The sequence below is a fragment of the Candidatus Merdisoma sp. JLR.KK006 genome (assembly GCF_036941035.1).
Taxonomy (GTDB): Bacteria; Bacillota; Clostridia; order Lachnospirales; family Lachnospiraceae; genus Laedolimicola.
On the sequence record NZ_JAYMNS010000007.1, the window covers coordinates 1 to 115,343 of the forward strand.

Here is a 115,343-nt window from a genome sequence, read left to right on the forward strand (position 1 = left end):
CGGGAAGGGATAAACGCTGAAGGCATCTAAGCGTGAAGCCCCCCTCAAGATGAGATATCCCATGTGAAAGCAGTAAGACCCCTTAAAGACGATAAGGTAGATAGGGCAGAGGTGGAAGTGCAGTAATGTATGGAGCTGACTGCTACTAATCGGTCGAGGGCTTGACCAAAGACGTCATAGGAAGAGGAAGAACAGGAAAAGAAGTAAGACCAAGATGTAAGAGATATTTCAGTATATAGTTTTGAAGGTGTAATGGCCCGATGGCTCAGTTGGTTAGAGCGCCGCCCTGTCACGGCGGAGGTCGTGGGTTCGAGTCCCATTCGGGTCGCTTATAAGGGATCTTAGCTCAGCTGGGAGAGCATCTGCCTTACAAGCAGAGGGTCATAGGTTCGAGCCCTATAGGTCCCATTCCTGCCGATGTGGCTCAATTGGCAGAGCAGCTGATTTGTAATCAGCAGGTTATCGGTTCGAGTCCGATCATCGGCTCTAATTTAATAAGGGGGAATTCCCGAGTGGCCAAAGGGGGCAGACTGTAAATCTGTTAGCTGTGCTTTCAGTGGTTCGAATCCACTTTCCCCCACTCACGACAGAGAATTCTGTTGTAGTAAATTTCATATATCGCGAGGTGGAGCAGTCTGGAAGCTCGTCGGGCTCATAACCCGAAGGTCACAGGTTCAAATCCTGTCCTCGCCACTCAGGCAGCACGAAGCATAGGTGTAAGATGATTCGTGCTCCTACGTTTATTAGCCCAGATAGCTCAGTTGGTAGAGCAGAGGACTGAAAATCCTCGTGTCACTGGTTCGATTCCGGTTCTGGGCATTTTTTAATGTCTTAAAAAATGTTATTTTCCCAAAGATTATGCTGCAGTTCTTCCAAAGGAGATGTGCAGTATTTTTATTGAGATAATTTTCGTAATTATTTGAATTTCACAGAAAGTTCACAGAAAATTAGCACTCACCTATTGACAGTGCTAACAATAAGAGTTATAGTATATTTGTAAACAAAAAAAGTTAAAAAAGGTATCAACTCATAAAAAAGTGGAAAAATAAGTTGATAAACATGTTAGGAGGAATGAATTATGATGATGATGCCGAGTATTTTTGGAAACAGTTTGTTTGATGAGTGGATGGACTTTCCGTTTGACAGTGGATTTTCCAAAGGTTCAAAGAGAGAGACCAGCTTGATGAAGACAGATGTAAAGGAGATGAACGGTGCTTACGAGCTGGAGATGGAGCTTCCGGGCTATGCAAAGGAGGATGTGACAGCTCAGCTTAAGGACGGGTATTTGACCATTCAGGCTTCCAGGAATGCGACAAATGATGAAAAGGATGAGAAAGGGAATTACATTCGGCGAGAACGCTATATAGGCCAGTGTTCCAGAAGCTTCTATGTAGGAGAGACAGTAAAGCAAGAAGACATTCGTGCTAAGTTTGAGAATGGTATTTTGAAGCTCACTGTACCTAAGATAGAGGAACAAAAGCCGGTAGAGGAAAATAAATTTATTGCTATCGAAGGATAAATTGAAATATAGGAAAGGCGCTTAAAATCATATACTGGAATAAAAGCTAATTGAAAAGCGAATGTCCAAAAAAGTAGGATTGCTGTAGAAGGGGGGAGCCCCTTTTGCAGCAATCGTTTTTTATATTATATATTAAAGTGCGGATTGTAATAGAGACTGCCCTGCATCCAATCCGATAGCTGAGTGATTGGATTGGATGTGAAAAGTAATAGAAATTGTTTCATTATTTCATATAATTTATTCTTTTATTCAAACAGACACAAAATATTTTCAGACAGGCCATTTTGAAAAAAAGTGTTCGAAAAAATACATTTCTACAATTTGCACAAACTTTTTGGCACACTCAAAAAAATCAATCTAAGAGTAGAAAATTAGAAAAAAGTTATCCACATTTGAAATTAGAAAAAAGACTGGAAAAGCAGGTTATCAACAAAGTTATCCACATTATCCACATTTTCCCCATCCGATTTGTGAGTTTACATAGTAAATTTGAGAATATACGTTCTGTACAAATCAGATAAAATATTTTTAGTGATAAAAAATCACGAAATTGTTCTTGACATTGTCAATGTCGAAATATAAGGAGAATTATCTGAAAATGAGCTCAACGAGCAGCAATCAATTTATAAATGGGGTTACCTTGTGCGGAAAACTTTTCCTCATATTCTGTCATAATATTTCCCAGATTCATTTTCGGATCCTGATGCAGATTACGAGTGCAGGCAAGGAGTTTCCAGCCGGCTTCCTTAATACTCTCTAAAGAAAAATCAAAAAGGGACTCGTTATCTGTCTTAAATTCAAGCTGTCCTGAAGGTGACAGAATTGTATCATAACGCTTTAGATACTCCACAGAAGTCAGCCGCCGTCTGGCGTGGCGATCTTTAGGCCAGGGATCAGAAAAATTCAAATAAATGCGCATAACGTCTCCAGGGGCAAAGAACTGTTCCAGATTAGCAGCATCCACACACATGAAATAAAGATTGGGTAAAGGCGCAGCTTCCATTTTCTTAATGGCTTTGATAAGAACACTGGTGTAGCGCTCAATGCCAATGTAATTGATCTGGGGATTAGTCTTTGCCAGCTCCATCAAAAAACGTCCCTTTCCCATACCGATTTCTACATGGAGAGGATGGTCATTGTTAAAAATTTTGTGCCAATCATTGGGCGCCTCCAAATCCTCATGTATTACATAGGGGCTTGTTGCAACAGCCTCATCAGCTCCTTTAATTTTACGAAGTCTCACGATTTTCTCCTTTTCTGTGCAAAGTATTCTTGAAAATTCAACTGCAAAGAGGGATAAATTCCCAAAGATATGTCTATAATAATATGGGAAAAAGGAAATATTACTCTTTCCGGCCCAAGAATTATAATTATTTTATAAGAAAATAAAAAAAAGATCAAGAAATATAAAAAAAGTACTTGCATTTTATAAAACAATGCATTATAATAATTCTTGCGTCGAAAAAGTGACGAAAAGAAAAGATAGAGAAGCGCGATTAGCTCAGCTGGCAGAGCACCTGACTCTTAATCAGGGTGTCCAGGGTTCGAACCCCTGATCGCGCACGCAGGGCACTGGTTTTACGGATTTACCGTGGGGTCGGTGCTTTTTTAATGCTATTTATGATAATTGATAAATAAGAGAATATTACATGATACGGTTTTAATGACGAAGATATTTCAGCATTTTGCGTAAATTTTAGGTTTTTTAGGCAAATAATACGAATTATAGAATGATTTGTAACTTTTTGGGGACTTTTTTCAAAAATTGCTTGTAATAACTGGAAAAATATACTAAAATGTGTTTATAGATGAGGAAGGGTAATCGTAAAGGTGGTTCCTCGACTCAAGGTTGAAGATACTTCTATTTCACCATAATGTGCATGAATAATTTTCTGTGTAATTGCAAGCCCGAGACCGGTGCCGTATGGCTTTTGGGATGAGAAGGGTGTGAAAAGCGTTTCGATGGTTTCCTGATTCATTCCGCAACCGTCATCTGAGATTCGAATAATGATCTGATCAAGATATTTCCTGACAGACATAGAGACGCAGCCATCTTCTCCCGTGGATTCAAAGGCATTTTTGAGAAGATTCAGAAATGCCTGCTTTAATTTCACTGGATTTCCAAAGACAGAGGGCAGCTGTGCCGGCATATGTACGGAGAAATGTTTTTTGCTCATAAGAACATAGGGCTTCAAACCCTCTTCTAAAGAATGTATAACTTCCTTTAAATCCACCTCACACATAAAAAAGCGCCGTTTGTCACTGTAAGCAGCCAGATCATCTAACAATTGATTGACATAGGCCATGTCCTCTAAAGTCTGTGACCAGAATTGAAAATCCTTCACTTCCGGATGCATGGATTCTATAAGCTGAAGTGAACTGTTGATCAGTGTTAGCGGGTTGCGAATTTCGTGTGTTATTTTTGAAACGGTAAAAATTGTATCTTCCATGATTTGTCTCCCAATGCTTTCAGAGCATGTGTCTGTGCATTTATTTGAAGCGCACATTCCGGCTGAAATTTGTTTTCAATGGTATTGCTTCTGGAAATAAGTGTAACACGCACAGACGGGGTTGACAATATAGAACCCGTCGGCAAAATTCGACAATGACAGGGGTAATACCTGGCAGAATTAAAAGAAAGAGGGCGAGTTATGAAAAAGGAAAGTTGCATTTTTTGCAAGATTGCAAATGGTGAGATCCCTTCTTCCACGATTTATGAGGATGAGGATTTCCGTGTGTTTCTGGATTTGAATCCGGCCACACGGGGGCATGCATTGCTTGTACCAAAGGAACATTTTGACAATCTCTTTGAGTTGGATGACGAGCTGTGCAAAAAAGCTATGGTTCTGGCAAAAAAGCTGGCAGGTCAGATGAAAGAAGCTTTGGGCTGCGATGGCTTTAATTTGGTACAGAATAATGGTGAGACAGCCGGACAGACGGTATTTCATTTTCATCTGCATCTGATTCCGCGATACGAGGGTGACACAGCAGGAATTACTTGGAATCAGGGGAAAGCATCTCCAGAAGAACTGGAAGAATTGACAGCATTACTGAAGAAAAAGTAAAGGAGGCTATTTGTTAGAGAGTAAAATGATTAGTACAAATGAAAAATTTAAGGAAATTTACGAAAAGTATAAGAATCTGATACTGAAAATAGCCTACGATATTACAAAAGACTATCATTTATCTCAGGATATCTGCCAGAAGACTTTTGAAAAGCTGTATGGCTATCAGAATCATGTAGATGAAGAACGTGTAAAATCCTGGCTGGTAGTAGTTGCTTCCAATGAAGCCCGTGATTACTGCCGAAAGGGCGGAAACTATAGCCTTCTATTTAGCGGCACGGCAGAGCTTGAGTGTATCTTGGAGTGCGAAAATTGTATTGATCTGCACATAGACCAGGAAGCCAGAAGAGAGCTGTTGGGCAGAATGATGGAAGGTCTGCGGCAAAAGAATTGCAATTGGTATGAGGTTTTTCTTCTTGCAGAGTATTTGGAGATTCCAAGGAAGGTAATTGCAAAGCAACGCGGCGTATCTTTAAGTACTGTAGATGTATATTTGCGGAAGGCAAAGAAGTGGCTGTTTGCCCATTATCAGAATGATTATGAGACATTATAAAATGAAAAATCGGAAGACTTGCGTCTGTCCATAGCCCCAAGGGGATTGTGACAAACGCAAGAGGCTTCTGTATTTTTATCAAGCATGTGAGACAGCGGCTTCGATTAAGTTGATGATGGTTTCGATGGAATCTGTCTGGTTACTGTTGCTCATGGCGGAGACGAAGGAAAAGCGATTTTTATAGAGAGAATGAATCCCTTGAAGCAGAGCTTCATTGGTGATTTTTTCTTCCTCCAAAACCATGCTAAAGCCTTGCTTTTCAAAAGATCTGGCATTTAAGATCTGATCTCCCCGGCTGGCAGCAGCGGAAAGAGGAATGAGCAGGCTGGGTTTTTTTAGGGCCAGAAGTTCGCAGATGGCATTGGCACCTGCACGGGAGATGACAATATCGGCAAGGGCGAAGAGATCCTTTAATTCGCTTTGGATATATTCATATTGTACATATCCGCCCAGATGTCCAAGGGAAGTATCCAGCTTTCCGGCGCCACAGAGGTGAACCACCTGGAATTCTTTCAAAAGCGTTGGAAGGATCTTGCGGACAGCTTCATTTACAGCTACGGCGCCCATGCTTCCGCCCATAACCAGAATAACAGGTTTGTTAGCGGAAAGGCCTGTAAAGCGCAGAGCATTCAGTCGGTTCCCGTCAAGAAGCTCCTGACGGATAGGTGATCCTGTGAGTACTGCCTTTTCTGAAGGAAGATACTGCAAGGTTTCAGGAAAATTGCAACAGACCTTTCGAGCAGAGGGAATGCACAGCTTATTGGCCAGACCGGGTGTCATATCAGACTCATGAATGATTGTGGGTACGTGGTAGCGCCTGGCGGCCAGAACCACCGGGACGGACACAAAGCCGCCTTTGGAAAACAGAACGTCTGGTGAAAGCTTTTTTATGATCCGACAGGCTTCTTCGTAACCTTTAATTACTTTAAAGGGATCGGTAAAGTTCTTTGGATCAAAGTAACGACGAAGCTTTCCGGAAGAGATTCCGTAGTAAGGAATCTGCAGCTCTTCGATAAGCTTCCGTTCGATCCCATTGTAGGAACCCATGTAAGAGATCTCATAGCCCAGTTCGCGAAGTCTTGGCAGAAGTGCAAGATTGGGAGTTACATGTCCGGCAGTTCCGCCGCCGGTCAAAAGAATACGTTTCATTATCAAACCTCCATAGAGATAAACAATCTATGGTTATTATGATAGGTTCCCATTCGTCTGTCAATTCATATTCTGCGAAAATAAAGGAAATATCATGGAGAAAGAGGATTTAAAAGAAAGATTAACACAAGAGATTGAAACGGAAGCGCTTATTTTGGAAAGGAGGGTGAACACAAAAAAAGAACTTGCATCCCTGGAAATGCCGGAGGATTCCTATGAACAGTTGATGAAGCGGATTCGGGAGAAAGAAGAAGCAAAGGCTAGAAAGCGTCAGCTTTCAAGAAAAGCCCTGGCGACTGCTGCTATGGTTATGGTGCTCGTCACAATAGTTGGAGTAGGTGTGAATGGGGCCCGATTGTATGTGCTAAATGTGGAAAATCGCAAGAAAAATGGAAAGCTTGATATAGTGGCAAGTACAGATGATATATTTTATGTTGAACTAACAGAAAAAGAGGCTTATGAGAAGATAGAAGAAGAGATTGGCATTCTAGCTTTAAGGTTAAGCGATAAACCGCAAGGGATGGAATTGGGAGATGTTTTTATTGATACAGAGATGGGTGAAGCTTTAATGGAGTTTTACTATAATAATCACATTTTAACTATATATGAAAATAAGCAGAATAAGGATGCATCTTTTATTACAAACTTAGATGGGCAAGTAATTGATACAATAGAAAGTTTTTATTTAGGAAAAGAATTAGAGATTCTGAAAGTTAATGAAACAAATGGGAAGATAGTTTACCAAACGCAAATGGAATATGCAAATGCTTTTTATTACTTGTCAAGTGATATAGAGTTGGATGAGTTTGAAAATATTCTATGTGGAATTATTTTCAATAATGAATAAATGAAAAATCTGTTTTGCAGAAAAATAGAGGATATTAAAAAGAGAGGTCGAGGATTAAATTGAGAAAACAAAGAAAAATGGTTTCAGCTTTTTTGTGTGTTATGTTAGTAGTAGGGTTATGGATACCTGATGGATTAACTGCAAATGCCGAAGAAATGGTAGTACCAGGATATCATGAATACACAGAAACAGAAGAAGAATGTATTGATCATTGGTATGGAATTGCAAGGGGAGTCTATTTGAAAGAAAGCATTTGTGGAATTAAAGATGCAGGAACAGGAAAGGTAAGTATTTCAGGAACAACAACAGCTCATGCAATATGTGATACAGTAAAAGTAGGAATTTATTTGGATGAAAGCTCAAATGGGGGTAAAACATTTAGTCAAATTGGCAGTTATTATTTTTCGAGAGAAAATGTATCTTCTTGCCATGGAAGCAAGACCAGTATTTCGGTGAAAAGCGGATGGCATTATATGGCTAGAGGTGGACATAGTGTGTCAAAAGATTCTAAAACAGAATCGACAACAACAAATACAGGAGTTCTAACAGCTTCATAGTATTAAATTTGTGGTGACGAAAAAATAAAGAAGTTTAACCAGAAAAAACGGTAAGGCCTTCCAGCCTTACCGTTTCCCATCTTCCTCCAAAGCCAACCTTAAAGCCTTCGCCAACTGATCCGGGCAGGATGTAGGTTTTGCTCCACAGCGAATCCCCTCCACTTTTTCAATGGCTTCCTCCGCCTTCATACCCTTAACCAAAACAGCCACCCCCTGGGTATTTCCAGAGCATCCGCCGACGAATTCTACATTTTCAATCGTATGATCCGGAGCCAATTCCACATGAATAGCCATAGAGCAGGTTCCCTTAGTTCGATATGTCATAAAGCTTAATCCTCCTTTCGTTATCCTCAGACATAGCAATTATAACAGTCCCGAAAAAGTACGTCAATAACCGGAGAATACTGTAAAAAGGTTGCAATTCCACATCAATATTGCTAAAATAAACAAAGGCAAGCCAATGCAGCAATATATGCACACGATGCCGACTAGAAGCAAAGGCTCCAAAAGAAAAAAGAAAGCGAGAACGTATATGGGAAGAATCGGAATTATCGGAGCGATGGAAGAAGAGGTAGCTCTATTAAAGGAAAAGATGGACATAGAAGTCATTGTCAAAAAGGCTTCCATGGAATTCTATCAGGGTACTCTGAATAATCATGAGATTGTAGTAGTGCGCAGCGGAATCGGAAAAGTCAATGCCGGACTGTGCGCACAGATTTTAATAGATGTATTCAATGTAAGCCAGCTGATCAATACCGGAATTGCGGGTTCACTGAAGGCAGAGATCAACATTGGAGATATCGTTGTATCCTCCGATGCCCTTCAGCATGACGTGGATGCCCGGAACTTTGGCTATTCCAGAGGTGAGATCCCCCGAATGGATACCATAAGCTTCCCGGCAGATCCGGAGCTGATATCCATTTCCAAAGAAGCATGCCGGAAAGTCAATCCAGATATAAATGTATTTGTTGGCCGAATCGTAACAGGCGATCAATTTATCGCAGAACGCACCGTCAAAAATGAGATAGCCTCCTGGACGGAAGGCTACTGCACGGAAATGGAGGGAGCAGCTATCGCTCAGGCCGCTTATCTGAACCGGGTGCCCTTTGTAATAGTAAGAGCCATTTCCGACAAAGCAGATGACAGCGCCGCCATGGACTATCCAACCTTTGAGCAGCAGGCCATTCAGCATTCCGTAAAACTTATTGAGGAATTTGTATCTCAGATTCCGGAGGATACCTTTTAAAAGCAGAAGAAAGAAAAAGACGAATGAGAGCGCCAGGTGAAGACTTTTGTCGAAGCCTGGCGCTAAACCATTCTTTCCACGGTTCCGATCCCCATGTATAATGTAAGAAAAAGTCAGGACAGGCAGGGGGAAATCCGGATGTTTGAAATAGGTTTAACAATAGGCTGGGCAGCACTTATGATATTGCTTTTATGTATTCGGGCAGATATCCGGGAGCTTTCAGCACTTATGAAGGAAAATCGGAGAGAGCTTTTAAGGAATAGTTTTGGAGGAAGGGCAAATGAGAGCTATCCCAATTTTCAGGAGGAAGCTCATCGAGAGGTAAAAAGAGATAAAAAAGAAGAACCAAAACAGGCACGATCTTTAAATCAATCAGAGGAACAGCTTTTAAAAGAAGTATTGACAGAATTTTTAGGCTAATACAGGAAGATATTTCGGAAAATAAGGAGTTCACCAGTGGATTAATTTGGATAAATATGTTACAATACCAATAACAGAAAGCTGAAAAGCGCAGGAGATTAAGGAGGATACGATTTATGATAAGCTGGAAAAATCTAGATACCCTAGATGCATATCAGGAGCTTGCAAAGGTAACGAGTGTAAACCTCGTGGAAGCCATGACCGGAGAGAACGGCGCAGAGCGTGTGAAAAAGTACAGCGTTTCTATGGCAGGAGGTCTTACCTATAATTATGCGGCAAAGCAGATAGACGATGAGGTGCTGGCAGTCCTTGCAAAGCTGGCTGATGAGGCACAGCTTACGGAGAAGTTTGAGGCTCTGTATAATGGAGAAGTAATCAATACCGGCGAGAAGCGCCGTGTGCTGCACCATTTGACCCGTGGACAGTTAGGAGAGGCTGTGGTGGTTGAGGGTGTGGATAAGCGTACATTTTACGCAGAGCAGCAGAGAAAGTATACAGAACTGGCGAACAAAGTCCATGCAGGAGAGATTGTAAATGCAACAGGTGAGAAGTTTACCACTGTGGTACAGATTGGCATCGGCGGAAGTGATCTGGGGCCCAGAGCTATGTACTTGGCGCTGGAAAACTGGGCAAAGAAAAACAACACTCTGAAAATGGAAGCAAAATTCATCAGCAACGTAGATCCGGATGATGCGGCGGCTGTTTTGGATTCTATTGATGTGGCACATTCTATTTTCGTACTTGTATCCAAATCCGGTACAACCTTGGAGACCCTGACCAATGAATCCTTTGTGAAGGATGCGCTTGCGAAGGCAGGTCTTGATGCGTCCAAGCACATGGTTGCCGTGACCAGCGAGACTTCACCTCTTGCCAAGAGCGATGATTATCTGGCAGCTTTCTTTATGGACGATTACATTGGCGGCCGTTATTCCTCCACTTCTGCAGTGGGCGGTGTAATCTTATCTTTGGCATTCGGACCGGAGGTATTTGAAGAGTTCCTGGCTGGCGCAGCGGCAGAGGATGTTCTTTCCAAAAATAAAAATATGCTGGAGAATCCGGCGATGCTGGATGCGCTGATCGGTGTATACGAGCGCAATGTTCTGGGTTATCCGAGTACGGCTGTGCTGCCATATTCACAGGCTCTGGGCCGCTTCCCGGCTCATTTGCAGCAGTTGGATATGGAATCTAACGGAAAGTCTGTCAATCGCTTTGGCGAGACGGTAGATTATCCCACAGGACCGGTTATTTTCGGCGAACCGGGAACCAATGGACAGCATTCCTTCTATCAGCTGCTTCATCAGGGAACGAATATTGTACCGCTGCAGTTTGTAGGCTTTAAAAACAATCAGATGGGTGTAGATGTGGTGATTCAGGACAGCACAAGCCAGCAGAAGCTCTGTGCGAACGTAGCAGCTCAGATCGTAGCTTTCGCCTGCGGAAAAGAAGATGAGAATCCAAACAAACGCTTCGAGGGCGGCCGTCCGTCCAGTATTATCATTGGAGACCAGTTGACTCCGGCATCCTTGGGAGCCCTTTTGTCACACTTTGAGAACAAAGTGATGTTCCAGGGATTCGTATGGAATGTGAACAGCTTCGACCAGGAAGGTGTACAGTTGGGCAAGGTACTGGCAAAGCGTGTGCTTGCCCATGAGACTGACGGAGCATTAAAGATGTACAGCGAACTGTTGGATATTTAAAGAAATACTTTTAAAGAGATTATAAAATGAATTTGAAGATTGTATTTGAGGATGCACACCTGCTGGTTTTATATAAGCCGGCAGGTGTTCCTGTCCAGAGTGCCCGAGTGGGAGCGAAAGACTGTGAAAGTATGCTGAAAAATTATTTATATGAGAAATCCCTTAATGAACAAAAGCTCTGTGCAGATCAAACTCCCTATTTAGGGATCGTTCATCGCCTGGATCAGCCGGTGGAGGGACTTCTGGTGTTTGCCAAAACCAGCACTGCGGCAGCAGAGCTGAATCGTCAGCTTCAGGATGGACGAATGAAAAAGAGTTACCTGGCAGTTTTGGAAAGTGTGGATAATTCTGTTAAAAAATATCGGAAAAACCGAAAAGATGGTGGAAAACTTAATGAAAATGTGGAAAAATCGGTGGATAACTGGTCGAAAATAGTAGATTTTTTGAAAAAAAATGGAAAAGAAAACTGTTCCGCAATTGTACAGGAGGGAACGCCGGGAGCTAAAAAAGCAGTTCTCCGCTATCGGATTTTGCAGGCAATTGAAGGCCGGAAACTGGCAGAAATACAGCTTTTGACAGGACGCCACCATCAAATCCGAGTGCAGATGGCGGGGATGGGGACACCTCTTATGGGAGATCGGAAATATGGACGTTTTCAGGAAAATGTGGATTCTGTGGATAAGTCCTATCCGGCATTGTGTGCCTATCGGCTGGAATTCGTACACCCTAAGATAAAAGAGCCTGTGGTATTTCAAATAAAGCCGGAAAATCCGTTTTTTGCTCCATTTTGCATATGATAAAAACAGTATTTGGATGAATGTAACAGGGTAAAATTTATCTTTTCACTTATACTATTTCCATGGAAACAAAAGCGCAAGCGGAGGGAACTTAATGGAAATGGAAACGGCCATGAAGTGGATAAGGGAAAAGAAAACCCTTTGGAAAAAGATCGGAATCATAGTTGGCGTGTATCTGGGAATGAAGTACCTGGTGCCCCTTGTGATTCCGTTTTTGCTTGCAGGCTTTATAGTCTGCTGGAGCTGGCCGCTTCTTCGATGGATGAAAAGGCATTTGCACATCAAACCGCCCTATGTGATGGCTGTGCTGCTTCTTTTGACGGCTATTCTTATTATAACTGGCTTTTATGCAGCAGTGAAAGAGCTGGGAAGTCTGGCGGTACGTGTGGGGGCGGATATGGAAACGTGGGGACAGATGGAAGAATTTCTGTATGACTGCTGCGACAGTGTCAGTGAATTTTTCCATGTAGAGGCATCCGGCGTGCGGATTTTTGTGACAGATCAGTTAAATGTATTTCGGGATCAGGCCCGGCAGAATATCTTGCCGGGGGCTTTCGATGGTTCCTGGCAATTCTTAAAGGGAGCAGGCTCCTGGGTGACGGCGCTGCTGGTAACAGGGATTTCTGTGCTTCTTTTGTCAGCAGACTTTGATACAATTAAAGAGATGGGAAAAAAATATCCCCTTTATGAAAAGGTTGCAGCATCTATTCGAGGAATGCTTCATGCTGTGGGAGGCTATTTGAAGGCCCAATGCATCATTATGGGGATTGTTATGCTGTTAAGTATTCTTGGCGTGTGGATTTCGGGGGCATCAAAGGCGCCTGTCTTTGTGGGAATCGGGATTGGATTTCTGGATGCTTTGCCGGTATTCGGAACAGGGGCTGTCTTTGTTCCGTGGATTTTGGTGCTTTTGCTCCAAAAAAAGTATGCGTCTCTTATCGTTTTGGCTGTAACCTATGGAATCTGTATGCTGACAAGAGAGCTTCTTGAACCGAAGCTGATTGGAAATCGCCTGGGAGTCCTGCCAATCGTAGTTCTTATGAGTGTTTATGTTGGAGTCAAGCTCTACGGCTTTGGAGGGATCATTCTTGGCCCCCTGTCGGTTCTGCTGGTAAGAGAACTGTGGGGGCAGATAAACCTGGATTAACGGCGTGTTTTCCTTGACAAAGGCCATATGCCGGTAATAAAATGATAAGAGTTTAAAGCCGGGCAGCAAAAGGCCCAGTCAGAATCAGAAACTAGAAAGCATTTTGGCGTTGAGAGGAGAACAGTGATGGCAAAGGATAAGAAGCTGGTGGAAGCAATTACATCCATGGAAACGGATTTTGCCCAGTGGTACACGGATGTTGTAAAGAAAGCGGAGCTGATTGATTATACAAGTGTAAAGGGCTGCATGGTAATTAAGCCGGCAGGCTATGCGATCTGGGAAAATATCCAGAAGGAGCTGGATGCCAGATTTAAAGCAACGGGTGTGGAAAATGTATATCTTCCCATGTTTATCCCGGAAAGCCTCCTTCAAAAAGAAAAGGATCACGTAGAGGGCTTTGCTCCGGAGGTTGCCTGGGTAACCCACGGCGGCTTGGAGCCATTGCAGGAGCGGATGTGTGTAAGGCCTACTTCTGAGACCTTGTTCTGTGACTTCTATGCAAAGGAGGTTCAGTCCTACCGGGATCTGCCCAAGGTATACAATCAGTGGTGTTCCGTTGTGCGCTGGGAGAAGACCACCCGTCCCTTCCTGCGTTCCAGAGAGTTCTTGTGGCAGGAGGGGCATACAGCCCATGCCACGGCAGAGGAAGCAGAGGAGCGTACCATTCAAATGCTGAATGTGTATGCGGATTTCTGCGAGGAAGTACTGGCCATTCCGGTTATCAAGGGCCAGAAGACTGATAAGGAGAAATTCGCAGGTGCAGAGGCAACCTACACCATTGAGTCCTTAATGCATGACGGCAAGGCTCTGCAGTCCGGCACCAGCCATAACTTTGGAGATGGATTTGCAAAGGCATTTGAGATTCAGTATACAGACAGAGATAACCAGCTCCAGTACGTACATCAGACCTCCTGGGGCATGACCACCCGAATGATTGGCGCCATTATTATGGTACACGGAGATGACAGCGGACTGGTGCTTCCGCCTCGGATTGCGCCTGTACAGGTGATGGTGATTCCCATTGCCCAGCATAAAGAGGGCGTTCTGGATAAGGCATTTGCTATTCGGGATGAGCTTATTGAGGCAGGCTTTAAAGTAAAGGTAGATAACTCTGATAAGAGTCCCGGCTGGAAGTTCTCTGAGCAGGAGATGAAAGGAATCCCTGTGAGAATCGAGATTGGCCCCAAGGATATGGAGGCAAATCAAGCCGTGATTGTGCGGCGTGACAACCGTGAGAAGACCATTGTATCTCTGGGTGAGCTGTCCCGAAAGCTGGCAGAGGTTTTGGATACCATGCAAAAGGAGATGCTGGAGCGTGCAAGAGCCCACCGGGATGCCCATACCTATGATGTGGCGACCTATGAGGAATTTGTAAAGACTCTGGAGGAAAAGCCAGGCTTTGTAAGAGCTATGTGGTGCGGGGAACAGGCATGCGAGGACAAGATCAAAGAAGATACCACAGCGACCTCCCGGTGCATGCCTTTCCGGCAGGAAAAGCTTTCCGATACCTGCATCTGCTGCGGAAAGCCTGCAAAATCCATGGTATATTGGGGCAAGGCATATTAATGTGAACATTTATGAAATGAGTAAAAGCAGACCAAAAGAAATAAACTGTGACATGAGGATAGAGATACCAGCAAAAGCGAATCAAATCATCGGCCGTCTCATAGGAGCAGGGTATGAAGCCTATGCAGTGGGGGGCTGTGTGCGTGATGCCATTCTGGGCCGTCCGGCGGCAGATTGGGACATTACCACCAATGCCAGGCCAGAGCAAGTTAAGGCTTTGTTTTCAAGAACCATTGATACTGGAATACGGCATGGAACCGTAACTGTGCTTCTGGGGAAGGAAGGCTTTGAAGTAACCACTTACCGCATAGACGGAGAATATCGGGATGGCAGGCACCCCCTGGAGGTTATCTTTACACCAAGTCTTTTAGAGGATTTAAAAAGAAGAGACTTTACCATCAATGCCATGGCATATAATGATACAGAAGGCCTAATAGACGCATTTGATGGGATAGGGGATCTGAAAAGGAGACGGATTCGCTGCGTGGGAGAGCCTCAGGAACGATTTACGGAAGACAGCCTGCGAATCTTAAGGGCGGTACGATTTTCTGCTCAATTAGGCTTTGACATAGAAGAAAATACAAGAAAGGCTGTGGCTCAATTTGCCCCCAGTCTTACACGAATCAGCGCAGAACGGATTCAGACGGAGCTGGTGAAGCTTTTAACTTCCAGGCATCCGGAGACTTTTCGAACTCTTTATGACACAGGCATTACAAAAGTGATACTGCCGGAATTCGATGCCTGCATGGAGACGCCGCAGAATCATCCGCATCACTGCTGCTGTGTAGGAGAGCATCTTCTATTAGCCCTGCAGGAAGTGGAGGCGGATAAGGTGCTGCGGCTGACAGCTCTCCTTCATGATATTGGAAAACCCCTGACCCATACCAGAGACGAACCGGGAGTGGATCACTTTCCTGGTCATGGAGATGCCGGCGCAGAGCTAGCGGATAATATTCTGCACCGCATGAAGTTTGATAACGATACGATTTACAGGGTAAAGCATCTGGTGCGTGTTCATGATTATCTGCAGATCCCGCCAACTCCAAGAGGTGTACGCCGGGCAGTGTTCCGGATTGGAAAAGAATATTTTCCGGATTATTTAAAGCTCCGCCGGGCAGATATTTTGGCCCAGAACCCGTCCATGCATCGGGAAAAGCTGGAGGCATTGGAAGTATTGGAAAACTTATATCAGCAAATCCTTGAGGAACAAAACTGTCTCTCCTTAAAAGAACTGGCAGTAACAGGAAGCGATCTGATAGAGGCAGGTCTGGAGCCGGGGCCAAAGCTTGGAGCGGTTTTAAAAGAGCTTTTGGAACTGGTAATTGAACATCCGGAATATAATACAAAACAATATTTGTTATCTCATCTTCCTATGTGATAAAGGCTCCCATGGATGCTTGCGCCAACAGGCAGAATCAAGAGCAAAAGAACAAAATACTAAGTGCATAATTCCCCTCGTTTCTTCATAGATTTGAAAGGAACGGGGGGATTTTTGTGAACGAAAAGGCACTGCAAATTTTAGAGCAGTATGACATCAAATTACTTCGGAGTTTTGGCGGCCGGGGTGCAATTATGCTGGAGACAGAACAGGGGCTGAAATTATTGAAAGAATTTGCAGGCTCCAAAACAAAACTTCCCTATGAACAGATGGTGCTTGCAAAACTGGAGCAGGAGGGAGTCTGCCAGGTTGATCGGGCTGTCGCAAATCTGGAGGGAGAATTGATTTCCCAAGGGGAATATGACACCACCTGGCTCATTAAAAACTGGCCTTCTGGTAAAGAGTGTGATACCCACAGTGAGGCAGACCTGTTAAAGAGCATGGAGGTGCTTGCACGGATTCACCAGACAGCTCGGGGAATATGGGGTGCAGAGTCCGGGCCAACATGCCGGCTTTTGGGAAATGACCGAAGGACTGAGCTGGAAAAGCATAACAGAGAACTAAAGAGAGTTCAAAACTTTATCCGAAGCAAGCGCAGAAAAGGAAGCTTCGAACTGCTTTTTCTAAAGTATGCCCGGCAGATTATGGAAGATGGCGGCTATGTTCTTGGACAGATGGCATCTTCCGACTATGAACAGCTCTGGCAAAAGGCAAAAGAAGAAGAGCACATCTGTCATGGGGAATACATACACCATAATATCTTCATCAACCGCCAATCCGCAGCCGTTGTAAACTTTCAGCGCTGTGAGATAAACGTGCAGATCAATGATCTTTGCCTTTTCCTGCGCAAAATTATGGAAAAGCAAAACTGGAACGAAAGCCTGGCTCTGCGAATGCTGCACGCCTACGAGACAGCCCGGCCCTTATCAGAAACAGAACGCTTCTATCTGGCTGCCTGTCTGTACTACCCCGAAAAGGTCTGGAAACTGGCCCACCACTACTACAATGCCAACAAAGCCTGGATTCCGGAAAAGAGCACAGAAAAACTGGAAGTCTTCCTGGAACAAGAAGCTCAAAGAAAAAAAATGATAAAACACACCCTGCAATTCGGCCCCTGACTGGATAAAAGCATCCCTTAAAATACTGCTTTTAGTAATACATTGACTTTTATATCCAAATTTATTAAAATCATATGTAAATGAAGGCAAGCCTTCATAATATAGGAATGGGGTGTAAAACTATGTATTTAGAAGATTACAAACGTTGGTCAGAAGCAGACTTGGAAGATTCGGCATTAAAGGAAGAACTGGAAACCATCAAAGGAAATGACGAGGAGATCAAAGATCGCTTTGCAGTAGCCTTAAAATTCGGCACAGCCGGACTCCGGGGCGTATTAGGAGCGGGTTCTAACCGCATGAACATTTATGTAGTCCGCCAGGCAACTCAGGGTCTGGCCAACTGGGTAAAAACACAGGGCGGGAATCAACTGGTAGCTATTAGCTATGACAGCCGCATTAACAGCGATGTATTTGCAAAAACCGCTGCCTGTGTACTGGCTGCAAATGGAATCAAGGTACGTATCTATGACGCACTGATGCCAGTACCGGCCTTAAGCTTTGCTACCCGTTTTTATGAGGCAAATGCAGGTATTATGGTTACTGCTTCTCACAATCCTGCAAAATACAACGGCTACAAGGCCTATGGCCCGGATGGCTGCCAGATGACAGACGAGGCGGCTGATATTGTTTATGCGGAGATTCAGAAAACAGATATCTTAACCGGAGCAAAAATGATGAGCTTTGAAGAAGGCATAGAAGCAGGTATGATTGCCTATGTTGGAGATGACTGCAAGGAAGCCCTTTACGATGCAATTAAGGCCCGGAGCGTACGGCCGGGAATCTGTGAGACGGCAGGTTTAAAGCTGGTCTACTCTCCTCTTAACGGTTCCGGTCTCGTTCCTGTTATGCGGATTTTAAAGGATATAGGCATTACCGATATTACCATTGTTCCGGAACAGCAGTATCCGGACGGCAACTTCCCCACTTGTCCTTATCCCAATCCGGAGATTTTTGAAGCGCTCCGCCTGGGGCTTGAGCTGGCAGAAAAGTCTGGCGCAGATCTGATGCTGGCCACAGACCCGGATGCAGACCGCGTCGGCATTGCTATGAAGTGTCCGGACGGAAGCTATGAGCTGGTATCCGGCAACGAAGTGGGTGTGCTCTTATTGGATTATATCTGTGCGGGCCGCATAGAAAAGGGCACCATGCCAGAGAAAGCAGTTGCGGTAAAATCTATTGTTTCCACACCTCTTGCAGATGCAGTAGCAGAAAACTATGGTGTAGAGCTTCGAAGCGTCCTGACCGGCTTCAAATGGATCGGAGATCAGATTGCACAGCTTGAGGCAGCAGGAGAAGTAGACCGCTTTATCTTTGGATTTGAGGAAAGCTACGGCTATTTGGCAGGTCCCTATGTACGTGACAAGGATGCTATTATCGGTTCTATGTTGATCTGCGAGATGGCAGCATACTACAGAAGCATCGGTTCTTCCTTAAAGCAGAGAATGGAAGAAATCTATGACAAATATGGCCGCTATTTAAATAAAGTAGACAGCTTCGAGTTCCCAGGCTTATCCGGTATGGATAAGATGTCCGGCATCATGGATGACCTGCGCAAGAATCCGCCCAAAGAGATCGGCGGATATTCGGTAGTAAAAGTAACAGACTTTAAGAAACCGGAAGAAACCGGCCTGCCTGCAGCCAATGTACTGATCTATAAGCTGGAAGGCGGCGCAGAGGTTATTGTTCGGCCGTCCGGAACAGAACCGAAGATCAAAACCTACTTTACAACCTTGGGAAAAGATCTGGCAGAGGCACAGGCGCAGAAGGACACACTGGCAGCAGCCTTAAAGCCCATTTTTTCATAAGAGGATGAAAAGCGGACATGGAGAAAAGATACACCTACCAGGAGCTTCTTAATATCGTAGCAGAGCTTCGGAGCGAGCATGGCTGCCCATGGGACAGAAAGCAGACCCATGAGAGCATGATTAAATGTCTCAGGGAAGAGAGCGAAGAGGTCATAGAGGCAATCGAGAATCAGGATGACGAGAACCTCTGTGAAGAGCTTGGCGATGTGATGCTGCAGGTTTTGATGCACAGTCAGATTGCAGCAGAGGAAGGACGCTTTACCATAGAGGATGTGGTAGATATGCTTGCACAGAAGCTGGTGCGCCGTCACCCCCATGTGTTCGGGAGCCAAAAAGCATTGACTGCGGAGGAAGGACTGGCGAGCTGGAATGCAATAAAAGCGCAGGAGAAAGCTTTGAAGGAAGAGAAAAAACGGGAAAATCCTTGACAAACAGATAAGAAACGAGTATAAATAGGAAAGAAGATATGGAACACACACACAGACATATCCTTCAAAACAACAAGACTTTATTTTTTAGGAGGAAACACCGATGAACAGAATGGAATTAGTAGCTGCAATTGCAGAGCAGACAGAATTATCTAAGAAAGACGCAGAGAAGGCTTTGAAGGCATTTACAGATGTTATTACAGAGGAGCTGAAAAAGGGCGGAAAGATCCAGTTAGTTGGATTCGGTACCTTTGAAGTATCCGAGAGAGCAGCAAGAGAGGGAAGAAATCCTCAGACTGGCAAGACCATGACCATTGCGGCTTCCAAGGCTCCCAGATTCAAAGCGGGAAAAGCATTAAAGGATGCTCTGAACTAATCGATGCGTTTAGATAAATATTTAAAGATTTCCCGTCTCATAAAGCGGCGGACTGTGGCAAATGAAGCCTGCGATGCGGGACGAGTTCTGGTCAACGGTAAGACTGCCAAAGCATCTGTGAATGTGAAGGCAGGAGATGTCATAGAGATACAGTTTGGTACAAAGTCTGTAAAGGTAGAAGTTCTGGATGTTCAGGAGACCGTAAAAAAAGACGAAGCAAAAGAATTGTACAAATATCTTTAAATCAAGAATAAAATAGACTGCCTCCTAATATATTTAACAACAGGTTGAATATATTAGGAGGTCTTTTATTTGGAAGAGAAGCAGTATGCGAAATCTCACAGAATTTTGCTGAACAATAGACGGACAGGTACTATCAGTGGAGTGACAGATGTAATTTCGTTTGACATTGCGGAAATTTTATTGGAGACGGAGCAGGGAATGCTGACCATTAAGGGGGCAGATCTGCATGTGAACCGCCTGACACTGGAAAAGGGCGAAGTGGATATTGAAGGCCGCATTGACAGCATGGCCTACTCGGAAGTGGCGGATTTTCAGAAGGCGGGGGCATCGCTGCTGGGCCGCCTGTTTAAATAGCGCCTATGAGTGAAGGGATTTTGTTTGAACTGCAGTTTTTCTTCAAGGCCTTTTTGCTGGGAGTATTGATGATGATATCCTATGACGTGATCCGAATTTTCCGCAGATTAATTCCCCATGGAACGGCGGCAGTGGCAGTGGAGGATATTTTGTACTGGTTAATTTGCGGGGTGAGCATTTTCCGCATGCTGTATCTGGAAAACAGCGGTGCAATCAGGGGCTTTGCAATTGCCGCAGTCGTGCTTGGAATGCTGTTGTACCTGCAGGTTGCAAAAATATTGAAAAAGATAGGAAAAAAATTGCATAATTCTGTTAAACAGGTTATAATAAACTCTAAATCATCCTAAAAGAGCAATGATATTATGAGGCATTGCTTGAAAGATGCAGGCTAACAATAGGAGGTGCACAATAAGAATGACGAAGACAAGACGTGCTTTGCAGCGAAGTAAGCGTGTGGGATTACGCATTATAGCCTTTGCTATATTGTGTTTGCTGATTGTGGCCTCTGTAGGAAAGGTGCAGCTGAGAGGAAAAGGCGAGGCTTATCAGCAGAGAGAGGAAGAACTTCTGGCTGCCATTGCAGATGAAGAAGAACGGACAAAAGAAATCGAAGAATTGAAAAAATATGTCCAGACAAAGAAATATGTGGAAGAGGTTGCCAAAGAACGTCTGGGGCTTGTTTATGAGGATGAGATTTTATTTAAAGCTTCTGAGTAAGTTATATCAAGGAGTGCTGTTTCAAAGACGGCATTCCTTTTTTGTTTGTATATTTTTATGTTAAAAACAGTTTTGGAGAAAACTTTGAAGTTTTTTCTAAAATTGAAGAACTTAAGAATAAGAATTCTATGTCCAAATTTGTCTGAATTTTCTTAAAAACGGTCTCCTTATTCGACAAAAAAAACAATTTATGTCCTCTATAATACCCAACTACACAGACACACACAGAAGAAAATGGAGGATTGAGGATATGAGGCAGGAAGAAGAACGTAAAGTCGGACACTATAGCTGGCTTTATGGGGTGATTGCCGGCGGATGTGTGGCGGCCATGCAGATTGGCGTAGGACTATTGCAGGTAGAAGGGGAATTTGCGGTGATGATGGGAGCGGCTCAGGGGCTTCTGGTATGTTCTCTGACCGTTATTTGCGGCAGCATGATGGAATGGCTCCTGACACCCATTCCCACGGAGGAAGAAGATGGGCCAATCCATCCGGCCAGAGAAAGAGTAAAGGAATATGAGACGGCCTTTCGCAGTTTGGCAGATAGCTTTTCCGGCACATCCGCTACAAAAGAAATATCAATAGAAGGAACCAGTGGAGGGGCAGCCGTGTTGGACATGCCTTCTAAAACGGATCTCATCTGGAATACACGGTTGGAGGAAAACCGTGCAGCTGTGGCCGTACAGCTAAATGAGATGGCACAGATTATGACAGATACAGTAGAACATGCGTGGGATACACGTACAGATGAAGAGTTGGAGGCACATTTGAAGAAAAAGCTGCGTTCTATGGGACTTTGCGTTCATAGCGTACTGGTATATCAGCAGGAAAGCAAACGCCAGGAGGTCTATTTGGTGATGAATACCAGACGGCGGCGCTGTGTGGCAGTAAAAGAGGTTGCGGCAGTTCTGTCAAAGCTGATGAAAAAGTCCATGATGCCGGCTCATGACAGCCGGGCGTTTGTGGGGAGTGAACGGATTACCATTCAGTTTGTGGAGCGGACAAACTTTGAGGTGCTCTATGGGATAGAGAAGGCAGTGAAAGGAGAGGAACAGATTTCCGGAGATAATTTTTCCCTCTACCATTGTCAGGAGGGACAATTTATTGCTGCGCTTTCCGATGGGATGGGGTCAGGGATTACAGCCTACAAGGAAAGCGAGCGGGTAATTGATCTGCTGGAACAGTTTTTGGAGGCTGGATTTACAAAGGAGACGGCAGTGCGCATGATCAACTCTGCACTGATTGTGCGTTCTGACGCACAGGTGTTTTCTACCATTGATATCAGTTCCCTGGATCTGTATACGGGAATTTGTGAGTTTTTGAAAGTGGGGGCATCAACCACTTTTATCCGGAGGGAAAACTGGGTGGAAACGATCTCATCCACCAGCCTTCCGGCAGGTGTTTTCCATAAGCTGGATTTGGATGCTTCCAGCAAAAAGCTTTATGATGGGGATATGGTTATTATGGTGACAGATGGGGTCATGGATGCCCTTCCGGCAGATCATCAGGAGGCACTGATGAAAGATATCATTATGGAACACGATACGGGGAATCCCAAGGAGCTGGCAGCATATATTCTGGGTCGGGTTCGGCAATACCAAGATAAACAGCCCTCGGATGATATGACAGTGCTTGCCGTATCTCTTGTGAAATATTAACGTATTGGGAGAGTTGACTTTTCAAGCAGACCGCCTGTATACTGAGATCGGATATTCCGTAACGGCAAAAGGCTGAACGGGAACCATATTCCTGTGAAGGCAGGGAGTGAAGGGAGGCTTAGAGAGGCGGTGCTTTCCAAAATCAGTGCATTTATTAAAGAGAATCAGCTTATACTGCCAAAGGATAAAGTAATGGCAGGCATATCAGGAGGACCCGATTCCGTTTGCCTGCTTTTTGCGTTACGAAAGCTTAAGGAGGAATTAGATTTTGAACTGATGGCAGTACATGTGAACCATGGCCTTCGGGGCGATGAGGCAGATCGGGATCAGGCCTTTGTGGAAGAACTTTGTAGGGAACAGGGGGTTTTTTTGCGGTGCATATCTCGGGAAGTGCGTAAGAGGGCAAAAAGAGATGGACTAACCCTGGAGGAAGCAGGAAGAATCTGCCGCTACGAGGTTTTTCGCCAGGAGGCCGCACAATGGGGCTGCAACCGAATTGCTGTGGGGCATCATGGGGATGACCAGGCGGAGACGATGCTGTTTCATCTGTTTCGGGGGACGGGACTTCGAGGGTTGGCAGGGATGGAGCCAAAGAGAGACGGTCTGATTCGTCCCTTACTCTGTGCGGAGCGGCAGGAAATCCTTACATGGCTTCAGAAGCAGGGAATTACCTGGTGTACAGACAGTACAAATCAGGATGAGGCATATACCAGGAACCGAATCCGGCATACCATCTTAGCCTGTGCGAAGGAATATATTAATTCAGGGGCAGTTCGCCATATGATTCAGACAGCAGAGGAGCTGTCTGAGATTGAGCATTATTTGGAAAAAGAGACAGAGAAAGCATTTGATTTGTGCGTGCAAAGAGAAAAGGAAGGGTATTTGATCCTGGAGGAACCTTTTGACAGCCTTCCTTCCCTTTTGGCAGAACGCTTGATTCGCCGCTGTCTGACAGAGACGGGCGGAGGCTTAAAGGACATAGAGCGGTGTCACATTCATTTGGTAAGAGAGTTATTCCGGAAGCAGACAGGGAGCCGTCTTTGCCTTCCGGGGGAGAGAAAAGCAATCCGGGAGTATAAAGGCATATATCTTGGAATAGAAAAATCAAAGGAAGAGAAGAACAGCCTGAAGATGAGTTTTTGTCCAAAGATTCCGGGAAGCTGTATGGCAGGAGAAGAAAAATGGTTTTTTTCCTTGGAAAAGCCGCAAAAAAATCAATTTATTTCTGAAAAAACATATACGAAATGGTTTGATTATGATAAAATAGAGAACTATCCGGAGATTCGCAGACGTAAACCGGGGGATTATCTTGAGATTAATCGAGCTCATGGAAGAAAGAAGCTTAAGGACTTTTTAATTGATCGAAAAGTTCCGGTCAGAGAGCGGGATGAGCTCCTTTTGTTGGCGGATGGGAGCCATATCATTTGGATTCCGGGGATGCGTATCAGCGAGAGGTATAAAGTGACAGAGGATACCAGACAGATTTTGAAAGTACAGATATATGGAGGAGAGGAAGATGGCAGAGAAAGTCCGTGTAATGATTCCGGAGGATGAGGTTGATGCAAAGATTCAGGAGCTTGGAAAGAAGATCAGTGAAGACTTCGCAGGGCAGGAGGTTCATTTGATCTGCATTTTGAAGGGAAGTATCTTTTTTGTCTGCGAGCTGGCAAAACGGATCACGCTTCCGGTGACCATGGATTTTATGCAGGTTTCCAGTTATGGAGCGGAAACAAAGTCCAGCGGCGTGGTGAAGCTGAGTAAGGATTTGGATGAACCCCTTCAGGGCAAAAATGTGATTATTGTAGAGGACATCATTGATTCCGGAAGGACTCTTAATCATTTGGTAAAGCTGCTTGGACAGAGGAATCCAAAGAGCATGACCATCTGTACCCTGCTGGATAAGCCTTCACGCAGGGTGATGGATGTGGAAGTAAAGTATACAGGCTTCCAGATTCCGGATGAGTTTGTAGTGGGCTATGGCCTGGACTATGATCAGAGATATCGGAATCTTCCCTATATTGGTATTATAGAATTTGTGGATTAAAATCAGCAGGAGCTGTGCAGTGCAGCTTTGCGGAACTTAGGATAGGAGGAACAACTACATTGAACAACAGACAATACAGGGTATCATTTTTTTATCTGATTCTCCTGGCAATGCTTTTGTTTTTTGTTGCAGAATTTGCAAAAAGAGCAGAGATGCAGAATTTGTATACCTACACACAATTTCAGGAGGATGTACAATCAGGGAAGGTTGAACGGGCTGTAATCACGCAGAATGAGACAGCACCTACCGGAATTGTGGAACTGGTTAAGGCAGACGGAACTGTGGTTAAGGTGAATGTGCCGGATACTGTAGAGGCAGGAAAGCTGTTACAGAAGGCCGGAGTTCCGGTGGCTTATGACAATGTAAGGAATCAAAGCTGGCTTCAAAGTCTGGGTATTCCCCTTTTGGTGGCCGTGGTGGTTGTATTTGCTATGATGATGCTGATGAACCGTCAGGCGGGCGGCGGCAATAACCGGATGATGGACTTTGGCAGAAGCCGGGCCAAGATGACGACTCAGGAGCAGATTCATACCACTTTTAAGGATGTGGCAGGGCTTCAGGAAGAGAAGGAGGATCTGCGGGAGATTGTAGACTTTTTGAAGATGCCTCAGAAGTATATCAAAGTAGGAGCACGGATTCCCAAGGGTGTGCTGCTGGAAGGACCTCCGGGAACAGGTAAGACGCTCCTTGCCAAGGCAGTAGCAGGAGAGGCAGGCGTTCCGTTTTTCAGTATTTCCGGATCCGACTTTGTGGAAATGTTTGTAGGTGTGGGTGCTTCCAGAGTTCGAGACCTATTTGCAGACGCTAAGCGGAACCATCCGTGTATTGTGTTTATTGATGAAATTGATGCGGTGGCCAGACGGAGAGGCAGCGGCATGGGCGGAGGCCATGATGAGAGAGAGCAGACCCTGAACCAGCTATTGGTAGAGATGGATGGTTTTGGCATCAATGAGGGTATTATTGTTATGGCAGCAACCAACAGGGTTGATATTCTGGATCCGGCTATCCTGCGTCCGGGACGATTTGACCGAAAGATTATGGTTGGCCGCCCGGATGTAAAAGGACGGGAGGAGATTTTGCAGGTACACGCCAAGGATAAGCCATTGGCGGAGGATGTGGATTTGAAGCAAGTAGCTCAGACTACGGCAGGAATGACGGGTGCGGATCTGGAGAATTTGATGAATGAGGCGGCGATTTTTGCGGCTAAGGATGAACGGCAGTATATTGTTCAGGAAGATATTCGCAAGTCCTTTGTGAAGGTGGGAATCGGATCCGAGAAAAAGAGCCGTGTGGTTTCCGAAAAGGAGAAGCGGATTACGGCTTATCATGAGGCAGGTCATGCGATCCTGTTCCATGTACTTCCGGATGTGGGGCCGGTATATACGGTTTCTATTATTCCAACAGGTATGGGGGCAGCAGGATATACCATGCCGCTTCCGGAAAAGGATGAGATGTTTAATACCAAAGGCAAGATGCTGCAGGATATTCAGGTGTCCTTAGGAGGCAGGATTGCTGAGGAATTGATCTTTGATGATATTACCACGGGCGCTTCCCAGGATATTAAGCAGGCGACTGGTGTGGCACGGGCCATGGTGACTAAATATGGAATGTCAGAATCTCTTGGACTTGTAAACTATGATTCTGAAGAAGAGGTATTTATCGGAAGAGATTTTGGCCATACTAAGGGGTATGGAGAGGCGGTTGCCAGCAAGATTGATATGGAGATTAAGCGTATTGTAGATGAGTGTTATCAGAAGGCACGGGAGATTATCTTGGAGCATCGGGAGGTTTTAGATAAGACGGCAGAGCTTCTGCTTGAGAAGGAAAAGATTACACGGGAAGAATTTGAGGCTCTTTTCAAGAAGGAAGGGGACTCTTGGGCGTTTAATCTATAGTGAATTACATTTGGAACTTGGGAATTCCGTCATAATGACGGAATTCTTTTGTGAAAACCTCACAAAAAAAAATGCTATTTTTGTGAAGTTTGTGCACACTTATTTTGATGCTGTGTTATAATAATACTTGTAAAACCCCCAATACATTATATAGTTTTTGCTACACCCCATAAGTAAAAGAAATACCTTCTCCTAAAAAAGACAGCAGGATAAAATGGCTGTCTTTTTTACTTTGTATTTTTAACAGACGCAGCCTGTAAAAAACTGTCTTGTAATCTATGACGGCATATTATAAAATATATTAGAACAAGATATAATAACTAGTTTTGGAGTGAAAGAAGACAACATGATTAACAGAGATGCACTTTTTTCGGATGAGACAGATCAATACCGCATTCCCATGGAAGTCAATCCAGGGGACAAGGTGACAGTGATTTTTCGGACAGCAAGGGATGATGCGGATGGTGTATATCTTATTAGCAAGGGAAACCGCCTTCCTATGAAAAAGTTTCAAACAAATCAAAACTTTGATTATTATCAATTGGAGATGCAGGTAAGAAAGAATCCGATTCGTTATTTTTTTGAGATTCGGTCAGGAGAGGAACGCCTTTTTTACAATAAGCGGGGCGTTACGGAGGATTTGCAAAGGATCTATTCTTTTGGAATTATACCAGGATTTTCCACGCCGGACTGGGCCAAGGGTGCGGTAATGTATCAGATCTATGTGGATCGGTTTTGCAACGGCGATCCATCCAACGATGTGCTGACGGGAGAATACAGCTATATTGGTGAACAGGTAGAAAAGATAGAGGACTGGGAGCAATGTCCAAAAGAGATGGATGTACGCTCTTTTTATGGGGGAGATCTGCAGGGAATCTTAGATAAGCTGGATTATCTGGTGGAACTGGGTGTGGAAGTGATCTATATGAATCCCATATTTGTATCGCCTTCCAATCATAAGTATGACTGCCAGGATTATGATTATATTGATCCACACTTTACGGTGATCAAAAAGGATGGAGGCGAACTGCTGCCGGAGGGCGAGCCGGACAATCGGAAGGCGGAGAGGTATATTCAGCGTGTGGTGAACAGGGAGAATCTGGAGGCCAGCAATGAATTTTTTGTTCATTTTGTGGAGGAAGTACACAAGCGGGGAATTCGGATTCTTTTGGATGGTGTGTTTAACCATTGCGGATCTTTCAATAAATGGTTGGATCGGGAACGGCTGTATGAGAGAAGCGGAGATTATGAAGAAGGTGCCTATGTATCGGAGTTAAGCCCCTATCGGGATTTCTTTCGTTTCCATAATGTACATGAATGGCCCTATAACGAATATTACGACGGCTGGTGGGGGCACAAAACACTTCCAAAGCTTGCTTACGAGGCATCGCCGGAACTTCGGGAGTATATAATGAACATTGGTAGAAAGTGGGTATCGCCTCCTTATTCCGTAGATGGATGGCGTTTGGATGTGGCGGCAGATCTGGGACTCACTTCAGAATATAACCATGATTTCTGGAAAGAGTTTCGCAGCAGCGTGAAAGAGGCGAACCCGGATGCGGTAATATATGCGGAGCATTATGGAGATGCTTCCGCATGGCTGAATGGAGAAGAATGGGATTCCGTAATGAATTATGACTCCTTTATGGAGCCAATTACCTGGTTCTTAACAGGCATGGAAAAACACAGTGAGTATTTTCGGGAGGATTTGTTGAATAACGAGCAGGCATTGCTGGATGCTTTAAAAGGAAATGTATGGGCTTTTTACGGGCCGTCTTTCCTGATTGCCATGAATCAGTTATCCAACCATGATCATTCCCGCTTTTTGACCAGAACCAGCCATATGGAGGGCCGCCTGGGAAGCCGAAGCTCCGAGGATGCGTCTGTAGGAATCTCCAAGGCGGTATTTCGGGAGGCGGTGGCTTTGCAGATGACCTGGGCCGGAGCACCGACGCTCTATTATGGAGATGAAGCGGGGGTGTGCGGTTTTACGGATCCGGATAATCGAAGAACCTACCCATGGGGACATGAGGATCAGGAGCTGATAGAATTTCACAGAGAGCTGATTCGCATTCATAAGAAGAATCCGGCCTGTCGGATCGGATCCGGAAAGATTATTCTGGCTCTTCATGGAATTATCGGTTTGATTCGGTTTACCAGAGATAATCAGGTTCTTGCAGTGGTAAATAACAATGAGGAAGGGCAGAAAGTGTCAATTCCGGTCTGGCTGGGAGAGGTTCCGAATGGCGCTTTGATGGAACGCCTGATTCTGTCTGTGGAGGATGGATTTACGCTGGAGAGAGCCTGTTACCTTGTGACTGATGGGATGATTGAGATTTTCCTGCCGCCTCTTTCAGCGGCGATTCTGAGGAACCGGCGGGATACAAAGAAACATGGGAAAGTTGTGGAGAGACGCAAAAAAAAACGGATAACTAGGGGGTGGCTGCATGACGCATGTAACGCTTGGAAGCACAGGAATCGTAGTAAATAAAAATGGTTTTGGAGCTTTGCCTATCCAAAGAATTTCAAAGGAAGCGGCAGTAGTTCTTCTCAGGAGAGCCTATGAAGGCGGAATGAATTTTTTTGATACGGCCAGATTCTATACGGATAGCGAGAAAAAACTGGGAGAAGCCTTTGGCGATATGCGGGATGAGATTTATCTTGCCACTAAGACCATGGCACTGACGGCAGAAGATTTTTGGGATCACCTGGAGACATCCCTGAAAGCACTTAAAACAGATCATGTGGATCTGTATCAGTTCCACAACCCCCCGTTCTGTCCGAAGCCGGGAGATGGAAGCGGCCTTTATGAAGCGATGCTGGAGGCAAAAGCTCAGGGGAAGATCCGACATATCGGAATTACCAATCACCGTCTGGGGGTGGCTCATGAGGCGATTGACAGCGGCCTTTATGAGACATTGCAGTTTCCTTTCTGCTATCTGGCTACGGAACACGAACTGGAGCTGGTTGAAAAGTGTAAGAAAGCCAATATGGGCTTTATTGCCATGAAAGGCTTATCCGGCGGCCTGCTGACCAATTCCGCAGCGGCCTATGCTTTTTTGGCCCAGTTTGATCATGTACTTCCTATCTGGGGAATTCAAAGAGAGAATGAATTGGATGAATTTCTCTCCTACATAGATAATCCGCCGACTATGACGGAGGAGATTCAAGCGGTGATTGCCCGGGACAAGGAAGAGCTTGGGGCTGATTTCTGCCGGGCCTGCGGCTACTGTATGCCTTGTCCGGTGGGGATCGAGATCAACACCTGTGCCAGAATGTCTCAGTTGATTCGCCGCTCGCCATCAGAACTCCAACTGACCCCCGAGGTACAGGCGAAGATGAAGAAAGTAGAAGAGTGTAAACACTGTAATGCTTGTAAGAAGAAATGTCCTTTCGGGTTGGATACGCCGGCACTTCTGGAAAAAAATTATGAGGATTACAAAGGGATTCTGGATGGAAGGGTGAAGCTGTAAATTATTATTTCCGCAGGCAACGAGCCAAGCGGACATGCTGGCATGTCCATTTGGCGACTGCTGCGAGGTATTTGACTGGAAGTTATCTCTTGCAGAGAAAAGGGTTGTAGTGAGGGAAACCTATAGAAACGCATGGTGAATTATGTTTGCAGAAGAACGTATAAGAAAAATTAAAGAGATTCTGTTGGAATATGAGCATGTGGACATTAATACTCTGACTTCTTTGCTGAATGCATCGGTTACAACAGTTAGAAGGGACCTGGACCGTCTGGAGAATGAGGGCTTTCTTTTGAAAGCTCACGGAGGGGCTGTTTTAAAGCACAGTTCCGAATTTTCCGCTCCCATGCAGACTGTGGAGATCCCGTATGAGGCGGAACAGCAGCAGATTGCCCGCCTTGCGGCAAAATATGTGGAGGACAATGATGTGCTGTTTCTTGGTTCCGGCCATGTGAGCTATCTGATTGCCAGGGAGCTTAAAAATAAAAAGAACCTGCAAGTGGTTACGAATAATTTGAAAGTTGCCTATGAACTATCCAGCCAGCCCTTAATTAAAGTGTTTGCCACGGGAGGCGATGTGGAAACGACCCAGGACAGCGTGATTTTTACCGGCCGCCTGGTTGCGGAGCAGGTTTCGCAATTCTTTTTTCGAAAAGCATTTCTCGCATTCAGCGGGATCAGCATGGAATTTGGCTATACGCATAATATCCGTTCAGAAATTCCCGTTTTTCAGACATTGATGTCCTATACGGCAATTCCCATTGCCGTTGCGGACTACTCCAGATTTGATACCACGGGATTTCAGCCGGTCTGTGGGTTGGACGAGATTCGCACGGTTATGACGAACGTAACGGTTCCGGAGCGATATAAGGATTACTACTTAAGCCATGGAATTCGTATTTTTACAAGCTTTGAGGATTTGGCGTTCTAAACAAAAGGAGCTGGGAGTATGAAAGAGCCGATTTTGAAGCTGGAGCATATTTCGAAAAGACTTGGAGGAGTTCCGGTGCTGGACGGAGTCAGTTTGCAGGTAGAAGCCGGAACTTTTTTGGGGATTGTTGGGACAAATGGTGCCGGCAAAACGGTGTTGGCCAATATTTTGACCGGTGTTCTCAAAGCTGACAGCGGTACGCTCCAAATAGAGGGAAAAGATTGTTCCATTTTATCTCCGGCTCAGGCAAGAGAGCTTGGCATTTATGCGGTAAATCAGACAACTACATTGGTAGACAAGCTTACGGTGGCGGAAAACTTATGTTTTGACCAGAAAAGCAAAAGTCCGGGTGGTCTGGTATCCTGGAAAAGATGGAATGACAGTGCGAAAAAGCTTTTGGAAGAGTTGTCCATTCCCCTTTCTCCCAAAATACTGGCGGGCGGCCTGAATCTGGGACAAAAGCGGCTTTTGGAGTTGGCCAAGCTTTATGCCCATCACCCCCGAATTGCAATCCTTGATGACTGTTTTGGGGCCTTGTCGCCCCAGGAGTTGGAGATGGCGGGACGCATCGTGCAGCAGCTTCACGAAGACGGAATAACGATCTTATACTTCTCCCATCGGGTAGAGCCTATGTTTCGCCGATGTGATGCGGTTGTATTTATTCAGGACAGCCGTATTACCGGTACGATTCAGAAAAGCGAATATTCTGAGGAGGCTGCCTTTGATGAGAGCTTAAGGGAGCAGAAAACGGTGGTTTATCCCAAGCTTCCGGGTAAACGGGGCCGGGAGGTGCTTCGGGTGCGGAACCTTTCTGCCGAGAAAGCAGGACTTCACGATATTTCTTTTGAGCTGAAGAAAGGCGAAATCTTAGGTGTGGCCGGAGCTTTGGACAGTGGAAAACATCAGCTGGCCAGGGCGTTATTTGGGGTGGAACCTTATTCGAAAGGGGAGATCATTGTCAATGAGGAAGTTTTGACGGCGACGGCACCCCGGGCGGCAATTTTGCGGCACATCGGTTATCTTCCGGAGGATACATGCGTGGAGGGGCTGATCCCCAGCTTTTCCATTGAACAGAATATTGGAGTGGCAAGGCTGATGAAGCGGGCGTTTTTCTATCAGAGAGGAAGATATTCTCACAAAAATATCGCAGATGACTACGTCCGCAGGCTCCATATTGATTGTGCATCCGTACGTCAGAAAGTGAAAGCTTTGAGTGCGGGGAATCAGCAGAAGGTTAATATTGCCAAATGGCTTCAGGCTGATTGTTCCATTCTTATTTTGGAAGAACCCTTTAAAGAGATTGATTCGGCAAATCGGGTGGATTTGTATAATTACATCTGCCAACTGGTGGCTGCCGGAACTTCGATCTTGCTGTTCTCCAGTAATTATGATGAACTGATTGGGCTTTCCGATCGGATTCTGGTATTAAAGCAGGGACGGACAAAAGCCGTTTTTGACAGTAAACAGTGTAATGTAAAGGATTTGGTGGAATATACATATTGAGAAATCATATATTGGGAAAAGAATGGCCGGATGTCTGGAGAGGTTTCCAGGTATCCGGTTGTTTTTTTGACGTTTTCGACAGAAAATGGGCTTTTTTGGAGCGTTATTCGCTGAATTTTTGTCAAAATAGCATAAAAATGATTAAAAAAGAAAAAATACTGGACTATTTTGACCAAACGGTGTTACAATATAAACCAAAAGAGAGCAAAACAAACCAAAATAGTTCAAAATGCTCTCGGGAAAGGGAGGTATGTAACATGAAAAAACGAATTGCATTAACACTTGCACTTGCACTGACGCTGTCCCTGACAGCATGCTCCGGCGGAGGAACGCAGGAGGAACAGGCACCGGCAGAAGCTCCTGCAGAAAGCGGCGGCGAGGAAGCGGAAGCACCTGCAGAGACACCGGCAGAAAAAGAAAAGCTGGTAATTGGCTTTGCAAATATTGCGGAGGAAGTTGAACTGCAGATTCAGGTGCGGGAGAGCATGGTAAAGGCAGCGGAGGAAGCGGGTGTTGAGCTGATTCTGGCAAACAATGAGTACGATGGTGCAAAGGCTGTTGAGATTGCCGACAATATGGTAAGCCAGGGCATCGACGGATTTATTGAGTTCAACATTGATGAGAGCGTTGGACCGGTTATCATGGAGAAGATGGAAGCCGCAGGCATTCCCGTGATTGCAGTGGATATCCCCATTGAGGGAGCCGTGTTCTTTGGAGCAAACAATGAGACTGCAGGAACGGTTGGCGGGCAGAGACTTGGCGAAGTGGCAAAAGAGCGTTGGGGCGAGGCTCCCGACTGTCTGCTGCTGGTAGAGGATTCTACTTCCGGTGAAGCGGTTCTGGCCCGCACGGAGAAGATGTATGACGGCCTGAAAGAGACATTTCCGGATTTCTCCGAAGACCAGATTTTCAGAGTAGACCCGACTACGGATGCGGCAAAGACGCAGAGCATGGTTTCTGATTTCCTGTCCGCACATCCGGATTACCATAAGATTGCTATCGGGACACTGAACGATGTAATTGCCACGGCGACACTGGCGGCCATTGAGACGGCGGGACGTGAAGCGGACTGTATCATGGTAGCGGAGAACGAGTACGGCTATCTGGATTATCTGAAAGCAAATCCGGATGTCACGGGAGACGAAGTATGGGTAGGCGGTGTTGCATTTTTCTTTAACCGCTATGGCGAGTATACGGTACCGGCAGTAATCAAGATGATTAATGGCGAGGAAGTAGATGAGAAGATTTATGTAGATCATCTTACAATTACCAGAGATAACGCAGAAGAGTGGTTCGCAGATTATCTGGCATCCTGACAGATGACAGAGTGACATTCGTATCTTACGGGGTATGGGGCTGTCGGAAGATAAGACAGCCCCTGTCTTTTGAAAAGGAGAATCGCATGGAAAGTAAGGTCATCCTAAAAGCGGAACATATTACAAAACAGTTTCCGGGGGTGAAAGCACTGAGTGATGTAAGTCTGGAGGTCCGGGAGCACGAGGTGCTGGCTCTGCTGGGAGAAAATGGTGCGGGGAAATCCACCCTCATCAAGATCCTGGCAGGCGTACAGCCGCCAAACTCCGGAGATATTTATGTAGATGGGGAAAAAGTACGTTTTCCCACTCCTGTTGCGGCTCAGAATGCGGGGATTGCCGTGGTTTATCAGGAGCTGGCCAATGTGAGCGAGCTTACGGTGGCGGAGAATCTGTTTATTAAAGGTTATGGACAGAAAAATCATACTTTGAACTGGAAGCAGATCTATGCGGAAGCTGAAAAGATTGTAGCCGAGGTGGATTTAAAAATAGATGTACACAAACAGATGGGGCTTTGCACGGTGGCGGAGAAGCAGCAGATAGAGATTGCCAGAGCTCTTTATGAAAATGCCAGAGTTCTGATTCTGGATGAGCCTACGTCTGCTCTGAATGATAAAGAGATTCATCAGCTTCTGGAAAATATTAAAAAATTAAAAAGCCGTGGAGTGGGCATTGTTCTTATTACACATAAGATGGATGAGATATTTGCGGTTTCGGATCGGGTGACGATTCTTCGTGACGGAGTTTCTGTGGCTCAGAAAGAGATTCAGGATATTACGGAGCAGGAACTGATCCGGCTGATGGTGGGCCGGGAGATAAAGGACATGTATCCGGATAAGAACAATCATCCGGGAGATGTGCTTCTAAAGGTAAGCAATCTGCATAACCGTCATGTGCATGATGTATCCTTTGAATTGAAAAAAGGAGAGATTCTGGGGGTCTACGGTTTGATGGGCTCAGGGCATCTGGAATTGGGCAAGACACTTTTTGGATGCTATCCGGCCACCCGGGGAGACGTGGTGCTCAACGGGCGGAAAGTGCGGATGTCCTGTCCCAAACAGTGTCTAAAGGATGGCTTTGCATTTGTGCCCAGTGAAAGGAAAGCAGAGGGACTGGTGCAGATTCAGTCCGTATGGGAAAATATAATGACTGCCTATTATGAAAACGGCAAGAACGGCTGGCTGGTGAGACGGAAAAAAGAAAGCGGTATCGTAGAGAAATGGATACGGAGCCTTTCGGTTAAAACCCCGGGGCCCTATGCGGCTGCGGCTACGCTTTCCGGCGGAAATCAGCAGAAAGTGGTGTTGGCAAAATGGCTGGAGATTTCTCCGGAGATCATTATTATGAACGAGCCTACCCGGGGCATCGACGTGGGCAGCAAATCCGAGATTTATAAGCTGCTGAATGAGCTGTGCGGTCAGGGAGTGTCCATTATTATGATTACTTCGGAAATGCCGGAGCTGCTTGCCATGTCGGATCACGTCATTGTAATGCATGAGCACCGGGTACAGGCTGCATTCAGCAAGGATCAGCTTACGGAAACAAATATTATGACTGCGGCAATAGGAGGTTGAGATATGCAGACTATAAAGAACAGCCTGAAAAAGGTATCATCCATAGAATTTATGCCCCTGGTGATTGGATATATCATCCTGATTATATTTTTTGCCATAAAATCCGATCATTTTTTTACGGTAAACAATTTCCTGAATATTGCCCTTTATGCAGCAAATGTAGGAATTCTCTCCTGTACCATGACTTTGATTATTGTGGCGGGCCATATTGACTTGTCTATCGGATCTGTGATTGCCCTGGGAGGTGTTGTCCTCGGTACCCTGCTGAATAAGGGAATGCCCATTGGAGTTGCCATATTGGGAGCGATTGCGGCAGGTGCGTTGACGGGATTGTACAATGGAATTCTGATTACACGGATTAAGATCAATGCATTTATTACAACCCTGGCAGGAATGGAGATCTTCCGGGGCATGTCCTATCTGGTTACCAACGGAAAGGCAATCACGCTGTCAAACAACGTAATTAAAGCAATCGGACGTGGATACACACTGGGGATTCCCAATGCCGTGCTTATAATGCTTGCCGTGATTATCATTTTTACATTGGTGAGCAAGTATACGGTATTTGGACGCCGAATCTTTGTCATTGGGGGCAGCAGCCAGGTGGCTTACCTGTCCGGCATTAATGTGGAAACAAATCTGACCGTGCTGTTTGTGCTGAACGGAGTCATGTGCGGCCTGGCATCCGTGATCTATTGTTCACAGCTTGGCTCCGCCATGCCGTCCAATGCAAACGGCATGGAGTTTGATGTTATTTCTGCCGTTATCCTGGGCGGTGCCAGTCTTTCCGGAGGAAAAGGATCCATTGTAGGGGCTTTGTTTGGTGCTCTGCTCCTTGGAACCCTTTCCAATGGTATGGTAATGCTGAACATTCATACCTATTGGCAGCAGGTAATCAGCGGCGTTGTTCTGGTTCTGGCGGTAGTTTTGGATGTTATTAAAAACAGAAGTGCTCAGCGTACGCTTGCGGCATAAGACGCATTGTTGGGTGGTAAAGTCGTAAAGAAGCTGTTGCACAGCAGCTTTAGATCAGTAATATCCTGTCAGTGCACAGATTGATTTACAGACACATCTTTTTGTGGCTGGAAATTGATCTACATAAGGGTGTACTGACAGGATATTACGGAACTCTAAATAGGAGAATGATATGACAAGAAGTGAAGCAGCAAAGGAATTCGGGATTTTGTCTCGAGAGAAAGTAGATGCGAATATAAAGTTTGCGGAAGATATGGAACTGCATGGGAAAAAGATTCAGGTACCCTGTCGGAGCGGAATGCAGGAAGCCATATTCTATCCGGCCGGGGGAAAAAAGCCGGCCCCCGTCATCTTTGAGATTTACGGTGGATGTTTTTCTCAGGGCTATGTGGCAAACAATGACAGGATGCGTACCCGCATGTGGGAGAGTACCGGCTACAATGTCATAGGCCTGGACTACCGGAAAAGTCCGGATCACCCCTATCCCTGCGGACTGGAGGATGTGTTTGATGCCGTATGTTATTTTCATGATCATGCAGATGAATATGGAATTGACAGGGAGCGTATGGCAACCTGGGGACACAGTGCGGGAGGGAATTTTGCCTGCGTTCTGGCGTTGATGGCAAAGGAGACAGGGCGTTTCTCTCTGAAAGCACAGCTTTTGGACTATCCCTATCTGGATGCTTATATTGAGGGGATTGAGAAGACGACGGCGTCCATAGGCCTGACAGCGGAGGTGCTGGACGCTATGAATGATATTTATGCAGACAAAGAAACCCGCCATGGAAAATATCTTTCCCCGGTTTATGCCACGGCAGAGGAGCTGAAAGGTGTGGCACCTGCGGCCATTGTGATCTGCGGGCAGGATCCCCTGCGGATGGAATCGGAGACCATGGTGCAGCACTTTCTGGATGCCGGAGTTCCGGTATTGGTACGAAAATTCCCTACGGCCAGTCACGGATTCCTGGAGCACTGGTTTTTCCGTGAGTGGTACATGGATACGCTGTCCCCGGAGGAGCGGGTGGGAATTCCCGATAACATCGAGGAACTGGCAGAGGAGGGACTGGCCTTTGTGATATCTGCGGCAAAATATTTTATGGAATTGTAACAGCTGTCTGCAGAAATAAAAAAATGTTGACAAATAAATGCTAATCGTGTAAAATAACATCTGTTGTGAAACACAGTCACAACAGATGTTATCTGCCCAGATAGCTCAGTTGGTAGAGCAGAGGACTGAAAATCCTCGTGTCACTGGTTCGATTCCGGTTCTGGGCATTTATATTTTAATATTGCATTATGCGGGTGTAGTTCAATGGTAGAACACCAGCCTTCCAAGCTGGACACGTGGGTTCGATTCCCATCACCCGCTTTTGTTTTTTTGTAAGGAACCCGGTAAATCAAGGGTTCCTTTGCTTTTAACCCGGCTGATTCACCACTCCCACAAACAGGGGCAGCCCGTCATTCCCAGTAATGGCGAATAAAAATGGCCGGTTCACCACAAAGTCTACCTCTTCCTCTGGCGCCATACCTGCGCCGCACATGGCCATAATCGTATAGGCAGCGGCAGTGCAGCCTTTTTCATCGATAGTAACCCGGGCGGCATGCTCTGCCCTGGACATAAAGATGCCCTCCCTATCTGCTGTCATGGGAGAAAAGTCAGAAACATCCTCATCAAATATATCTGTAATGCCAAGCTTCTGCAGGCCGGGGATTAGATTCATATTGGAAGCGGCATCAAACTTGGGCACAGCCAGATTTACGGTCAGATGCTTTCTGTTTTCCCAATCTCCCCTTGACGATAGAAAGTTCATGGCTTCTTCATCCTTTAGCAAATCGCCTACAGTGATCCCTTCATCCGGCAGAATCAGCCACATAGCGCCGCTGCCGTCAAGCTCCTTGGCGGTAGCGGAGAACTTATCTCCCCAATAATATTCCTGGCTGTTAGTCTGATGCATAAAATCACAGTTCATATCCTGCCTGGAAGCGTGAAAAACATCCGGTGCGGTATTTTTTTCCATAAATTCTCCGGACCATTTTGCACGATAATAAACAGTTGAAGCCAGAGCCAGAATTGTATCCGCATCCAGGTTCACATTGGCGCACTGCTCATCTAAGAGTCCCCCTGTCTGTTCGTTCAGCCAGCTTTGAAGAGCTTTATCGAATTCCTCAGACCCCATGCTTCCCTGATAAGAGGAAGCATAATAGGTCCTGGCAAGCTGCTCCATGGTGGAGGGATTAAAGCTTACATCCTCATTAAGCCACAGAGAGCTTGCAAGAATACTGGTGGTGGCTCCGTCACTGCAGTAGTTGGCATTCCAGAGTGCGAAAGCCAGGGTGCGCAGCTCTTGTATGTTATCTGTTCCCAGCAAATCTAATATCTGCCGGCGGCTGTTTCCTTCTGTCAGTTCAGCCAGCATGCCCAGGGCCAGATAGACATTGAGGGGAGAGTAAATGCGGTTTTCGCCTTCCTGTCCGGACAGAAATTCGGGAATGCTTTTGCAGAGGAACCCTTTAAGCTTCCCGTCGTAAGCGGGCGCATGGCTTTGCTGGCTTTCCGGATCTTCCTGCCAGGCGTCATAGGCATCATAAAATGCATCATCGAACTCTCCGGTTGAAGGATCCGTAAAAGCAGCCTCATCCGGATAAGGTGCCATTTCAGGGTAGGACGCTTTGGCAAGAGTGAACGTGGCGTCAGGTGTACTTGCGCTGCAGGCAGCCAAGGCGCCGGCAAGCAGGATGGACAGAATAGAAAATAAAGATTTTTTTCGTAAATATGTATGGATCATTTGCAGTTCCTCCTATCTTGTGGATTTGAAACTTTCTTATTTACATATAAGAACGTAAAATATACAGCAGTTACTACAGGTTTTCGGAACTTTTAAACATGGATTGGGCACCAGCATGACGATCACAGAGCCGGCATGGTAATGTGGTGCTATGTAACAGACGACTTTACTTGCCCGGGATCTTTGCTTGAAAATCAGAAATAAATCCGTTATAATCAACTAGAATGATAAGAAAAGGAGTTTTTTTCTATGGTTCAGTTTACAAAAAAAGCAATCGTAGAAGCATTTCTTGAATTGCTGAATGAAAAGCCGCTGGATAAAATAACAGTGAAGGAGATTGTAGATAGCTGCGGAATTAATCGGAATACCTTTTACTATCATTTTGAAGATATTCATGCGCTGCTGACCTTTGTGATTGATGGAGAGGTAGAGCATGTAATTGCAAAGCATGCGGATGTGAAATCACTGGAAGAAGGATTTATTGAGGCGGCCTACTTTGCCTTGAATAATAAACGGGCAGTTTATCATATTTACAATTCAGTCAATCGGGAGGAATTGGAACGCTATTTGAACAGTATTGCGGAGGAAGTAATGCGGCGGATGGTAGAAGGATTGGATGCAGTTGGAGATGTACCTGATCTGGATCGGGAGTTGATCATTCATTTTTATAAATGCGGCTTATCAGGAATGGTAATGGCCTGGGTAGGTGAAGGTATGAAGGCGAATCCGGAGCAGCTGATTCGGAAGCTGGGAGATTTGCTGGAAGGAAGCGTGTCAGCTGCTATGGAAAAAGGACGGCAGAAGGTTAAGGCCGGGAAAGGAAAAAAGACCCTTACATAACTTACTCAATATTTTAGGCAAAAGGGCCCGAGTGTCTGAAATTTAGTTAATTTGGAAACGGTGTACAGATTTTGTACATCGTTCTTTTTTTGTCCGTTTCAAAAGCAATCATTATTGAATAAAATAAAAAGCATCAGAGAGAAGGGAGTGAGCGCAGATGCGGGCAGTTCGGATTGCAAAAGGAGGATATACAATATCTTCGATTGCTTTTTGCATAGCAGGTTTTTTACTGCTGCTTCATCCAGAGATTTCGGCGGCATTGATTTGCAGAGGCATAGGAATCCTGCTGATCGTTTGCGGAGGGTTTAAAATCTGCGGTTACCTGTCACAGGATCTGTATCGTCTGGCCTTTCAGTTTGACTTGGCCTGCGGCATTTTGGCAGTTGTTTTGGGATTATTGATGTTGTTTCGCAGTAATAGTGTTCTGCACTTTCTGAATTTGGTTTTGGGAATTGTGGTGCTGACGGATGGACTTTTGAAAATACAGACAGCTTTTGATGCCAGACGCTTTGGACTTGAGCGGTGGTGGATGATAGGAGGAGCAGCAGTTCTGGCCAGCATTCTGGGGATTTTAATTATCATAGATCCATTCGGAAGCTCTGGAGTCGCCGGAGCAGTGATGTTGTTGGGAGCTGCACTTCTAATGGAGGGATTGCTGAATCTGTATGTGGCAGTCTATACCATAAAGACTGAAAAACAACATGTACGAAATGAGAGAGACTGATAGAGTAAACAGAACTATCTAAGCAGTGCAGAATTATAATAGAGGAGGATACTATGATTAAATTTGGCAAAGGGGTAGTAAAGCTTCGCATCCCCATCTTGATTATAACATTAGCGCTGATGATTCCGTCAGCTTTAGGGATGGCAGCAACACGAATCAATTATGATATGCTGACTTACCTGCCCGGTGATATCGAGACCATGATAGGCCAAGACATTTTGATGGATGAGTTTGGAAAAGGCGCATTTTCTTTTGTTGTTATAGAGGGCATGGAAAATAAACAGGTGGCGGCTCTCAGAGAGCAAATTGAGGAAGTAGATCACGTAGCTACCGTATTGTGGTATGACAGTGTCATGGACCTTTCGGTGCCCATGGAAATCCTGCCGGACGAATATTATGATATCTTCAATTCGGAAAATGCAACCATGATGGCGGTTTTCTTTGACACCTCAACTTCGGCAGACGAAACACTGGACGCTGCGGCGCAAATTAAGGAGATTGCTGGAGAGCAGTGCTTTGTATCCGGTATGACAGCAATGGTAGCCGACTTAAAGGAGCTGTGTGAGCGGGAGGAAGTTATCTATGTAGTTTTGGCGGTAGTGCTTTCCTGCGTTGTAATGACAGCCTTTTTGGACAGCTGGGCGCTTCCGGTGATTTTCCTTGTAAGCATTGGAATGGCAATTCTGCTGAACATGGGAACCAATATCTTTTTGGGAGAGATTTCATTTTTGACACAGGCTTTGGCGGCAGTGCTTCAGCTGGCGGTTACTATGGACTATTCCATCTTCCTGTGGCACAGCTATGTAGAGCAGCAGGAGCGGTTTGAAGGAGATAAAAAACGGGCCATGGCCCATGCAATTAAAGCGACAATTACCTCCGTAGTGGGAAGTTCCATTACTACGATAGCAGGCTTTATTGCGCTATGCTTTATGAGCTATGCCCTTGGATTGGACTTGGGGCTTGTAATGGCAAAAGGCGTGGTTTTCGGCGTTGTTGGCTGTGTAACCATACTGCCATCCATGATTTTGGTCTTGGATAAGGTAATTGCAAAAACAAAGCATCGTCCGTTGATGCCGGATTTCGGAAAGCTGGTACGGGTCGTGGTACGGCGTTATCCTATATTTCTGATTTTGTTCCTGCTGATTCTTCCGGCTGCTTACTATGGATATGATAAAGCGGGGGGAGAGGTTTATTACAATCTGGGCGGTTCCCTTCCGGAATATATGGGCTATGTGCAGGCTACAAACAAATTGGAGGATGAATTCTCTGCAGGAGCCACCCACATGATTCTGCTGGATAAAAATGTTTCTTCCAAGGATGTGAAGAACATGGTGACAGAAATGAAGGAAGTAGATGGTGTGGAATTCGCTTTGGGCATGGATTCGGCTATTGGTTCCAGAATTCCGGATGAAATGATACCGGACAAAGCAAGGAACGAACTGGAGAGTGATAATTGGAAGCTCCTTCTGGTACAGTCCAAATACAGCACAGCTACGGATGAGGTAAATGAACAGATAGAAGTGCTTCAGGATATTATGAAAAAATACGATGAAACCGGAATGCTCATTGGAGAAGCGCCTTGTACCAAGGATTTGATTGAGATTACGGATCACGATTTTCAGGTGGTCAATACCATATCCATTATTGCCATCTTTGTCATAATTGCAGTAGTGCTGAAAAGTATTTCTCTGCCTGTTATTTTAGTGGCAGTTATAGAATTCGCAATATTTATAAATCTTGGAATTCCGCATTTTACAGGAACATCCCTTCCCTTTATTGCACCCATCTGCATTAGCACGATTCAGTTGGGGGCAACCGTGGACTATGCGATTTTGATGACAACCCGGTATAAAAAGGAGCGGTATGGAGGGCAGGATCGGGTGGGGGCCATCTCAACAGCATTGACTGCTTCCCTGCCGTCGGTAATTGTCAGCGCACTTGGATTTTTTGCAGCAACCTTGGGTGTGGCGGTTTACTCAGATGTAGATATGATACAATCGCTGTGTGCACTGATGGCAAGAGGGGCAATTGTCAGCCTGCTGTCAGTAGCCTTTATTCTGCCGGCCATGTTCCTGGTGTTTGATAGAATTATTTGTGTCACAAGTGCTGGCTTTCGGCCGAAGAAATCTAATAAGTAATTGAAGAACGTGAAAAGTTAAATTTAGCATAAATGCAAGATATAGGTTCAGGAGAACTGGAATAGGAGGTAAACATGAAAAAAATGTGTAATGAATGGAAAAAGGGTGTGTCAGTGGTTATGGCGGCTCTGCTTGTATGCGGCAGCATTCAGGTTCCGGTTCAGGCCAAAGAGGCAGAGGGCTGGATCAGGAAAAATGTGCTGACAGCAGTTGAAAAGCTGAATCCGGAAGCAAAAACAGAAGGAGCACAGCTGACTGCTCAGGATAAAAAACAATTAGCTAAGGAGGAAACTGTCTACGTAATTGCAAATGCAGCTGGCTCTCCTGAAAAGCTGATTGTCAGCGATTGGCTGAAAAATGCTATGGGAAGTGAAACTTTGGAGGATACAACAGAGCTGACTAATATTACAAATGTAAAAGGAACAGAAGGCTTTGAGCAAAAGCAAGGCTCTTTAGGCGTATGGGATGCGGCAGGGAATGATATTTATTATCAGGGAAGTATTCAAAAAGAGCTTCCGGTAGATTTGAAAGTGACCTATCAGTTAAATGGCAGAACGGTTTCTCCGGAAGAACTGGCAGGGCAGAGCGGCAAGGTAAATATCCGATTTGATTACACCAATCGGCAGAAGGAAGCTGTAATGGTGGGAGAGAAGGAAGAAGCTTTGTATGTACCTTTTGTAGTTATGACAAGTCTGGTTCTGGACAATGAGAACTTCCGAAATATTGAGGTTTCAAATGGGAAGGTCATCAATGATGGTGAGCGCACCATTGTAATGGGGTATGCGATGCCTGGACTCAAGGACAATTTGGACATTGGCAGTGAGGATTTTGATGTGGAAGAGCTGGATATTCCGGAGTATGTGGAGTTGACTGCGGATGTGACGGATTTTGAGCTGGCAACGACTCTGACGGTGGCGACCAACGAAATTTTTGCAGATATGGATATTGATGCCCAGGAAAAAATGGATGATTTGTCAGCGGATATGGATGAGCTGCAGGATGCCATGAATGAACTGATGGATGGAACTGCTGAGCTGTATGACGGTGTGCTGGAATTGTATGATGGAACTGAAGAACTAACAGACGGCATTGATGAACTGGATGACGGGGCAGAAAAATTGAATGATGGCGCCGGGGATTTAAGGGACGGCGCAAAGGAGCTGTATGATGGCATCGGTACTTTAAAAAACGGAGCAGGAGCATTGTTTGTAGGTGTAAAGCAGTTGGCGGATGGTCTGCAGCAGCTTACCCAGAATGATAAGGCTTTGAATGATGGGGCAAAAGCATTGTATGACGGAGTATTTCAGATGGCGAACGCTCAATTGGCAGCACTTAGTGCCGCAGGTATTCCAGGGATTACGACCTTGTCGCAGCCAAAGACACCGCAGGAAATAAATAAATTTTTGAATGACATTAATAATAATCAGAAAATTATTCAAAGTCTTCTTGGCAGCACGGCCAGTGTGAGAGCCATGATCGAACAAGAGGTGACTGCTCAGTTAACTGGTATCTCAATTCAGAGTCTGGATAATACAGAGGTGCCGGAAGCGGAACCAGAGGAGAGCGAAGACTTGCAGGAAAAGGCATCGGCGGCTAAAGCAACGGAGGATCCCGTGCCGGCAGGAGAAGATTCTGAGAAGACAGTAGAATCTGCTGGTGCAGATACATTAACTACTGTAGAAACAGATAAAAAACAGGAGCAATCATCACAGAATGCAGAAGAAGTGTCTGATCAGGAACAAAAATCAGAGGAGGAAGTAAGTACGGAACAACAAGAGGAGCTGCAAACAGAACAGGAAGCGGCAGAACAAGAGAACAATCAGAGTTCAGACCAGGAAGCAGAACCACAGGCAGAGGTTCAGGAAAAAGAAATAGTAATGGTTCAAACGGGTTCCGGAGCAGGAAATCCGACAGACGCAGTCAAAGAAAAAATGGTTGCTCGTATGACACAGCAGGTCATACAGACATTAACTATGGCGAACGCGACTTTGGAACTGCTGAAAGGAGCGTACCAAATAAACGCCGGAATCGGAAGCTATACCCAGGGTGTAGATAAAGTTTACGAAGGTGTACAGGAATTGCTGAAAAATGCTCCCACATTAAATTCCGGAATTGATGCTCTAAGTGACGGTGCCGGAAGACTGGCAGCAGGAGCCAGCGAACTAAAGGGCGGAACCAGCGAACTAAAAGATGGAACCGAAGAACTAAAGGACGGGGGTCAGGAGCTTCGCGATGGTGTAGAAGAACTGCGGGACGGTTCAAAGGAATTGAAGGATGGAACCATTGAATTCAATGACGAGGGCATCCAGAAGCTGGCAGATACCTTTAATGGGGATCTCCAGGAGCTGTCTGACCGTTTTGAAGGGGTGAAAAGCGCAGCCAAAGCTTATCAATCCTTTGCAGGAATTTCTGACGGAGTAGAAGGAAATGTAAGATTCATCTACAAAACAGCAGGAATAGAAAAATAGAAAGATAAAAAGAAGGCAGTTTCCATATCCAAATTCTCTCAAAGGAGGGGGATATGGAACTGCCTTTTTTATAATGAGTTTGATCTAAAGTGAAAGAATGTAAACATCATCAGGGGTAATCCTGCGTTCGGGGGTGAAAATCAGCCAGTCAGTAATGTCTTCCGGGCTGTAAGCTCCCACATATCCCTCATGAAGTCCTTTGATATAATAAGGCTCCTGAGTAAGCTTTGCAGTAATACTCCCTTCTTGAATATCAGTAACTTCAAACCAGATATGCTCCCGATCATTGGAATCTGTCCGGTGCTTTTTATCCATTAAAAGTCCAATCTTCACCAGAAGGTGATTTTTCTTGTCAGAAAAAGCCTGATACAAAAATTCCATTCGTTCTGCAGCCAGAGCCTTCATACGCAGGGTTTCTGAAGTGGAAAACATATAGATAGGATTTTGGGCAAGCAGTTCATCATAGACAGCAAGGGAAGAATAGTTTCCCTCTTCTGCACTTTCATGAGTGGGATATACAAAGACTGCACAGGTATCTTCATTATGCCCGTCTTCCCGATCGTTTTTTCCGCCCAGCATATCCGGGGGATAACAGGAGACGGCCTCTTCCCAATCAATCAGTGTAACAACTAAAGGAATGCCCTGAGCAACATAAGCCAGGAAAAAAGGCGTTCCATATTCCGGAGTACTATCTGCCTCTAACAACCGATAGGCCAACGTTTCCAGAGTGTTATAGTGGCTCTGATAAGTCTCTTTGTTAGAATTCAGTACTTCCAGCTCTGGATGCCCGCAGCGATTGAGGCCATGCGTGTGAAGCCATACACAGTCTTCCTCCCCGGAGACTGCCTGAGCAGTAAAAAGATAACGGGGAGCAGGGGGGACTGTAGACTGGGCAGCCAGAATGACCCAGCGTCCGGACAAAATCTTTTCCGAGCTGTCATCCAGTACAGCAAGAACATCCGGCAGCAGGGCATAAATTAACTTGAGCTGTAAATGGTAGGAGACAAGGGGGTTTTTTCCGAATTCCAACACCACGGCAAGCCCATACTGAGCAGTTTGAACAGCTTCTACATCAACATCGGGAAAAAGGTGCTGGCAGCGGTAAAGCTCCGGAATGGTAAAATCTAAGGGATAAATTTCGGCTGAATAGAGTTCTCCGTTATAATTGATTTCCAGAAACAGTGTTTCTTCTTCCATGTGTTCTGATAGAAGCTGAAAAGCACCGGTTGTATGAAGCCGGTCCAAAAGCAGCTGCGGATCTTCGATATCTCTGGGCTGAGACGGCACGGCAAGCATGTAAGACTTTGGTTTTTCCATAATCATTTCCTCCTGATTCAATAATAAAAAGGACTGCCGCAAATCCATAGAATGTTTCTGCGGACTGCTGCAATCCCTTTAAAATAACGGAGGAGGGGGGATTTGAACCCCCGCGCCGGTGCTACCGACCTACTGGTGTTCGAAGCCAGACCCTTCAGCCGCTTGGGTACTCCTCCATGGAATAGATTATAATACGACCGGCAAGATTTTTCAAGTTATTCCCTTGTGAGAAATGCATATTTATGTTAAAATTTATCTATCGTGTGGGCTTCAAATGCGAAAGCCCGGGAAAATCTGAACGAAAAGGATGGAGGCGTGCTTTATGAAACGAATCGGAATGCTGACCAGCGGCGGAGACTGCCAGGCCCTGAATGCAACTATGAGAGGTATTGTAAAAGGTGTCTGCAATGCTCTGGACGAGGTGGAACTGTATGGATTTGAGGAAGGCTATAAGGGTTTGATTTATGGAAATTACCGTATGCTGACTCCCAAAGATTTCTCAGGAATCCTTACCAAAGGCGGAACCATTCTGGGAAGCTCCAGACAGGCATTTAAGCAGATGAGAGTGCCGGACGAGAAAGGTCTGGATAAGGTAGAAGCTATGAAGCAGACGTATTACAAGCTGCGTCTGGACTGCCTGGTGATATTGGGTGGAAACGGAACCCAGAAGACAGCGAATCTTTTAAGAGAAGAAGGGCTGAATGTGCTGCATATGCCTAAGACCATCGATAACGATATCTGGGCAACCGATATGACTTTCGGTTTCCAAAGTGCGGTAAATATTGCAACAGACTGTATTGATTGTATTCATACCACAGCGGCATCTCATGGACGTGTTTTCATTGTGGAGGTTATGGGACATAAGGTGGGCCAGCTTACCCTTCATGCAGGAATTGCAGGCGGAGCGGACATTATTCTGATTCCGGAGATTCCCTATAGCATTGACAGCATTTGCGACGCCATTGATGCTCGGAATAAGCAGAAGAAGGGCTTTACCATTCTTGCAGTGGCAGAAGGTGCTATCCCTAAGGAGCGTGCGGCAATGTCCAAGAAAGAATTGAAAAAGTTCATGGAGACTTATACCTATCCTACAGTCTCCTATGAGATTGCCGATCAGCTTACCAAGCGTCTGGGCACAGAAGTAAGAGTAACCGTTCCTGGACATACCCAGAGAGGCGGAAGTCCCTGCCCGTATGACCGTGTACTTTCCACAAGACTTGGAGCTGCTGCTGCCCAGGCTATCGTGGATGATGACTATGGTTATATGATTGGTATTGTAGGTGATGAAACTAAGAGAATTCCGCTGCAGGAGTCTGCCGGAAAATTAAAGTTTGTAGATCCCAATTCTTCTATTATTGCAGAGGCAAAGATGGTTGGAATCAGCTTTGGAGATTAACCCATGTCTTATATGGCGCTCTACCGGAAGTTCCGGCCTGCGGAGTTTGGCGATGTAAAGGGCCAGGAGCATATAGTCACAACATTGAAAAATCAAATCAAGGCAGAACGGATAGGCCACGCTTATTTGTTCTGCGGCACCAGAGGAACCGGAAAGACTACCATTGCCAAGATTTTTGCAAAGGCAGTAAACTGTGAGCAGCCAATAGACGGAAATCCCTGTGGAGAATGTGCAGCCTGCCGTTCTATTGCGGCAGGCACTTCCATGAATGTGATAGAGATTGATGCGGCTTCCAATAATGGTGTGGACAATATTCGTGAGATACGGGATGAGGTAGCCTATTCTCCTACAGAAGGACGGTACAAGGTCTATATTATCGATGAGGTGCATATGCTTTCTATCGGAGCCTTTAATGCTCTTTTGAAGACCTTGGAGGAGCCTCCTTCTTACGTAATCTTCATTTTGGCAACTACAGAGGCCCATAAGATTCCGGTGACGATTCTTTCCCGCTGCCAGCGGTATGATTTCCGGAGGATTTCGGCAGAGACCATTACAGAGCGTCTTAAGGAACTGACGCAGGCGGAAGAAGTATCAGCGGAAGAAAAAGCTCTGCGGTATATTGCCAAGGCTGCGGATGGTTCTATGCGTGATGCGTTAAGCCTTTTGGATCAGTGTATCGCCTTTTATCTGGACCAGGATTTGACCTACGACCATGTTCTGGATGTGCTGGGGGCCGTGGATACAGAAGTGTACAGTGCGTTGCTGCGGCAGACGCTCAAGCAGGATCTAATAGGGGTCATGGAGCAGATTGAAGATCTGGTGCTGCAGGGAAGAGAACTGGGGCAGTTCGTAACTGACTTTACCTGGTATCTGCGGAATCTGCTTTTGCTGAAAAGCTCTGAGCACATGGAGGATGTGCTGGACGTATCTACGGAAAATCTGATGCAGCTTCGCCAGGAAGCTCAGATGATTGAGACGGATACGCTCATGCGCTACATCCGCATCTTTTCAGAGCTTGGAGGGCAGATACGTTATGCCTCACAGAAGCGTGTGCTGGTGGAGGTGGCATTTATTAAACTCTGTAAGCCGGCTATGGAGACGAATACGGACGGACTGCTGGATCGAATACGCGCTTTGGAAAAACAGATGGAGGAAGGCATTGCGCCTGCACAGGCAAATATGTCTGCTTGTGAGATGCCTGTTCCGGATAAGAAGCAGGAAGCGGCGCCTGTGGCCCCCAAGGCATTGCCTGAGGATGTCCAGAATGTGGTGAAAAACTGGTATAATGTGGTGAACCAGCTTCATCCGCTGCTGCGCACTTATCTGAAGGATGCGCGTTTAAAGGCGTTGGGAGATAATCGGTTGGGAATTGTTGCCGCCACATCAACTGGTGAGGATTTTCTGAAAGAGCCGGCTCATCTTACGGAGATTCAGACAGTGATTCAAAAGGGTACAGGAAAAGAGATGGAGTTAGTCATTGCATCCATGGATAACGATCCGCATACAGATATAGGTGCGATTGACATGGAGCAGTTTATTCATATGGAAATTGAGATAGAAGAATAAAAGGAGGATGCAAAAGTGGCAAAAAGAGGTGGATTTCCCGGCGGAGGAATGGGTATGCCAGGCAACATGAATAACCTGATGAAGCAGGCGCAGAAGATGCAGCGTCAGATGGAGGAAAGCAAAAAAGAACTGGAAGAAAAGGAATATACGGCTGCGGCAGGCGGCGGTGCAGTGGAGATTACGGTATCAGGTAAGAAAGAGATTGTAAAGGTAAAGCTGGCTGAGGAAGTAGTGGATCCGGATGACATTGAGATGCTGGAGGATCTGATTATGGCGGCAGCGAATCAGGCGTTTCGTCAGATGGAGGAAGATTCTGCGGCTGTGATGTCAAAGCTGACTGGCGGTCTGGGCGGAGGCTTGCCTTTCTAATGGACTATTACGGAAGTCAAATCAGCAGGTTAATTGAGCAGCTTTCCGCACTGCCGGGGATTGGAAGCAAGACAGCCCAGCGCCTTGCCTTTCACATTGTCAATATGCCCATGGAAAAGGTTCAGGCTTTATCAGAGTCTGTTCTGGATGCCAAGAAAAATGTGCGTTACTGTAAGCAGTGCTTTACTATGACGGATCGGGAGCTTTGCCCTATCTGCAGCAATCCCAAGCGGAACGGTAAGCAGATTATGGTGGTGGAAAACACCAGGGATCTGGCAGCCTATGAGAAGACCGGGAGATTTGAGGGAGTATACCATGTACTTCACGGAGCTATCTCTCCTATGCTGGGAATCGGCCCTGGCGACATCCGCTTAAAGGAACTGATGACCAGGCTTCATGGAGATGTGGAAGAGGTAATCATAGCAACCAACTCCAGTCTGGAGGGGGAGACAACGGCTATGTATATCAGTAAGCTTATTAAGCCTACAGGGATATTGGTGACACGGATAGCCAGCGGCGTTCCCGTAGGAGGTGATCTGGAATATATTGATGAAGTGACGCTTCTGCGGGCTCTGGAAGGGCGTGTTGAACTGTAATAGATTTCCTTAAGAACAGCTTGACCGTCCACGTTTCTGTAGGTATACTATAAGAAGAGATTTTGGTATCATTAGGAAAAGACAGACACATCCTATGATATGGACAGGATTCTTTAAAAAAATAATTAAAGGTGGGACAAACATGACTAAGTTAGAACTTCAAAAGACGGCAAACGAAGTCCGTAAAAGCATCGTTACAGCCGTTCACAGTGCAAAGTCCGGACATCCGGGCGGTTCTTTATCAGCAGCAGACGTATTTACGTATCTGTATTTTGAGGAGCTGAATATCGACCCGAAGGAACCGAAGAAAGCAGACAGAGACCGTTTCGTACTTTCTAAAGGACATACAGCACCAGGACTTTACGCAGCTTTGGCAGAGAGAGGATTTTTCCCGAAGGAGGAGTTGACTACACTCCGTCATATCGGTTCTCATTTGCAGGGACATCCCTGTATGCAGCATACACCGGGACTGGATATGTCCAGCGGATCTTTGGGACAGGGAATTTCCGCAGCCGTAGGTATGGCTCTTTCGGCAAAGACCTTCGGTGACAATTATCGTGTATACACGCTTCTGGGTGACGGAGAGCTTCAGGAAGGCCAGGTATGGGAGGCATCTATGTTTGCAAGTGCAAAGAAGCTGGACAACCTGTGCGTGATCGTGGATAACAACAATCTGCAGATTGACGGAACCATTGAGGAAGTAAACTCTCCTTATCCGATCCCAGAGAAGTTTGAGGCATTTGGCTTCCATGTGATCAACATAGACGGACATGATTTTGATCAGCTGAAAGCAGCCTTCGATGAGGCAAGAACCATTAAGGGGCAGCCTACAGCTATTATTATGAAGACGGTAAAGGGCAAGGGCGTTTCTTTCATGGAGAACAATGCGTCATGGCATGGCACAGCTCCCAATGATGAGCAGTATGCAACCGCAATGGCAGAATTAGAGAAGGCAGGTGAAGCATTATGTCAGAAGTAAAGAAGATTGCAACGAGAGAAAGCTATGGTAATGCGTTAAAGGCTCTTGGAGAAGAGAATCCCAATGTACTTGTATTGGATGCAGATTTAGCAGGTGCAACTAAGACGGGCGTATTTAAGAAAGCATTTCCGGAGCGTTTCTTTGACTGCGGAATTGCAGAGTGTAATATGGTAAGCATCGCGGCAGGTATAGCTGCCACCGGTAAGATTCCCTTCTGCAGCTCTTTCGCTATGTTTGCAGCAGGACGTGCTTATGAGCAGGTTCGGAATGCGGTAGGATATCCTCATTTGAACGTAAAGATTGGAGCAACTCATGCAGGTATCTCTGTTGGCGAGGACGGAGCAACTCATCAGTGTAATGAGGATATTGCCTTGATGCGAACCATACCGGGCATGGTAATCATCAATCCGGCAGATGATGTGGAAGCTCGTGCGGCCGTGAAGGCAGCAGCAGAATATGTAGGGCCTGTATACCTGCGGTTCGGCAGAATGGCAGTTCCTGTATTCAATGATGAGGCAACCTATAAGTTTGAGATTGGTAAAGGAATCGTTCTGAGAGAGGGTACGGACGTAACTATCGTTGCAACAGGCCTTTGTGTGAACAGTGCATTAGAAGCAGCAGAAAAGCTGGCAGCAGACGGCGTTTCTGCAGAAGTGATCAATATTCATACCATCAAGCCGTTGGATGAAGAGCTGATTCTTGCATCTGCAAAGAAGACAGGCAAGGTAGTGACCGTAGAGGAGCATTCCGTGATTGGCGGTCTTGGCAGTGCAGTGTGTGACGTGCTGAGCGAGAAACTGCCGACACCAGTGAAGAAGCTTGGTGTCAATGATACCTATTGCGAGTCTGGACCGGCAGCAAAGCTGGTCGAGAAGTATCGTCTGGACGGTGTTGGCGTATACGAGCAGACAAAAGAGTTTATGTAAAAAATAGCAGATTGAAAAAATAAAAGGGGCTGACTGCATTGCAGTTGGCTCTTTTTGGTCTTCATATGTCGAAAAAAATTCCAGATCCTTTGACAGAAAATGACAAATCACACAGAAATCCTATGTTACCATGTAGTAAATTATGTGAGCAGCAGTTTTGACTGAAACGCTTGCAATGGGGCGGCTGAAGGCATGGAGAAAAAGCCAAGTGGACATGCCTATTGTTTTGCTTGGAGAAAATAAGAGAGGGTAACGAGGTGAACAGAGTATGATTGAAATTGTTTATAAGGAAAACACAAAAGGAATGGGACAGGGAAGAAAATTGGACTTGCCCAAAAATGTCCGCCAGATAGGAGAGCCGGAGGAAGATAGAAAGATCTACATAGAAGATTATGTTGTTACATATTTAAAGAAAATGGCAAAAGAAGCGGCTTTGGACAGCCGTGCGGCAGTCCTTTTGGGAAATACGGATCATATGGAAGGAGTTCCATATCTTTTTATTAAAAGTGCTGTGGCGGTGAATGAGCTGACAGATTACAGCAGAGGGATTCCTTTTACAGATGAGGTGTGGGCGGAAATATACGGAACCATTAAGGAGTATTTTGCAGAGCAGGATATTCTGGGATGGTTCTTATCCATCCCTGGATATCCCATGGAATTGGATTCCGGACTGCTGAAGATTCATATTAATCAATTCGGCGGATCGGATAAAGTCTTAATGGTGGCGGAACCAGAGGATGGTGAGGAGGACTTTTACGCCTATGAGAATGGGCGTTTGGCCCGTCAAAGAGGTTACTATATCTTTTATGAGCGCAATGCGGCAATGCAGCAATATATGGTTGATACAGGCACCGGGGAAAGCATTGAAGAAAAAGATGACTTTGAGGATCGGGCGGCCAGAAGCTTTCGGACATTAGTTCGGGAGAAAAAAGATGTGTCGGGACAAAAGAGGGTAATGACATTTCTGTATACGGCAAGCACTTTTCTAGTTATGGTAGTTCTGGTAATAGGAATTACTCTTATTAATAATTATGAGAAAATGGAAGGCTTGGAATTGACCTTGAGCGAGATTTCCAGAACCCTGGATTACCAGGAGGAACAGATGGCTGCAAGCACAGATTCCCTTACTGCGGCAATGGAAGAGGAAAATGCACGGTTTCAGGAAGCGGAAGAAAGTGAAAAGGCTGCAGATCCCCAAGATGAGGAGGGAGAGCAGATAGTGCAGGAAACGGAAGAAAATCAAGAGCCGCAGCACCAGGAAGAGGGGGAAGAAGATCGGGAGCCAGAAGCAGAAGAACCGCAGGAACCGGCAGAATCCCAAGAACCAGAGGAGACGGCAGAAATAGCTCTCAGCCAAAATGTGGTATCTATACCTGAGAGTTACACGGTTCAGCAGGGGGATACCCTTTTGAAAATCAGCAGAAAGATCTATGGGCAGGATAATAAAATTGATGAAATCTGCAGTTTGAATAGGATTAAAGATATGAACCATATTCTGGTTGGACAAAAACTTTTGCTTCCTTAATGAAACTGTGCTATCATAGTACCCAAAGACTGTGTGCGGCACAGTGATCAAAGGATAAAGATATGGCAAAGATTACACCTCTATATAAAACTCCGGAAACTGCGGAGGACATGAAAAGTTATAAAGAGAAATTATTTCGCCATCGGGCAGGAATTGGTGTCAAGGGTTTTGTTTGTGCAGCTGTTGTAGCTGGACTGATCTTTGGAATGTGGTCTTGGAGCCGATACAAAACCTACACGACTTATGAGCTTCTTTCCTCCAATGAACGAACAGACACTCTGAATACACAGTATGCAGAATATAACGGAAAGATTTTAAAATATAGCCGAGACGGCATTTCCTGTGTCAATCTGAAAAATGAAGCTCTGTGGAGCCAGACTTACAATATGCAGATGCCGATTCTGGACATATGTCAGAATTCCGTAGTTGTTGCAGATATGCAGGGAAATGAAGCTTATGTATTTAATGAAGATGGCCTGCGTACTCAGATTACTACGCTGCTTCCCATTCAGCAGGTCAGCGTTTCCTCACAAGGGGTAACGGCTATGCTGCTGAGTGACAATTCCGCTTCCTGGATCTGCCTTTATGACGATGAGGGCGAAAAACTGACAGAAGCCCGCTGCAGACTGGCTGAGACAGGACAGCCTCTGGCCATTGGAATTTCATCAGACGGTATTAAGCTTGCTGTATCCTACCTTCAGATACAGGGGGGGACTTCTGCAAGCTGTATTGTGTTTTACAATTTTGGCACTGTGGGAGGTAACTTTGTAGATAAAATTGTGGCTTCTAAGGTATATGAGGAACGGATAATACCTCGCATTGAATATATGGGAGACAGCATCTGTGTGGCAATGTCTGATAAAGGAATTATTTATTATGAAGGAAAAGAGATTCCGGAAGAAATAGCAGAGGCAAAGGAAGAAACAGAAATCCGCAGTGTTTTTGTCGGAACAGAGAATGTAGGAGTAGTGGTAGAAGGGACTGGAAAGGAAAGTGCAAAATATGAAGTGCATCTCTATGACACTTCGGGCAATCTGGTTCTGAATCAGGAGACAAATCTGGCATATGGACAGGTCAAAATGTCTGGCAGCAGTCTCATCATATTTAATGAAAGTGAGTGTGAGATTTACAGCAGGCAGGGGGTTTTAAGGTATACAGGGAATTTTGACGGGACAATAGCAGATATCTATAAAGGATCTGGGATGCGGAAATATATTTTTGTTTTTTCGGATCGAACAGATGAAGTGAAATTGAAATAGAGGAGAACAAAAGAATATGAATTGGTTGACGCCCGCAATAGGCGGATTTTTGCTGCTTGCAGCCTGGGATGGTCATCGGAAAGGATTTATCAAAAAATCCGTGAGAATATTAAGCATGATTCTCACATTGATAGCAACATCCACAGTGTCGCCTCTTATAACAAGTTTTTTAAAAGAAAAGACGGCAATGCATCGGGTGCTGCAAAATAGTATTGCTGCCAGTGAATTTGATGTGATGGAAGCAATAGAACTGATTGGAATGGAAGACTTTGTAAGTGACTATCTGGCGGATATGGCATTGCAGGTAGTTGCATTTATGATTACTTTTGTGCTGGTAAGCGTTTTGGTGCAGGGCGTCTTATTTTCTTTGGGGATCGTGGCAAAACTTCCCGTTCTGTATGGGCTGAACAAAACAGCAGGTTTGGTTTTGGGCTTGGCAGAAGGGGTTCTTTTTGTATGGATTTTTTTCTTTGCAGTTACTATGTGCGCAGGTACAAAGCCCGGCGGACAGCTTCTCTGGATGATTGCGAACAGTAACCTTCTTTCTTGGATTTACCGCAGAAATCTTTTACTGCTGCTTTTGTAGAAATAAAAGCTGCCGCCGGGCCTGGCGGATCCGAATTAGGAGGGATTTTTCAGAAGATACTTTTTGATGGCATCAAAGCTTTCTGCGCTGATGTCATGTTCCATTCTGCATGCGTCTGCAATGGCGATCTCGGGGGTTACGCCGATTTGGATCAGCCATTCGGAAAGGATAGAATGGCGTTCATAGACAGTCTCAGCCAGCTTTTGTCCTTCATCTGTCAGCCGAATGTAACCATCCTCAGAGACAGTGATATAATTTCGCTGGCGCAGATTCTTCATGGCAACACTGACGCTGGGCTTTGAGTAGTTCAGCTCATTGGCAATATCAATAGAGCGCACATTGGCAAGCTTGCCGTTCAGAATCAGAATTGTTTCCAGATAATCTTCTACGGATTCCTCAGATTTATGTTTTTGATAGCTCATAGATAGCCCTCCTTTGATTCTTTGATAAATATGGCTTTATACAAAAGAGGGTATCATTTAAAAGAGAAAAATGCAAGAAATTTTGAGGAATGGAGATGGCGGCGACAGAAAATGTAGAAAAAGAACTCGAAAACGGGTGTTCCATACAGCGGAACACCCGTTTCGTTTGACGGAATTCAGATATTGCCCACAAAAATAAATAAATTATAATAAAATGCAAGACAATTATTGTCTGATTTACACAAAAGCATTTACAAAATAAAAGGAGGTTCTATATGAAAGGTAATACCGGTTCCAGTACAAACAGTAACCCAAAGACAGCAGGGGCAGAAGCGGCTAAAAAAGCAAAAGCAGGCTTAGATTCCGTGAATATGGCATATGTATATGCAAGCTGTGCCTATGACCTGGATGCTATGCTGGCAGGAATTGCAGAGGAGCTTCCCGGCGTGCCCGTAATCGGCAATACATCCTTTACAGGCGTAATTACACCGGAAGGATTTGTAACCGGAGATGATGGCTTTGTGGGAATTATGGCAGTATCCGATCCGGAGATGGCTGTGGGTATTGCAGCAGTAGAGAAAAACGGATGCCCTGTAGATGCAGGTGAGCAGGCAGCAAGGCTTGCTATGGAGCGGGCAGGCAAAACAGCAGCCCCAGATTACTTCTACATGGCAGCGCCTCCGGGAGAAGAGGAATTCTACTTGAAGGGAATTACCAAGGTGATTGGAAGAGTTCCTTTCTATGGCGGAAGTGCAGCAGATAACAGCATTGCAGGCGAGTGGAAACTTTATACAGATAAAGGCGCTTTTGCAGACGGCGTGGCAGTAGCATTCTTCTATACAGATAAGAAGATGACGAATAAGTTTACGGGTGCTTATCGTGAGACCAAGGATATGGGTATTATCACAAAGGTAGTGGATAACCGTGTACTGGCAGAGATTGACGGAGTTCCGGCAGTTAAGAAGTATGCAGACTGGAGAGGAATCAGCACAGATGCAGTAATGGGCGGAGATCTGCTGGTGCAGACCATTACTTCTCCTCTTGGTGTAAAGGATCGTCTGGGCGATCTGATTGCTATCCGTCATCCTATGAATGGTAATGATGACCTGAGCATGAACATTGGAAATAATCTGGCAGAGGGAACAGCGGTGATCCGTATGGAGGCAACCGTGGATGAGCTTATTGATTCTACCGGCAATACTCTTGCAGCATTGAAGGAGAAGATGGGAGCACCTGCCGGAGTTTATCATCTGGTACACTGCGGCGGAAGAAGAGCAGGCATTGACAGTCGTATTGATGAAGTGGCTGCACAGATTAAGAAGGAAGCAGGAGACGTTCCCTTTATTGTAGAGTTTACTTTTGGCGAATACGGCTTTGAGGCAGATGGCCTTAACACCTGCGGCGGCCTGATGTTGTCCTTTACGGGCTTTGAGGCATAAAAATTTCATTAGGAGAGGAGAAGAATTCCCATGAAAATGTTTATTAACGGAGCATCTGTGGATGCTTCCAACGGCGAAGTGATTGAAGTGATTAATCCGGCTACCGGAGCAGTAGTGGATACAGTCCCGGCAGCAACAAAAGAGGATGTAGATCTGGCAGTAGAAAAAGCGGCTGCCGCACAGAAGATTTGGGCAGATGTTCCTGTATATGCAAAGGCTGAGATTATGTTCCGCTTTTTGGAGCTGGTAGAGAAGAACAAAGAAGATTTGGCACAGACCTTATCTCAGGAGACCGGAAAGCCCATTACAGAGGCAAGAGCAGAGATTGGCAATATTCCAATTGCCTTCAAAGCATTTTCTGAGAAAGCTAAGCATCTATATGGAGAGACCATTCCGGCAGGCATGGAAGCAGGACAGGATAAGCATGTGCTGATTACCAAGAGAGAGCCCATTGGCGTGATTGCCTGTGTAATTCCCTTTAACTTCCCCTGCGATCTGTTTGATCAGAAAGTAGCGCCTACGCTTCTTGCAGGAAATGCCGCAATCGTAAAGCCTTCTACGGACAATCCGCTGACTCTCTGCAAGCTTACCGCTCTTTTGGGTGAAGCGGGCGTGACGCCGGGAGCCATTCAGATTGTGACAGGCCGGGGCTCCAAGGTAGGCGCATGGCTGTGTGCAAATAAGGATGTCCATGCCATTACTCTTACAGGATCTACTGAGGTAGGTATTGAAACGGCAAGAACAGCAGCAGATCACCTGGCTCATATTGCTCTGGAGCTGGGCGGCAACGATGCCTTCATTGTGCTGGAGGACGGTGATGTGGATCTGGCAGTAGAAGAACTTATTTGGGGACGTATGTATAACACCGGGCAGGTATGCTGTGCTTCAAAACGTTTCCTGATACATAAGAATCGTGTGGAAGAGTTTACTGCAAAAGCTGTTGAACGCATCAAACAGCTCAAACAGGGTATGCCGGCAGAAGAGAGTACGCAGATTGGATGCCTGATCAGTGAAAAAGCTGCTATTAAGGTAGAAGAGCAGATCAAGCTTACAGTAGAGCAGGGGGGAAAAGTTATTTTAGGCGGAACCAGAAATGGTGCGTTCATTGCTCCTACGGTAATTGCAGATGTTCCTAAGACAGCAGACGTAGCTGTTGACATGGAGATCTTTGGACCGGTAGTTCCGATTATTACTTTTGATACCGTAGAGGAAGCTATTGAGATTGCAAATGGATCTAAGTTTGGCCTTTGCGGCTGTGTATTCACAGAGAATATGAAGACAGCTATGAAGGTATGCAATGCTTTAGAGTGCGGCGGAACCATTATCAATGGCGCAAGCTTCTTCCGCAGCTTTGAGATGCCTTTCGGCGGCTACAAATATTCCGGAATCGGAACAGAGGGTGTAATGTCTACCTTCGATGAAGTGACCAGAACAAAGACAATTGTTCTGAAGAACATCATTTAAGGCTTTGCATAAAAAGAATACTTCAAAGGCCTGCAATAGCCTGAGAAGTATTCTTTTTTACTATGAAAGATCCTTTTCTGCGTAGCAGAAAACTAAGTTCAGGGATGCCCCATGCACCACTACCGACTTTCGTTTATGGTGGTGTGCCAATGGGGTGCATGTGGGTTTGCTATGAATCATTCTTATGACAAAGACAATTTTCTGCTTATTCTACATAACCCATTCGCCTGGAAAGCTTTCCGGCGGCCCGCTTTACTTCATGGATGACCATCTCGAGCTTGTCGTCTGAAAGCTGCGTAATGGATCCGCTGGCACTGATGGCGGCTGCAGGAGAGCCCCGGTAATCAAACACAGGAGCGCCCACACAGCGATGCCCGGCCTGATATTCTTCGTTATCCATAGCCCAGCCCTGGCGTCGGATAACCTTTAGATAACGCTTGAACTCCCGGATATCAGTGATAGTATTCGCTGTATACCTTTTAAAATCACAAAGATAGAGGGCTTCATCCAATTCATCTCCGGACAGGCAGGCCAGCAGGCATTTTCCGATAGAAGAACAAAAAGCAGGAGAACGATATCCTACCTGTGTATAGAGACGGGTATTGGGATAAATGTCCATTTTCTCCAGATAGACCACATCACAGCCATCCAGAATCCCTAAATGGGCAGTCAGATCCAGATCACGCATAATATCGCTTAAAAACGGCTTGGCCTCGGTTAGGAGCTCCAATTGATTAATGTGAAGACTGACTGTCTCGATCAGTTTATAGCCGATCGAGTAAAGGCCGTTCCCGTTCTTTTCTACATACTGCCGGGCGCACATGGAGGTCAGAAGCCGATGCACCGTACTTTTGCTCATGCCGGTGGCCTTGGCGATTTCTGAGAGGCTGAGGGGGGATGTGGAGGAAGCCAGCGTCTCCAATATATCAAAGATACGATCTGCAACACGAACACTTTCTTCCATAATATAACCCTCCGTTTTTTCTTTACAAAGCAGCTTTAAACAGATATAATTTTATTGTAAAGTTCTAAAAAAACTGTGTCAACACTAATTTGCATAAAAACCTTGACATTCTCTTCTGTATCATGCTATGATACTATGGCGAATGGAAGTAGGCTTTTTTTTTATGCCTAAAAAATGACGGTTCAGAGAGGCTGTCAGCAAACAGAAATCAAGCGGAGGTGGAAGTCGTGCGCGTAAAGATCACATTGGCATGTACGGAGTGTAAACAACGTAATTACAACATGACAAAAGAGAAAAAGAACCATCCGGACAGGATGGAGACCAGTAAGTACTGCAGATTCTGCAGGAAACACACACTGCACAAAGAGACGAAGTAGGATGCCGGAAAGGAAAGTGGGAAGATGAGCGAAGCAGCAGGAAAAGCTCCAAAGAAGAGCTGGTTTAAGGGCCTTAAAGCTGAATATAAGAAGATCATCTGGCCAGATAAGAAATCCCTTACAAAGCAGACTATCGCAGTCGTGGCAACATCCGTGGCTTTGGGCATCATTATTAAGATACTGGACGTTATTATGACGTATGGTATTGATGCTATCATGAAGTTATAGGGGTGATTATATGGCAGAAGCGAACTGGTATGTAGTTCATACCTATTCAGGGTATGAGAATAAGGTTAAGGCCAACATTGAGAAGACGATTGAGAACAGACATCTGGAGGAACAGATTCTTGAAGTGAGAGTTCCCATGCAGGATGTGGTGGAGATGAAGAACGGAGCTAAAAAGCAGGTTCAGAAGAAGCTGTTCCCTGGCTATGTTCTGATTAACATGGTGATGAATGACGACACCTGGTATGTGGTGCGCAACACCAGAGGCGTTACCGGATTTGTTGGACCTGGCTCCAAACCGGTTCCACTCACAGAGGAAGAAATGAGACCACTGGGCATTCAGTCTGAAGATGTTGTAGTTGATTTTGCAGAAGGAGACACAGTGATTGTTACCCATGGTGCATGGGAGAATACGGTTGGCGTAATTCAGTCCATGAATCATGGAAAGCAGTGTGTAATTATCAATGTGGATCTCTTTGGCCGGGAGACACCGGTAGAGATTAGTTTCTCAGAAGTAAGAAAGATGTAGAAAAACAAATAAGTGGGAGGGATTAACCCTAATTCCCGCGATCACCACAAGGAGGTGCCTGATATGGCAAAAAAAGTAACAGGTTATATTAAATTACAGATTCCTGCTGGAAAGGCAACACCGGCTCCGCCAGTCGGACCGGCACTTGGTCAGCACGGTGTGAACATCGTAGAGTTTACAAAGCAGTTTAACGCAAGAACCGCAGACCAGGACGGAATGATTATTCCGGTTGTTATTACAGTTTACGCAGACAGATCCTTCAGCTTTATTACAAAGACTCCGCCTGCAGCCGTATTGCTTAAGAAAGCATGCAACATTCAGTCTGGTTCCGGCGTTCCGAACAAGACGAAGGTTGCAAGCATTACAAGAGCAGAGCTTCAGAAGATTGCAGAGCTGAAGATGCCGGACTTGAATGCTGCAAGCATTGATGCAGCCATCAGCATGATCGCTGGTACAGCAAGAAGCATGGGTATCACTGTAACAGACTAAGACGTAACTGTATCCCTTGACAGGCAAAGCCCACCCCGAAGGGGTATGAGTTAGGGACTGCCCGAGGGGCGAATAAAAAAGGACGTGGGAGGGATTAACCCAGATTCCCGCAATTACCACCAGGAGGTTATTTAATATGAAACATGGAAAGAAATATGTTGAGGCTGCAAAGCTCTACGACAAACAGACCCAGTATGATAGAAACGAAGCAATCAGCATCGTAAAGAAGCTGGCTGTTGCAAAGTTTGATGAGACCATCGAGGCTCACATCCGGACAGGTTGTGACGGACGTCACGCAGATCAGCAGATCCGCGGCGCTGTTGTACTTCCTCACGGAACAGGTAAGACTGCACGTGTGCTGGTATTTGCCAAGAATGCCAAGGCTGACGAGGCGCAGGCAGCAGGGGCGGATTACGTAGGAGCAGAGGAACTCGTTCCGAAGATCCAGAACGAGGGATGGTTTGAGTTCGATGTAGTTGTAGCAACCCCGGATATGATGGGTGTTGTTGGACGTCTCGGACGTGTACTGGGACCCAAGGGCCTGATGCCGAACCCCAAAGCCGGAACAGTAACCATGGATGTGACAAAGGCTATCCAGGATATCAAAGCCGGTAAGATCGAGTACAGACTGGACAAAACCAATATTATCCACGTGCCAATTGGAAAAGCTTCTTTCACAGAAGAACAATTAGCGGACAACTTCCAGACGCTTATCGATGCAATCAATAAGGCAAGACCTTCCGCAGTAAAGGGTCAGTTCCTGAAGAGCATTACCATTGCTCCTACTATGGGACCTGGTGTGAAGCTGAATCCGGCAAAGCTGGTTTAAGCTGAAATGCTGAGGAAAGAATTGATTGACATTTAGATTTAGATATGCTATGCTTTCATAGCATGTAACACGACCCGAAGACAGCAGGTGCCGTAAGGCATAAGGTGAAGACGCCTGCCGAGGACGATACATTTTCCTTTTGAGAATGATTTTCGGAAACCTCTCTGTCTTTGGCGGGGAGGTTTTTATATTCATTGACAATCCGTCGGGTTGGTGGACAAATATATAAAGGAGGTACACCATTCATGGCAAAAGTTGAGTTGAAGAAGCCGATCATAGATGAGATCGCAGCCAATATCGCTGATGCTCAGTCTGTTGTAATCGTTGATTATTGCGGACTTACCGTAGAGGAAGATACCAGACTGCGTAAAGAGCTTCGTGAGAACGGCATCATCTATAAGGTTTACAAGAACACAATGATGAACTTTGCTTTCAAGGGCACAGACTGTGAGAGCCTGAGCCAGCATTTGGAAGGACCCAATGCAATTGCAATCTCAAAGACAGATGCAACTGCACCGGCAAGAATCCTGGCCAAATTTGCAAAAGATGCGAAAGCACTGGAGATCAAGGCCGGTATCGTAGAGGGAACTTACTATGATGCGGCGGGTATGGAAGCTATATCCAAGATTCCGTCCAGAGAAGAGCTGTTGGGCAAGCTGCTTGGAAGCATCCAGTCTCCGATTGCAAACTTTGCTCGTGTAATCAGCCAGATTGCGGAAGCAAAGGAAGCATAAAAAGTACGATATGTATATTGATACCGATCAGCAGGAAAGCAGTTGGTCGGACAGCGTAAATAAAATTATTTAGGAGGAAAAATAAAATGGCAAAATTGACAACTGCTGAGTTTATCGAGGCAATCAAAGAGTTATCCGTATTAGAGTTAAATGAGCTGGTAAAAGCATGTGAGGAAGAGTTTGGCGTATCCGCAGCAGCTGGTGTTGTTGTTGCAGCGGCTGGTGATGGCGCAGGCGCAGCAACAGAGGAGAAGGATTCCTTCGACGTAGAGCTGACAGGTGCAGGAGATTCCAAGGTTAAGGTTATCAAGGCTGTTCGCGAGATCACTGGTCTTGGTCTGAAGGAAGCTAAGGATCTGGTAGACGGCGCTCCAAAGGTAATCAAGGAGGGCGTTACCAAGGCAGAGGCAGACGAGCTGAAGGCAAAGCTGGAAGAGCAGGGCGCAACTGTTACTCTGAAATAAGAAAGAACAGAATTAAAGAAACAGTGATGAGCGGAGAGATAAATTCTCCGCTCATTTTTTGTGAAAGTAATTAATTCCATAAAAATCGTTATATACGATAACCTCATATTTCTTTTCAAAAATTTAGTAATGCTGAGAATTTTAAAAAAACTAATACAAAATAAAAGATTTATGGTATAATTAACCCTGTAATACGATCCTCACGATATTACAGCAGACACTATAAAAAAGAGAGGCGGGAAATTATGAGGAAAGCATGGGATGTTACTGTCAATGGGGTAGTACATAAGGTGGAGTACAAAACTACCTTTGGTGTCAAGATTCTTGTAAATGGGAATGCCTATAAGACGAGATCACAGAATTGGTTTATTAACATGATTGATTATCCAATCACTATTGATGGCGCAGAGATTCGTGTAGTGGCAATAGGCAACAAGGTGGATCTGGCTGTGAACGGAAGATACCTTGGAAGCGGCGAAGAGTATGTGCCATTGAACAAGATGCCGGTTGTGGCAAACGTGTTTGTTGGAATCAGCTGTATTGGCGGTGTTCTGTTTGCGGGATGGCTGGGGCTTCTTATCGGCATATTATTCAGTTTCCTTTATATAAAGCTGGGACTTCGCGGGAAAACAGGGCCTTTGATTGCTACTTTTGCAGCGTGTGTGGTGATTCTGGCGGCATTGACGTACGGTATGGGGCAGCTTTGGCAGGCTTTGGAATATACATATTATTAGGAGAATAAAGGATGGAACAGGAACCAAGAAACGATAATTGGAACAATTGGAATAATAATGGACAGCAGCCCCATCAGCCTGTCATTATTGTTGGAGAGCAGGATCCGAATGCCCATAAAAAGAACAGCAATATGGCAGCGGCATCCCTGGTAACCGGGATTTTGTCAATTGTACTTTTTTGGATACCTTGGATCGCAATTATTTTAGGCATTATCGGATTGATTACCGGCATTATTTGTCTGGTTCAGCATAGAGCCGGACATGGAGCGGCAATTGCCGGAGTGATTACTTCTAGTATTGGTACGCTGATTGCTCTTGTAATAGGTTTTATTTATATTCTTGCAATAGCTATGATTATATAGCATAATAAAAAAGGCGCTGTAAAATAATCGTTTTTGGTTTTACAGTGCCTTTCTCAATATATTAATTTTTGATAAATTTTCCCAAAAGAATGCTTGACATAAAAACAAGCCTGTGTTACCATGGAAAATGCACTATTGTGGTGAGTTGGGCTCTATTTTTGTGCCAGTTACAGCCGAATATGACAAAAAACGCCGCAATTCACAACGAAAATAAGGGGTGAACGTCTATGGAAAAAAACAGGATACGTCCTATTACAACCGGTAAAAGCAGTAGAATGAGCTATTCGAGACAAAAAGAAGTTTTGGAGATGCCCAATCTGATTGAAGTTCAGAAGGATTCCTATGGATGGTTTTTGGACGAAGGACTTCGGGAAGTATTTGATGATATTTCTCCCATTGCTGACTACAGCGGACACTTGAGCCTTGAATTTGTGGATTTTACACTTTGCACAGGCGAAGGCGATATTAAATATACGATTGAGGAATGCAAGGAAAGAGATGCGACATATGCAGCTCCTCTGAAAGTAAAAGTACGTCTTTACAATAAAGAAACCGATGAAATTAACGAACATGAGATTTTCATGGGTGATTTGCCGCTGATGACGGAGACCGGTACGTTCGTGATCAATGGTGCAGAGCGTGTCATTGTCAGCCAGCTTGTTCGTTCCCCTGGTATCTATTATGCAATTGATCATGATAAAGTAGGAAAAGGCCTTTACTCTTGTACTGTGATTCCAAATCGCGGTGCATGGCTGGAGTACGAGACGGATTCCAATGACATTTTCTATGTCCGTGTAGACCGGACAAGAAAGGTACCCATCACAGTTCTGGTGCGTGCTTTGGGCTTCGGAACCAATGCGGAGATTCTGGAACTCTTTGGTGAAGAACCGAAGATCATGGCTACTTTAAGCAAGGATACCGCCGAGAACTATCAGGAAGGTCTTCTGGAATTATACAAGAAGATTCGCCCGGGAGAGCCTTTGGCTGTGGAGAGCGCCGAAAGCCTGATCACAAGCATGTTCTTTGACCCCAGAAGATACGATCTGGCAAAGGTGGGCCGTTATAAATTCAATAAAAAGTTAATGCTCCGTAACCGGATTCACGGACAGGTTCTTTCCGAGGATGTGGTGGATACCCTGACCGGCGAGATTATTGCAGAGGCAGGAACAGAGGTTACAAGAGAACTGGCGGATGAGATTCAGAATGCGGCAGTTCCCTTTGTGATGATTAAAGGCGAGGAACGGGATATCCGTGTGATTTCCAGCATGATGGTTGACATTACACATTTTATGGATGTGAACCCGAAAGAGCTGGGAGTTACAGAATTAGTATATTATCCGGCGCTGAAAAAGATACTGGAAGAATCTAGTGATCCGGAAGAACGCAAAGCAGCTGTGAAGAGAGACATTCATGAGCTGATTCCGAAGCATATTACAAAGGAAGATATTATTGCTTCCATTAACTATAATCTCCATCTGGAATACGGCGTTGGAAATGATGATGACATTGACCATTTAGGAAATCGTCGTATTCGTGCAGTGGGAGAATTGCTCCAGAATCAGTACCGGATTGGCTTGTCCAGAATGGAGCGCACGGTGCGTGAGCGTATGACCACCCAGGATCAGGAGAACATCACACCTCAGTCGCTTATCAACATTAAGCCGGTGACTGCTGCTGTAAAGGAGTTCTTTGGTTCCTCTCAGCTGTCTCAGTTCATGGATCAGAATAACCCATTAGGTGAGCTGACTCATAAGCGCCGTCTCTCCGCTTTGGGACCGGGCGGTTTGTCCAGAGATCGTGCCGGATTCGAGGTGCGGGATGTGCATTATTCTCACTATGGAAGAATGTGCCCCATTGAGACCCCTGAGGGTCCGAACATTGGGCTTATCAACTCCCTGGCAACCTATGCGCGAATCAACGAATATGGTTTTGTAGAGACGCCATACCGCAAAATTGATAAATCAGATCCGAAAAATCCCCGTGTCACCGATGAGGTGGTTTATATGACGGCGGATGAAGAGGATAATTACCATGTAGCACAGGCAAATGAGGATCTGGATGAGGAAGGACACTTTGTTCGTAAGAATGTATCCGGACGTTATCGAGAGGAGACTCAGGAGTATGAGCGTTCCATGTTTGATTACATGGATGTATCCCCGAAGATGGTATTTTCTGTGGCAACAGCCCTGATCCCTTTCCTGGAGAATGACGATGCTAACCGTGCGCTGATGGGATCAAACATGCAGCGGCAGGCAGTTCCTCTCCTTGTGACGGAAGCTCCTGTAGTGGGAACCGGAATGGAGACAAAGACTGCTGTGGACTCTGGTGTGTGCGTAGTGGCGAAGCATGCTGGTGTAGTAGAGCGTGCTGTATCCAATGAGATTGTGGTAAAATGTGCAGACGGGACGAAGGACACCTATCGCCTGACGAAGTTTGCACGAAGCAATCAGAGCAACTGCTATAATCAGAAGCCCATTGTATTTAAGGGTGAGAAGGTAGAGGAAGGTCAGGTTATTGCAGACGGTCCTTCTACTTCAGGCGGCGAGATTGCCCTGGGTAAGAATCCGCTGATTGGATTCATGACCTGGGAAGGTTACAACTATGAGGATGCTGTTCTTCTGAGTGAGAGACTGGTTCAGGAGGATGTATACACATCTGTTCATATTGAAGAATACGAGGCTGAAGCCCGGGATACCAAGCTGGGACCGGAGGAGATTACCCGTGATGTACCAGGTGTAGGTGATGATGCCTTAAAGGACCTGGATGAACGCGGTATTATCCGTATCGGTGCAGAGGTCCGTGCGGGAGATATTCTGGTAGGAAAGGTAACACCTAAGGGAGAAACGGAGCTGACGGCAGAGGAACGCCTCCTGCGCGCTATCTTTGGAGAAAAGGCCAGAGAGGTAAGAGACACCTCACTTAAGGTGCCACATGGAGAATATGGAATCGTAGTAGATGCCAAGGTATTTACTAGAGAGAACGGAGATGAATTGTCTCCGGGCGTGAATCAGGCAGTTCGTATCTATATTGCTCAGAAGAGAAAGATTTCTGTAGGTGACAAGATGGCGGGACGTCACGGCAACAAGGGTGTTGTATCCCGTGTGCTTCCGGTAGAGGATATGCCCTTCCTGCCCAATGGACGCCCGTTGGATATTGTATTGAATCCGCTGGGTGTGCCTTCACGTATGAATATCGGACAGGTATTGGAGATTCACTTAAGTCTTGCAGCAAAGGCTCTAGGATTCAATGTGGCAACGCCGGTATTTGACGGAGCCAATGAGAATGATATTATGGATACGCTGGATCTGGCTAACGATTATGTGAATCTGGAGTGGGAAGAGTTTGAGAAAAAGCATGGGGAAGAGCTTCTTCCGGAGGTGCTGGAATATCTCCATGAGAACCTTGAACACCGGGAAGTATGGAAAGGCGTTCCCATTTCCAGGGACGGAAAGGTGCGGCTGCGTGACGGACGGACTGGAGAATACTTTGACAGCCCTGTTACTATTGGCCATATGCACTATTTGAAGCTGCATCATCTGGTAGACGATAAGATTCATGCCCGTTCTACAGGACCGTATTCTCTGGTTACTCAGCAGCCTCTGGGCGGTAAAGCGCAGTTTGGCGGCCAGCGTTTCGGTGAGATGGAGGTGTGGGCTCTGGAAGCCTATGGCGCATCTTATACTCTGCAGGAGATACTGACCGTGAAGTCTGATGATGTAATCGGGCGAGTGAAGACCTATGAGGCCATCATTAAGGGCGACAACATTCCGGAGGCCGGTATTCCGGAGTCCTTCAAGGTGCTTTTGAAAGAGCTTCAATCTCTGGGACTGGATGTGAGAGTTCTGCGGGATGACAATACAGAAGTGGAAATTATGGAGACCAGTGATTACGGCGATGTGGATCTGCGTTCCATTATCGAAGGCGACAGACACTCCAATAAGGAAGAAGAATCTTTTGGAGCATATGGATTCAGCAAGCAGGAATTCGAAGGAGAAGAACTGGTTGACGTGGCAGAAGAGGAAGAAGACGAGGATGAGTTTTTAGACTTCGAAGAGGATTTTGAAGAAGAGGAATAAGAAAGGGAGTGTATTCATGCCAGAAACAACGAATCAAGCGGTTTATCAGCCAATGACCTTTGATGCGATTCGGATCGGACTTGCATCTCCGGAGAAAATCCGCGAGTGGTCCAAGGGCGAGGTGAAGAAACCGGAAACCATTAATTACAGAACCCTGAAACCGGAAAAAGACGGCTTATTCTGTGAACGTATCTTCGGACCCAGCAAGGACTGGGAGTGTCATTGCGGAAAGTATAAGAAGATCCGCTATAAAGGCGTAGTCTGCGATCGCTGTGGTGTGGAAGTTACTAAATCCAATGTCCGCAGAGAGCGTATGGGACATATTGAGCTGGCGGCTCCGGTATCTCATATCTGGTATTTTAAGGGAATTCCCAGCCGTATGGGACTGATCCTGGATCTGTCTCCCCGCACCCTGGAAAAAGTGCTTTATTTTGCATCCTATATTGTGCTGGATGCAGGAGATACAGAACTGCAGTATAAGCAGATCCTGACAGAAAAAGAATATCAGGATATGCGGGAAAAGTATGGCAGCCGCTTCCGTGTAGGAATGGGTGCGGAGTCCATCAAAGAGCTTTTGGTAGCCATTGATCTTGAGAAGGAGTCCGTAGAACTGAAAACTGCTTTGCAGAATGCTACTGGCCAGAAACGGGCACGTATTATCAAGCGTCTGGAGGTTGTAGAAGCCTTCCGTGAGTCCGGAAATCAGCCGGAATGGATGATTATGGATGCCATTCCTGTAATTCCGCCGGATCTGCGCCCGATGGTACAGCTGGACGGCGGCCGTTTTGCTACTTCTGATTTGAATGATTTGTATCGAAGAATTATTAACCGGAATAACCGCCTGAAACGTCTTTTGGAGTTGGGCGCTCCGGATATCATTGTAAGAAATGAAAAGCGTATGCTCCAGGAGGCTGTAGACGCTTTGATAGACAACGGAAGAAGGGGACGTCCGGTAACTGGACCAGGTAACCGGGCTCTTAAGTCTCTCTCTGATATGCTGAAGGGTAAATCCGGACGTTTCCGTCAGAATCTGCTTGGAAAACGTGTGGATTATTCCGGACGTTCCGTTATCGTGGTGGGGCCAGAGCTGAAGATCTACCAGTGCGGCCTTCCAAAAGAGATGGCTATTGAGCTGTTTAAGCCCTTTGTTATGAAGGAACTGGTACAAAAAGGCACAGCTCACAACATTAAGAGCGCAAAGAAGATGGTAGAGCGTCAGGTGCAGCCTGAAGTGTGGGATGTACTGGAGGAGGTTATCAAAGAGCATCCGGTTATGCTGAACCGAGCTCCTACCCTGCATAGACTGGGAATTCAGGCATTTGAGCCCATTCTGGTAGAGGGTAAAGCCATTAAACTGCATCCGCTGGTTTGTACAGCCTTCAACGCAGATTTTGATGGTGACCAGATGGCGGTGCATCTTCCCCTGTCTGTAGAAGCTCAGGCAGAATGCCGATTCCTTTTGCTGTCACCCAATAACCTGCTGAAACCTTCAGATGGAGGCCCGGTAGCGGTTCCTTCTCAGGACATGGTCCTTGGAATCTATTATCTGACCCAGGAGCGTCCGGGAAGTGAGGGGGAAGGCAAGTACTTCAAGAATGTAAATGAGGCTATTCTTGCCTATGAGAACGGAGCTATTAAGCTGCAGACCAGAATTAAGGTAAAGGTGACTAAGAAGCTGTCAGATGACAATGAGATCTCAGATATTATCGAGTCAACTATGGGACGTTTCATCTTCAATGAGATTTTGCCTCAGGATCTGGGCTTTGTGGATCGAAGCATTCCGGGCAATGAGCTTAAGCTGGAGGTGGATTTCCACGTAGGAAAGAAAGGTTTAAAGCAGATTCTTGAAAAGGTTATCAATACCCATGGAGCTACCCGGACCGCAGAGGTTCTGGATGATATCAAAGCCATGGGCTACAAATACTCTACCAGAGCGGCTATGACCGTATCTATTTCCGATATGACCGTACCGCCGGAGAAACCGGAGTTGATTCAGAAAGCTCAGGATACCGTGGATAAGATCACAAGAAACTATAAGCGTGGTTTGATTACGGAGGAAGAGCGCTATAAAGAGGTTGTGGAGACATGGAAGCAGACAGATGAGATTTTGACCAAGGCTCTGCTGGATGGACTGGATAAGTATAACAATATCTATATGATGGCGGACTCCGGAGCCCGTGGTTCCGATAAGCAGATTAAACAGTTGGCCGGTATGCGTGGTTTGATGGCAGATACCACAGGCCATACGATTGAGCTGCCCATCAAGTCTAATTTCCGTGAGGGTCTGGACGTATTGGAGTACTTTATGTCTGCACATGGTGCACGTAAGGGTCTGTCCGACACGGCGCTGCGTACCGCAGACTCCGGATATTTGACAAGACGTCTGGTAGATGTTTCTCAGGATCTGATTATCCGTGAGGTAGACTGCTGCGAGGGGAAGGATGAGATTCCCGGCATGGTAGTAAAGGCTTTCATGGAAGGAAAAGAAGAGATTGAGGGCCTCCAAGAGCGTATTACAGGCCGTTTTTCCTGTGAGACAATCAAGGATAAGGATGGCAATGTGATTGTAAAGGCAAATCACATGATTACCCCCAGACGGGCGGCGGCCATTATTAAGTCCGGCGTGGATGAGAATGGAAATCCTTACGATAAATTAAAGATCCGTACCATTTTAACCTGTAAATCTCACATTGGTGTCTGCGCCAAATGTTATGGCTCTAACATGGCTACCGGTGAGGCGGTTCAGGTAGGTGAGTCCGTAGGTATCATTGCGGCTCAGTCTATCGGCGAGCCGGGTACTCAGCTGACCATGCGTACTTTCCATACAGGCGGTGTGGCCGGCGGAGATATTACTCAGGGTCTTCCTCGTGTAGAGGAGTTGTTTGAGGCCAGAAAGCCCAAGGGTCTTGCAATTATTACGGAGATTCCCGGTACGGTAACGGTTCTTGATACTAAGAAAAAGCGGGAGATCCAGGTGACAAATGAGGACGGAGAATCTAAGACATACCTGATTCCCTATGGCTCTCGTATGAAAGTGCAGGATGGCCAGGTTCTGGAGGCCGGAGATGAGCTGACAGAGGGCAGCGTGAATCCTCATGATATTTTGAAGATCAAAGGCATCCGTGCCGTTCAGGATTACATGATTCAGGAGGTACAGCGTGTATATCGTCTGCAGGGTGTGGATATCAATGATAAGCACATTGAGATGATTGTACGTCAGATGCTGAAGAAGATTCGTATTGAGGATAACGGCGATACGGACTTCCTGCCCGGAACATTGGTAGATGTTCTTGACTTTGAGGATATGAACGAGAAGCTTGAGGCAGAGGGCAAGCGTCCGGCAGAGGGCAAGCAGGTTATGCTTGGTATTACCAAGGCATCTCTGGCTACGAATTCGTTCCTGTCTGCGGCATCTTTCCAGGAGACTACCAAGGTTCTGACCGAGGCGGCGATTAAAGGAAGAGTTGACCCGCTGATTGGACTCAAAGAGAATGTGCTGATTGGTAAGCTGATTCCTGCAGGAACCGGCATGAAGCGTTATCGCTCCGTGAAGCTGGATACGGAGCTGGATGCGTATGAAGAGCTGGAATTGTCTGAGGATTTCGATGAGGATCTGGAGCTGACAGAGGACTTTATCGAAGAGGAAGCAACTGAAGATTTACCTGATGAAACAGTGGAAGAGATAGAAAACGAAGAGGAATTAGCAGAGGTTTAAAGTAAAGATAAGGGGTTGTTGGTTTTCCGACAACTCCTTGTTTTCTATATTTAAAAAGATACCCTTGCTTTTTATGGCTGAAAGATCGTATGATAGACCTATAATTAAGGAATGATGTAACAAAATAGCGAAACCCAATAACAGCAGAACTAAAAAAGGAGGAAATGATGCGGGAATTTGACGTGATTGTGATTGGCGGAGGCCCGGCGGGCTACAACAGCGCAGAGTATGCGGCGCACCATGGACAGCGTGTGCTTCTGATAGAAAAGAAAAATTTAGGAGGTACTTGTCTGAACGTGGGCTGTATTCCTACCAAGACGCTTTTATATGCATCGAAGGTCTACCATTATGCTAATGGAGCAGGAGAGCCTTATGGTGTAACCGCCAAGGATGTTTCGCTGGATCATGCGGTAGTCGTCCGGAAGAAGAATGAGGTAGTGAAGACACTGGTACAGGGTGTGGCAGGAGGCCTGCGCAGAAAAAAAGTACAGGTAGTGAACGGAACGGCAAAGCTGTCCAGGGAGAACGGCGCATTGGTTGTGTCTACGGAGAGTGAATCCTTTGTTGGGGAAAATGTGATTATTGCTGCCGGATCATCGCCGGTTGTGCCTCCGATTGAAGGGGTGAAAGAGGAACTGGAAAAGGGAACAGTCATGACCAGTGATGAAATTTTGGATATGACAGAGATTCCGAAGAAGCTTTTGATTGTAGGCGGCGGCGTCATTGGCTTTGAAATGGCGGCTTATTTTCAGGAAGCAGGCTCAAAGGTGACGGTTATTGAGATGATGGACAAGGTACTTGGGCCGAATGATCGGGAGGTGAGTCTTCTTCTTCAGCAGGAATTGGAGAAAAAAGGAGTAACTTTCTATCTTTCCAGCGGCGTGACAAAGGTGTCCGGCGGAGTCGTGACATTTACAAGAGACGGCAGGATTGATGTGGCAGCTTATGATAAAGCTCTGATGTGTGTAGGACGGAGAGCCAACAGTAATATTGAAGGCCTTGTGGAGCTGGGAGTGCAGGTGGAACGTGGGGCGATTGTTACGGATGCCCAGATGCGCACCAATGTGCCGGGAGTCTATGCGATTGGCGATGTGAACGGAAAGGTCATGCTGGCCCATGTAGGCTACCGGGAGGGTGAGGTTGCGGTTAACACCATTCTTGGAAAGACGGATGCCATGAGCTATGATGCTGTCTGCGGCGTTGTGTATACCAGCCCTGAGGCGGCTTTTGCAGGCTTGTCTGAGGAGCAGGCTAAGGGATCAGGAATTCCATATATCGTTAAGAAGGTTTCCATTAACTTTAGCGGCCGCCATGTGGCAGAGAATGGGATGAGCAATGGAATCTGCAAGATTATAATTGACACGCAGAAGGATGTGATCGTAGGCGCTGCGATTATGTCTTCCTATGCATCAGAGTATATTTATTCTCTGGCCCTGATGATTGAGAACAAGATTCCTCTGGAGAGCATAAAGAGAACAATTTTCCCGCATCCTACCGTATGCGAAGTGATTCGGGAAGCTCTGTTTTCCTAAATAAGAATCCCACTATAGAGCTGCCTGCATTTTCTATAGTGGGATTTGTTTCGTTAATCATCTACTTCTTTTTCATATTTTACAATTGAACCATCTGCAGCGTTGATATCATAGTTGTATTCATAGCCGGCGCAGTCAAATTCAACCTCATAAACCATGATGCCGTCATCAGAGTCCAGTTCGCATTTGTATTTTTGAATGCTTTCTGCTGAAACTCCTGCATGAGAAAGGGCAATCCCTTTTGCCTGGGCTTCTCTAATATAAGAATTGCTTCCGGCAGATGAATGGGAGCTGTTATTGTAATGGGGGTTATTATGATGGTTATCATAGTAATCGTCATCATAATCCCATTCATGCTTTAAGACCGCACCGGTTGTAGCGTGGATCTCGTAATCATATTCATATTCTCCGCAGTGAAATTTAATTTCATAGACCATAATGCCGTCTTCATGATCCAGCTTGCATTCAAAATTGGCAATGCTATCTGCGGTTACACCGGCATGAGAAAGAGCAGCTTCTTTGGCCTGGCTTTCGCCGATATAAGAAGTGGAGGAAGCGGAATTAGCGCCGGAAGAGCTGTTTGTGCCGTTTGTGCTGTTGGTATTATTATTGCTGTCGTTATTGTCAGCAGTGTTGGTATTGCTCGGAGCATTATCCGGGGTATTATTATTCTGTGGCGGAATGTAGTCATGATCCGCTTCTTTCTTGTTTTTCAGAACACTGCCTGTAATGGCGTCAATGTCATAATCGTATTCAAAGCCTTCACATTTAAACTCGATTTCATAGACCATCACACCGTTCTCATAGTCCAGCTCAATTTCATAATGTGTAATCTTATCAGCGGATACATTTGCATGGGATAGTGCGGCATCCTTGGCTTTTTCTTCTCCCAGATAAGCCTTATCACTGGCGGTTCCCAGGGAGCTGACATTAGCCAGCTTTAAATTGCCTGATTCACTTATCAGGTTCAGTTCATTGATGGACAAGGGCACCAGATCCTCAAAGGAATAAAAGGTATTTTGGTTTATAATTTGCTGAATAAGCTGGGCTTTTCCGAGAGTAATTCCATAAGTGTCGGCAAGCGAACGAAGGCTGGGATCGGCGGAAATGGTTTGGCTCAATACCGCACCATTAAAAGTGCCGGTCTGAAGCACCTCGTTGATTTCGGCGGCAAGCCGTTCCTGAAGCTCCGCTCCTTTTATGGGATCCTGATTGTCTACGCTTACAAGGATGGAATTGGCCATCTCGTTTAAATATCCGTTTCGAAGCATGGAACCAATGAGGGCATTGATGGTTACATCCAGGCTGCTTCCCTTGAAATCCATATCGCCCACAACAATTTTGGCGTCATCATTTCGGGCGTTTACGGCCAAAACCTGCTCTTTTCGATTGACCTGAATCTCAATGGACGGATTTACATCCAAAGAAATTAGAGAAGCAACGGTATAATTTGTCTGGTAAACCTGGAAGCCGGTTATTCCGCCAATCAGCAATGCAAATGCGGCAGCGATACCAGCAAGGCGTTTTGTCCATGGATTTTTCTTTTTGATATCTGTCATGATTGTCACAGCTCCTTTTTGAGTTTGGCAGTCGGAGAGGACAGAATCACGAATATCAGGAACGGCGTTTAAAAATGCCAGCTTAATTTTTTGTTCGGCTTCCTTATTTGTCATGGTTCAGTTCTCCTTTCCGATATATTTTTTGAGTTTTTTGATGGCACGGCTGTATTTGGAAAGAACCGTGGGTAAGGGAGTATCCAAAATCCCGGCAATTTCCCGATGGCGAAATCCGGCTACGACGTGGAGAATCACGATTTGCCGTTCCGTATCTGACAAGCGGTTCATACATTCCGTTAAGACTAATTTGTCTTCGGAAGACATATGTTCGCATGCTTCAAGATAAGGCTCCCAGTCCTCCTGAGAGATATCGGACATTTTCCGGCGCTCCCGAAGCTTTAAAAGACATAGATTTCGAGCAATGGTAAGTATCCATGCCATAGGCTTGCCGCAGGAATGATACCCTGAGGCAGCAGAGTAGATCTGCAGATAGCAGTCATGCAGAACGTCTTCCGCATCCTGTGAGTTTTTTAAAATAGAAAGGGCAAAAGCGTAAACGGAGGCACTTGTACTGTCGTATAGATCCGCAAGAGCCTGAGAATCCCGGGCAGCAATTTTTAAAAGATAAGAATCTAACTGAGCAAAATTTTTGTCTGTCCTGATATCATTTGCCGACGTCAAGCAAATTATCATGGCTGCTTTCTCCTTTCATATGGTTAATACATGAAGATATCATTTTATTGCATTTATTTTAACATTTTTTAAATTTATTTGTAAATGGGTAAAAAGGATTATCTGTCTATTAGATGATAAAAAGTGAAAGGATATGGGGAGGGCATTATTGACATGGGATAAAATTATGATTATGATGAAACATATTTGAAACCTGGACGTACGGAGCACTTCACTGAGGGACGAAGTTTTAATGAGGATATTAGATGGAACAATTTGATGAATGTCATACTAAAAATAAAAGGAGTTTCACATAATGGAAATGAATTTGACCATACGCCATACGGCTAATGCGGGGGTACTTATAAATATAGGAAGAAACAGCCTTGGGGTGGATCTTTTCAGCAGAGATCCGGAGGGCTTATATCCGGATACACCTGCGCAACTGAAGGCGGAGCTGCTGGATGAGATTGAGAGAGGGCACATAGAAGCGCTTTTGTTTACGCATGGTCATGGAGATCATTTCTGTCCGGAGGATGCAGCAGAGGCTTTAAAACGAAATCCGAATCTTGCGGTGATTTCCACGGATGAAGTAATAGGGCTGCTTCGAGCCGCCGCTCCTTTGGGAAAGCGGTTATATGCAGTTTCTTCAAAGGAAAAGGGCAATGTAAGAATACAGTTTCCGGAAGGTTCCCTGGAGCTTTTTAACAGCAGGCATATGGGTGAGGCTTATGCGGGAGTTCAGAATCTGGTTTTTATGCTGAATGTAAACGGAAAACAGATTGTAATTCCTGGGGATGCCTGGCCGGATCCGGAGCTGTTTGCACGAATTGGTGCATGGTCACCTAAGCCGGAGGTTTTCATTGCACCGTTTCCCCTTATTGGCTTGCCTTCCAACAGAAAGATGATTAAGAAATATCTAAAACCTGTGCACATTTTGGCATTGCATCTGCCCCGGCCGGAAATGGACGAGCAAAATTGGGCTGCCAGTGCGAAGTCGGTCTGTGAAAGAACGGAGGATGGACTTCCTATGCCTGATTTTGGCGAAATCCTTGGAAAAGAGTATCACTATTATTCCCATTTTCTTTGAAAAAGTCCTTGACATCAGGGATTTTTGTTACTATACTAATCTAGTGTGTGCGATTGCGCAGGCTTTCGTGCGCCATAAAGCCGACAGATGGCACAAGCAACCTAGCAGGGCCGGCAGCATGCCAGCCACTTATTACAGGAGGTGAAAGGAATGCCAACATTTAACCAGTTAGTCAGAAAAGGAAGACAGACCTCTGTGAAGAAGTCTACGGCTCCCGCTCTTCAGAAAGGATTCAACTCTCTGAAGAAGAAAGCTACGGATACATCCGCACCCCAGAAGCGCGGAGTATGTACAGCAGTAAAGACTGCCACACCGAAGAAGCCGAACTCAGCTCTTCGTAAGATTGCCAGAGTACGTCTTTCCAATGGTATTGAGGTAACAAGCTACATTCCGGGAGAGGGACATAACCTTCAGGAGCATAGCGTTGTTATGATTCGTGGAGGAAGAGTAAAGGATCTTCCCGGTACAAGATACCATATTATCCGGGGTACACTGGATACCGCAGGCGTAGCGAAGAGAAGACAGGCCCGTTCCAAGTACGGCGCCAAGAGACCGAAAGACGCTAAGAAGTAAATTCGGCTCAGAATTTGCAACAGGTAACACCTTGTAAATAGGAGCGCTTCTATTTACGAGAACAGAAGCTATGAAACGTTGGGCAGACAATAGAGTCTGCATGCCGGAATGACATATCACCCTTAATAGGTTGCGGGTTGTATATAGAGTTGCCGTGCACAACACAAATAGATTTGAAGTTACTGTGAGCATCCAATACCGTGAAGACTAACAGTACGTCTCGTGTTAACGAGACTGTGCATCGCAAAGCGGTTACTGGGAACGAAGTGGACAGTAACAGACACATGTGAGTACCTGAGAATTAAAGAGTGAATTTTATTGAGCTTTTTAGGTTCAATAAGCACGTATTAAGGAGGGAAGTATCGTGGCACGTAAAGGACATATCCAGAAGAGAGATGTATTAGCAGATCCGCTGTACAATAACAAGGTTGTCACCAAGCTTATCAACAACATCATGTTAGATGGTAAGAAAGGTGTGGCACAGAAGATTGTATACGGTGCATTTGCAAGAGTAGAGGCAAAGATGGAGAAGCCGGCTCTGGAAGTATTTGAGGAAGCTATGAACAACATCATGCCGATGCTGGAGGTAAAGGCAAGACGTATCGGTGGAGCTACCTACCAGGTACCTATCGAGGTTCGCCCGGACCGCCGTCAGGCCCTTGCGCTTCGCTGGCTGACCATGTTCTCCCGTAAGCGCGGTGAGAAGACCATGGAAGAGAGACTTGCAAATGAGATTATGGATGCAGCCAATAACACAGGCGCATCTGTGAAGAGAAAAGAAGACATGCACAAGATGGCAGAGGCCAACAAGGCATTTGCGCACTATCGGTTCTAACCGAAAGCAGCTTTGTGCTGTATGATTTGAGGAGGAAAATCCCGTGGCTGGAAGAGAATATCCATTGGAGAGAACCAGGAATATCGGAATCATGGCTCATATCGATGCAGGTAAGACCACATTGACCGAGCGTATTCTGTATTACACTGGTGTAAACTATAAGATCGGAGATACCCATGAAGGTACTGCTACCATGGACTGGATGGAGCAGGAGCAGGAACGTGGTATCACCATCACTTCCGCAGCTACAACCTGTCACTGGACCCATCAGGAGAACTGCAAGCCCCAGGAGGGAGCTTTGGAGCATCGTATCAATATCATTGATACCCCGGGTCACGTTGACTTTACGGTTGAGGTAGAGCGTTCCCTTCGTGTACTGGACGGCGCCGTAGGCGTGTTCTGTGCGAAGGGTGGTGTTGAGCCTCAGTCTGAGAACGTTTGGCGTCAGGCTGACACCTACAATGTACCCCGTATGGCATTCATCAATAAGATGGATATCCTGGGTGCAGATTTCTACAATGCGGTAGATATGATTAAGACAAGACTTGGAAAGAATGCCATCTGCATTCAGCTTCCGATTGGTAAGGAAGACGAATTCAAGGGAATTATTGATTTATTTGAGATGAAAGCCTACATCTATAATGATGAAAAGGGCGAGGACATTTCCATCGTTGACATTCCGGATGATATGAAGGATGATGCCGAGCTGTATCGTTCGGAGCTGGTAGAGAAGATCTGTGATCTGGATGATGAACTGATGATGGAATATCTGGAAGGAAATGAGCCGTCTGTTGAGGCGATGAAGAAGGTTCTGAGAAAGGCTACCTGCGAGTGTACGGCAGTTCCCGTATGCTGCGGTACCGCTTATCGGAACAAGGGCGTTCAGAAGCTTCTGGATGCGGTTCTTGATTATATGCCGGCTCCTACGGACATTGCGTCTATTAAGGGAACGGATATGGAGGGCAATGAGATTGAGCGTCATTCTTCTGACGAAGAGCCTTTCTCCGCACTGGCATTTAAGATTATGGCAGACCCATTTGTAGGTAAGCTTGCATTCTTCCGTGTATACTCCGGAACCATGAATTCCGGTTCCTATGTATATAATTCTACCAAACAGAAGAAAGAGCGTGTAGGACGTATCCTTCAGATGCACGCAAACAAGAGAGCGGAACTTGACAAGGTATATTCCGGAGACATCGCCGCAGCCGTAGGCTTTAAGTTTACGACCACAGGTGATACCATCTGTGATGAGCAGCACCCGGTAATCCTGGAGTCCATGGAGTTCCCGGAGCCGGTTATCGAGTTGGCTATTGAGCCAAAGACAAAGGCCGGTCAGGGCAAGATGGGCGAGGCTCTTGCAAAGCTTGCAGAGGAAGACCCGACATTCCGTGCTCATACGGATCCGGAGACTGGCCAGACCATTATTGCCGGTATGGGAGAGCTGCATCTTGAGATTATTGTTGACCGTCTTCTTCGGGAATACAAGGTTGAGGCAAATGTAGGTGCACCTCAGGTTGCTTACAAGGAGACCTTTACCAAGCCGGTGGATGTGGACAGCAAGTATGCAAAGCAGTCCGGCGGACGTGGACAGTATGGCCACTGTAAGGTACGATTCGAGCCCATGGATGCCAACGGAGAAGAGCTGTTTAAGTTCGATTCCCAGGTTGTGGGCGGTGCAATTCCCAAGGAATACATTCCTGCAGTCGGCGAGGGTATTGAGGAAGCGGCACAGTCTGGTATCTTGGGAGGATTCCCGGTACTTGGACTTCATGCAACCGTATACGACGGTTCCTACCATGAGGTAGACTCCAGTGAGATGGCATTCCACATTGCAGGTTCTCTTGCATTTAAGGAGGCTATGCAGAAAGGAAATCCGGTTCTTCTGGAGCCCATCATGAAAGTGGAAGTTACGACACCTGAGGATTACATGGGTGACGTTATCGGTGACATCAACAGCCGCCGGGGCCGCATCGAGGGTATGGACGATATCGGCGGAGGTAAGATGATACGTGGATATGTTCCACTGGCTGAGATGTTCGGATACTCTACGGACCTGCGTTCCAAGACTCAGGGACGTGGTAACTATTCCATGTTCTTCGAGAAATATGAGCAGGTACCCAAGAACATTCAGGAAAAGGTGCTTGCCGCAAAGAAATAAGCGTTTTTGCCTAAATTATGCTTGAAAAATAGGGCGCTTTGAAATATAATCAAAGATAGCCGAGTTTATCTAAGAAACGAAACAAATAATTATGAAAAATGCCGCAAGGCGTATGAATTAAGGAGGACATTCAAAATGGCTAAAGCTAAATTTGAAAGAAACAAACCCCATTGTAATATCGGAACCATTGGTCACGTTGACCATGGTAAGACTACTCTGACCGCTGCTATCACAAAGGTGCTTTCCGAGAGAGTTGCCGGTAACACCGCTACTGATTTCGAGAACATTGACAAGGCTCCGGAAGAGAGAGAGCGTGGAATTACTATTTCTACCGCACACGTTGAGTATGAGACTGAGAACAGACACTATGCACATGTTGACTGCCCGGGCCATGCTGACTATGTAAAGAACATGATCACCGGTGCTGCTCAGATGGACGGCGCTATCCTGGTAGTTGCTGCTACTGACGGTGTTATGGCTCAGACAAAGGAGCACATTCTTCTGTCCCGTCAGGTAGGTGTTCCCTACATCGTAGTATTCCTGAACAAGTGCGATGCTATGGATGATGAGGAGTTGATTGAGCTGACTGAGATGGAGATCACAGAGCAGCTTGAGGAGTATGAGTTCACAGATTGCCCGATCATTAAGGGTTCCGCTTTGAAGGCTCTGGAAGATCCTTCAGGAGAGTGGGGCGACAAGATCATGGAGCTGATGAAGACTGTAGACGAGTATATTCCGGATCCCCAGCGTGCAACCGATCAGCCGTTCCTGATGCCTGTAGAGGACGTATTCACCATTACCGGTCGTGGTACTGTTGCTACCGGCCGTGTTGAGCGTGGCGTGCTTCATGTAAATGAGGAAGTTGAGATTATCGGTATTAAGGAAGAAACACGTAAGACTGTTGTAACTGGTATCGAGATGTTCCGTAAGCTTCTTGACGAGGCTCAGGCTGGTGACAATATCGGTGCACTGCTTCGTGGTGTTCAGAGAACCGAGATCGAAAGAGGTCAGGTTATTGCAAAGCCCGGCAGCGTTACCTGCCATACAAAATTTACCGCTCAGGTATACGTACTGACCAAGGATGAGGGTGGCCGTCATACACCGTTCTTCAACAACTATCGTCCGCAGTTCTACTTCAGAACAACTGACGTTACCGGTGTCTGCAATCTGCCCGCTGGTACAGAGATGTGCATGCCTGGCGATAACGTAGAGATGACCATCGAGCTGATTCATCCTATCGCTATGGAGCAGGGTCTTACTTTTGCTATTCGTGAGGGCGGTAGGACTGTTGGTTCAGGCCGTGTAGCTACAATCATTGAGTAATCTTTAGATTAGAGCCAAATAAGTAAAATAAGCACCGCAATCCTTTGGGAAATCAAAGGATTGCGGTTTCTTAATTTCTAAAAATAATGGCGAAGAAAAGGAAAAGCCGCAAGTATATCTTTTGGCGTAGAGTATGCTTCAAAGTTTTCCCGGCTCTCATTTAATGAAGTAAGGAATTGTCACATATCCACATTATATATAAATGTCATTTTTCATTCCCATAAAATTTTACGTAAAGATTTTTATGGATTATAACTTGAAAAAGTTCGCAATAACGAATAGAATTGTACTTATAGGAGTGTTTAAAATGAGTGGTTATATATCAGTTGCAGAAATTGCAGAAAGATGGCAGTTGACAGCGAGACGAGTTCAAGTATTGTGTAACCAGCAAAGAATACAAGGCGCAATAAAGCAAAGTGGAATATGGCTGATTCCATTTGATGCTAAAAAGCCTGAGCGTATGCTGGCCGGCAAAAAGAATCCGATAAAACAAAAGAGATTAAATTTGTTATCGCTTTTCTCGGGATGTGGAGGAATTGATTTAGGATTTGAAGGCGATTTTAATGTATTGCGTAAATCCGTAAATCCAATGGTTAACAGTAATTGGGAAATAAGAGAGGTTGATAAAAACTGGGTAAAGATAGGGAAGACAAGATTTCACACTATATTTGCAAACGACATAAAGCCAGAGGCCAAAGCAGCCTGGACAAATTATTTTGGAAAACGTGGAATTGATGCAGAAAATTATTATCTTGATAGTATTGTGGATTTGGTAAAATTGCAGAAGGAGAATAAAATTAATATTTTTCCTGCAGGCATAGATGTTTTGGTTGGAGGATTCCCGTGTCAGGATTTTTCTGTTGCAGGTAAAAGGATGGGATTTGAGTCAAATAAGGGACATGACGGACAGAAGATAAAAGCGGAAGAACCGACTGTTGAAAATAGAGGTCAGCTTTATATGTGGATGCGAGAGGTCATTGGCATAACAAAACCGAAGGTTTTTGTGGCGGAAAACGTCAAAGGACTTACAAATCTCAAAGATGCAAAGGAAGTAATAGAGAAAGATTTTTCATCTGTTTGTAATGGAGGATATTTGGTGGTTCCGGCCCAAGTGCTTAATGCAGCTAATTATGGTGTTCCGCAGGGGAGAGAAAGGGTAATCTTTTTCGGATTTAAAAAGTCTGCTTTGACACCAAAAGCATTAGAAGAATTAGCAAAAGAAGAATTATCGGTGGAATATACTCCGTATCCGAAGATTACACATTATTTGCCTAATGAAACACCAGTAGAACAACTGGCGAAATTTGTGACAGTAAAGGATGCTCTTGTAGGCTTAGTTGAACCGGAAAAGTCTAATGATTTAAGCCATCAAAAATATTCAAAGGCAAAATATATGGGGAAGCACTGCCAAGGACAGCAGGAAGTTCGATTGAACGGTATTGGTCCCACTATTCGTTCAGAACATCATGGAAATATAGAATTTCGAAGATTGTCCGAAGAGCATGGAGGGAAATACAAAAAAGAACTTTCTAATGGATTAAAAGAGCGCAGATTAAGTGTGAGAGAGTGTGCAAGAATTCAAACTTTTCCGGATGACTACGAATTTGTGATATCGGCAAAAAATGGCAGCAAATCCGTATCAGGATCAGAAGCCTATAAGATTATAGGGAATGCCGTACCTCCGTTATTAGGATATCATATTGCTAAAAGGCTGGAAGATAACTGGGAATTATACTTTGGAGAGGAAAAGAAAAGTGATAATATCAACGAATAAAGAACCGTCATTAGAAGAATTTGAGAAGCTTTGTAAAAAAGCTTGTCAATTGATGAACGAAAAGGCATACCGGGAGCCGGATTATTATTTGAAAAAAGGTGGGCAAAAATTAGAAAGAGAAGTAAAAGAGGAATTAGAGAATGCTGCGAAAGGAACAAATTTTGAAGGAACCATTCAGATTATAAGCGGGCAGAGATTCCCGGATATTGTGGCTGCAAAATATTATGGTGTTGAAGTCAAATCCACGAAAGAAGATAGATGGACGTTAATTGGAGGGAGCGTTGCAGAAGGGACGAGGGTAGAAGACGTTGAACATATTTTCTTCTTGTTTGGAAAATTACATAAGCCGGTAGAATTTAGAACAAGAAGATATGAAAAATGCCTTTGTGATATTGCGGTAACACATAGTCCTAGATATAAAATAGATATGAATCTTCCAGAAGGAGAGACTATTTTTGATAAGATGGGTATATCATACGATGAGATGCGGAAATTGCAAAATCCTATTCGGCCAGTAGTGGAATACTTTAAGTCTACCCTGAAAGCAGGTGAATCCTTATGGTGGGTTAATGGAGAAGATGCTGCTTCAGCAGCAGTACCCGCTAAGATTAGAATGTGGAAAACCTTGCCAAAAGAGGAGAGAGAAGAATTAGTTGCACAGGGATTTGCATTATTTCCGGAATTATTCAGTGATAGCAGAAATAAATATGAACGTTTTACGCTCTGGTTAGTTGCAAATCATGGTGTTGTATCATCGTCTATGAGGGACCCGTTTTCTGCGGGTGGACAATTTGATTTGGATGTCAATGGTGTCCATTATGAGAAGTTGCCACAGAAGTATATTCAACTTTTTTTCTACAAAGATAAGGTTGAAGATACAATATTGAAAATTGGAGAGGATGTATTATGTGCCACATGGGGAACGGAAAAGACAGGATTTGAACATCGAATGAAAACGTGGATGGAATTAGTCTCAAAATATGCTGAAAAAGAAAAGTTTAATGTATCGGAGTTTTTGAAAGATATGTTTGAATCAGATAATGAATAAGAATTTGATGCGAAAAGAAGTGGTAGTTTGTTTAGAATACTACAAGGAAGAACGGTAGTTATTTTAACAAGGAAACTGCAATCTCTGAGCAATCCAGGCGGTGATGAACATGGACGTATTGAATAAAGAGCAACGCCATAAAGCTATGAGCCATATAAAGAGCAAAGATACAAGGATAGAATTAGCCCTAAGAAAGGAATTATGGTCTAAAGGGTATCGATATAGAAAAAATTACAAAGCATTGCCGGGGACTCCGGATATTGTTCTGACAAAGTACAAGATTGTCATCTTTTGTGATGGAGAACTATTCCATGGTAATAATTGGCAGGTTTTGCGTCCGAAACTTTTAAAAGGGAATAATCCGGAATATTGGGTGAAGAAAATAGAAAGAAACATGAAGCGTGACAGAGAAAATGATAAGAAACTCCTGTTTATGGGATGGACAGTAATTCGATTTTGGGGAAATGATATTTTAAAAAAACCGGAACAGTGCGTAAAAGTAATAGAAGAAGTTATTTTTGATCACTTAATTGATGACTGTATAGAATTATAGATTAAAAAATTCAGCCATTGTGTAATCAGATCAAAAATAGGGCTGAAGCACTATATTAGTGCAACAGCCCCAAGAATAACTAAAATCACAACTGCCCCTCCATCCAGGCATCCATCCTCCCCTCAATAATCTCAAACTGAGCAGGCCCCAGTTCCAGCAAGAAGGTGTGGAATTCCTTTAAATCAAACTTATCCCCCAGTGTATCTTCCGCCTTCTCCCGAAGTTCCATAAACTCCAAATACCCTTGATAGTAGGCCAGATAAAGTGCAGGCTCTTCTACCAGAATTTCATAGATCTCCCGAGTTGTATCCTCGTCAATCCCCAGAAAGTTTTGTGTATCCTCAAATGTCCAACCCTCATAATTGATTCCGATATCAGCCAGACAGTAAAGAGCAAGGGAATAAGTCTTGTTCAATTCATTCAGCCGAACCATACCCTCGTCAATGCCAGCCAACTGATAGGCATACATCTCGGCATAAGTTCCCCAGCCTTCCGCATAACCAGAGAAGCCGAAAAGCTTGCGAATGGCAGAGGGCTGCTGTCCATAAAAATAAGTGGTCTGAAACAGATGTCCCGGGAATCCTTCATGGGCCAGAGTGACGAACTGTTCAATATCATCACTGGAATGGGCACTGTTAATATAAATTACATTATTTTCCAGATAATCAATAGGGGGAAGAATATAGTAAGCAGGATTCATATACTCTTCCATAGAGTCCGGAACATAATTCACCTCAAAAGGCAGTTCATCCGGTATAGGAAAGTCTTTGGCAATTCCCTCCTTTAAAAGATTCAGTACTTCATAGGGATCAGCAAGATCCACTGGGCACTCCATCATTGCATCAAAGGTTTCATCATCAAGAGACATATCCCACACAGAAGCCAGATCCTCCTGCATCTTATTCAAAATCATTTCCTCGATTTCCTCAACCGATTTATCAGAGCCGGTAGAATCCCGTACAAGGAGTTCGTAAAAATCTCTGCCATTTTCAAAATAGTAAAGTCCGGCATCATTAACAGCAGAACCTTTCAGGTTCTCCAACTCTTCCACCAAATAGCCATAGGCAGGAATAACCGTGTCTTTTATCAAGCGTTCATTTTCCGCCCGGTATGCAGCCTTGTCTTCATCTTTTATAAAATTCGCTTCATCAAGGCGGAGATTAAAGCTGTCAATCAGGTAATGGGTCTCCGGATTGGCCATAAACTGTTGGCACTGATCGATGACTTTATCAGCTTCAAAGTCCGGCATGAAAAAGCCTGCTTCCGCTTGTTCCTGCTCAAAAGCCATCAAATCCGCAAAATAATCTGGAAAGAGAAGCAAAGCATCCAGATAATCTTCCACATCCCGCTCCTTATAAAACTTATATTCTGCCAGCAGAGTGGGGAGATATGACTGTATGCCGTTGGTGGGTGACATATAATCATAATATAACCGATAATCCTTCGCTTTCAGATTATCCTCCGCATAAGTATTTAAAATATCATAGGTTAGCTTCTGCTCATCAGTCAGAAGCTCATAATCAAAATTTTTCAGAGCTTCCAGTGTATCCTCAAGTTCTTCCCAGGATTCGTCCTCATATTCTTTGGAAAAACTGCCGAAGGATACTTCGTAATCTTCAATCCCATAATTCTCAGGAAAGGCTACAGACCAGTGAAGATTTAAAATATTTTCTGTCATATCAGAAGCGAAAATCTCATCGGTGAAGGCATCGAAATCTGCCTGTATCTGTTCTGCATTTTTCCTGGGCTTGCAGGCGGACATAGAGAAGATAAATGATGCGGCGAGAAACAGAGCCGTCAGACGCTTGAAAGAGATTCGTGCAATTTTGCTCATAGATTAAAACTCCCTTCTACTAACTAAAAACTATCACATTTTGCTTTAAAATCGGGTTTAAATATCTTCGGATTCCGGCACGCGGGGAAGGGTAAAGATAAATTCCGTTCCAACCCCTTCGGTAGAAATGGCATTGATATGTTCCCCGTGAGAAGCAACTATTTCCTTTACAATGGACAGCCCCAGTCCGGTTCCTCTCTTATCCCTGCCCCTAGAGGCATCTGTCTTGTAAAAGCGTTCCCAGATCTTTTTCATACTGTCCTTAGGAATGCCGATGCCCTCATCCTTTACAGAAATAAAGACCTTTTCGTGGCGCAGAGTGGTTTCGATTGTAATTACTGAGTCATTGGGACTGAACTTAATAGCATTGTCAAGCAGATTGTACATAACCTGCTGAATCTTGCCCATATCTGCCGACACATACTGCTGCTTGGCATCAAAAAGGAGTTCAATAGTAATGCGGCGGTCACGGCATTGCCCTTCAAAGGAAGATACTGTATTTTTGATAACACCGTTAATATCGAAACTGGTAATATCGAGCCTGTTTCGCTTGGTATCAAAGGAATTTAAGGCCAACAGTCCGGTCGTCAGCTTGTTCAGCCGTTCCGTTTCCATAAGGACAATATTCAGATATTTTTCCTGCATTTCCGGCGGAATGGTGCCATCCAGCATGGCTTCCACATACCCCTTAATGGAAGTGAGTGGAGAGCGGAAGTCATGGGAAATATTTGCTACAAATTTTTTCTGATATTCATCCATTTCCCCTAATTCATGAGACATGTAATTCAGCGTATCCGCCAGCTGACCGATTTCGTCCTCTTCATAGATTTCAAGAGCGTACTTGAAATTTCCCTGGGCATACTGCCGGGCGGCTTCCGTGATTTTCATAAGAGGCCGATATACCGTAAAGGTGAAAACAGCCAGCACCAGAAGCGAGAGAAGAAAAACCAGAAGGACTGTCAGATAGGTGATATTTAAAAGCTGATCCCGTTCCCCCTCGATGGAGGACAGGGGAGTATGTATCAGTACATACCCCCGGGTTCGGAAATTGTAGGTAATGGGAGCTGCTACAGAAAGAACTTCCTCATCAAAGGTATCATAGAAATTTCCCACAATGTAGTAGCGGTTTCCCATGTCTGTAGGGTCAAAGGCACTTATAACAGGAGATGGATTTTCCGTAAAAGAAACATCTGAATCTACCAGAATCGTGCCGTCGGAATTCAAAAGCCAGATAGAAGCCCCAAGATAGATATCCAGAGCCTGGAACTGGGAGTGAATGGATCGCAGGGAATCTGCGTCCTGGCTTTGAGAGTAGTAGCTCCGCACAAAATTGGTGGAAATGTAGTTGGCCTCTTTGTACAAGTTCTCTGCCCTCTGGGCGGTCAGGTGATTCAGGGTCATCTGAGAGCTGAAAGTAGCAATGACAAAGAAGCTTAAGAAGCCAAATACAACATAGGTCAATATGAATTTTAAATAGAGGGAGTGTTTCATAAAATATTTATCCCCTGACTTCAAATTTGTAGCCGATGCCCCATACTGTTGAAAGGCTCCAGTTCGGATGATCCTTAATCTTTTCTCGGAGACGTTTAATATGTACATCTACAGTACGGGTATCTCCAATATATTCATAACCCCAGATGTGATCCAGAAGCTGCTCTCTGGTAAATACCTGATTGGGCGAGGAAGCAAGGAAGTAAAGCAATTCCAGCTCCTTTGGAGGCATATCCACAGGCGAACCCTGATAAAGCACAGAGTAATTGGTTTGATTGATGACCAGATCCGGATATTCCGCTACTTTGGCCGAGGACTTGGGCGGCTCCTGCTTGGTTGGCTGATAACGGCGCAGCACCGCCTTTACTCTGGCCACCAGTTCTTTGGAGTCAAAGGGTTTGATAATATAGTCATCGGCTCCCAGCTCCAGTCCCAGTACCTTGTCAAAGACCTCTCCCTTAGCAGAAAGCATAATAATGGGAGTTGCTGATTTTGCCCGGATCTCCCGGCAGACCTGATAGCCGTCAATGCCGGGAAGCATCAGATCCAGAAGGATCAGATTTGGCTGAAAGGTATCAAATACGGCCAGGGCTTCCTCTCCGTCATGAACCATCATAGTTTCGAAGCATTCCTTTGTCAGATACAGGGAAATCAGCTCCGCAATATTCGTATCATCATCTACAATGAGAATTTTCAATTTTGCTACCATAATAAATTGCTCTCCTTACTTAAATTCCGCAATGGTGACGCCGGCGTCCCCTTCCCCGAATTCTCCTAAACGGAATGATTTTACATATTTGCAGCGTTTCAAATGGCTATGAACTGCTTTTCTCAGGGCACCTGTTCCCTTGCCGTGAACAATACGCACAGAAGGCAGGTGTGCCAGGGAAGCATCATCCAGATACTTGTCTAAATGAGCCAGAGCCTCGTCTACCGTCATGCCGATTAGGTTAATCTCTGTACTGACGCTGGCAGATTTGCTCATCTTAATCTTGCCTGTGCCGCTTTTGCTGAAATTTTTTCCGGTAATGACTGGTTCATCTATAAGCTCCAGATCGGAAATATTGACCTGAGAACGCAGAATACCCATCTGCACGAAAAGATTTCCCCTTGCATCCGGCAGAGAAGAAACAGATCCCTCCAAATTCAGGCTTAAAACGCGGACAGAATCCCCCAGATGCAAAGCGGATGGCTTCAACGGCTTCTTGGGAGCCTGCTCCTTTTTGAGAGAAAGCTTTTCTTCGGTTTTCTGAATGCGCTCACGAAGCCTTGAGCGTTCCGCTTCCATTTCACTCACAGAAATATTAGACTTGCCGAACTTGTGGAAATCCTTCATGGTTTGATCTGCATAGGCCTTAGCTTCTTGGAGAATTTTCCGAGCCTGTTCGTTGGCTTCCCGTAAGATGCGCGCTCTCTGATCTTCTAGCTTTTCCTGCTTCTTTTCCAGAGCGGTCCGCAGACGGGCAATCTCTTCCTTATGAAGACGGATTTCTTCCTGTTCCTGAATACTGGTTCTGCGGCTTGCCTCCAGATCCGCCAGCAGATCCTCAAAGCTTTCGCTTTGTTCACTCAAATGAGTTCTGGCCTCATCAATCAAAAAGGATGGGAGTCCCAGCTTGGAGGAAATAGCAAAAGCGTTGCTTTTGCCGGGAATCCCGATTAACAGCCGATAGGTGGGGCTTAGGGTATCTACATTAAATTCACAGGAGGCATTCTCCACCCCAGGGGTAGAAAGAGCAAACACCTTCAGCTCACTGTAATGGGTAGTGGCCATAGTCCGGATCCCCATTTTGTGCAGGTGAGAGAGAATGGAAATGGCAAGAGCCGCCCCTTCGGTAGGATCGGTTCCGGCACAGAGCTCGTCAAAGAGCACCAGTGAGTTCAGGGAGGCATCCTTCAGAATCCGGATAATATTGGTCATATGGGAGGAGAAGGTACTTAAGGACTGCTCAATGCTCTGCTCATCACCAATATCTGCATACACATCCTCAAATAAAGCTAGCTCTGAATGAGGAGCAGCAGGAATCTGGAGCCCAGCCTGCCCCATAAGGGTTAAAAGACCTACTGTTTTTAGGGATACGGTTTTACCTCCGGTGTTGGGACCGGTTACAATGAGAAGATCGAAGTCTTTTCCAAGCCGGATGGTTACAGGAACTACCTGCTTGGCATCCAAAAGGGGATGACGACCTTCTTTGATGTGGATTCGTCCCTTAGTATTGAAGCTTGGCCGGGAAGCCTTCATTCCTTTGGCAAGGGCAGCCTTGGCAAAGATAAAATCCAGTTCGGTTAAAAGTTCATAATTTTGTAGAATGGCTTCCGTAGAGGAAGCCGCTTCCTCGCTTAAGTGCTCCAGCACATGTTCAATCTCTTCCTGTTCCTTTAAATACAGCTCCTTCAGATCGTTGTTCAGTTTTACAACGGCCATAGGCTCTACAAAAAGGGTAGAGCCAGTAGAAGATTGATCGTGTATCATGCCAGGAACCTGACTGCGGTATTCGGCTCGCACAGGAACACAGTAGCGGCCGTTTCGCTGAGTGATTACAGCATCCTGTAAATAACTGCGTGAAGAACCATTGATCATTCCCGACAGGGTAGAATGGATTCGTCCATTGGCGGTCTGAATGCCCTTGCGGACTTGGCGCAGACCTGGGCTGGCATCATCGCTGATCTCATCTTCGGACAGAATGCAGCGCCGGATTTCTGTGGATAAGGGGCTGCATGGTTCAAGAGCCGAAAAAAGCGGATCCAGACTGTCTTCAAGTTCTTCCTCCGTCTCGGCACTGCGGGCATACCGCTTAACCCGTCCGGCAGTCTCAAGAAGGCTGCATACCTTAAGAAGCTCCATGATATTTAAGGAGCCGCCAATCTCCAGCCGTTTTAACGAAGCTCGTACGTCCTGCGTGCCGGAAAAGGAGACGCTTCCCTTTCTATATAAGCGTCTCAATGCATCATCTGTTTCCATCTGGGCATTCTGAATCTCATCCAGACGGTGTCCGGGCACGAGAGACAGGCATCGCTCCCGTCCGCCGGGACTTCCGGCAAGGAGGGATAATTGTTCTATGATTTTGTCGTATTCTAATGTTTTTAATGCTTTCTCGTTCATGTATTCTATTTTACCCTACTTTTGTCGGAAAAGAAAGGGGTTTTTCGCCTTCGGAAAATCTGGACAGAAAAGGCAAAATGTATTAAAATAAAAGATAGTTTACGGCAGTCAGCAGATTCGACAGTTATGGAGGAATCTTATGGCAGAAGAAAAGAATCGGGATGAAGAGGAATTTTCCTTTGTGAAGGAGAAGATTAAGCGTCAGCATTTTTATCAGAATAAGACCTTTCGCAAGATAGTATTTCAGCTTGTTCTGGCGATTGTGTGCGGGGCTGTTGCCTGCTTTGTCTTTGTGATATCTCTCCCGTGGATGGAAGACCATTTTCATGAGGAAGAGCGTCAGGAGATCAGCTTTCCCCGTGAGGAAGAAGAGGATGAGCCTGCAGATATACCGCAGGAGCCAGTACAGACGCCGCAGGAGACTATTGTCATTACAGAATCTGTGGAACTGGAGCTGGATGATTATCAAAAGCTATATGCAAAGTTGAAGAATGTGGCAGATGAGTGTGCCAAGAGCCTGGTTACAGTAACAGCGGCCAGCAACGATACAGATTGGTTTAATGAGACTTATGAGAGCCAGGAACGAACCAGCGGACTTTTGGTGGGGAATAATGGAGTGGAGCTGTTGGTTCTTACAATTTATTCTCGGGTACAGTCTGCCGATCAACTGCAGGTGACACTGGTAAATTACTCAACCATGGATGCAGTGCTGAAGAATTACGACACAGTGACAGATCTGGCTGTTCTCAGCGTTAATCTTGCAGATTTGCCGGAGGGAGCCATGGATCAGATTCAGATGGCGAACCTGGGCAGTTCCAGAAGTATGAGGGCGGGTGATCCGGTGATCGCAGTGGGAAGGCCGGCGGGCGTGTCCGGATCGGTTTTGTATGGCAATCTGGTTTCTTCCGGGTATACAGTCAGTGTTATTGATGGGGAATATGATTTGCTTCTTACGAATATGCAGAGAGCTTCTGAGAGCAGCGGCGTGCTGGTGAATCTGGAGGGACAGATTGTAGGGCTGCTTGAGCAGAGTTATCGGGATCCAGGCAGTCGGGATACTCTGACTGCTTACGGAATCTCTGGTGTTAAGGATGTGATTGAGCATCTTTCCAACAGTCAGGATCTGGTATATATCGGAATTATGGGAGCGGATGTGACACAGGAGACAGCTCAGGTCCAGTCCATTCCCAAGGGCGTCTATATAACAAGTGTGGAGATGAATTCTCCTGCCATGGATGCAGGGATTCAGCAGGGCGATGTGATTATAGAGATCAATGGGCAGACGATCAACAGTATTTCGGAGATTCAGGAGATGTTGCTGAAGTTCTCAAGAGAGCAGATGATTCAGGTTCTTGTCATGCGTCTAGGAAAAGAAGGCTATAAAGAGATCTCTTGCAGTGTTGTGCTGGAGCGTTTATAAAAGGAGCTATATGAGGAGGGCATTATGAAATATGTTGAAAGCTTTCGGGAGGGGGATCGGATTTCCGGTGTGTACCTCTGTAAATATAAACAGTCTGCTGTGACAAAGAACGGCAAAACTTATGAAAATCTGATTATGCAGGACAAAACAGGCACCATAGATTCCAAGATTTGGGATCCCAATTCTCAGGGAATTGAGGATTTTGATGCTTTGGATTATGTGGATATTATGGCAGAGGTTACCAGTTTTCAGGGAACACTGCAGCTCAATATTAAGCGTGCCAGAAGAGCCAGAGAAAGTGAATATCAGGCTGCGGACTATCTTCCGGTCAGTGACAGGGATATTGAAGTGATGTATCGTGAGCTGCTGGAGTTTGCAGAACAGGTACAGGAGCCCCATCTGCGGATGCTGCTGCAAGAGTTTTTTGTGAAGGATAGGGAATTTATCAAAGCATTTAAGTTCCATTCAGCAGCAAAAAGTGTCCATCACAGCTTTGTGGGCGGACTTTTGGAGCATACCTTAAGTGTGTGCAAGCTTTGCCGATATTATGTAGAAGCATATCCTATTTTGAATCGGGATCTGCTTTATGCGGCAGCTATGTGTCATGATATCGGCAAAGTCTATGAGCTGTCAGATTTTCCGGAAAATGATTATACGGATGAGGGGCAGCTTTTGGGGCATATTGCTATGGGAAGCGAGATGGTGGGGGAACGGGCACACCAGATTCCCGGATTTCCAAAAAAACTGGAGCATGAGCTGAAGCATTGCATTTTGGCTCATCATGGGGAACTGGAATATGGATCTCCCAAAAAGCCGGCTTTGATAGAAGCGGTTGCTTTGAATATGGCAGATAATACAGATGCCAAGATGGAGACTTTGAAGGAGATCTTTAAATCAGCAGGCAATAGTCAGGAGTGGCTTGGCTATAATCGACTGTTTGAATCCAATATTCGCAGAAGCTCCCAGTATATTGGATTGCAGCCGAATAATCTCCAGTAAGTTTTGGGAGGGAAATCCTCATGGATTGGAGCATGGCATGAAAAAGAATGATTTACTTACTCTTAAGATAACGGGAATGGGAAACGAGGGGGAAGGCATCGGAAAGGTGGATGGCTTTCCTTTGTTCATTAAGGATGCCTTGCCGGGAGACGTGATACAGGCCAAGGTGCTTAAGGTGAAAAAGACCTACGGATATGCCCGGCTTATGGAGATTCTAACCCCGTCCCCGGAACGGATTGAGCCGTTGTGCCCTTTGCACCGCTCCTGCGGTGGTTGCCAGATACAGGCTCTCTCTTATGAGAAGCAATTGAAATTTAAATGGGAAAAGGTGCAGGGCCAATTGATCCGAATCGGCGGTTTTGCGGATCCGCCCCTGTTTCCGGTATTGGGGATGGATGAGCCATTTCATTACCGAAACAAGGCTCAGTTTCCCTTTGGGCGGGATCGGGATGGAAGGACTGTAACCGGCTTTTATGCCAGCAGAACTCACAGCATCATTTCCAATACGGACTGCATATTAGGGGTGCCGGAGAATCAGAAGATTTTGAAGATAATTTTGGATTTTATGGAGAAAGAGAAGATCGCACCTTATGATGAGATGTCAGGAGAGGGGCTGCTGCGGCATGTGCTGATTCGAAAGGGATTTGCTACAGGGGAATTGATGGTTTGTCTGATTATCAATGGCTACGAGATCCCGGCAGTGGAACGGCTAGCAGATTATCTTTTTGAGATTACGGGTATGACCAGTCTGACTTTGAATGTGAATCGGAAGAATACCAATGTGATTATGGGTGAGGATATTATTCTGGTACGAGGGCAGACTTTCATTACTGATCAGATTGGTTCTGTACAATATCAAATTTCGCCCTTATCCTTCTATCAGGTCAATCCAGTGCAGACGAAAAAGCTGTACGAGACAGCTTTGGATTATGCAGGTCTAACAGGAAGGGAGATTGTTTGGGATTTGTATTGCGGCATTGGAACTATTTCCCTTTTTTTAGCTCAGAGGGCTGGGAAGGTCTACGGGGTGGAGGTGGTTCCCCAGGCCGTGGATGATGCCAGAAAGAATGCACGGCTTAATGGCTTATCTAATGTGGAATTCTATTTGGGAAAGGCAGAGGAGGTTCTGCCAAAGCAGTATGGGAGGAACGGAATTCGGGCAGATGTGATTGTGGTGGATCCTCCAAGGAAGGGATGTGACAAGGCGTGCCTTGATACCATGATTTCTATGAAGCCGGAACGCATTGTCTATGTGAGCTGTGATTCGGCCACGCTGGCTCGGGATTTGAAGATTCTGTGTGAGGGCGGCTATGAACTAAAAGCAGTGCAGCCTGTAGATATGTTTCCTCAAACAGCCGGGGTTGAGAATGTAACGCTTCTAAATAGGAAGTAAGAGAGAAGAAAGGTAAAGGAGAGCGCCATGAATCGAGAGGAATTTCAGAAAAGGCTCGCAGAGCTTGGTGAGTTGGCCGGGAAAAATGGGAATCGTTTAACTGGAGATCAAGTGCGGGGATTTTTTGCTGCAATGGAACTGTCGGAGGAGCAATATGAGCTGATTTTTGCTTATCTGGCCTCTCGTCAGGTCATTGTGGAGGGCTATGTACCTGTGAAAACGGAAGAAGATAAGAAGCAGCAGGAAAAGCTGCCTCTGACAGAGGAAGAAGAGAGTTTTCTGAAAAGCTATCAGGCAGACCTTGAACAACTGAAACTTCTAGAAGAAGCCGAACTATTGGAGCTGTGCCGTCAAGTGGAAGAAACAGGTGATGAGCTTGCCAAAGCAAAACTGACAGAGCAGTTTTTGCCGGAGGTTCTGCGGTTGGCACATAACTTTCGGGGGAGGGAGGTACAGCTTGGGGATCTGGTTCAGGAAGGGAATGTCGGGCTGATGTTAGCTCTGGAAACTCTGGGAATGCGGCCTTCAAAAAGTCCTCCATTAGAGTATCTTCGAGACGAGATTTGTCAAGCGATTTCTCAGGCTGTGGAGGATGACCGAGCGGAAAAGGAAGCTGGCGGCCTTTTGGCAAATCGACTAAATGATTTGAGAGATGAGATTAAGAAATTAACAGATGAATTGGAACGAAAGGTTTCCATAGAGGAGCTTGCCGTGTATATGGATATGCCGGCAGAGGAAATTGAGAACTTGCTCAAGCTGGCAGGGGAAGCGCCGGAAGGCGGAGAAGAAAAAGAAGAATAAGATGCTTTGAGAAAGGGGTAAGAATACGAATGAAACGATTCGTAGGTATTATTGTAATCATTACATTGCTGCTTTCCGGGTGTTCCGGAAAAAAGGATGAGGGTATGAAGGAAGTAGAGTATACCACAGAGAGTGGAGAGACAGGCTGGATCTACCTGCCGGAATCCATGGAAGACACACCAGAGCAGGAACGGCCAATGGTACTGCTGCTTTGTGCGCCGGGCAAAAGCGCAAAAGACAAGCTTAAGGCGGCGGGGTGGTGGGAACAGGCCCAGGAAGCAGATTTTCTCGTGCTTATGCCAAAGTATAGAACTACAGAATCCTACAGTCAGACTGACAGACTGATGGAGTCGGTAAATTATGCCATAGGGAATTATCCAATAGATACCACTCGCATTTATGCTACAGGTTTTTCTAATGGAGGGGGAGCGGTTACTGCCTTGGTAAATGACTATCCCCAGGTCTTTGCGGCAATAAGCTGTATGAGCTGGATGATGCCGATTAAACATCTGAGTTCTCCTTATGAGATGCCATTTCAAATTATACAGGGCAGTGAGGATCTGACCTTGGAGATGGATTCTGGAGCCAAACGTGTCATAGATGATGAGGTATGGGGAATCGAGTCCCTGATGCGGTATAATCATCTTTTGGAGCATGGAGAAGCCAAGGATTTTGATAAGACGGAGTACTGGGGTTATGAGCCGGATGAGGTGGAAACGAGTACCATTGATGGGAAGACCTGGACTTTTAGCAATCATTATAAAGATGGCTATACGGTACCTTTTGGCCAGATGGTATTGATAGAGGGGGGCAAACATGAATTAAATAAGGATGAAGCCTTTGTTGCCTGGGAGTTCATGCGGCATTATACAAGGGGAGAGGATGGAGCTGTTATTGAAGCAGAATAATCCAGAATAAAAAAGGGCATCCCTTTTGTCATGTATGACATAAGGGATGTCCTTCTTTTTTGAAGCTTAGCCTACAACGATTACATTGGTTGCCTGGGGGCCACGATTGCCTTCCGTAATATCAAAAGTTACGGACTGTCCCTCTTCCAGTGTCTTGAATCCTTCGGCCACAATGCCGGAGAAGTGTACGAATACGTCCTCGCCAGTCTCGGAGTTGGTAATGAAACCATATCCTTTTGTGCCGTTGAACCATTTTACTGTACCTTTGTTCATTAAAAGATACCTCCTAATTTAAGTACTATTCCGCATATCTTCTCCGAGATAAAAAAACATGTCCCGTAAGCATCATGCATAGAATGATGACCTACAAAACATGTGAATCAAATTCATCAAAAATATACTTCAATGCACCACTTATACTAGCCTATCTTGAAGAAAATGTCAAGCAAAAATAATGGAATTTTGTGGGAATTTGTTATAAGTTTGATTTTATCCCAAAAAACTCCATCAAAAAGAGAAGTGCCGTTTTGCTACCCTTTTTTGCTGTTTTGTCTTACTGTAAAATGCATAAAAAAGATATAAAATAACAGTAAATTATAAATAAAATGACGATAGATGATAAATGCAGAATAAAAATATACGTCAAAAAGTACAAAGAAAAAGAAAAGAGTATACATATCGGGTACTGCAGGTACCCGGTTAAGTATATCTTATTGAACGTCAGTAGTTCAATAAGGAAAAAGAAAATGGAGGGAAGAAGCATGAAAAGAAAAATAGCAATTGTAATGGCAATGGTTGTAGCAATGACTTCTCTTGCTGCCTGTGGCAGTAAGGAAGCACCGGCAGCAGAACCGGCCGAGAGCAGTGAGGCGGAGACTCCGGAAGAAACAGACGGGTCGGAAGAAGCAACGGGTGAGCTTGCTGATACGGGAGAACTGACCCTGTATTATTCCAACTCTACCGAGTGGGCGGATCCCATTATTCAGGAATTTGAGGATCAGACAGGCATCAAAGTAAGCCTGGTACAGGATGGAACCTCTTCTCTGTTTGCACGTATTAAAGCAGAGGCGGGCAATCCCCAGGCAGACGTTGTATGGGGAGGCGTAATTGATACCTATCGGGCAAATCAGGATTTACTGCAGCCCTATACCAGCTCAGAGGAAGCGAGCTTAAAGCCGGAAGCACTGGATCCCAACGGATATTATACCGGCTTTGACATGGGTCCCATGGTTATGGTTTACAATACAGAATTAATTCCGGAAAATGAAGCTCCCACAAGCTGGGGAGATCTTCTGGATGAAAAGTATAAAGGAAAGATCGCATGTGCGGATCCTACCTCATCCTCTTCTGCATTCGCCTGTATCATGTCCATCATTCTGGCTTACGGTACGGATGGAGAGGGCTATGAGTTTGTAGAGAAGCTGGTTGAGAATATGGATGGCAAGGTTATCAGTTCTTCTTCAGGCGTGTACAAGGGAGTTGCTGACGGCGAATATCTGATCGGACTGACCTATGAGGAAGCAGCCCTTAGATATATGGAGTCCGGTGCAAGCATCGCAATTGTATACCCCAGCGAGGGTACATCTTCCAGTCCCTCCGGCTGCGGAATCGTTAAGGACTGCAAGAACCCCAAAAGTGCACAGATGTTTATTGACTATCTGAGCAGCAAGGAAGTACAGTCTCAGCTTGGTGCCCTGAACCGTCGTTCCGTTCGTACGGACGTTGCGGATCCGGATGCCATGGAAGCATGGGAGAACATTGCCTTTGTAGAGATGGATATTGACTGGACATCTTCACATACGGAAGAGTTCAATGATACATGGAATGATTATATTACAAGGTAAAAAGTTTTTTGGTGGAAGGGGTGGCGCCTGTCGCTGCCCCTTGCTTGATCAAATGGAACTTTAAACAGTACTATTCTTCTAAAATAAAGATGTACTGGAAGAACATTACGGAACTTCAAATAGTCCGGCTAAGAAATGTCAAGTGCTTATTAGAAATATTTTCTGCCGGACGGTAAAGTCGCAAAGGCACACGAGAGGAACTTTCATGAGTGACCTTTCGAATGAAAGTTCCTCTCATTACAGGTGTGCCGAAGTGACTTTACCCTTTAGTGCCATCACGCAGTGATTTTAGATAGGAGGAAGAATGAGTAGTCAGAGAGTTAAAATTGTAGATGCTACAAAAGTGTATGGAAGCTTTAAGGCATGTGACCACATCAATTTGGATATCAAGGAGGGAGAATTTTTCACCCTCCTTGGACCGTCCGGCTGCGGAAAAACCACATTGCTTCGAATGATTGCCGGCTTTAATCCCATTGATGAGGGAACCATTTATTTTAATGAAAAAGCTATCAATCACATCCCTGCGGATAAGCGGAATATCGGAATGGTGTTCCAGAATTATGCGATTTTTCCGCATATGACAGTAAAGGATAATGTGGCTTATGGCTTGAAAGCAAGGAAAATCAAAGGGCAGGAGCTGGAAGATCGCACCATGGAGGCTATGAAGATGATGCAGATCGACAATCTGAAAGACCGGATGCCCAGCCAGCTTTCCGGAGGTCAGCAGCAGAGAGTTGCTCTGGCCCGGGCCATAGTAATTCATCCGGATGTGCTTCTTATGGATGAACCTCTGTGCAATCTGGATGCAAAGCTGCGTGTTACCATGCGTACGGGAATTAAAAAGATTCAAAAGCAATTGAATATTACCACCATTTACGTAACCCATGATCAGGAGGAAGCTCTGTCTATCTCGGATCGGATTGCGGTTATCCATGACGGGACCGTAGAGCAGGTAGGAGAGCCCAAAGAGATTTATACAAAGCCGGCCAATATGTTCGTGGCGAACTTCATCGGAACCTCCAGCTTCCTGGACGGAACGGCAAAGGATGGTGTAGTGACCATACTTGGAAAGAAAAAACTGGAGCTTCCTATGAAAAAGGACTTTGAGGGGAATGTTAAGGTTTCCATACGTCCGGAATATGTGCTTTTGGATGAGCCAAAAGAGGGAGAGCTTCTGGGGACTATTACTCTTGCCACCTTCCTGGGAGATTTTATGAACTATGAGATTCAGTTGGAAAATGATCAAATCATTGAAATCAATGAGTATACGGACCGCATGGATACGGTTCGAAAAGCCGGCGATCAGGTCAGCCTGAATCTGATGGAAAACAGAATCAGCATCTTTGATGCACAGACAGAAAAATCACTGATGATTTAGGAGAAAGGAGTCTCAGATGGAAAAAGAAAATAAGAAAAAACTGTATGAACGTTTTCATATGGATAAATTCAACTTTTGGACCATTGTCAGCCTTTTGATCCTGATCGTATGTCTGCTCTTTATTGTATACCCGTTTTTAAACCTGATTATCCAGAGCTTCCATAATGCTGAGACGAACGCTTTTACCATGGAAAACTACTTAAAGTTCTTCCAAAAGCGTTATTATAAAGAAGCATTGAGAAACAGCCTGGTGATCAGTACGGTAGTTACGATTTTGGCAACCTGTCTGGGGGTACCTCTGGCTTATATCGGAACCCGGTTTAACCTCTATTTAAAACGAGTAATTTATGTGATGGTAGTGCTGTCCATGCTTTCTCCGCCCTTTATCGGTGCTTATGCATGGATTACCCTCCTTGGACGTGCAGGCTTTATTACCAAGCTGCTGGCTTCCGTAGGGATTCAGTTGGGTGAGCTCTATGGATTTAAGGGGATTGTGCTGGTATTTACCTTAAAGCTGTATCCCATGGTATATCTCTACGTATCCGGAGCTTTAGGCAGCATTGATGCATCTCTGGAGGAAGCCAGTGAGAACCTGGGCGTATCCGGCATTCAGAGAATCCTGAAAATAACCTTTCCGGTGATTACCCCAACCATACTTTCCGCTGCCCTGATGGTTTTCATGACGGCTTTGGCAGACTTCGGTACGCCCCGGCTGATTGGCGAGGGCTACAACACGCTTCCTGTTATAATTTATAAGGAATTTTTAAATGAGGTGGGAACGGATACCAGCTTTGCAAGTGCTCTGAGCGTAATTATCATTGTCATTGCTCTGGCGGTGCTCTTTGTACAGAAACGCTTTGTGGACAGCAAGAGCTATAATATGACCAGCCTGCGGCCGCCTAAGGTAGTGGAGCTTCCCAGGGCAAAGAAGATTTTGGCAACGGCAGTAGTGTTTTTTGTATCTTTCCTGTCTGTTCTTCCGCAGATTACGGTAACCATCCAGTCATTCCTTAAGACAAACGGGCCGATTTTTGTATCCGGCTTCAGCCTGGACAGCTACCGAAACGTGGTAAATAAGCTGGGACAGAGTATTACAAATACGTTCCTCTATGGCTTTATTGCTCTGGCAATCATTGTTTTCCTGGGGCTTCTGGGTTCCTATCTGATTGTTCGGAGAAAGGGCTTTACGGCAAATCTTATCGACCTGCTTTTGATGTTCCCTTATGTGATTCCGGGAGCAGTTCTCGGTATCTGCCTTACGGTATCCTTTAATCAGGGGCCGGTAGTTCTGACGGGAAGCATGTGGATTATTATTCTGTCCTTTGTAATTCGGAAGCTGCCGTACACCATGCGTTCCAGCGTGGGCATTCTGTATCAGATTGACAAATCCGTAGAGGAAGCGTCTATCAGTTTAAGCGTGCCGCCTATGAAGACTTTCTTTAAGACAACGGTTCCGCTGATGATTCCGGGAGTTATCTCCGGAGCAGTATTGAGCCTTATCAGCGTAATAAACACTTTAAGCGCAACCTTGATTTTATATACCGGAAAGACGGTAACCATCCCGGTCGCTATCTTTAACTGTGTAAATAATGACGCTTATGGTCAGGCGGCGGCATTGTCCACGATTCTGACCTTGGCAACCATTGTCTGCCTGCTGGTATTCCATAAGATTTCCGGCGGAAAGAGTGTTGTTTAGATGAGAAAGCGTTGAAATGGTATTTCAGGAATAATATAATGGAAATCAATCCATGAAAACGGGGCCTGAGATATGCATAAGAAGATTAAAGAAAGCTATTTTTACCGGATATTTGCGTCTATGTTTGCGGTTTGCCTGGTATTTGTCCTGCTGATGGGGACTGTTACAGGAGGGGTTTTTTACGGCCTGTACCAGAACAATCTAAAGGAGGCATGCCAGGTAACCGCAGAACGCATCCGGGTAACTGTGGAGAGTACGCTTCAAAATTATCGGGAGACGATTCAGGAATTGGATTCCGACGATGGGGTGGGCTCTTTTATGAGAGAAGAGACTCAGGATGTAAATGCCCTTATACAGGAGCTTTATATGCTGCGAAACAGCTATGCTCAGAGAATCGCAATCAGTGCAATCCGATTGTCGGATCAAAAGTGTATTTCCACTTCCAAGGATGGGATTACAAATCTGAATAAGGAATTTCCCAACTGGGGCATCTTCCGAAAGGCAAGCCTTTCCAAGGAGGTGGCCCTCTATGCCATGGCAAAGGATGCTCTTCTGAGCTCGGAGGATCGTCTCTGTATGGCGAAAGCCTGCCGAAATGAGGATGGAGAGATCCTGGGGTATCTGTTGGTGGAGATTCCCAGAAGCACATTGGATGCCATTGTGATTGAATGCGCGGATCAGTACAATACCAACACCCTGATTGTAAATAAAAGTGCTTCTGTTATCTACCATTCAGGAGGAACGGCTTTTGAGGGGCTTGGAAAGGCTGAGGATTACGGATTTTGCAGGGAGACCCAGGAGACAGAGGGGATCACGGAGAATAATTATGCTTTTAGCCGCAGCGAGCAGACGGGGCTTACCATGATGCAGGAGATACCCTCGGGAACCCTTTCCGTGATAATGAAGCCTTTGCTGTGGGCTATGGCAGTTGGAGTGCTGGTTAGTATTCTGCTGGCTCTTATTTTCTCTCGGAGATTGGCCAAGTCTGTCAGCGATCCCATTGAGGAAATGATTGAAATCATGGGAAAGGTGGAAGAGGGCGATCTGTCCGTGCGGCTGAATTTTGAACGGGCGGATGAGATTGGACAGCTCGGGAAAGCATTTGATTCCATGACAGAGCGTGTGGAAGAGCTGATGGAGCGAATTGAGGAAGAGAAGCACAGTCTTTGGATTGCGGAGACACGCTCCTTAAGTCTTCAGATGAATCCTCATTTCCTATATAATACCCTGGATTTGATTAAATGGAATGCAAAGCTTGGAAAAAATGAAGAGATTGTGAATATTACGGTACATTTGGGAAGAGTGCTCCGAAGAATTATGAATACGAAAAGTGATTTGGTGGAGATCTCTTATGAGATGGAGATCATTCATTCCTTTGTGGAGATTCAGAAGAAGCATTATGGAGAGCGGCTTTCTTTGGAGGTGGAGATCGAAGATGAGCTTATGGGGCTTTATATTCCTAAGTTAGTACTGCAGCCCATTGTGGAAAATGCCATTGTACATGGGTTTGCCGGGGCAACAGAGACCTGTAGGATTCGGATTGCGGGAAAGCGCAGGCAAAAAGAGGGAGATCCGGCCTGTGGAAGCGGTTTTGTGGTATTCCGGATTGAGGATGACGGAATCGGTATGAGTGAACAGGAGCTGGAGCATGTATTGGAATTTAAGCAGGAAGGAATGCATCATATCGGCCTTAATAACGTACAGCGCCGGGCAAGGCTTTTTGGGGATGAAAGCTGCGGTATAAGGGTAGAGAGCCATCCCGGCAGGGGGACTGCGGTAACTCTGGTTTTAAGAGCAGTGGAAAAGCTTTCGGGCAGTTCTGAAAATGCTTTATACCGGGAAGTGTGAGAACAAGGGAGCACGCAGACAGCCTCTAATAAGGAGGGAGAGTAGATGATACGGGTGCTATTAATAGAGGATGAGGAACTGATTCGTGAGGGACTGCGCCTGACAACACCCTGGCAGGAGTGGGGGATGGAGGTTGTAGGCGAGGCAGCGGACGGTGAGACAGGAATGAATAAAATCCTGGAGCTTAAACCGGATGTTGTGATTACGGATGTAAAGATGCCTAAAATGAGCGGCTTAGAGATGATAGAACAGCTGCGGGGGCAGGCGGCCTGTGAGTACATTATATTGTCGGGCTATGATGAGTTTGCCCTTGTGAAGCAGGCTATCCATCTGGAGGTTCAGGAATACCTGTTGAAACCGGTGGATGATGAGGAACTGCGTGCGGTTATGGAACAGGCCGCCCGGAAAGTACATCGAAAGCGTGTGATGAAGCAAAGGCTGGCCCAGTATCAGGAGGAAGAGAAAGGGTACTCCATGGATGCCCGGAATATTCAGGATAAATATCTTGACAGGGCAAAGGAAATTCTAAGGGAGAGGTATCAGGAGAATCTTACTTTGAAAAGTGTGGCGGATGTCCTGTTTATCAGTGACAGTTATCTTGGTAAGCTCTTTAAAAACCGGACAGGTTATACTTTTTTGGAGATGCTGACCTTTTACCGGATTCGGGCGGCTGTGGAATATCTTCAGAATACGGACAAAAAGGTGTATGAAATTGCCTATGCCATAGGATATAATGATTCCAAGTATTTCAGCCGGGTATTTCAAAGAGTGACCGGAATGAAGCCTATGGAATTGAAAAACGGGCATCCCTTGCCGGAGGATCATATTTTGCGGCATTTGTAGTGACTTTACGCTTGCAGCAACTTAAATCAGTAATATCCTGCTGGTGCACAAATCGATTTACAGACGCAGCTCCAAGCGGCTGGAAATTGATTTAAACAGAGGTGTACCGGCAGGATATTACGGAACTATAATAGGAGGACTTTTATGGAGACGGAAGTGTTGTTGGAACAGATGTGCCAGGCAGTTCGGGAGGCGGGGGATCTTATACGTTCCTGCTCCTTTGCAGGAGAAATGAAAGCAAAGGCAGGTTCGTCCAATTTTGTAACAAAATACGATTCCATGGTTCAGAATTTTCTGATCAAAAAGCTTACGGCCCTTGTACCGGATGCTGCCTTTATAGGAGAAGAGGACGGATATTCCGAGGGGAAAATTGCGGAGGGGAAGACGTTTATTATTGATCCCATAGACGGCACCACAAATTTTATCTGTGGTTTTCCTGTCTGCGGGATCTGCGTGGGTTTAGCGGAACGGGGAACGGCAGAGATTGGCGTGGTTTACAATCCTTATCGGGAGGAACTTTTTGCAGCCAGAAGAGGGGGAGGCGCATTTCTCAATGGAAAGCCGCTGAAGCTTGCGGATCATTCCCTGGAAGAGGGAGTGCTCTGTATGGACACGGCCCCTTATACACCAGAGATTCGAAAGGAGCTCTTCGATAACCTGCTAAAATTATCTCATCTTTGTATGGATATGAGGAGTATTGGGTCAGCGGCACTAAGCATTTGTTATGTGGCCTGTGGGCGAAGCGCAGCGTACCTTTCTCCCAAGCTCTGTGTATGGGATTATGCGGCGGCTTCCGTGATTTTAACAGAGGCAGGGGGCATTATTACGGATTGGGATGGAAAGGAACTGGGATTGGCAACCGGTGTTTCGGTTCTTACGGGGACGCCTAAGGCGCATCGGGAGGCGGCTTCAATGCTATGAATTCCAGACATCTTGAATTGCATTCAAAACCTCAATCCCATGAACGGTCATTGCTTCTGTTATAATAGGGCTTTCCGTTAAGTGATTTCGAATACATTGTTCTGCGTGTATAACTTCATACATCAGCTCATATTCACAGGGATATTCCAAAACTTCCGGTTCTTTATCCGGATAATGAAGAATAGCTTTACGGGCTTTCCAGTATTCGGGAATCTCAACATATCCATTTTCTCCATATAGATACCCTGCATGCACGGTGTTTACGGAGGTGCTGGTTTTGTTAGTAAACAGGAGGTCATTTTCCATCAGCATGGAAACGGAAAATTGATTTTCCACAGAAGTATGGCTTTTGGTACAAAGTCCTGTCCAATGAACAACCTTACAGTCAAAAAGATATTCCATAAGCTGCAGGCTGTATATGGCATTACCATAGAGAGGGCCTCCGCCTTTTTCCGGATCATAGAACCAGGAATTATAACCGGCATCAAAGGAACTGGAAAAGTCGGCCATTTTAATACTGCCCAGGACTTTGGACCGAATCAGTTCCTTTAATCTTTGAACCACCGGAAGAAATAAGACCTTTTGAGCTTCCATAATGAAAAGCCCCTTTTCCCGTGCAAGGGCAAAGAGTTCTTTGGATTCATCAGCATTCAGAGTAAAGGGCTTTTCGCAGATCACATGCTTGCCCTGTTCCAGAGCCATTTTGGCATAACGATAATGTTCACTGTTAATCATAGCTACATAAGCGACATCAATGTTGTTGGAGCCAAGAAGCTCCTCGTAGCTTCCGTAAGCCTTTGGAACATTCCAAAGAGCCGCTTTTTCCCTGGCTTTTTCCAGGTTTCGGGATGCCAGCGCCACAGTTTCGCAGCCCTCTGTGGCCTGAACGCCTTTGATAAAGCGCGGGGCAATGGAGGAGGTGCTTAATATTCCAAAACGTAGTTTTTTCATGGAAGTCTCCTTGCTGCTTTTTAATCTTATGTCATCTTTTTCTGAAATGGATACATCAGAAAGCTTTTACATTGGGATTGTTAATGTTTATGAATTTCCGTTTTTCTTTAAATATGCTACAATCTCTTCAAATTCCATAAAATGAGAAGCCTTCACCAAAATGGAATCCCCCTTGGAGAGAAGTAATAGAAGAGTATCAAGCAGTTCCTGTTTTGTATCAAAATGACGGAAGGTCAATCCCGGATTCTTGGCTTCAATTCCTCTTGCAATTTCTTTGGACAGCTCACCTGTTAGAAAAACCGCATCGATACCGGCATCTGCCGCATGGCAGCCTACATTGTAGTGGAGCAGCTTTTCGTTCTCGCCTAATTCTCCCATATCTCCCAGAATAGCCACCTTTCGCCCCAAAGCGCAGCTTAGCACATCAAGGGAGGCGCACATGGAAACCGGGTTGGCATTGTAACAGTCATCTAAAATATCCCATTTTGGGGTGTGAATAAGATTATTTCGGCCGCTGACAGGCAAAAGACTTTCAATACCGGCTTTGATCTCATCCAATGTCAGATTCAGGGCCAATCCGACAGCTGTTCCGGCCAGGGCGTTGTAAACCATATGCCGGCCCGGAATGGGAATATGGGCCTGAAACTTACCTGATTTTGTAACAAAGGTACAGCGTGTTCCGTCAAGGCCCAGATTCTCTATATCCGAAGCGTAAAGATCACAGGATGGATCCAGACCGAAAAAGCAGGGCTTGGGAGTACGGCTTTCTTTCAGCGTAATGAGTTTGTCGTCATCCCCGTTTAAAATCACCTGAGCCCCAGGCTGGGCTTCCTTTAGCATCTCGGTCTTGGCTCTCAGAATGCCGTCCCGATCCTTTAAATTTTCCAGATGGCAGAGCCCGATATTTGTAAAAACACAGATATTGGGCTTTGCCATACGCCCTAAGCGAGTCATTTCTCCAAAATCGCTGATGCCCATTTCCAACACGGCAGCCTCATGTTCTTCCCGGATTCGGAAAATGGTCAGAGGAAGCCCGATTTCATTGTTGAAGTTTCCCTCTGTCTTTAGTACCCGGTATTTCTGTTCAAGAACAGCCGCAATCATTTCCTTGGTGCTGGTCTTTCCCACGCTGCCGGTGATTCCCACAACAGGAATGGACAGGGTGCTGCGGTAGTATTCGGCCAGGCTTTTTAAGGCCTGGAGACAGGAATCTACCAGAATATAGGGGCCGGCCGGATGCTCAGGAGCCTGCTCACAGAGAACGCAGGCCGCCCCCTTTGCAAAGACAGAAGGGATAAAGCTGTGACCGTCCACACGTTCTCCTTTTATGGCAATAAAAAGATATCCGGGCTCTACCTTTCGGCTGTCTATAACAACGCCGGAAACCTCAAGATTTTTTTTGCCGTCCTCTCCCACATAGGTTCTGCCGCAGGCGAGGGCAATCTGATTTAATGACATTTCTTTCATGGTTATGCTTCCTTTTTATATAGGAGCACTCCTTTGGAGTGCCGGTGCTTTGGATGAAATCTATGTTCTTTCATAACGGGCAAGCGATACCTCAATCAGCTCTTCACAGAGATCCTCAAAGGTCATGCCTATGGCCGCAGCTTCCTGGGGCAGCAGACTGGTAGGAGTCATGCCCGGAAGCGTATTGGCTTCCAAACAGTAAAAGGATTGATCCGCAGAATCCATCATGAAATCAATCCGTGCATAGGAGGTAAGCTTCAATGCTTCAAATACCTGCTCCGCATAGCCCTGTAATTGTCTCGTCAGCTCGTCACTTAATTCTGCCGGGCAGGTCTCAATGGTGCTGCCGGGCTGATACTTATTCTTGTAGTCATAAAAGCCCTGAAGAGGTGCAATCTCAATAACAGGAAGTGCCTTTCCGTCAATAACGCCTACGGAAAATTCCCGTCCGGTAATAAACTGCTCCACAATCACGTCTTCCCCAAAGGTATAGGCATCCGCAAGAACATCCGCTAAGTCCTCCGGGCGATCCACCCGGTAGGTTCCTACACTGGAACCGCCGCAGACGGTCTTTACCATACAGGGGTAGGAAAGAGAAGCCGAATCTGCGGACTGGCCGTTTTTCAGGGAAATACCCTTGGGTGTAGGAATTCCGGCTGCTGCAAACAACTGCTTAGACAGGCTCTTATCCATGGCAAGAGCGCTGCTTAAATATCCTGTTCCTGTATAGCGGATGCCCATGAGATCAAAGGCGGCCTGGATACGGCCGTCTTCTCCGTTTGCCCCGTGAAGTCCCAAAAATACAATGTCAGCCATCTCGCATAGGGTCAACACATTGGGACCGAACATACTGCGTCCCCCATCCTTTCGCTGCTCCTTTAACCGGGACAGATCCGGGTGGGATTCGGATACGGCCTGAATATCCTTTGCCCAATCCACACAAGCTTCAAAAAGGGCTTCTGTCACGGGGACGTCCGTATCCAGACCCAGATAGACATCCAGAAGAATAACCTGATGTCCCCGGGCCTTTAAAGCATAATAAATCTTACTGCCGGAGCTTAAGGAAACATCCCGTTCCGGGCTGGTGCCTCCGGCTAAAACTACGATTTTCATAAAATTCACTCCTCATAAGCCGGCTTATAACAGGCTTTTATTTTTATCCAGCATTTCCTGAATCCGGTTCTGGGTATAGGAGCCCAAAAACTTTTTCTCATCCTTTGTCAGCTCCTTAGGAAGAATGGGGGTACCGTATTCCAGAATTACATGACATGGGCGGACAAAGGGAATATGATTTTCAAATATTTCTGCGGAATTGGTAATTGCCATAGGGATAATCGGGCATCCTGTTTTTTCCGCTATTTTCAGACTGCCTTCCTTAAAGGGAAGCATCTCGTCCGTGCGGTTCCTGGTTCCTTCCGGAAAAATGCAGATGGAAATTCCTCTTTTAATATATTCAATTCCCTGAAGGATGGTTTTTAATCCTGCTTTAATATCCTTCCGATCCAGAAACAGACAGTAGAGTGCTTTCATCCAGTCCCGAAGGAACCAGTAGCGAAGCATCTCCACCTTTGCCACATAGCCCGTAAGACCCGGGCAGCGGGAGTAGGTCAGAAGAATATCAAAATAGCTGCGATGGTTTCCGATGTAGAGGACCGCCTGATCCTTTGGGACATTTTCCTCTCCTATAACGGTCAGACGCACACCGGCTGCTTTCAGCATCAGCTTAAAGGCCGTCTGCACCATGCGCAGACAGCTATAGTCCTTTGCCTCCTGATTATACTTTCCAATCACCCATTCTATCAGGAGAACAGGAATGCCCAGGAGCAGATAAAGGAAGAGCATCAGGACGATTATGATGAATCTTATCATTTGCGTCCTCCTATCTTCCGAAAAGCTCTGTCATCTGCCGTAATCCGGAAGCCATGCCGGGATTCAGATCTCCATTTTGATAACGCCATTCCCAGTTGCCTAATGCCACGCCTGGAGTATTCATACGGGCTTCACTGCCCAATTTCAGGACATCCTGCAGAGGGAAGATGGCATACCGGGCAATGGTTCCAAGGCAGATACGAATAAAGTCCCAGCTAATACTGGAGGCATCCGTATTCATATAGCGCCGAACCTTATCTCTGGCATATTCTGAAGTATTGTTATACCAGCCGGTGCTGGTGTCATTGTCATGAGTACCCGTATAGCAGATACAATTGCGGGTGTTAAGCTGGTGGGGCAGGAAGGTACTCTCGCCGCCCTCAAAGGCAAACTGAAGAATCCGCATGCCGGGGAAACCAAGGGTATCCCGAAGGTGCTCTACCTCCGGAGTGATCAGCCCTAGATCCTCGGCAAAAATAGGAAGATCGTCTCCAAGCTCTGCCTGAATTGCCCGAAAAAGGTCTTCGCCCGGTCCTTTTTTCCAGGTTCCGTTTATAGCCGTTTCTTCTTTGGCGTCTATCTCCCAGTAGGCTTCAAAGCCGCGGAAATGATCGATACGCAGATAATCTACCTGATCAATCTGGTTACGGATACGGTTAATCCACCACTGGTAGCCTTCCTTTTTATGAGCATCCCAATCATACAGAGGATTGTTCCATTTCTGGCCTGTGGCGCTGAAATAGTCCGGGGGAACGCCGGCTACGGAATCCGGGTAGCCCTCTTCGTTTACCTGGAATAAATGACGGTTTGCCCATACGTCTGCGCCGTCCGGCGAAACAAAGATGGGGATATCACCAATAATCGCAATTCCTTTGTCATTGGCATACTGCTTTAAGTCGTACCACTGAATATGGAAGAGATACTGCAAAAAACGCTGATAGGCAATGCCGTCTGCCAGCTTTTTTTCCAGGATTGGCCGTTCTTTTTCAGAGAGATTGCGCAGTTCTTCCGGCCATTCCGTCCAGGGTACTTCATCTTGCTCATCCCGAATGGCCATAAACAGGCAGTAATCGGATAGCCAGAAATCATTGGCTTCACAGAAGGAATGGTATTCTTCCAGGAAATTCTTGTCTGCCGTGTGACAGAAGGACTCGTAGGCTTTTTTATATAAATCATATTTGTAGGTACGTACCTTTTCGTAATCTATCCGAACAGGATCAAAGTCCGGAATATTCAAAAGATCCTCAGAGGTTAAAAGCTCTTTTTCCTTTAACAGCTCCGGACTGATAAGCAAAGGCTCCCCTGCAAACACGGAATAGCCCTGATAAGGGGAGTTACCGTAGGAGGTGATGGGAACCAGCGGAAGGATCTGCCAAAGATGCTGTCCGGAGGCTTCCAGAAAATCTATAAATTCATAGGCTCCTTTTCCAAAATCTCCGATTCCATAGGGAGAGGGAAAAGAAGTGGGGTGAACCAGGATGCCGCTGTACCTGTGATTCACATGGTCATCGGCGGATGTTTTAAAGCGCATATTACTTCTCCTTTCACAGCCCGGTCTGGGGTCCAAACCGCAGCCGGCTTCATCTTTCCTCATTATAATAAAGATAATGGGAAAAAACAAGGATAATACAAGCTTTTCCTACGTAAATATAAGTGAGGTGATGAATATGTGGAAACGAGTTTTGCTTATTGGATGCATCCTGATTTTTCTCTCTGGGTGCAGTATTCAGACAAATGAACGGGAGAAGCTTGTAGATCTGGAGTACACAATTATAGAGGACGGAAAAGCCCCAGAGGGTCTTCAGACGATTTTGGAGGAAAAACGAAAGGGAGAATTTAAATTAACTTATGAGGAAGAGGGGCAGCTTTACCTGTGCATCGGGTACGGAGAACAGAAGACAAGCGGTTACAGTATAGCAGTAAATGAACTGTATTTGTCCGAAAATGCCATTTATTTTGATACCAGCTTGATTGGACCCAGCAAAGAGGAACAGGTGGCAGAGTCAGTGAGCTATCCCTGCCTTGTGGTTCGGACAGAATATGTGGATAAACCAGTGGTATTTCAGTGAAGAGGGGAATAAGTTGGAAATCTGCGCATAGATTGGTAGAAAAGAAATGGGAAAGCAGGTGTATGTTGTGGAGCTTGTTCGCAGAAATATACATATGAATCGGCAAAAAGGAAAAGCAGTCAGTCAGATGACGCTGGATGATGACTATAATATTCCGGACAACATGCCGGATGCCGGTATGATTATTCAGGAAAAGGGAAGCATTGAGATTGGAGATGTCCGGGTAGAGGCTGGCCGGGTAAAAGTGAAGGGAGCTCTGAATTTTTCTGTGCTCTATATGGAGGAAGGGCCGGAGAGCGGATTACATAGCATACAGGGACAGATACCCTTTGAGGAAATGATGAATGTGGAGGACGCAAAGGACGGAGACAGCCTTCGATTGAAATGGATGCTGGAGGATGTGTCCTCGGCACTTATTAATTCCAGAAAGCTGAGTGTTAAGACGATTGTAACACTGGAACTGGCTGTGGAGGAATTATTTGACGTGGAAGTGCCGGTAGAAGTAGAAGATGCAGATACAGTGCAGGTGAAAACAAGCCATCTGTCTACAGCAGGTCTGGCAGTCCGGAAAAAGGATACTTGTCGGATTAAGGATGAAATTATCTTACCGGCTAACAAGCCCAATATCCGTCAACTGCTCTGGCAGGATGTGACTATGCAGGGGACGGAGCTCAGGCTTGGAGAAGGTGAGATTTTGGTTAAGGGAGAATTGCTGGTTTTTGTTCTGTATGAGGGTGAAGAGGAAAATGGGAAGGCTTATTGGCTGGAACAGGCGATTCCTTTTAGCAGTCATGTGGATGTGAGCGGATGCCAGGAGGGAATGCTGGGGAATCTGGGAATTATGCTGGCTCACAGTGATTTGGAGTTAAAGCCGGATTATGACGGAGAACTGCGGGTGCTGAATCTGGATGCAGTGCTGGAGCTGGATATTCAGATTTATGAGGAAGAGCATTTAAGTATGATTTGTGATCTCTACAGTCCGGTTCGGGAGTTGGAACTGATTACGGCTCCTACAACATATGAGAGTTTGCTGGTATGCAATGCATCTAAATGCCGGGTGGCGGATCGGATGAAGACAGGAAGCCCGGAGGTACAGATTCTCCAGATTTGTCACAGCCGGGGTGAGGTTAAGGTGGATGAGAGCACGATTACGGCTGACGGATTGCTGGTGGAGGGTGTTATCTCTATCCAAGTTTTGTATGTGACATCGGATGATAACCATCCGTTCCTATGCCTGAAGGGAATAGTACCCTTTGAACATCTTGTTGAGGCTCCGGGGATAGAAAAGAATAGTATTTATTATCTTCAGACTTCGCTGGATCAGCTTTCGGTTACTATGGTGAATAGCGGGGAACTGGAGGTGAAGGCAGCTGTTTTGGTAAATGCCTTGGTGCTGAACCGGATTTCTATGCAGCATATTTCGGAGGTGGAGGAACGCCCTTTGGATATGGATGCGGTAAAGGGACTGCCGGGATTTTTAATCTATACGGCGCAGCCGGCAGATACGCTGTGGGATATAGCGAAGGCTTACCATACTACGGTGGATTGGATCTGTCAGTTGAATGAGTTGGGAACGGATCAGATTAGGCAGGGGCAGAAGCTTTTGCTGGTTAAGCAGATGGAGAATCTTTAATGTGATGGAATAGGGGGAGAGGGCTGCCTTATTTCTGGCAGCCCCTGACTTTGACGGTTGCGCTTTAGGGGGAAGTTTGTTATACTTTTATGTATACAAAAAACAGAGAAAATACAAACAGAGGATGGCAGAGTATGGATAGGATGCAGTTGAGGGCGCTGGCAAAGATTAATTTAGGATTAGATGTTTTGCGGCGCAGAGAGGATGGGTACCATGAGGTTCGGATGATTATGCAGACCGTACATATTTTTGATCAGCTTCAGCTTGAGAAAAGGCGGGAAGAAGGGATTCGAGTTCGGACAAACCTGTATTATCTGCCGGAAAATGAGAATAATTTGGTTTTTAAGGCGGCTAAGCTTTTGTGGGAGGAGTTTGGATTGCCTGGGGGGATTTCTATTCAGCTAAAGAAGTATATTCCGGTAGCGGCCGGAATGGCCGGGGGGAGTTCTGATGCGGCGGCTGTGCTTTTTGGAATGAATCGCATGTATGATCTGGGATTGTCTATGCAAGAGTTGATGCAGAGGGGAGTGCAAATTGGTGCGGATGTGCCTTACTGTATTATGCGGGGAACAGCATTGGCAGAAGGAATTGGTGAGGTTTTGAGTCCGCTTCCTCCTATGCCGCCTTGTACGATTCTGGTGGCCAAGCCTGGGATTGGGGTTTCCACACGGTTTGTTTTTGAAAATTTGAAGGCGAATGAGCTTGAATATCATCCGGATATTGATGGGATGCTGGCCGCTTTGAAGGCTCAAAATCTTAAGGAGCTTGCAGAACATATGGATCAGGGGAATGTGCTGGAGACTGTTACGATACCAGCCTATCCGGTGATTCAGAAGCTGAAGGAGACTATGCTGGGGTGCGGGGCTCTGACTGCGCTGATGAGTGGAAGCGGTCCGACGGTGTTTGGGATTTTTGAAAGCAGGCAGTCAGCTAAGCGGGCATATGGGGTTCTGAAACGGGGACGTCTGGCAAAACAGATTTTCCTGACAACACCTTACAATAATAGGAGGATAAAGTATGAGTAAGGAGATCCATACAACAATTAATGAATATCTTCCTTTGCGAGATGTGGTTTTTCAGATTCTTCGACAGTCTATTCTCCATGGAGAGTTAAAACCC

General features: G+C 45.6%; 102 protein-coding genes, 10 tRNA genes, 1 rRNA gene and 1 other annotated feature (1 of these 114 running past the window's edge). Of the genes, 92 read left to right on the plus strand and 21 right to left on the minus strand.

The features are described 5' to 3' along the window. From VSQ61_RS07570 to VSQ61_RS07605, 8 genes are all read left to right on the plus strand, one after another. A 23S ribosomal RNA gene (locus VSQ61_RS07570) occupies nt 1–169 on the plus strand; the annotation flags it as partial. An 85-nt stretch (nt 170–254) separates the two neighbouring features. Next, a tRNA-Asp gene (locus tag VSQ61_RS07575) sits at nt 255–328 on the plus strand. 7 nt (nt 329–335) lie between these two features. Then, nucleotides 336–408 (plus strand) — tRNA-Val (locus tag VSQ61_RS07580). A 5-nt stretch (nt 409–413) separates the two neighbouring features. Continuing rightward, nucleotides 414–486: transfer RNA gene (locus VSQ61_RS07585), tRNA-Thr, on the plus strand. Nucleotides 487–498: 12 nt separating this feature from the next. Next, a tRNA-Tyr gene (locus VSQ61_RS07590) sits at nt 499–580 on the plus strand. A 39-nt stretch (nt 581–619) separates the two neighbouring features. Further along, nucleotides 620–693: transfer RNA gene (locus VSQ61_RS07595), tRNA-Met, on the plus strand. 53 nt (nt 694–746) lie between these two features. Further along, a tRNA-Phe gene (locus VSQ61_RS07600) sits at nt 747–819 on the plus strand. 262 nt (nt 820–1,081) lie between these two features. Further along, a complete protein-coding gene (locus tag VSQ61_RS07605) occupies nt 1,082–1,519 on the plus strand; it encodes an Hsp20/alpha crystallin family protein (protein ID WP_334344002.1) in 438 nt (145 codons plus the stop codon). 604 nt (nt 1,520–2,123) lie between these two features. On the opposite strand, the gene trmB is transcribed toward VSQ61_RS07605, so the two are convergent. Continuing rightward, nucleotides 2,124–2,762: a tRNA (guanosine(46)-N7)-methyltransferase TrmB gene (gene trmB, locus VSQ61_RS07610; protein WP_334343841.1), complete on the minus strand. Its 639-nt coding sequence runs from the start codon at nt 2,760–2,762 to the stop codon at nt 2,124–2,126. A 247-nt stretch (nt 2,763–3,009) separates the two neighbouring features. Between trmB and VSQ61_RS07615 the strand changes: the two genes are divergently transcribed. Further along, nucleotides 3,010–3,082: transfer RNA gene (locus VSQ61_RS07615), tRNA-Lys, on the plus strand. Between the two features lie 239 nt (nt 3,083–3,321). On the opposite strand, the gene VSQ61_RS07620 is transcribed toward VSQ61_RS07615, so the two are convergent. Then, nucleotides 3,322–3,969 (minus strand): two-component system sensor histidine kinase NtrB, encoded by a 648-nt coding sequence (locus VSQ61_RS07620; protein WP_334343842.1) that lies wholly within the window; start codon nt 3,967–3,969, stop codon nt 3,322–3,324. Between the two features lie 201 nt (nt 3,970–4,170). Between VSQ61_RS07620 and VSQ61_RS07625 the strand changes: the two genes are divergently transcribed. Next, a complete protein-coding gene (locus tag VSQ61_RS07625) occupies nt 4,171–4,584 on the plus strand; it encodes an HIT family protein (RefSeq protein WP_334343843.1) in 414 nt (137 codons plus the stop codon). 10 nt (nt 4,585–4,594) lie between these two features. Beyond that, nucleotides 4,595–5,137, plus strand: a complete 543-nt coding sequence (locus tag VSQ61_RS07630; RefSeq protein ID WP_334343844.1) for a sigma-70 family RNA polymerase sigma factor — start codon at nt 4,595–4,597, stop codon at nt 5,135–5,137. Between the two features lie 78 nt (nt 5,138–5,215). Here VSQ61_RS07630 and murG read toward each other — a convergent pair whose 3' ends face one another. Then, nucleotides 5,216–6,286: an undecaprenyldiphospho-muramoylpentapeptide beta-N-acetylglucosaminyltransferase gene (gene murG, locus VSQ61_RS07635; protein WP_334343845.1), complete on the minus strand. Its 1,071-nt coding sequence runs from the start codon at nt 6,284–6,286 to the stop codon at nt 5,216–5,218. A 94-nt stretch (nt 6,287–6,380) separates the two neighbouring features. On the opposite strand from murG, the gene VSQ61_RS07640 reads away from it, so the two are divergent. Continuing rightward, nucleotides 6,381–7,133 (plus strand): DUF4367 domain-containing protein, encoded by a 753-nt coding sequence (locus VSQ61_RS07640; RefSeq protein WP_334343846.1) that lies wholly within the window; start codon nt 6,381–6,383, stop codon nt 7,131–7,133. 59 nt (nt 7,134–7,192) lie between these two features. Beyond that, a complete protein-coding gene (locus VSQ61_RS07645; RefSeq protein WP_334343847.1) occupies nt 7,193–7,690 on the plus strand; it encodes a DUF6147 family protein in 498 nt (165 codons plus the stop codon). Between the two features lie 66 nt (nt 7,691–7,756). Here the strand turns inward: VSQ61_RS07645 and VSQ61_RS07650 are convergent, their stop codons facing one another. Then, a complete protein-coding gene (locus VSQ61_RS07650; protein ID WP_334343848.1) occupies nt 7,757–8,014 on the minus strand; it encodes a TIGR03905 family TSCPD domain-containing protein in 258 nt (85 codons plus the stop codon). 208 nt (nt 8,015–8,222) lie between these two features. Between VSQ61_RS07650 and VSQ61_RS07655 the strand changes: the two genes are divergently transcribed. From VSQ61_RS07655 to VSQ61_RS07795, 29 genes are all read left to right on the plus strand, one after another. Continuing rightward, a complete protein-coding gene (locus VSQ61_RS07655; protein WP_334343849.1) occupies nt 8,223–8,936 on the plus strand; it encodes a 5'-methylthioadenosine/adenosylhomocysteine nucleosidase in 714 nt (237 codons plus the stop codon). A 138-nt stretch (nt 8,937–9,074) separates the two neighbouring features. Next, nucleotides 9,075–9,356, plus strand: coding sequence for a hypothetical protein (locus tag VSQ61_RS07660; RefSeq protein WP_334343850.1), 282 nt, complete (start codon nt 9,075–9,077; stop codon nt 9,354–9,356). A gap of 116 nt (nt 9,357–9,472) precedes the next feature. Next, nucleotides 9,473–11,053, plus strand: a complete 1,581-nt coding sequence (locus VSQ61_RS07665; protein WP_334343851.1) for a glucose-6-phosphate isomerase — start codon at nt 9,473–9,475, stop codon at nt 11,051–11,053. Nucleotides 11,054–11,079: 26 nt separating this feature from the next. Beyond that, nucleotides 11,080–11,850, plus strand: coding sequence for an RluA family pseudouridine synthase (locus VSQ61_RS07670; RefSeq protein ID WP_334343852.1), 771 nt, complete (start codon nt 11,080–11,082; stop codon nt 11,848–11,850). 94 nt (nt 11,851–11,944) lie between these two features. Then, on the plus strand, nt 11,945–12,997 hold the full coding sequence (locus VSQ61_RS07675; RefSeq protein ID WP_334343853.1) for an AI-2E family transporter: 1,053 nt from the start codon (nt 11,945–11,947) through the stop codon (nt 12,995–12,997). A gap of 126 nt (nt 12,998–13,123) precedes the next feature. Then, entirely contained in the window at nt 13,124–14,563 is a 1,440-nt protein-coding gene (gene proS / locus VSQ61_RS07680) for a proline--tRNA ligase (protein ID WP_334343854.1), read from the plus strand. Between the two features lies 1 nt (nt 14,564). After that, a complete protein-coding gene (locus VSQ61_RS07685; RefSeq protein ID WP_502877023.1) occupies nt 14,565–15,941 on the plus strand; it encodes a CCA tRNA nucleotidyltransferase in 1,377 nt (458 codons plus the stop codon). Nucleotides 15,942–16,057: 116 nt separating this feature from the next. Beyond that, nucleotides 16,058–17,059 (plus strand): CotS family spore coat protein, encoded by a 1,002-nt coding sequence (locus tag VSQ61_RS07690; RefSeq protein ID WP_334343855.1) that lies wholly within the window; start codon nt 16,058–16,060, stop codon nt 17,057–17,059. 122 nt (nt 17,060–17,181) lie between these two features. After that, nucleotides 17,182–18,864 (plus strand): phospho-sugar mutase, encoded by a 1,683-nt coding sequence (locus VSQ61_RS07695; RefSeq protein ID WP_334343856.1) that lies wholly within the window; start codon nt 17,182–17,184, stop codon nt 18,862–18,864. A 17-nt stretch (nt 18,865–18,881) separates the two neighbouring features. After that, complete coding sequence (locus VSQ61_RS07700) at nt 18,882–19,292, plus strand: MazG family protein (RefSeq protein WP_334343857.1); 411 nt, start codon at nt 18,882–18,884, stop codon at nt 19,290–19,292. 103 nt (nt 19,293–19,395) lie between these two features. Then, a complete protein-coding gene (hbs, locus tag VSQ61_RS07705; RefSeq protein ID WP_334343858.1) occupies nt 19,396–19,668 on the plus strand; it encodes a non-specific DNA-binding protein Hbs in 273 nt (90 codons plus the stop codon). A 3-nt stretch (nt 19,669–19,671) separates the two neighbouring features. Beyond that, the gene (locus VSQ61_RS07710) at nt 19,672–19,911 is read left to right on the plus strand and encodes an RNA-binding S4 domain-containing protein (RefSeq protein WP_172544061.1); all 240 of its coding nucleotides are present in this window, start codon (nt 19,672–19,674) and stop codon (nt 19,909–19,911) included. A gap of 69 nt (nt 19,912–19,980) precedes the next feature. Next, the gene (gene yabP / locus VSQ61_RS07715; protein WP_334343859.1) at nt 19,981–20,265 is read left to right on the plus strand and encodes a sporulation protein YabP; all 285 of its coding nucleotides are present in this window, start codon (nt 19,981–19,983) and stop codon (nt 20,263–20,265) included. A gap of 20 nt (nt 20,266–20,285) precedes the next feature. Beyond that, entirely contained in the window at nt 20,286–20,612 is a 327-nt protein-coding gene (yabQ, locus tag VSQ61_RS07720; RefSeq protein WP_334343860.1) for a spore cortex biosynthesis protein YabQ, read from the plus strand. A 67-nt stretch (nt 20,613–20,679) separates the two neighbouring features. Next, entirely contained in the window at nt 20,680–20,982 is a 303-nt protein-coding gene (locus tag VSQ61_RS07725; protein WP_334343861.1) for a septum formation initiator family protein, read from the plus strand. 250 nt (nt 20,983–21,232) lie between these two features. After that, nucleotides 21,233–22,639 (plus strand): SpoIIE family protein phosphatase, encoded by a 1,407-nt coding sequence (locus tag VSQ61_RS07730; RefSeq protein WP_334343862.1) that lies wholly within the window; start codon nt 21,233–21,235, stop codon nt 22,637–22,639. Between the two features lie 93 nt (nt 22,640–22,732). After that, nucleotides 22,733–24,193, plus strand: a complete 1,461-nt coding sequence (gene tilS, locus VSQ61_RS07735) for a tRNA lysidine(34) synthetase TilS (RefSeq protein ID WP_334343863.1) — start codon at nt 22,733–22,735, stop codon at nt 24,191–24,193. Then, nucleotides 24,156–24,683 (plus strand): hypoxanthine phosphoribosyltransferase, encoded by a 528-nt coding sequence (gene hpt / locus VSQ61_RS07740; RefSeq protein ID WP_334343864.1) that lies wholly within the window; start codon nt 24,156–24,158, stop codon nt 24,681–24,683. Before tilS ends, hpt begins: the two co-directional genes overlap by 38 nt. Before the next feature lie 59 nt (nt 24,684–24,742). Further along, nucleotides 24,743–26,578: an ATP-dependent zinc metalloprotease FtsH gene (gene ftsH, locus VSQ61_RS07745; protein WP_334343865.1), complete on the plus strand. Its 1,836-nt coding sequence runs from the start codon at nt 24,743–24,745 to the stop codon at nt 26,576–26,578. A gap of 346 nt (nt 26,579–26,924) precedes the next feature. Further along, nucleotides 26,925–29,069, plus strand: coding sequence for a glycoside hydrolase family 13 protein (locus VSQ61_RS07750; RefSeq protein ID WP_334343866.1), 2,145 nt, complete (start codon nt 26,925–26,927; stop codon nt 29,067–29,069). Beyond that, the gene (locus tag VSQ61_RS07755) at nt 29,026–30,051 is read left to right on the plus strand and encodes an aldo/keto reductase (RefSeq protein ID WP_334343867.1); all 1,026 of its coding nucleotides are present in this window, start codon (nt 29,026–29,028) and stop codon (nt 30,049–30,051) included. The genes VSQ61_RS07750 and VSQ61_RS07755 overlap by 44 nt, the downstream gene beginning before the upstream one ends. Before the next feature lie 142 nt (nt 30,052–30,193). Then, complete coding sequence (locus VSQ61_RS07760) at nt 30,194–30,979, plus strand: DeoR/GlpR family DNA-binding transcription regulator (RefSeq protein ID WP_334343868.1); 786 nt, start codon at nt 30,194–30,196, stop codon at nt 30,977–30,979. 18 nt (nt 30,980–30,997) lie between these two features. Then, nucleotides 30,998–32,482 (plus strand): sugar ABC transporter ATP-binding protein, encoded by a 1,485-nt coding sequence (locus tag VSQ61_RS07765; RefSeq protein ID WP_334343869.1) that lies wholly within the window; start codon nt 30,998–31,000, stop codon nt 32,480–32,482. A gap of 257 nt (nt 32,483–32,739) precedes the next feature. Beyond that, complete coding sequence (locus tag VSQ61_RS07770) at nt 32,740–33,798, plus strand: sugar ABC transporter substrate-binding protein (RefSeq protein ID WP_334343870.1); 1,059 nt, start codon at nt 32,740–32,742, stop codon at nt 33,796–33,798. An 86-nt stretch (nt 33,799–33,884) separates the two neighbouring features. Continuing rightward, nucleotides 33,885–35,369 (plus strand): sugar ABC transporter ATP-binding protein, encoded by a 1,485-nt coding sequence (locus tag VSQ61_RS07775; RefSeq protein ID WP_334343871.1) that lies wholly within the window; start codon nt 33,885–33,887, stop codon nt 35,367–35,369. Nucleotides 35,370–35,372: 3 nt separating this feature from the next. After that, on the plus strand, nt 35,373–36,344 hold the full coding sequence (locus tag VSQ61_RS07780; RefSeq protein ID WP_334343872.1) for an ABC transporter permease: 972 nt from the start codon (nt 35,373–35,375) through the stop codon (nt 36,342–36,344). 172 nt (nt 36,345–36,516) lie between these two features. Next, on the plus strand, nt 36,517–37,452 hold the full coding sequence (locus tag VSQ61_RS07785; RefSeq protein ID WP_334343873.1) for an alpha/beta hydrolase: 936 nt from the start codon (nt 36,517–36,519) through the stop codon (nt 37,450–37,452). A gap of 94 nt (nt 37,453–37,546) precedes the next feature. Then, nucleotides 37,547–37,619: transfer RNA gene (locus VSQ61_RS07790), tRNA-Phe, on the plus strand. Between the two features lie 23 nt (nt 37,620–37,642). After that, nucleotides 37,643–37,713: transfer RNA gene (locus VSQ61_RS07795), tRNA-Gly, on the plus strand. Nucleotides 37,714–37,759: 46 nt separating this feature from the next. On the opposite strand, the gene VSQ61_RS07800 is transcribed toward VSQ61_RS07795, so the two are convergent. Beyond that, entirely contained in the window at nt 37,760–39,130 is a 1,371-nt protein-coding gene (locus VSQ61_RS07800) for a serpin family protein (protein ID WP_334343875.1), read from the minus strand. Between the two features lie 249 nt (nt 39,131–39,379). On the opposite strand from VSQ61_RS07800, the gene VSQ61_RS07805 reads away from it, so the two are divergent. The 4 genes from VSQ61_RS07805 to VSQ61_RS07820 all read left to right on the plus strand — a co-directional run bounded on the left by VSQ61_RS07805 (nt 39,380) and on the right by VSQ61_RS07820 (nt 45,300). Further along, nucleotides 39,380–39,970: a TetR/AcrR family transcriptional regulator gene (locus VSQ61_RS07805; protein ID WP_334343877.1), complete on the plus strand. Its 591-nt coding sequence runs from the start codon at nt 39,380–39,382 to the stop codon at nt 39,968–39,970. A 157-nt stretch (nt 39,971–40,127) separates the two neighbouring features. Beyond that, entirely contained in the window at nt 40,128–40,694 is a 567-nt protein-coding gene (locus tag VSQ61_RS07810) for an HdeD family acid-resistance protein (protein WP_334343878.1), read from the plus strand. 53 nt (nt 40,695–40,747) lie between these two features. After that, complete coding sequence (locus VSQ61_RS07815) at nt 40,748–42,832, plus strand: efflux RND transporter permease subunit (RefSeq protein WP_334343879.1); 2,085 nt, start codon at nt 40,748–40,750, stop codon at nt 42,830–42,832. Between the two features lie 74 nt (nt 42,833–42,906). Then, entirely contained in the window at nt 42,907–45,300 is a 2,394-nt protein-coding gene (locus VSQ61_RS07820; protein ID WP_334343880.1) for a hypothetical protein, read from the plus strand. A gap of 84 nt (nt 45,301–45,384) precedes the next feature. On the opposite strand, the gene VSQ61_RS07825 is transcribed toward VSQ61_RS07820, so the two are convergent. Further along, the gene (locus tag VSQ61_RS07825) at nt 45,385–46,617 is read right to left on the minus strand and encodes a DUF4026 domain-containing protein (protein ID WP_334343881.1); all 1,233 of its coding nucleotides are present in this window, start codon (nt 46,615–46,617) and stop codon (nt 45,385–45,387) included. A gap of 87 nt (nt 46,618–46,704) precedes the next feature. Continuing rightward, a tRNA-Ser gene (locus VSQ61_RS07830) sits at nt 46,705–46,793 on the minus strand. 146 nt (nt 46,794–46,939) lie between these two features. Between VSQ61_RS07830 and VSQ61_RS07835 the strand changes: the two genes are divergently transcribed. The 9 genes from VSQ61_RS07835 (at nt 46,940) to VSQ61_RS07875 (ending at nt 55,819) form a co-directional block, all read left to right on the plus strand. Continuing rightward, nucleotides 46,940–48,013, plus strand: a complete 1,074-nt coding sequence (locus VSQ61_RS07835) for a 6-phosphofructokinase (RefSeq protein ID WP_334343882.1) — start codon at nt 46,940–46,942, stop codon at nt 48,011–48,013. 3 nt (nt 48,014–48,016) lie between these two features. After that, nucleotides 48,017–49,579, plus strand: a complete 1,563-nt coding sequence (gene dnaX / locus VSQ61_RS07840; RefSeq protein ID WP_334343883.1) for a DNA polymerase III subunit gamma/tau — start codon at nt 48,017–48,019, stop codon at nt 49,577–49,579. Between the two features lie 15 nt (nt 49,580–49,594). Beyond that, nucleotides 49,595–49,948 (plus strand): YbaB/EbfC family nucleoid-associated protein, encoded by a 354-nt coding sequence (locus tag VSQ61_RS07845; protein ID WP_334343884.1) that lies wholly within the window; start codon nt 49,595–49,597, stop codon nt 49,946–49,948. Continuing rightward, a complete protein-coding gene (recR, locus tag VSQ61_RS07850; RefSeq protein WP_334343885.1) occupies nt 49,948–50,544 on the plus strand; it encodes a recombination mediator RecR in 597 nt (198 codons plus the stop codon). Before VSQ61_RS07845 ends, recR begins: the two co-directional genes overlap by 1 nt. Nucleotides 50,545–50,686: 142 nt before the next feature. Further along, nucleotides 50,687–51,523 carry a transketolase gene (locus tag VSQ61_RS07855; RefSeq protein ID WP_334343886.1) on the plus strand — a complete coding sequence of 279 codons (837 nt, stop codon included), beginning with the start codon at nt 50,687–50,689 and terminating at the stop codon, nt 51,521–51,523. After that, complete coding sequence (locus VSQ61_RS07860) at nt 51,511–52,449, plus strand: transketolase family protein (protein WP_334343887.1); 939 nt, start codon at nt 51,511–51,513, stop codon at nt 52,447–52,449. The genes VSQ61_RS07855 and VSQ61_RS07860 overlap by 13 nt, the downstream gene beginning before the upstream one ends. A 268-nt stretch (nt 52,450–52,717) precedes the next feature. Then, nucleotides 52,718–53,974 (plus strand): LysM peptidoglycan-binding domain-containing protein, encoded by a 1,257-nt coding sequence (locus VSQ61_RS07865; protein WP_334343888.1) that lies wholly within the window; start codon nt 52,718–52,720, stop codon nt 53,972–53,974. 62 nt (nt 53,975–54,036) lie between these two features. Beyond that, nucleotides 54,037–55,233, plus strand: a complete 1,197-nt coding sequence (locus VSQ61_RS07870; RefSeq protein ID WP_334343889.1) for a DUF5711 family protein — start codon at nt 54,037–54,039, stop codon at nt 55,231–55,233. Between the two features lie 16 nt (nt 55,234–55,249). Continuing rightward, nucleotides 55,250–55,819, plus strand: coding sequence for a CvpA family protein (locus VSQ61_RS07875; protein WP_334343890.1), 570 nt, complete (start codon nt 55,250–55,252; stop codon nt 55,817–55,819). Between the two features lie 35 nt (nt 55,820–55,854). Here VSQ61_RS07875 and VSQ61_RS07880 read toward each other — a convergent pair whose 3' ends face one another. After that, nucleotides 55,855–56,241, minus strand: coding sequence for a metal-dependent transcriptional regulator (locus VSQ61_RS07880; RefSeq protein WP_334343891.1), 387 nt, complete (start codon nt 56,239–56,241; stop codon nt 55,855–55,857). A gap of 275 nt (nt 56,242–56,516) precedes the next feature. Between VSQ61_RS07880 and VSQ61_RS07885 the strand changes: the two genes are divergently transcribed. Together VSQ61_RS07885 and VSQ61_RS07890 are read left to right on the plus strand one after the other, a co-directional pair. Next, nucleotides 56,517–57,680 (plus strand): FIST signal transduction protein, encoded by a 1,164-nt coding sequence (locus VSQ61_RS07885; RefSeq protein WP_334343892.1) that lies wholly within the window; start codon nt 56,517–56,519, stop codon nt 57,678–57,680. 30 nt (nt 57,681–57,710) lie between these two features. After that, nucleotides 57,711–59,144 (plus strand): aldehyde dehydrogenase family protein, encoded by a 1,434-nt coding sequence (locus VSQ61_RS07890; RefSeq protein WP_334343894.1) that lies wholly within the window; start codon nt 57,711–57,713, stop codon nt 59,142–59,144. Nucleotides 59,145–59,349: 205 nt separating this feature from the next. On the opposite strand, the gene VSQ61_RS07895 is transcribed toward VSQ61_RS07890, so the two are convergent. Next, on the minus strand, nt 59,350–60,108 hold the full coding sequence (locus VSQ61_RS07895; protein WP_334343895.1) for an IclR family transcriptional regulator: 759 nt from the start codon (nt 60,106–60,108) through the stop codon (nt 59,350–59,352). A gap of 227 nt (nt 60,109–60,335) precedes the next feature. Here VSQ61_RS07895 and rpmG point away from each other — a divergent pair, with 227 nt between their 5' ends. The 12 genes from rpmG (at nt 60,336) to lpdA (ending at nt 74,174) form a co-directional block, all read left to right on the plus strand. Further along, entirely contained in the window at nt 60,336–60,485 is a 150-nt protein-coding gene (gene rpmG, locus VSQ61_RS07900) for a 50S ribosomal protein L33 (RefSeq protein WP_140393106.1), read from the plus strand. 24 nt (nt 60,486–60,509) lie between these two features. After that, nucleotides 60,510–60,713, plus strand: coding sequence for a preprotein translocase subunit SecE (secE, locus tag VSQ61_RS07905; RefSeq protein ID WP_334343896.1), 204 nt, complete (start codon nt 60,510–60,512; stop codon nt 60,711–60,713). Nucleotides 60,714–60,723: 10 nt separating this feature from the next. Then, complete coding sequence (gene nusG, locus VSQ61_RS07910; protein WP_334343897.1) at nt 60,724–61,239, plus strand: transcription termination/antitermination protein NusG; 516 nt, start codon at nt 60,724–60,726, stop codon at nt 61,237–61,239. A 63-nt stretch (nt 61,240–61,302) separates the two neighbouring features. Then, nucleotides 61,303–61,728, plus strand: coding sequence for a 50S ribosomal protein L11 (gene rplK / locus VSQ61_RS07915; protein WP_160569211.1), 426 nt, complete (start codon nt 61,303–61,305; stop codon nt 61,726–61,728). Between the two features lie 136 nt (nt 61,729–61,864). Continuing rightward, nucleotides 61,865–62,557, plus strand: coding sequence for a 50S ribosomal protein L1 (rplA, locus tag VSQ61_RS07920; RefSeq protein ID WP_334343898.1), 693 nt, complete (start codon nt 61,865–61,867; stop codon nt 62,555–62,557). Between the two features lie 56 nt (nt 62,558–62,613). Next, nucleotides 62,614–62,754 (plus strand) — a sequence feature (ribosomal protein L10 leader region). Nucleotides 62,755–62,802: 48 nt separating this feature from the next. Next, nucleotides 62,803–63,291 carry a 50S ribosomal protein L10 gene (gene rplJ, locus VSQ61_RS07925; RefSeq protein WP_334343899.1) on the plus strand — a complete coding sequence of 163 codons (489 nt, stop codon included), beginning with the start codon at nt 62,803–62,805 and terminating at the stop codon, nt 63,289–63,291. An 86-nt stretch (nt 63,292–63,377) separates the two neighbouring features. Next, entirely contained in the window at nt 63,378–63,755 is a 378-nt protein-coding gene (rplL, locus tag VSQ61_RS07930; RefSeq protein ID WP_334343900.1) for a 50S ribosomal protein L7/L12, read from the plus strand. A gap of 245 nt (nt 63,756–64,000) precedes the next feature. Then, nucleotides 64,001–64,489 carry a hypothetical protein gene (locus VSQ61_RS07935; RefSeq protein ID WP_334343901.1) on the plus strand — a complete coding sequence of 163 codons (489 nt, stop codon included), beginning with the start codon at nt 64,001–64,003 and terminating at the stop codon, nt 64,487–64,489. A gap of 11 nt (nt 64,490–64,500) precedes the next feature. Beyond that, on the plus strand, nt 64,501–64,851 hold the full coding sequence (locus VSQ61_RS07940; protein WP_334343902.1) for a hypothetical protein: 351 nt from the start codon (nt 64,501–64,503) through the stop codon (nt 64,849–64,851). 227 nt (nt 64,852–65,078) lie between these two features. Then, nucleotides 65,079–68,927, plus strand: coding sequence for a DNA-directed RNA polymerase subunit beta (gene rpoB, locus VSQ61_RS07945; RefSeq protein ID WP_334343903.1), 3,849 nt, complete (start codon nt 65,079–65,081; stop codon nt 68,925–68,927). Nucleotides 68,928–68,943: 16 nt separating this feature from the next. Next, the gene (rpoC, locus tag VSQ61_RS07950; RefSeq protein ID WP_334343904.1) at nt 68,944–72,642 is read left to right on the plus strand and encodes a DNA-directed RNA polymerase subunit beta'; all 3,699 of its coding nucleotides are present in this window, start codon (nt 68,944–68,946) and stop codon (nt 72,640–72,642) included. Nucleotides 72,643–72,806: 164 nt separating this feature from the next. Continuing rightward, a complete protein-coding gene (lpdA, locus tag VSQ61_RS07955; RefSeq protein ID WP_334343905.1) occupies nt 72,807–74,174 on the plus strand; it encodes a dihydrolipoyl dehydrogenase in 1,368 nt (455 codons plus the stop codon). A 53-nt stretch (nt 74,175–74,227) separates the two neighbouring features. Here lpdA and VSQ61_RS07960 read toward each other — a convergent pair whose 3' ends face one another. After that, the gene (locus VSQ61_RS07960) at nt 74,228–75,847 is read right to left on the minus strand and encodes a PepSY domain-containing protein (RefSeq protein ID WP_334343906.1); all 1,620 of its coding nucleotides are present in this window, start codon (nt 75,845–75,847) and stop codon (nt 74,228–74,230) included. 3 nt (nt 75,848–75,850) lie between these two features. Further along, the gene (locus VSQ61_RS07965; RefSeq protein WP_334343907.1) at nt 75,851–76,423 is read right to left on the minus strand and encodes an RNA polymerase sigma factor; all 573 of its coding nucleotides are present in this window, start codon (nt 76,421–76,423) and stop codon (nt 75,851–75,853) included. A gap of 295 nt (nt 76,424–76,718) precedes the next feature. On the opposite strand from VSQ61_RS07965, the gene VSQ61_RS07970 reads away from it, so the two are divergent. The 8 genes from VSQ61_RS07970 (at nt 76,719) to VSQ61_RS08005 (ending at nt 85,756) form a co-directional block, all read left to right on the plus strand. Next, the gene (locus VSQ61_RS07970) at nt 76,719–77,492 is read left to right on the plus strand and encodes an MBL fold metallo-hydrolase (RefSeq protein WP_334343908.1); all 774 of its coding nucleotides are present in this window, start codon (nt 76,719–76,721) and stop codon (nt 77,490–77,492) included. A 150-nt stretch (nt 77,493–77,642) separates the two neighbouring features. Further along, nucleotides 77,643–78,065, plus strand: coding sequence for a 30S ribosomal protein S12 (gene rpsL / locus VSQ61_RS07975; RefSeq protein WP_160569193.1), 423 nt, complete (start codon nt 77,643–77,645; stop codon nt 78,063–78,065). Between the two features lie 364 nt (nt 78,066–78,429). Then, a complete protein-coding gene (gene rpsG / locus VSQ61_RS07980; RefSeq protein ID WP_334343909.1) occupies nt 78,430–78,900 on the plus strand; it encodes a 30S ribosomal protein S7 in 471 nt (156 codons plus the stop codon). Between the two features lie 43 nt (nt 78,901–78,943). Beyond that, nucleotides 78,944–81,058 carry an elongation factor G gene (fusA, locus tag VSQ61_RS07985; RefSeq protein ID WP_334343910.1) on the plus strand — a complete coding sequence of 705 codons (2,115 nt, stop codon included), beginning with the start codon at nt 78,944–78,946 and terminating at the stop codon, nt 81,056–81,058. Nucleotides 81,059–81,193: 135 nt separating this feature from the next. Next, a complete protein-coding gene (gene tuf, locus VSQ61_RS07990) occupies nt 81,194–82,381 on the plus strand; it encodes an elongation factor Tu (RefSeq protein WP_172541055.1) in 1,188 nt (395 codons plus the stop codon). 307 nt (nt 82,382–82,688) lie between these two features. Next, entirely contained in the window at nt 82,689–84,155 is a 1,467-nt protein-coding gene (locus VSQ61_RS07995) for a DNA cytosine methyltransferase (protein ID WP_334343911.1), read from the plus strand. Next, entirely contained in the window at nt 84,136–85,203 is a 1,068-nt protein-coding gene (locus VSQ61_RS08000) for a hypothetical protein (protein ID WP_334343912.1), read from the plus strand. The genes VSQ61_RS07995 and VSQ61_RS08000 overlap by 20 nt, the downstream gene beginning before the upstream one ends. Nucleotides 85,204–85,312: 109 nt before the next feature. Continuing rightward, nucleotides 85,313–85,756, plus strand: coding sequence for a very short patch repair endonuclease (locus VSQ61_RS08005; RefSeq protein WP_334343913.1), 444 nt, complete (start codon nt 85,313–85,315; stop codon nt 85,754–85,756). An 85-nt stretch (nt 85,757–85,841) separates the two neighbouring features. On the opposite strand, the gene VSQ61_RS08010 is transcribed toward VSQ61_RS08005, so the two are convergent. The 4 genes from VSQ61_RS08010 to VSQ61_RS08025 are packed head-to-tail and all read right to left on the minus strand — an operon-like array spanning nt 85,842 to nt 92,184. Next, nucleotides 85,842–87,590: a DUF885 domain-containing protein gene (locus VSQ61_RS08010; RefSeq protein WP_334343914.1), complete on the minus strand. Its 1,749-nt coding sequence runs from the start codon at nt 87,588–87,590 to the stop codon at nt 85,842–85,844. Nucleotides 87,591–87,647: 57 nt separating this feature from the next. Further along, entirely contained in the window at nt 87,648–89,081 is a 1,434-nt protein-coding gene (locus VSQ61_RS08015) for a sensor histidine kinase (protein ID WP_334343915.1), read from the minus strand. Between the two features lie 7 nt (nt 89,082–89,088). Beyond that, entirely contained in the window at nt 89,089–89,790 is a 702-nt protein-coding gene (locus VSQ61_RS08020) for a response regulator (RefSeq protein ID WP_334343916.1), read from the minus strand. Between the two features lie 15 nt (nt 89,791–89,805). Beyond that, entirely contained in the window at nt 89,806–92,184 is a 2,379-nt protein-coding gene (locus tag VSQ61_RS08025; RefSeq protein WP_334343917.1) for an endonuclease MutS2, read from the minus strand. Nucleotides 92,185–92,323: 139 nt separating this feature from the next. Here VSQ61_RS08025 and VSQ61_RS08030 point away from each other — a divergent pair, with 139 nt between their 5' ends. The 5 genes from VSQ61_RS08030 to VSQ61_RS08050 are packed head-to-tail and all read left to right on the plus strand — an operon-like array spanning nt 92,324 to nt 97,705. After that, a complete protein-coding gene (locus VSQ61_RS08030; protein WP_334343918.1) occupies nt 92,324–93,604 on the plus strand; it encodes a S1C family serine protease in 1,281 nt (426 codons plus the stop codon). A 24-nt stretch (nt 93,605–93,628) separates the two neighbouring features. Further along, complete coding sequence (locus tag VSQ61_RS08035) at nt 93,629–94,603, plus strand: 3'-5' exoribonuclease YhaM family protein (protein WP_334343919.1); 975 nt, start codon at nt 93,629–93,631, stop codon at nt 94,601–94,603. Nucleotides 94,604–94,640: 37 nt separating this feature from the next. After that, nucleotides 94,641–95,996, plus strand: coding sequence for a 23S rRNA (uracil(1939)-C(5))-methyltransferase RlmD (gene rlmD / locus VSQ61_RS08040; protein ID WP_334343920.1), 1,356 nt, complete (start codon nt 94,641–94,643; stop codon nt 95,994–95,996). 27 nt (nt 95,997–96,023) lie between these two features. Continuing rightward, complete coding sequence (locus VSQ61_RS08045; RefSeq protein ID WP_334343921.1) at nt 96,024–96,797, plus strand: sigma factor; 774 nt, start codon at nt 96,024–96,026, stop codon at nt 96,795–96,797. Nucleotides 96,798–96,826: 29 nt separating this feature from the next. Further along, nucleotides 96,827–97,705, plus strand: a complete 879-nt coding sequence (locus tag VSQ61_RS08050; protein WP_334343922.1) for a prolyl oligopeptidase family serine peptidase — start codon at nt 96,827–96,829, stop codon at nt 97,703–97,705. A 66-nt stretch (nt 97,706–97,771) separates the two neighbouring features. Here VSQ61_RS08050 and VSQ61_RS08055 read toward each other — a convergent pair whose 3' ends face one another. After that, nucleotides 97,772–97,978 carry a cold-shock protein gene (locus VSQ61_RS08055; protein ID WP_334343923.1) on the minus strand — a complete coding sequence of 69 codons (207 nt, stop codon included), beginning with the start codon at nt 97,976–97,978 and terminating at the stop codon, nt 97,772–97,774. A 488-nt stretch (nt 97,979–98,466) separates the two neighbouring features. Between VSQ61_RS08055 and VSQ61_RS08060 the strand changes: the two genes are divergently transcribed. The 6 genes from VSQ61_RS08060 (at nt 98,467) to VSQ61_RS08085 (ending at nt 106,235) form a co-directional block, all read left to right on the plus strand. Further along, nucleotides 98,467–99,549 (plus strand): ABC transporter substrate-binding protein, encoded by a 1,083-nt coding sequence (locus VSQ61_RS08060; protein WP_334343924.1) that lies wholly within the window; start codon nt 98,467–98,469, stop codon nt 99,547–99,549. A gap of 304 nt (nt 99,550–99,853) precedes the next feature. Next, a complete protein-coding gene (locus VSQ61_RS08065) occupies nt 99,854–100,927 on the plus strand; it encodes an ABC transporter ATP-binding protein (protein WP_334343925.1) in 1,074 nt (357 codons plus the stop codon). A 16-nt stretch (nt 100,928–100,943) separates the two neighbouring features. Continuing rightward, nucleotides 100,944–102,623: an ABC transporter permease gene (locus VSQ61_RS08070; RefSeq protein ID WP_334343926.1), complete on the plus strand. Its 1,680-nt coding sequence runs from the start codon at nt 100,944–100,946 to the stop codon at nt 102,621–102,623. A gap of 72 nt (nt 102,624–102,695) precedes the next feature. Continuing rightward, a complete protein-coding gene (locus VSQ61_RS08075) occupies nt 102,696–104,471 on the plus strand; it encodes a cache domain-containing sensor histidine kinase (RefSeq protein ID WP_334343927.1) in 1,776 nt (591 codons plus the stop codon). A gap of 45 nt (nt 104,472–104,516) precedes the next feature. Then, nucleotides 104,517–105,314, plus strand: coding sequence for a response regulator transcription factor (locus VSQ61_RS08080; RefSeq protein ID WP_334343928.1), 798 nt, complete (start codon nt 104,517–104,519; stop codon nt 105,312–105,314). 144 nt (nt 105,315–105,458) lie between these two features. Next, on the plus strand, nt 105,459–106,235 hold the full coding sequence (locus tag VSQ61_RS08085; protein WP_334343929.1) for an inositol monophosphatase family protein: 777 nt from the start codon (nt 105,459–105,461) through the stop codon (nt 106,233–106,235). Here the strand turns inward: VSQ61_RS08085 and VSQ61_RS08090 are convergent. The 5 genes from VSQ61_RS08090 to malQ all read right to left on the minus strand — a co-directional run bounded on the left by VSQ61_RS08090 (nt 106,230) and on the right by malQ (nt 112,053). Beyond that, nucleotides 106,230–107,186, minus strand: coding sequence for a Gfo/Idh/MocA family protein (locus tag VSQ61_RS08090; RefSeq protein WP_334343930.1), 957 nt, complete (start codon nt 107,184–107,186; stop codon nt 106,230–106,232). The genes VSQ61_RS08085 and VSQ61_RS08090 overlap by 6 nt on opposite strands. A gap of 87 nt (nt 107,187–107,273) precedes the next feature. Further along, on the minus strand, nt 107,274–108,653 hold the full coding sequence (locus tag VSQ61_RS08095; RefSeq protein WP_334343931.1) for a UDP-N-acetylmuramoyl-tripeptide--D-alanyl-D-alanine ligase: 1,380 nt from the start codon (nt 108,651–108,653) through the stop codon (nt 107,274–107,276). 60 nt (nt 108,654–108,713) lie between these two features. Further along, on the minus strand, nt 108,714–109,766 hold the full coding sequence (locus VSQ61_RS08100) for a D-alanine--D-alanine ligase family protein (RefSeq protein WP_334343932.1): 1,053 nt from the start codon (nt 109,764–109,766) through the stop codon (nt 108,714–108,716). A 24-nt stretch (nt 109,767–109,790) separates the two neighbouring features. Then, complete coding sequence (locus VSQ61_RS08105; RefSeq protein WP_334343933.1) at nt 109,791–110,522, minus strand: lysophospholipid acyltransferase family protein; 732 nt, start codon at nt 110,520–110,522, stop codon at nt 109,791–109,793. A gap of 10 nt (nt 110,523–110,532) precedes the next feature. Beyond that, a complete protein-coding gene (gene malQ, locus VSQ61_RS08110; RefSeq protein ID WP_334343934.1) occupies nt 110,533–112,053 on the minus strand; it encodes a 4-alpha-glucanotransferase in 1,521 nt (506 codons plus the stop codon). Between the two features lie 136 nt (nt 112,054–112,189). On the opposite strand from malQ, the gene VSQ61_RS08115 reads away from it, so the two are divergent. The 4 genes from VSQ61_RS08115 to VSQ61_RS08130 all read left to right on the plus strand — a co-directional run. Next, on the plus strand, nt 112,190–112,591 hold the full coding sequence (locus VSQ61_RS08115) for a protease complex subunit PrcB family protein (protein ID WP_334343935.1): 402 nt from the start codon (nt 112,190–112,192) through the stop codon (nt 112,589–112,591). Between the two features lie 94 nt (nt 112,592–112,685). Further along, a complete protein-coding gene (locus VSQ61_RS08120) occupies nt 112,686–114,224 on the plus strand; it encodes a DUF3794 and LysM peptidoglycan-binding domain-containing protein (protein ID WP_334343936.1) in 1,539 nt (512 codons plus the stop codon). A 134-nt stretch (nt 114,225–114,358) separates the two neighbouring features. Next, the gene (gene ispE, locus VSQ61_RS08125; protein ID WP_334343937.1) at nt 114,359–115,249 is read left to right on the plus strand and encodes a 4-(cytidine 5'-diphospho)-2-C-methyl-D-erythritol kinase; all 891 of its coding nucleotides are present in this window, start codon (nt 114,359–114,361) and stop codon (nt 115,247–115,249) included. Beyond that, nucleotides 115,242–115,343, plus strand: the 5' portion of a protein-coding gene (locus VSQ61_RS08130; RefSeq protein WP_334343938.1) for a GntR family transcriptional regulator. The gene runs 576 nt beyond the window's last position; only the first 102 of its 678 coding nucleotides appear in the window; its start codon is at nt 115,242–115,244; its stop codon lies beyond the right edge, outside the window. The genes ispE and VSQ61_RS08130 overlap by 8 nt, the downstream gene beginning before the upstream one ends.

What these genes read in the sequence shown, in the direction of transcription:
- VSQ61_RS07620 (WP_334343842.1), bottom strand. Translation starts at nt 3,969, where the DNA reads ATGGAAGATACAATTTTTACCGTTTCAAAAATAACACACGAAATTCGC.
- VSQ61_RS08035 (WP_334343919.1), top strand. Translation starts at nt 93,629, where the DNA reads ATGAAATATGTTGAAAGCTTTCGGGAGGGGGATCGGATTTCCGGTGTG.
- VSQ61_RS08085 (WP_334343929.1), top strand. Translation starts at nt 105,459, where the DNA reads ATGGAGACGGAAGTGTTGTTGGAACAGATGTGCCAGGCAGTTCGGGAG.
- VSQ61_RS07605 (WP_334344002.1), top strand. Translation starts at nt 1,082, where the DNA reads ATGATGATGCCGAGTATTTTTGGAAACAGTTTGTTTGATGAGTGGATG.
- hpt (WP_334343864.1), top strand. Translation starts at nt 24,156, where the DNA reads ATGGCAGAGAAAGTCCGTGTAATGATTCCGGAGGATGAGGTTGATGCA.
- VSQ61_RS07710 (WP_172544061.1), top strand. Translation starts at nt 19,672, where the DNA reads ATGCGTTTAGATAAATATTTAAAGATTTCCCGTCTCATAAAGCGGCGG.
- VSQ61_RS07675 (WP_334343853.1), top strand. Translation starts at nt 11,945, where the DNA reads ATGGAAATGGAAACGGCCATGAAGTGGATAAGGGAAAAGAAAACCCTT.
- VSQ61_RS08065 (WP_334343925.1), top strand. Translation starts at nt 99,854, where the DNA reads ATGAGTAGTCAGAGAGTTAAAATTGTAGATGCTACAAAAGTGTATGGA.
- VSQ61_RS08010 (WP_334343914.1), bottom strand. Translation starts at nt 87,590, where the DNA reads ATGAGCAAAATTGCACGAATCTCTTTCAAGCGTCTGACGGCTCTGTTT.
- rplK (WP_160569211.1), top strand. Translation starts at nt 61,303, where the DNA reads ATGGCAAAAAAAGTAACAGGTTATATTAAATTACAGATTCCTGCTGGA.
- VSQ61_RS07725 (WP_334343861.1), top strand. Translation starts at nt 20,680, where the DNA reads ATGACGAAGACAAGACGTGCTTTGCAGCGAAGTAAGCGTGTGGGATTA.
- VSQ61_RS08005 (WP_334343913.1), top strand. Translation starts at nt 85,313, where the DNA reads ATGGACGTATTGAATAAAGAGCAACGCCATAAAGCTATGAGCCATATA.
- VSQ61_RS08105 (WP_334343933.1), bottom strand. Translation starts at nt 110,522, where the DNA reads ATGATAAGATTCATCATAATCGTCCTGATGCTCTTCCTTTATCTGCTC.
- recR (WP_334343885.1), top strand. Translation starts at nt 49,948, where the DNA reads ATGGACTATTACGGAAGTCAAATCAGCAGGTTAATTGAGCAGCTTTCC.
- hbs (WP_334343858.1), top strand. Translation starts at nt 19,396, where the DNA reads ATGAACAGAATGGAATTAGTAGCTGCAATTGCAGAGCAGACAGAATTA.
- nusG (WP_334343897.1), top strand. Translation starts at nt 60,724, where the DNA reads ATGGCAGAAGCGAACTGGTATGTAGTTCATACCTATTCAGGGTATGAG.
- VSQ61_RS08025 (WP_334343917.1), bottom strand. Translation starts at nt 92,184, where the DNA reads ATGAACGAGAAAGCATTAAAAACATTAGAATACGACAAAATCATAGAA.
- rpoC (WP_334343904.1), top strand. Translation starts at nt 68,944, where the DNA reads ATGCCAGAAACAACGAATCAAGCGGTTTATCAGCCAATGACCTTTGAT.
- VSQ61_RS07895 (WP_334343895.1), bottom strand. Translation starts at nt 60,108, where the DNA reads ATGGAAGAAAGTGTTCGTGTTGCAGATCGTATCTTTGATATATTGGAG.
- VSQ61_RS08050 (WP_334343922.1), top strand. Translation starts at nt 96,827, where the DNA reads ATGAAACGATTCGTAGGTATTATTGTAATCATTACATTGCTGCTTTCC.
- VSQ61_RS07760 (WP_334343868.1), top strand. Translation starts at nt 30,194, where the DNA reads ATGTTTGCAGAAGAACGTATAAGAAAAATTAAAGAGATTCTGTTGGAA.
- VSQ61_RS07765 (WP_334343869.1), top strand. Translation starts at nt 30,998, where the DNA reads ATGAAAGAGCCGATTTTGAAGCTGGAGCATATTTCGAAAAGACTTGGA.
- VSQ61_RS07890 (WP_334343894.1), top strand. Translation starts at nt 57,711, where the DNA reads ATGAAAATGTTTATTAACGGAGCATCTGTGGATGCTTCCAACGGCGAA.
- VSQ61_RS08060 (WP_334343924.1), top strand. Translation starts at nt 98,467, where the DNA reads ATGAAAAGAAAAATAGCAATTGTAATGGCAATGGTTGTAGCAATGACT.
- VSQ61_RS07730 (WP_334343862.1), top strand. Translation starts at nt 21,233, where the DNA reads ATGAGGCAGGAAGAAGAACGTAAAGTCGGACACTATAGCTGGCTTTAT.
- VSQ61_RS07805 (WP_334343877.1), top strand. Translation starts at nt 39,380, where the DNA reads ATGGTTCAGTTTACAAAAAAAGCAATCGTAGAAGCATTTCTTGAATTG.
- VSQ61_RS07755 (WP_334343867.1), top strand. Translation starts at nt 29,026, where the DNA reads ATGACGCATGTAACGCTTGGAAGCACAGGAATCGTAGTAAATAAAAAT.
- VSQ61_RS08045 (WP_334343921.1), top strand. Translation starts at nt 96,024, where the DNA reads ATGAATCGAGAGGAATTTCAGAAAAGGCTCGCAGAGCTTGGTGAGTTG.
- VSQ61_RS07700 (WP_334343857.1), top strand. Translation starts at nt 18,882, where the DNA reads ATGGAGAAAAGATACACCTACCAGGAGCTTCTTAATATCGTAGCAGAG.
- VSQ61_RS07960 (WP_334343906.1), bottom strand. Translation starts at nt 75,847, where the DNA reads ATGACAAATAAGGAAGCCGAACAAAAAATTAAGCTGGCATTTTTAAAC.
- VSQ61_RS08015 (WP_334343915.1), bottom strand. Translation starts at nt 89,081, where the DNA reads ATGAAACACTCCCTCTATTTAAAATTCATATTGACCTATGTTGTATTT.
- VSQ61_RS07785 (WP_334343873.1), top strand. Translation starts at nt 36,517, where the DNA reads ATGACAAGAAGTGAAGCAGCAAAGGAATTCGGGATTTTGTCTCGAGAG.
- VSQ61_RS08080 (WP_334343928.1), top strand. Translation starts at nt 104,517, where the DNA reads ATGATACGGGTGCTATTAATAGAGGATGAGGAACTGATTCGTGAGGGA.
- VSQ61_RS07880 (WP_334343891.1), bottom strand. Translation starts at nt 56,241, where the DNA reads ATGAGCTATCAAAAACATAAATCTGAGGAATCCGTAGAAGATTATCTG.
- VSQ61_RS07665 (WP_334343851.1), top strand. Translation starts at nt 9,473, where the DNA reads ATGATAAGCTGGAAAAATCTAGATACCCTAGATGCATATCAGGAGCTT.
- VSQ61_RS07995 (WP_334343911.1), top strand. Translation starts at nt 82,689, where the DNA reads ATGAGTGGTTATATATCAGTTGCAGAAATTGCAGAAAGATGGCAGTTG.
- VSQ61_RS07870 (WP_334343889.1), top strand. Translation starts at nt 54,037, where the DNA reads ATGGCAAAGATTACACCTCTATATAAAACTCCGGAAACTGCGGAGGAC.
- VSQ61_RS07970 (WP_334343908.1), top strand. Translation starts at nt 76,719, where the DNA reads ATGGAAATGAATTTGACCATACGCCATACGGCTAATGCGGGGGTACTT.
- tuf (WP_172541055.1), top strand. Translation starts at nt 81,194, where the DNA reads ATGGCTAAAGCTAAATTTGAAAGAAACAAACCCCATTGTAATATCGGA.
- rplJ (WP_334343899.1), top strand. Translation starts at nt 62,803, where the DNA reads ATGGCAAAAGTTGAGTTGAAGAAGCCGATCATAGATGAGATCGCAGCC.
- rpoB (WP_334343903.1), top strand. Translation starts at nt 65,079, where the DNA reads ATGGAAAAAAACAGGATACGTCCTATTACAACCGGTAAAAGCAGTAGA.
- VSQ61_RS07625 (WP_334343843.1), top strand. Translation starts at nt 4,171, where the DNA reads ATGAAAAAGGAAAGTTGCATTTTTTGCAAGATTGCAAATGGTGAGATC.
- VSQ61_RS07815 (WP_334343879.1), top strand. Translation starts at nt 40,748, where the DNA reads ATGATTAAATTTGGCAAAGGGGTAGTAAAGCTTCGCATCCCCATCTTG.
- VSQ61_RS07860 (WP_334343887.1), top strand. Translation starts at nt 51,511, where the DNA reads ATGTCAGAAGTAAAGAAGATTGCAACGAGAGAAAGCTATGGTAATGCG.
- VSQ61_RS07940 (WP_334343902.1), top strand. Translation starts at nt 64,501, where the DNA reads ATGGAACAGGAACCAAGAAACGATAATTGGAACAATTGGAATAATAAT.
- VSQ61_RS07780 (WP_334343872.1), top strand. Translation starts at nt 35,373, where the DNA reads ATGCAGACTATAAAGAACAGCCTGAAAAAGGTATCATCCATAGAATTT.
- VSQ61_RS08115 (WP_334343935.1), top strand. Translation starts at nt 112,190, where the DNA reads ATGTGGAAACGAGTTTTGCTTATTGGATGCATCCTGATTTTTCTCTCT.
- VSQ61_RS07655 (WP_334343849.1), top strand. Translation starts at nt 8,223, where the DNA reads ATGGGAAGAATCGGAATTATCGGAGCGATGGAAGAAGAGGTAGCTCTA.
- VSQ61_RS07800 (WP_334343875.1), bottom strand. Translation starts at nt 39,130, where the DNA reads ATGATCCATACATATTTACGAAAAAAATCTTTATTTTCTATTCTGTCC.
- malQ (WP_334343934.1), bottom strand. Translation starts at nt 112,053, where the DNA reads ATGCGCTTTAAAACATCCGCCGATGACCATGTGAATCACAGGTACAGC.
- ispE (WP_334343937.1), top strand. Translation starts at nt 114,359, where the DNA reads ATGGATAGGATGCAGTTGAGGGCGCTGGCAAAGATTAATTTAGGATTA.
- VSQ61_RS07935 (WP_334343901.1), top strand. Translation starts at nt 64,001, where the DNA reads ATGAGGAAAGCATGGGATGTTACTGTCAATGGGGTAGTACATAAGGTG.
- VSQ61_RS07670 (WP_334343852.1), top strand. Translation starts at nt 11,080, where the DNA reads ATGAATTTGAAGATTGTATTTGAGGATGCACACCTGCTGGTTTTATAT.
- VSQ61_RS07965 (WP_334343907.1), bottom strand. Translation starts at nt 76,423, where the DNA reads ATGATAATTTGCTTGACGTCGGCAAATGATATCAGGACAGACAAAAAT.
- VSQ61_RS07695 (WP_334343856.1), top strand. Translation starts at nt 17,182, where the DNA reads ATGTATTTAGAAGATTACAAACGTTGGTCAGAAGCAGACTTGGAAGAT.
- VSQ61_RS07820 (WP_334343880.1), top strand. Translation starts at nt 42,907, where the DNA reads ATGAAAAAAATGTGTAATGAATGGAAAAAGGGTGTGTCAGTGGTTATG.
- rplA (WP_334343898.1), top strand. Translation starts at nt 61,865, where the DNA reads ATGAAACATGGAAAGAAATATGTTGAGGCTGCAAAGCTCTACGACAAA.
- VSQ61_RS07825 (WP_334343881.1), bottom strand. Translation starts at nt 46,617, where the DNA reads ATGGAAAAACCAAAGTCTTACATGCTTGCCGTGCCGTCTCAGCCCAGA.
- VSQ61_RS07640 (WP_334343846.1), top strand. Translation starts at nt 6,381, where the DNA reads ATGGAGAAAGAGGATTTAAAAGAAAGATTAACACAAGAGATTGAAACG.
- VSQ61_RS07885 (WP_334343892.1), top strand. Translation starts at nt 56,517, where the DNA reads ATGAAAGGTAATACCGGTTCCAGTACAAACAGTAACCCAAAGACAGCA.
- VSQ61_RS08075 (WP_334343927.1), top strand. Translation starts at nt 102,696, where the DNA reads ATGCATAAGAAGATTAAAGAAAGCTATTTTTACCGGATATTTGCGTCT.
- VSQ61_RS08095 (WP_334343931.1), bottom strand. Translation starts at nt 108,653, where the DNA reads ATGAAAGAAATGTCATTAAATCAGATTGCCCTCGCCTGCGGCAGAACC.
- VSQ61_RS08030 (WP_334343918.1), top strand. Translation starts at nt 92,324, where the DNA reads ATGGCAGAAGAAAAGAATCGGGATGAAGAGGAATTTTCCTTTGTGAAG.
- rpsL (WP_160569193.1), top strand. Translation starts at nt 77,643, where the DNA reads ATGCCAACATTTAACCAGTTAGTCAGAAAAGGAAGACAGACCTCTGTG.
- VSQ61_RS07750 (WP_334343866.1), top strand. Translation starts at nt 26,925, where the DNA reads ATGATTAACAGAGATGCACTTTTTTCGGATGAGACAGATCAATACCGC.
- murG (WP_334343845.1), bottom strand. Translation starts at nt 6,286, where the DNA reads ATGAAACGTATTCTTTTGACCGGCGGCGGAACTGCCGGACATGTAACT.
- VSQ61_RS08090 (WP_334343930.1), bottom strand. Translation starts at nt 107,186, where the DNA reads ATGAAAAAACTACGTTTTGGAATATTAAGCACCTCCTCCATTGCCCCG.
- VSQ61_RS07875 (WP_334343890.1), top strand. Translation starts at nt 55,250, where the DNA reads ATGAATTGGTTGACGCCCGCAATAGGCGGATTTTTGCTGCTTGCAGCC.
- VSQ61_RS07865 (WP_334343888.1), top strand. Translation starts at nt 52,718, where the DNA reads ATGATTGAAATTGTTTATAAGGAAAACACAAAAGGAATGGGACAGGGA.
- VSQ61_RS07855 (WP_334343886.1), top strand. Translation starts at nt 50,687, where the DNA reads ATGACTAAGTTAGAACTTCAAAAGACGGCAAACGAAGTCCGTAAAAGC.
- VSQ61_RS07775 (WP_334343871.1), top strand. Translation starts at nt 33,885, where the DNA reads ATGGAAAGTAAGGTCATCCTAAAAGCGGAACATATTACAAAACAGTTT.
- VSQ61_RS08120 (WP_334343936.1), top strand. Translation starts at nt 112,686, where the DNA reads ATGAATCGGCAAAAAGGAAAAGCAGTCAGTCAGATGACGCTGGATGAT.
- VSQ61_RS08100 (WP_334343932.1), bottom strand. Translation starts at nt 109,766, where the DNA reads ATGAAAATCGTAGTTTTAGCCGGAGGCACCAGCCCGGAACGGGATGTT.
- VSQ61_RS07835 (WP_334343882.1), top strand. Translation starts at nt 46,940, where the DNA reads ATGAAACGAATCGGAATGCTGACCAGCGGCGGAGACTGCCAGGCCCTG.
- rplL (WP_334343900.1), top strand. Translation starts at nt 63,378, where the DNA reads ATGGCAAAATTGACAACTGCTGAGTTTATCGAGGCAATCAAAGAGTTA.
- dnaX (WP_334343883.1), top strand. Translation starts at nt 48,017, where the DNA reads ATGTCTTATATGGCGCTCTACCGGAAGTTCCGGCCTGCGGAGTTTGGC.
- secE (WP_334343896.1), top strand. Translation starts at nt 60,510, where the DNA reads ATGAGCGAAGCAGCAGGAAAAGCTCCAAAGAAGAGCTGGTTTAAGGGC.
- VSQ61_RS08055 (WP_334343923.1), bottom strand. Translation starts at nt 97,978, where the DNA reads ATGAACAAAGGTACAGTAAAATGGTTCAACGGCACAAAAGGATATGGT.
- proS (WP_334343854.1), top strand. Translation starts at nt 13,124, where the DNA reads ATGGCAAAGGATAAGAAGCTGGTGGAAGCAATTACATCCATGGAAACG.
- VSQ61_RS08020 (WP_334343916.1), bottom strand. Translation starts at nt 89,790, where the DNA reads ATGGTAGCAAAATTGAAAATTCTCATTGTAGATGATGATACGAATATT.
- VSQ61_RS07770 (WP_334343870.1), top strand. Translation starts at nt 32,740, where the DNA reads ATGAAAAAACGAATTGCATTAACACTTGCACTTGCACTGACGCTGTCC.
- lpdA (WP_334343905.1), top strand. Translation starts at nt 72,807, where the DNA reads ATGATGCGGGAATTTGACGTGATTGTGATTGGCGGAGGCCCGGCGGGC.
- VSQ61_RS08070 (WP_334343926.1), top strand. Translation starts at nt 100,944, where the DNA reads ATGGAAAAAGAAAATAAGAAAAAACTGTATGAACGTTTTCATATGGAT.
- rlmD (WP_334343920.1), top strand. Translation starts at nt 94,641, where the DNA reads ATGAAAAAGAATGATTTACTTACTCTTAAGATAACGGGAATGGGAAAC.
- VSQ61_RS07810 (WP_334343878.1), top strand. Translation starts at nt 40,128, where the DNA reads ATGCGGGCAGTTCGGATTGCAAAAGGAGGATATACAATATCTTCGATT.
- VSQ61_RS07650 (WP_334343848.1), bottom strand. Translation starts at nt 8,014, where the DNA reads ATGACATATCGAACTAAGGGAACCTGCTCTATGGCTATTCATGTGGAA.
- VSQ61_RS07660 (WP_334343850.1), top strand. Translation starts at nt 9,075, where the DNA reads ATGTTTGAAATAGGTTTAACAATAGGCTGGGCAGCACTTATGATATTG.